The 113,462-nt window shown below is 72.1% G+C and carries 105 protein-coding genes and 1 pseudogene; 58 read left to right on the forward strand and 48 right to left on the reverse strand.

Annotated features, from left to right (window positions below; genetic code table 11):
* Window positions 1–130: pseudogene (locus tag HHX37_RS37320) on the forward strand (sugar phosphate isomerase/epimerase); the annotation flags it as partial.
* Window positions 131–214: 84 nt separating this feature from the next.
* Here HHX37_RS37320 and HHX37_RS38005 read toward each other — a convergent pair.
* The 4 genes from HHX37_RS38005 to HHX37_RS31130 all read right to left on the reverse strand — a co-directional run bounded on the left by HHX37_RS38005 (window position 215) and on the right by HHX37_RS31130 (window position 6,462).
* On the reverse strand, window positions 215–1,963 hold the full coding sequence (locus HHX37_RS38005; protein ID WP_182887722.1) for a serine/threonine-protein kinase: 1,749 nt from the start codon (window positions 1,961–1,963) through the stop codon (window positions 215–217).
* A gap of 42 nt (window positions 1,964–2,005) precedes the next feature.
* Window positions 2,006–3,475: a serine/threonine-protein kinase gene (locus HHX37_RS31120; protein ID WP_182887723.1), complete on the reverse strand. Its 1,470-nt coding sequence runs from the start codon at window positions 3,473–3,475 to the stop codon at window positions 2,006–2,008.
* A 99-nt stretch (window positions 3,476–3,574) separates the two neighbouring features.
* Window positions 3,575–5,227, reverse strand: coding sequence for a fumarate hydratase (locus tag HHX37_RS31125; protein ID WP_182887724.1), 1,653 nt, complete (start codon window positions 5,225–5,227; stop codon window positions 3,575–3,577).
* Window positions 5,228–5,505: 278 nt separating this feature from the next.
* Window positions 5,506–6,462 (reverse strand): DMT family transporter, encoded by a 957-nt coding sequence (locus HHX37_RS31130; RefSeq protein ID WP_310740615.1) that lies wholly within the window; start codon window positions 6,460–6,462, stop codon window positions 5,506–5,508.
* A gap of 67 nt (window positions 6,463–6,529) precedes the next feature.
* Here HHX37_RS31130 and HHX37_RS31135 point away from each other — a divergent pair, with 67 nt between their 5' ends.
* Window positions 6,530–7,936 carry a PLP-dependent aminotransferase family protein gene (locus HHX37_RS31135; RefSeq protein WP_182887725.1) on the forward strand — a complete coding sequence of 469 codons (1,407 nt, stop codon included), beginning with the start codon at window positions 6,530–6,532 and terminating at the stop codon, window positions 7,934–7,936.
* Here HHX37_RS31135 and HHX37_RS31140 read toward each other — a convergent pair.
* On the reverse strand, window positions 7,923–9,134 hold the full coding sequence (locus HHX37_RS31140; protein ID WP_182887726.1) for an MFS transporter: 1,212 nt from the start codon (window positions 9,132–9,134) through the stop codon (window positions 7,923–7,925). The genes HHX37_RS31135 and HHX37_RS31140 overlap by 14 nt on opposite strands.
* Window positions 9,135–9,323: 189 nt before the next feature.
* Between HHX37_RS31140 and HHX37_RS31145 the strand changes: the two genes are divergently transcribed.
* Window positions 9,324–9,986 (forward strand): DUF1707 SHOCT-like domain-containing protein, encoded by a 663-nt coding sequence (locus HHX37_RS31145; RefSeq protein ID WP_244302378.1) that lies wholly within the window; start codon window positions 9,324–9,326, stop codon window positions 9,984–9,986.
* A gap of 15 nt (window positions 9,987–10,001) precedes the next feature.
* On the opposite strand, the gene glpX is transcribed toward HHX37_RS31145, so the two are convergent.
* Window positions 10,002–11,030: a class II fructose-bisphosphatase gene (gene glpX, locus HHX37_RS31150; RefSeq protein ID WP_182883491.1), complete on the reverse strand. Its 1,029-nt coding sequence runs from the start codon at window positions 11,028–11,030 to the stop codon at window positions 10,002–10,004.
* A 170-nt stretch (window positions 11,031–11,200) separates the two neighbouring features.
* On the opposite strand from glpX, the gene HHX37_RS31155 reads away from it, so the two are divergent.
* A complete protein-coding gene (locus HHX37_RS31155; RefSeq protein ID WP_182887728.1) occupies window positions 11,201–11,818 on the forward strand; it encodes a TetR/AcrR family transcriptional regulator in 618 nt (205 codons plus the stop codon).
* Window positions 11,819–11,864: 46 nt separating this feature from the next.
* The gene (locus tag HHX37_RS31160) at window positions 11,865–12,407 is read left to right on the forward strand and encodes a DUF4245 domain-containing protein (protein ID WP_182875928.1); all 543 of its coding nucleotides are present in this window, start codon (window positions 11,865–11,867) and stop codon (window positions 12,405–12,407) included.
* 194 nt (window positions 12,408–12,601) lie between these two features.
* Here the strand turns inward: HHX37_RS31160 and HHX37_RS31165 are convergent, their stop codons facing one another.
* Window positions 12,602–12,883 carry an exodeoxyribonuclease VII small subunit gene (locus tag HHX37_RS31165; RefSeq protein WP_117408373.1) on the reverse strand — a complete coding sequence of 94 codons (282 nt, stop codon included), beginning with the start codon at window positions 12,881–12,883 and terminating at the stop codon, window positions 12,602–12,604.
* A gap of 136 nt (window positions 12,884–13,019) precedes the next feature.
* On the opposite strand from HHX37_RS31165, the gene asnB reads away from it, so the two are divergent.
* Window positions 13,020–14,861 carry an asparagine synthase (glutamine-hydrolyzing) gene (gene asnB / locus HHX37_RS31170; protein ID WP_182887729.1) on the forward strand — a complete coding sequence of 614 codons (1,842 nt, stop codon included), beginning with the start codon at window positions 13,020–13,022 and terminating at the stop codon, window positions 14,859–14,861.
* Between the two features lie 28 nt (window positions 14,862–14,889).
* Here asnB and xseA read toward each other — a convergent pair whose 3' ends face one another.
* Window positions 14,890–16,107: an exodeoxyribonuclease VII large subunit gene (xseA, locus tag HHX37_RS31175; protein WP_182875926.1), complete on the reverse strand. Its 1,218-nt coding sequence runs from the start codon at window positions 16,105–16,107 to the stop codon at window positions 14,890–14,892.
* 237 nt (window positions 16,108–16,344) lie between these two features.
* Window positions 16,345–17,748: a hypothetical protein gene (locus tag HHX37_RS31180; protein ID WP_182887730.1), complete on the reverse strand. Its 1,404-nt coding sequence runs from the start codon at window positions 17,746–17,748 to the stop codon at window positions 16,345–16,347.
* 130 nt (window positions 17,749–17,878) lie between these two features.
* Here HHX37_RS31180 and HHX37_RS31185 point away from each other — a divergent pair, with 130 nt between their 5' ends.
* On the forward strand, window positions 17,879–18,844 hold the full coding sequence (locus HHX37_RS31185; RefSeq protein WP_182875924.1) for a 4-hydroxy-3-methylbut-2-enyl diphosphate reductase: 966 nt from the start codon (window positions 17,879–17,881) through the stop codon (window positions 18,842–18,844).
* 47 nt (window positions 18,845–18,891) lie between these two features.
* Here the strand turns inward: HHX37_RS31185 and HHX37_RS31190 are convergent, their stop codons facing one another.
* Window positions 18,892–19,449 (reverse strand): DUF6542 domain-containing protein, encoded by a 558-nt coding sequence (locus HHX37_RS31190; protein ID WP_182887731.1) that lies wholly within the window; start codon window positions 19,447–19,449, stop codon window positions 18,892–18,894.
* Window positions 19,450–19,459: 10 nt separating this feature from the next.
* A complete protein-coding gene (locus HHX37_RS31195) occupies window positions 19,460–20,782 on the reverse strand; it encodes a DNA recombination protein RmuC (protein ID WP_220503313.1) in 1,323 nt (440 codons plus the stop codon).
* Window positions 20,783–20,870: 88 nt separating this feature from the next.
* Here HHX37_RS31195 and ychF point away from each other — a divergent pair, with 88 nt between their 5' ends.
* Both ychF and HHX37_RS31205 read left to right on the forward strand, forming a co-directional pair.
* Window positions 20,871–21,959 (forward strand): redox-regulated ATPase YchF, encoded by a 1,089-nt coding sequence (gene ychF / locus HHX37_RS31200; RefSeq protein WP_182883483.1) that lies wholly within the window; start codon window positions 20,871–20,873, stop codon window positions 21,957–21,959.
* 553 nt (window positions 21,960–22,512) lie between these two features.
* The gene (locus HHX37_RS31205; RefSeq protein WP_182887733.1) at window positions 22,513–22,920 is read left to right on the forward strand and encodes a VOC family protein; all 408 of its coding nucleotides are present in this window, start codon (window positions 22,513–22,515) and stop codon (window positions 22,918–22,920) included.
* A gap of 429 nt (window positions 22,921–23,349) precedes the next feature.
* On the opposite strand, the gene HHX37_RS31210 is transcribed toward HHX37_RS31205, so the two are convergent.
* Window positions 23,350–23,745, reverse strand: a complete 396-nt coding sequence (locus tag HHX37_RS31210; RefSeq protein ID WP_310740617.1) for a MerR family transcriptional regulator — start codon at window positions 23,743–23,745, stop codon at window positions 23,350–23,352.
* 55 nt (window positions 23,746–23,800) lie between these two features.
* Here HHX37_RS31210 and HHX37_RS31215 point away from each other — a divergent pair, with 55 nt between their 5' ends.
* From HHX37_RS31215 to HHX37_RS31270, 12 genes are all read left to right on the forward strand, one after another.
* Window positions 23,801–24,754: an oxidoreductase gene (locus tag HHX37_RS31215; RefSeq protein ID WP_182887735.1), complete on the forward strand. Its 954-nt coding sequence runs from the start codon at window positions 23,801–23,803 to the stop codon at window positions 24,752–24,754.
* 86 nt (window positions 24,755–24,840) lie between these two features.
* Window positions 24,841–25,584: a group II truncated hemoglobin gene (locus HHX37_RS31220; protein WP_182887802.1), complete on the forward strand. Its 744-nt coding sequence runs from the start codon at window positions 24,841–24,843 to the stop codon at window positions 25,582–25,584.
* A gap of 363 nt (window positions 25,585–25,947) precedes the next feature.
* Window positions 25,948–26,688: a hypothetical protein gene (locus tag HHX37_RS31225; RefSeq protein ID WP_182887736.1), complete on the forward strand. Its 741-nt coding sequence runs from the start codon at window positions 25,948–25,950 to the stop codon at window positions 26,686–26,688.
* A 372-nt stretch (window positions 26,689–27,060) separates the two neighbouring features.
* Entirely contained in the window at window positions 27,061–28,068 is a 1,008-nt protein-coding gene (locus HHX37_RS31230; RefSeq protein ID WP_182875918.1) for a conjugal transfer protein, read from the forward strand.
* A gap of 65 nt (window positions 28,069–28,133) precedes the next feature.
* On the forward strand, window positions 28,134–28,406 hold the full coding sequence (locus HHX37_RS31235) for a hypothetical protein (protein WP_396777362.1): 273 nt from the start codon (window positions 28,134–28,136) through the stop codon (window positions 28,404–28,406).
* A 22-nt stretch (window positions 28,407–28,428) separates the two neighbouring features.
* Window positions 28,429–31,419: a TcpE family conjugal transfer membrane protein gene (locus HHX37_RS31240; RefSeq protein WP_182887737.1), complete on the forward strand. Its 2,991-nt coding sequence runs from the start codon at window positions 28,429–28,431 to the stop codon at window positions 31,417–31,419.
* 85 nt (window positions 31,420–31,504) lie between these two features.
* Window positions 31,505–33,982 (forward strand): ATP-binding protein, encoded by a 2,478-nt coding sequence (locus tag HHX37_RS31245; RefSeq protein WP_117410229.1) that lies wholly within the window; start codon window positions 31,505–31,507, stop codon window positions 33,980–33,982.
* Window positions 33,979–36,474 carry a type IV secretion system protein gene (locus HHX37_RS31250; protein WP_259406894.1) on the forward strand — a complete coding sequence of 832 codons (2,496 nt, stop codon included), beginning with the start codon at window positions 33,979–33,981 and terminating at the stop codon, window positions 36,472–36,474. Before HHX37_RS31245 ends, HHX37_RS31250 begins: the two co-directional genes overlap by 4 nt.
* 19 nt (window positions 36,475–36,493) lie before the next feature.
* The gene (locus HHX37_RS31255; RefSeq protein WP_182887738.1) at window positions 36,494–37,144 is read left to right on the forward strand and encodes a hypothetical protein; all 651 of its coding nucleotides are present in this window, start codon (window positions 36,494–36,496) and stop codon (window positions 37,142–37,144) included.
* Window positions 37,141–38,295, forward strand: a complete 1,155-nt coding sequence (locus HHX37_RS31260; protein ID WP_244302375.1) for an NlpC/P60 family protein — start codon at window positions 37,141–37,143, stop codon at window positions 38,293–38,295. Before HHX37_RS31255 ends, HHX37_RS31260 begins: the two co-directional genes overlap by 4 nt.
* Complete coding sequence (locus HHX37_RS31265) at window positions 38,292–38,681, forward strand: (deoxy)nucleoside triphosphate pyrophosphohydrolase (RefSeq protein WP_111701324.1); 390 nt, start codon at window positions 38,292–38,294, stop codon at window positions 38,679–38,681. The genes HHX37_RS31260 and HHX37_RS31265 overlap by 4 nt, the downstream gene beginning before the upstream one ends.
* A gap of 92 nt (window positions 38,682–38,773) precedes the next feature.
* Window positions 38,774–39,745, forward strand: coding sequence for a hypothetical protein (locus HHX37_RS31270; RefSeq protein WP_182887739.1), 972 nt, complete (start codon window positions 38,774–38,776; stop codon window positions 39,743–39,745).
* 81 nt (window positions 39,746–39,826) lie between these two features.
* Here the strand turns inward: HHX37_RS31270 and HHX37_RS31275 are convergent, their stop codons facing one another.
* From HHX37_RS31275 to HHX37_RS31305, 7 genes are all read right to left on the reverse strand, one after another.
* Window positions 39,827–40,579 carry a succinate dehydrogenase/fumarate reductase iron-sulfur subunit gene (locus tag HHX37_RS31275; RefSeq protein ID WP_182875913.1) on the reverse strand — a complete coding sequence of 251 codons (753 nt, stop codon included), beginning with the start codon at window positions 40,577–40,579 and terminating at the stop codon, window positions 39,827–39,829.
* Window positions 40,579–42,492 (reverse strand): fumarate reductase/succinate dehydrogenase flavoprotein subunit, encoded by a 1,914-nt coding sequence (locus HHX37_RS31280; RefSeq protein ID WP_182887740.1) that lies wholly within the window; start codon window positions 42,490–42,492, stop codon window positions 40,579–40,581. The genes HHX37_RS31275 and HHX37_RS31280 overlap by 1 nt, the downstream gene beginning before the upstream one ends.
* 27 nt (window positions 42,493–42,519) lie before the next feature.
* Window positions 42,520–43,323 carry a hypothetical protein gene (locus HHX37_RS31285; RefSeq protein WP_182875912.1) on the reverse strand — a complete coding sequence of 268 codons (804 nt, stop codon included), beginning with the start codon at window positions 43,321–43,323 and terminating at the stop codon, window positions 42,520–42,522.
* Window positions 43,324–43,503: 180 nt separating this feature from the next.
* A complete protein-coding gene (locus HHX37_RS31290) occupies window positions 43,504–43,941 on the reverse strand; it encodes a response regulator (RefSeq protein WP_182883476.1) in 438 nt (145 codons plus the stop codon).
* Window positions 43,934–45,577, reverse strand: coding sequence for a sensor histidine kinase (locus tag HHX37_RS31295; protein ID WP_182887741.1), 1,644 nt, complete (start codon window positions 45,575–45,577; stop codon window positions 43,934–43,936). Before HHX37_RS31295 ends, HHX37_RS31290 begins: the two co-directional genes overlap by 8 nt.
* On the reverse strand, window positions 45,574–46,779 hold the full coding sequence (locus HHX37_RS31300; protein WP_182883474.1) for a PP2C family protein-serine/threonine phosphatase: 1,206 nt from the start codon (window positions 46,777–46,779) through the stop codon (window positions 45,574–45,576). The genes HHX37_RS31295 and HHX37_RS31300 overlap by 4 nt, the downstream gene beginning before the upstream one ends.
* Window positions 46,780–46,873: 94 nt before the next feature.
* Window positions 46,874–47,800, reverse strand: a complete 927-nt coding sequence (locus HHX37_RS31305; RefSeq protein ID WP_111701332.1) for a LysR family transcriptional regulator — start codon at window positions 47,798–47,800, stop codon at window positions 46,874–46,876.
* 187 nt (window positions 47,801–47,987) lie between these two features.
* Between HHX37_RS31305 and HHX37_RS31310 the strand changes: the two genes are divergently transcribed.
* The 4 genes from HHX37_RS31310 (at window position 47,988) to HHX37_RS31325 (ending at window position 52,140) form a co-directional block, all read left to right on the forward strand.
* The gene (locus HHX37_RS31310) at window positions 47,988–48,833 is read left to right on the forward strand and encodes a succinate dehydrogenase cytochrome b subunit (protein ID WP_310740619.1); all 846 of its coding nucleotides are present in this window, start codon (window positions 47,988–47,990) and stop codon (window positions 48,831–48,833) included.
* Between the two features lie 71 nt (window positions 48,834–48,904).
* Complete coding sequence (locus tag HHX37_RS31315) at window positions 48,905–50,848, forward strand: fumarate reductase/succinate dehydrogenase flavoprotein subunit (RefSeq protein ID WP_182887804.1); 1,944 nt, start codon at window positions 48,905–48,907, stop codon at window positions 50,846–50,848.
* Window positions 50,845–51,585 carry a succinate dehydrogenase/fumarate reductase iron-sulfur subunit gene (locus HHX37_RS31320; RefSeq protein ID WP_111701333.1) on the forward strand — a complete coding sequence of 247 codons (741 nt, stop codon included), beginning with the start codon at window positions 50,845–50,847 and terminating at the stop codon, window positions 51,583–51,585. The genes HHX37_RS31315 and HHX37_RS31320 overlap by 4 nt, the downstream gene beginning before the upstream one ends.
* Window positions 51,586–51,708: 123 nt before the next feature.
* On the forward strand, window positions 51,709–52,140 hold the full coding sequence (locus HHX37_RS31325; protein WP_182887742.1) for an STAS domain-containing protein: 432 nt from the start codon (window positions 51,709–51,711) through the stop codon (window positions 52,138–52,140).
* Between the two features lie 20 nt (window positions 52,141–52,160).
* On the opposite strand, the gene HHX37_RS31330 is transcribed toward HHX37_RS31325, so the two are convergent.
* Window positions 52,161–52,976 (reverse strand): sensor histidine kinase, encoded by an 816-nt coding sequence (locus HHX37_RS31330; protein ID WP_182887743.1) that lies wholly within the window; start codon window positions 52,974–52,976, stop codon window positions 52,161–52,163.
* 169 nt (window positions 52,977–53,145) lie between these two features.
* Here HHX37_RS31330 and HHX37_RS31335 point away from each other — a divergent pair, with 169 nt between their 5' ends.
* Both HHX37_RS31335 and HHX37_RS31340 read left to right on the forward strand, forming a co-directional pair.
* Window positions 53,146–54,078 carry a helix-turn-helix transcriptional regulator gene (locus tag HHX37_RS31335; RefSeq protein ID WP_182887744.1) on the forward strand — a complete coding sequence of 311 codons (933 nt, stop codon included), beginning with the start codon at window positions 53,146–53,148 and terminating at the stop codon, window positions 54,076–54,078.
* A 95-nt stretch (window positions 54,079–54,173) separates the two neighbouring features.
* Complete coding sequence (locus HHX37_RS31340) at window positions 54,174–54,521, forward strand: STAS domain-containing protein (protein WP_182887745.1); 348 nt, start codon at window positions 54,174–54,176, stop codon at window positions 54,519–54,521.
* Between the two features lie 27 nt (window positions 54,522–54,548).
* Here the strand turns inward: HHX37_RS31340 and HHX37_RS31345 are convergent, their stop codons facing one another.
* Together HHX37_RS31345 and HHX37_RS31350 are read right to left on the reverse strand one after the other, a co-directional pair.
* Window positions 54,549–55,127 (reverse strand): Clp protease N-terminal domain-containing protein, encoded by a 579-nt coding sequence (locus HHX37_RS31345; protein WP_182887746.1) that lies wholly within the window; start codon window positions 55,125–55,127, stop codon window positions 54,549–54,551.
* Complete coding sequence (locus HHX37_RS31350; protein ID WP_111701339.1) at window positions 55,128–55,361, reverse strand: RNA polymerase subunit sigma-70; 234 nt, start codon at window positions 55,359–55,361, stop codon at window positions 55,128–55,130.
* A gap of 100 nt (window positions 55,362–55,461) precedes the next feature.
* On the opposite strand from HHX37_RS31350, the gene HHX37_RS31355 reads away from it, so the two are divergent.
* Complete coding sequence (locus HHX37_RS31355) at window positions 55,462–57,156, forward strand: ABC transporter transmembrane domain-containing protein (protein WP_182887747.1); 1,695 nt, start codon at window positions 55,462–55,464, stop codon at window positions 57,154–57,156.
* Window positions 57,157–57,167: 11 nt separating this feature from the next.
* Window positions 57,168–58,916: an ABC transporter ATP-binding protein gene (locus HHX37_RS31360; protein ID WP_182883468.1), complete on the forward strand. Its 1,749-nt coding sequence runs from the start codon at window positions 57,168–57,170 to the stop codon at window positions 58,914–58,916.
* A 29-nt stretch (window positions 58,917–58,945) separates the two neighbouring features.
* Here HHX37_RS31360 and HHX37_RS31365 read toward each other — a convergent pair whose 3' ends face one another.
* The gene (locus tag HHX37_RS31365; RefSeq protein ID WP_182887748.1) at window positions 58,946–61,057 is read right to left on the reverse strand and encodes a DPP IV N-terminal domain-containing protein; all 2,112 of its coding nucleotides are present in this window, start codon (window positions 61,055–61,057) and stop codon (window positions 58,946–58,948) included.
* Window positions 61,058–61,099: 42 nt separating this feature from the next.
* Here HHX37_RS31365 and mshB point away from each other — a divergent pair, with 42 nt between their 5' ends.
* The 5 genes from mshB to rraA all read left to right on the forward strand — a co-directional run bounded on the left by mshB (window position 61,100) and on the right by rraA (window position 64,536).
* On the forward strand, window positions 61,100–62,005 hold the full coding sequence (gene mshB, locus HHX37_RS31370) for an N-acetyl-1-D-myo-inositol-2-amino-2-deoxy-alpha-D-glucopyranoside deacetylase (protein ID WP_182887749.1): 906 nt from the start codon (window positions 61,100–61,102) through the stop codon (window positions 62,003–62,005).
* Window positions 62,006–62,014: 9 nt separating this feature from the next.
* A complete protein-coding gene (locus HHX37_RS31375) occupies window positions 62,015–62,461 on the forward strand; it encodes a DUF6113 family protein (RefSeq protein ID WP_111701344.1) in 447 nt (148 codons plus the stop codon).
* A gap of 61 nt (window positions 62,462–62,522) precedes the next feature.
* Window positions 62,523–62,969 carry a hypothetical protein gene (locus HHX37_RS31380; RefSeq protein WP_182883465.1) on the forward strand — a complete coding sequence of 149 codons (447 nt, stop codon included), beginning with the start codon at window positions 62,523–62,525 and terminating at the stop codon, window positions 62,967–62,969.
* Window positions 62,970–63,020: 51 nt separating this feature from the next.
* Complete coding sequence (locus HHX37_RS31385; RefSeq protein WP_182887750.1) at window positions 63,021–64,028, forward strand: MBL fold metallo-hydrolase; 1,008 nt, start codon at window positions 63,021–63,023, stop codon at window positions 64,026–64,028.
* Between the two features lie 25 nt (window positions 64,029–64,053).
* On the forward strand, window positions 64,054–64,536 hold the full coding sequence (rraA, locus tag HHX37_RS31390; protein ID WP_182887751.1) for a ribonuclease E activity regulator RraA: 483 nt from the start codon (window positions 64,054–64,056) through the stop codon (window positions 64,534–64,536).
* Window positions 64,537–64,687: 151 nt separating this feature from the next.
* Here rraA and HHX37_RS31395 read toward each other — a convergent pair whose 3' ends face one another.
* The 9 genes from HHX37_RS31395 to HHX37_RS31435 form a co-directional block, all read right to left on the reverse strand.
* Entirely contained in the window at window positions 64,688–66,220 is a 1,533-nt protein-coding gene (locus HHX37_RS31395; RefSeq protein ID WP_182887752.1) for an HNH endonuclease signature motif containing protein, read from the reverse strand.
* A complete protein-coding gene (locus HHX37_RS31400) occupies window positions 66,217–66,444 on the reverse strand; it encodes a hypothetical protein (RefSeq protein WP_182887753.1) in 228 nt (75 codons plus the stop codon). Before HHX37_RS31400 ends, HHX37_RS31395 begins: the two co-directional genes overlap by 4 nt.
* A gap of 674 nt (window positions 66,445–67,118) precedes the next feature.
* The gene (locus tag HHX37_RS31405) at window positions 67,119–68,279 is read right to left on the reverse strand and encodes a cysteine--tRNA ligase (RefSeq protein ID WP_182887754.1); all 1,161 of its coding nucleotides are present in this window, start codon (window positions 68,277–68,279) and stop codon (window positions 67,119–67,121) included.
* A gap of 85 nt (window positions 68,280–68,364) precedes the next feature.
* Window positions 68,365–70,242, reverse strand: a complete 1,878-nt coding sequence (locus HHX37_RS31410) for a sigma factor-like helix-turn-helix DNA-binding protein (protein ID WP_182875895.1) — start codon at window positions 70,240–70,242, stop codon at window positions 68,365–68,367.
* Window positions 70,243–70,304: 62 nt separating this feature from the next.
* Window positions 70,305–72,389 carry a UvrD-helicase domain-containing protein gene (locus HHX37_RS31415; RefSeq protein WP_182883458.1) on the reverse strand — a complete coding sequence of 695 codons (2,085 nt, stop codon included), beginning with the start codon at window positions 72,387–72,389 and terminating at the stop codon, window positions 70,305–70,307.
* 4 nt (window positions 72,390–72,393) lie between these two features.
* Window positions 72,394–73,929: a hypothetical protein gene (locus HHX37_RS31420; protein WP_182887755.1), complete on the reverse strand. Its 1,536-nt coding sequence runs from the start codon at window positions 73,927–73,929 to the stop codon at window positions 72,394–72,396.
* An 83-nt stretch (window positions 73,930–74,012) separates the two neighbouring features.
* Window positions 74,013–74,789 (reverse strand): class I SAM-dependent methyltransferase, encoded by a 777-nt coding sequence (locus tag HHX37_RS31425; RefSeq protein WP_111701354.1) that lies wholly within the window; start codon window positions 74,787–74,789, stop codon window positions 74,013–74,015.
* A gap of 168 nt (window positions 74,790–74,957) precedes the next feature.
* Window positions 74,958–76,049, reverse strand: a complete 1,092-nt coding sequence (locus tag HHX37_RS31430) for an ABC transporter substrate-binding protein (RefSeq protein ID WP_310740620.1) — start codon at window positions 76,047–76,049, stop codon at window positions 74,958–74,960.
* A gap of 65 nt (window positions 76,050–76,114) precedes the next feature.
* Window positions 76,115–76,294, reverse strand: coding sequence for a hypothetical protein (locus HHX37_RS31435; RefSeq protein ID WP_310740621.1), 180 nt, complete (start codon window positions 76,292–76,294; stop codon window positions 76,115–76,117).
* Between the two features lie 148 nt (window positions 76,295–76,442).
* On the opposite strand from HHX37_RS31435, the gene fdxA reads away from it, so the two are divergent.
* From fdxA to HHX37_RS31470, 7 genes are all read left to right on the forward strand, one after another.
* Window positions 76,443–76,769: a ferredoxin gene (gene fdxA, locus HHX37_RS31440; RefSeq protein ID WP_111701357.1), complete on the forward strand. Its 327-nt coding sequence runs from the start codon at window positions 76,443–76,445 to the stop codon at window positions 76,767–76,769.
* 50 nt (window positions 76,770–76,819) lie between these two features.
* On the forward strand, window positions 76,820–77,899 hold the full coding sequence (gene dapC, locus HHX37_RS31445) for a succinyldiaminopimelate transaminase (RefSeq protein WP_111701358.1): 1,080 nt from the start codon (window positions 76,820–76,822) through the stop codon (window positions 77,897–77,899).
* A gap of 11 nt (window positions 77,900–77,910) precedes the next feature.
* Window positions 77,911–78,549 (forward strand): DUF4178 domain-containing protein, encoded by a 639-nt coding sequence (locus tag HHX37_RS31450; protein WP_182887756.1) that lies wholly within the window; start codon window positions 77,911–77,913, stop codon window positions 78,547–78,549.
* Between the two features lie 49 nt (window positions 78,550–78,598).
* Window positions 78,599–79,372 carry a hypothetical protein gene (locus tag HHX37_RS31455; RefSeq protein ID WP_111701360.1) on the forward strand — a complete coding sequence of 258 codons (774 nt, stop codon included), beginning with the start codon at window positions 78,599–78,601 and terminating at the stop codon, window positions 79,370–79,372.
* A gap of 11 nt (window positions 79,373–79,383) precedes the next feature.
* A complete protein-coding gene (dapE, locus tag HHX37_RS31460; RefSeq protein ID WP_182887757.1) occupies window positions 79,384–80,454 on the forward strand; it encodes a succinyl-diaminopimelate desuccinylase in 1,071 nt (356 codons plus the stop codon).
* Between the two features lie 166 nt (window positions 80,455–80,620).
* Window positions 80,621–81,367: a TIGR00730 family Rossman fold protein gene (locus tag HHX37_RS31465; protein ID WP_182887758.1), complete on the forward strand. Its 747-nt coding sequence runs from the start codon at window positions 80,621–80,623 to the stop codon at window positions 81,365–81,367.
* A 9-nt stretch (window positions 81,368–81,376) separates the two neighbouring features.
* The gene (locus HHX37_RS31470; RefSeq protein ID WP_182875887.1) at window positions 81,377–81,955 is read left to right on the forward strand and encodes a TIGR00730 family Rossman fold protein; all 579 of its coding nucleotides are present in this window, start codon (window positions 81,377–81,379) and stop codon (window positions 81,953–81,955) included.
* Window positions 81,956–81,977: 22 nt separating this feature from the next.
* Here HHX37_RS31470 and HHX37_RS31475 read toward each other — a convergent pair whose 3' ends face one another.
* Window positions 81,978–82,280, reverse strand: coding sequence for a hypothetical protein (locus HHX37_RS31475; protein WP_111701363.1), 303 nt, complete (start codon window positions 82,278–82,280; stop codon window positions 81,978–81,980).
* A gap of 44 nt (window positions 82,281–82,324) precedes the next feature.
* Here HHX37_RS31475 and HHX37_RS31480 point away from each other — a divergent pair, with 44 nt between their 5' ends.
* A complete protein-coding gene (locus tag HHX37_RS31480) occupies window positions 82,325–82,783 on the forward strand; it encodes a hypothetical protein (RefSeq protein ID WP_182887759.1) in 459 nt (152 codons plus the stop codon).
* 4 nt (window positions 82,784–82,787) lie between these two features.
* Window positions 82,788–83,384 carry a DNA-3-methyladenine glycosylase I gene (locus HHX37_RS31485; protein WP_396777314.1) on the forward strand — a complete coding sequence of 199 codons (597 nt, stop codon included), beginning with the start codon at window positions 82,788–82,790 and terminating at the stop codon, window positions 83,382–83,384.
* Between the two features lie 12 nt (window positions 83,385–83,396).
* On the opposite strand, the gene HHX37_RS31490 is transcribed toward HHX37_RS31485, so the two are convergent.
* Window positions 83,397–84,167, reverse strand: coding sequence for a PaaX family transcriptional regulator C-terminal domain-containing protein (locus tag HHX37_RS31490; RefSeq protein ID WP_182875884.1), 771 nt, complete (start codon window positions 84,165–84,167; stop codon window positions 83,397–83,399).
* A 181-nt stretch (window positions 84,168–84,348) separates the two neighbouring features.
* Between HHX37_RS31490 and HHX37_RS31495 the strand changes: the two genes are divergently transcribed.
* The gene (locus HHX37_RS31495; protein WP_076433904.1) at window positions 84,349–84,516 is read left to right on the forward strand and encodes a DUF3117 domain-containing protein; all 168 of its coding nucleotides are present in this window, start codon (window positions 84,349–84,351) and stop codon (window positions 84,514–84,516) included.
* Window positions 84,517–84,592: 76 nt separating this feature from the next.
* Window positions 84,593–86,029 carry a leucyl aminopeptidase gene (locus HHX37_RS31500; protein ID WP_310740622.1) on the forward strand — a complete coding sequence of 479 codons (1,437 nt, stop codon included), beginning with the start codon at window positions 84,593–84,595 and terminating at the stop codon, window positions 86,027–86,029.
* A 7-nt stretch (window positions 86,030–86,036) separates the two neighbouring features.
* Here HHX37_RS31500 and HHX37_RS31505 read toward each other — a convergent pair whose 3' ends face one another.
* Entirely contained in the window at window positions 86,037–86,666 is a 630-nt protein-coding gene (locus HHX37_RS31505) for an O-methyltransferase (protein WP_182875883.1), read from the reverse strand.
* A gap of 185 nt (window positions 86,667–86,851) precedes the next feature.
* On the opposite strand from HHX37_RS31505, the gene sigE reads away from it, so the two are divergent.
* The 4 genes from sigE (at window position 86,852) to HHX37_RS31525 (ending at window position 89,855) form a co-directional block, all read left to right on the forward strand.
* On the forward strand, window positions 86,852–87,460 hold the full coding sequence (gene sigE, locus HHX37_RS31510) for an RNA polymerase sigma factor SigE (protein WP_111701367.1): 609 nt from the start codon (window positions 86,852–86,854) through the stop codon (window positions 87,458–87,460).
* On the forward strand, window positions 87,457–88,011 hold the full coding sequence (locus HHX37_RS31515) for an anti-sigma factor family protein (protein WP_182875881.1): 555 nt from the start codon (window positions 87,457–87,459) through the stop codon (window positions 88,009–88,011). The genes sigE and HHX37_RS31515 overlap by 4 nt, the downstream gene beginning before the upstream one ends.
* 81 nt (window positions 88,012–88,092) lie before the next feature.
* On the forward strand, window positions 88,093–89,394 hold the full coding sequence (locus HHX37_RS31520) for a S1C family serine protease (protein WP_182875880.1): 1,302 nt from the start codon (window positions 88,093–88,095) through the stop codon (window positions 89,392–89,394).
* Between the two features lie 107 nt (window positions 89,395–89,501).
* Entirely contained in the window at window positions 89,502–89,855 is a 354-nt protein-coding gene (locus HHX37_RS31525; RefSeq protein ID WP_182875879.1) for a sec-independent translocase, read from the forward strand.
* A 5-nt stretch (window positions 89,856–89,860) separates the two neighbouring features.
* Here HHX37_RS31525 and HHX37_RS31530 read toward each other — a convergent pair whose 3' ends face one another.
* From HHX37_RS31530 to HHX37_RS31540, 3 genes are read right to left on the reverse strand one after another with little or no spacing between them, the layout of a single operon-like run.
* Window positions 89,861–91,000: an Mrp/NBP35 family ATP-binding protein gene (locus tag HHX37_RS31530; protein ID WP_182875878.1), complete on the reverse strand. Its 1,140-nt coding sequence runs from the start codon at window positions 90,998–91,000 to the stop codon at window positions 89,861–89,863.
* 17 nt (window positions 91,001–91,017) lie between these two features.
* Complete coding sequence (locus tag HHX37_RS31535; RefSeq protein WP_182875877.1) at window positions 91,018–91,512, reverse strand: DUF1003 domain-containing protein; 495 nt, start codon at window positions 91,510–91,512, stop codon at window positions 91,018–91,020.
* Window positions 91,509–92,714, reverse strand: a complete 1,206-nt coding sequence (locus HHX37_RS31540) for a magnesium transporter MgtE N-terminal domain-containing protein (protein WP_182875876.1) — start codon at window positions 92,712–92,714, stop codon at window positions 91,509–91,511. The genes HHX37_RS31535 and HHX37_RS31540 overlap by 4 nt, the downstream gene beginning before the upstream one ends.
* 85 nt (window positions 92,715–92,799) lie before the next feature.
* Between HHX37_RS31540 and HHX37_RS31545 the strand changes: the two genes are divergently transcribed.
* From HHX37_RS31545 to HHX37_RS31560, 4 genes are all read left to right on the forward strand, one after another.
* The gene (locus HHX37_RS31545; protein WP_182887760.1) at window positions 92,800–93,744 is read left to right on the forward strand and encodes an EamA family transporter; all 945 of its coding nucleotides are present in this window, start codon (window positions 92,800–92,802) and stop codon (window positions 93,742–93,744) included.
* 87 nt (window positions 93,745–93,831) lie between these two features.
* Window positions 93,832–94,770, forward strand: coding sequence for an HpcH/HpaI aldolase/citrate lyase family protein (locus tag HHX37_RS31550; protein WP_182875874.1), 939 nt, complete (start codon window positions 93,832–93,834; stop codon window positions 94,768–94,770).
* Between the two features lie 373 nt (window positions 94,771–95,143).
* A complete protein-coding gene (locus HHX37_RS31555; RefSeq protein ID WP_111701376.1) occupies window positions 95,144–96,001 on the forward strand; it encodes a CPBP family intramembrane glutamic endopeptidase in 858 nt (285 codons plus the stop codon).
* Between the two features lie 747 nt (window positions 96,002–96,748).
* Window positions 96,749–99,598: a hypothetical protein gene (locus HHX37_RS31560; protein WP_182887761.1), complete on the forward strand. Its 2,850-nt coding sequence runs from the start codon at window positions 96,749–96,751 to the stop codon at window positions 99,596–99,598.
* On the opposite strand, the gene HHX37_RS31565 is transcribed toward HHX37_RS31560, so the two are convergent.
* Window positions 99,585–100,022: an NUDIX hydrolase gene (locus HHX37_RS31565; RefSeq protein WP_182887762.1), complete on the reverse strand. Its 438-nt coding sequence runs from the start codon at window positions 100,020–100,022 to the stop codon at window positions 99,585–99,587. The two genes, HHX37_RS31560 and HHX37_RS31565, sit on opposite strands and share 14 nt — an antisense overlap.
* Window positions 100,023–100,094: 72 nt before the next feature.
* On the opposite strand from HHX37_RS31565, the gene HHX37_RS31570 reads away from it, so the two are divergent.
* From HHX37_RS31570 to HHX37_RS31580, 3 genes are read left to right on the forward strand one after another with little or no spacing between them, the layout of a single operon-like run.
* Complete coding sequence (locus tag HHX37_RS31570) at window positions 100,095–100,742, forward strand: DUF6758 family protein (protein ID WP_117409114.1); 648 nt, start codon at window positions 100,095–100,097, stop codon at window positions 100,740–100,742.
* A gap of 39 nt (window positions 100,743–100,781) precedes the next feature.
* Window positions 100,782–101,492: an MBL fold metallo-hydrolase gene (locus HHX37_RS31575; protein ID WP_117409113.1), complete on the forward strand. Its 711-nt coding sequence runs from the start codon at window positions 100,782–100,784 to the stop codon at window positions 101,490–101,492.
* A gap of 4 nt (window positions 101,493–101,496) precedes the next feature.
* A complete protein-coding gene (locus HHX37_RS31580; RefSeq protein ID WP_310738367.1) occupies window positions 101,497–102,474 on the forward strand; it encodes a PD-(D/E)XK nuclease family protein in 978 nt (325 codons plus the stop codon).
* Between the two features lie 13 nt (window positions 102,475–102,487).
* Here HHX37_RS31580 and HHX37_RS31585 read toward each other — a convergent pair whose 3' ends face one another.
* The 3 genes from HHX37_RS31585 to HHX37_RS31595 form a co-directional block, all read right to left on the reverse strand.
* Complete coding sequence (locus tag HHX37_RS31585; RefSeq protein WP_182875869.1) at window positions 102,488–103,405, reverse strand: oxygenase MpaB family protein; 918 nt, start codon at window positions 103,403–103,405, stop codon at window positions 102,488–102,490.
* A 10-nt stretch (window positions 103,406–103,415) separates the two neighbouring features.
* Window positions 103,416–104,294, reverse strand: a complete 879-nt coding sequence (locus HHX37_RS31590) for an alpha/beta fold hydrolase (protein WP_117409111.1) — start codon at window positions 104,292–104,294, stop codon at window positions 103,416–103,418.
* Window positions 104,295–104,640: 346 nt separating this feature from the next.
* Window positions 104,641–106,782 carry a DEAD/DEAH box helicase gene (locus HHX37_RS31595; protein ID WP_259406896.1) on the reverse strand — a complete coding sequence of 714 codons (2,142 nt, stop codon included), beginning with the start codon at window positions 106,780–106,782 and terminating at the stop codon, window positions 104,641–104,643.
* Between the two features lie 464 nt (window positions 106,783–107,246).
* On the opposite strand from HHX37_RS31595, the gene HHX37_RS31600 reads away from it, so the two are divergent.
* The gene (locus HHX37_RS31600) at window positions 107,247–107,906 is read left to right on the forward strand and encodes a ferritin-like fold-containing protein (RefSeq protein WP_182875867.1); all 660 of its coding nucleotides are present in this window, start codon (window positions 107,247–107,249) and stop codon (window positions 107,904–107,906) included.
* 401 nt (window positions 107,907–108,307) lie between these two features.
* On the opposite strand, the gene HHX37_RS31605 is transcribed toward HHX37_RS31600, so the two are convergent.
* The 4 genes from HHX37_RS31605 to ligD all read right to left on the reverse strand — a co-directional run bounded on the left by HHX37_RS31605 (window position 108,308) and on the right by ligD (window position 110,496).
* Window positions 108,308–108,538 carry a DUF3107 domain-containing protein gene (locus HHX37_RS31605; protein WP_182875866.1) on the reverse strand — a complete coding sequence of 77 codons (231 nt, stop codon included), beginning with the start codon at window positions 108,536–108,538 and terminating at the stop codon, window positions 108,308–108,310.
* A gap of 102 nt (window positions 108,539–108,640) precedes the next feature.
* On the reverse strand, window positions 108,641–109,261 hold the full coding sequence (locus HHX37_RS31610) for a TetR/AcrR family transcriptional regulator (RefSeq protein WP_117409108.1): 621 nt from the start codon (window positions 109,259–109,261) through the stop codon (window positions 108,641–108,643).
* Window positions 109,262–109,333: 72 nt separating this feature from the next.
* Window positions 109,334–109,534: a hypothetical protein gene (locus HHX37_RS31615; RefSeq protein WP_182883437.1), complete on the reverse strand. Its 201-nt coding sequence runs from the start codon at window positions 109,532–109,534 to the stop codon at window positions 109,334–109,336.
* A gap of 80 nt (window positions 109,535–109,614) precedes the next feature.
* A complete protein-coding gene (gene ligD / locus HHX37_RS31620; RefSeq protein ID WP_182887764.1) occupies window positions 109,615–110,496 on the reverse strand; it encodes a non-homologous end-joining DNA ligase in 882 nt (293 codons plus the stop codon).
* 236 nt (window positions 110,497–110,732) lie between these two features.
* On the opposite strand from ligD, the gene HHX37_RS31625 reads away from it, so the two are divergent.
* Complete coding sequence (locus HHX37_RS31625) at window positions 110,733–111,692, forward strand: Ku protein (protein ID WP_182887765.1); 960 nt, start codon at window positions 110,733–110,735, stop codon at window positions 111,690–111,692.
* Between the two features lie 113 nt (window positions 111,693–111,805).
* On the opposite strand, the gene HHX37_RS31630 is transcribed toward HHX37_RS31625, so the two are convergent.
* Window positions 111,806–112,114 carry a hypothetical protein gene (locus tag HHX37_RS31630; RefSeq protein WP_182875862.1) on the reverse strand — a complete coding sequence of 103 codons (309 nt, stop codon included), beginning with the start codon at window positions 112,112–112,114 and terminating at the stop codon, window positions 111,806–111,808.
* A gap of 550 nt (window positions 112,115–112,664) precedes the next feature.
* Window positions 112,665–113,213, reverse strand: coding sequence for a hypothetical protein (locus HHX37_RS31635; RefSeq protein WP_182887766.1), 549 nt, complete (start codon window positions 113,211–113,213; stop codon window positions 112,665–112,667).
* Window positions 113,214–113,462: the final 249 nt, after the last annotated feature.

A 113,462-nucleotide genomic window follows, 5' to 3' on the forward strand; every position in this document is an offset into this window, starting at 1 on the left:
CTCCATCGAGTGGGAGGACGCGGGCATGGACCGGCTGCACGGCGCACCCGAGTCCCTCGCCTACATCCGCGCACTCAACGCCATCACCCCACCCGACGCGGCCTTCGACGCCGCCTTCTCCTCCGAGTGACGTCTCACCCCCAGGCGGCGGCCGCGGTGTCCCCACCGCGGCCGCCGTCTTTTTTCACGAAGACGTCTTTTTCCCGGAGACGTCTCATTTCGCGATGAGCACGACCGCCAGCAGGATCAGCACCACGAGCCCGGCGAGCACGACTCCCATCGTCACCAGCACCCGCACCCGCGTACCGGCGTCCGGGCCGGAGGGGCCGCGCATCGCGAACAGGTCCGTGCCCAGGCTGCTCGACCCGGGTACGCCGTCCATCGGTGCGCCATGACCCCCGGCACCCTCCAGCGGCCCCCCGGGACTCCCGGGGCCGCCGGGAGGCGCCGAGGGATACGGGCCGAAAGGCGGGCCGGAGTGTTGTGGGCCGGACTGTTGTGGACCGGAGTGTGGACCGGGAGGCGCAGGAGGCTGCGTGGCGGGCAGGGGAAGGCCCCCCGCGCCGTGCTGCCCCGCGCCGTACCGCGCCGCGCCGCCCATGGCGGCGTTGCTCGCGGCGGCGTGATCGGGGGCAGAGGAGAAGGGCGGGGCCGCCGCCGGCCCCCAGCCCGGCGTCCCCGGCAGCCTGCCGGGAACGGTGGTGTCGTGCCTGCCCACGGGATCGGGACCGGGATCGGGTCGTGGCGGGGCAGGAGGGACCCTGGGCACGCCCGTCGGGCGGGGCACGACCATGGTGCGGTTCACGTCCTCCTCGTCGCCCAGCACGCCGCCCGGAGTCGCGCCGTGCGGAGCCATGCCGCCCGGAGCCATGCCGCCCGGAGTCGCGCTGTGCGGACCCGCGCCGTGCGGAGCCACGCCTCCGGGGGCCGCGGCTGACGGGACGGCTTCGGGAGAGCCGGCGGCGGGGGACGGCGCGATCATCTCGATCTCTTCGGGCCGGGCCTGCTGATCCGCCCTGCCGTTCGCCCCGCCGTCCGTCCTGTTGTCCGCGCTGTTGTCCGTGCTGCCGTCCGCTTGTACGTCCGCCGTCCCGGCCGGACGCGCGGGGGGAGCCGGAGCGGGCGCGGGTGAGGCGCCCGTCGGCGTGTCGGCGATCATCCGCAGCATCGCCGCCGCGCGTTCGGGCGTGAGGCGCGCCCTGTGGTCCTTCTCCAGCAGTCCCTCCAGCACCGGGCGCAGCGGCCCGGCCTGGGCGGGCGGGTCGGCGCTCTCGGTCATCAGCGCCGCGAGCGTCTCGCCCACCGTGGCGCGTTCGTACGCCGGTCGTCCCTCGACGGCGAAGTACAGCGTCGCGCCGAGCGACCACAGGTCCGACTCCGGGCCGGTGTGATCGCCCCGGGCCCGCTCCGGGGCGGTGTAACCCGGGGAGCCGATGACCATGCCCGTCTGTGTGAGGGCGGTGTCGCCCAGGGCCTTGGCGATGCCGAAGTCGGTCAGGACGACCCTGCCCGTCTCGGTCAGCAGGACGTTCGCCGGTTTGACGTCCCGGTGCAGGATGCGCTGCGCGTGCGCGGCGCGCAGCGCGCTCAGGAGGTCACAGCCGATCTCCGCCACCAGGCGTGGCGGCAGCGGCCCCTCCTCGTCGATCACCTGCTCCAGCGACCGGCCCTCGACCAGCTCCATGACGATCCACGGGATGCCGTCGGCGAGGATGACGTCGTGGATCGTGGCGACGGAGGGATGACTGACGCGGGCCGCCATACGGCCCTCACGCAGCATGCGTTCGCGCAGCTCCTGGCGTTGCCGGGGGCTGAGTGCCGGGTCCTGGCGGATCTCCTTTACCGCGATCTCCCGGTCCAGCGAACGGTCGTACGCTCGCCAGACTGTGCCCATGGTTCCCCGACCGATGCGGACGCGCAGCTCGTAGCGATCAGCGAGCATCCGCCCATGCTGTTCCGGCATGAGAAGAAAGATAGCGATTAAGCCTTGAAACGCGCTTTCCTGTTACTTGATAAAAATCCTCGGCCAGTACCGGCGCGGTAGCAGAATCTTGATCATCTTCGCCACGTGCCGCATCATGGGGATGCGTACGACCTGCTGGAAAGCGGGCTCCGGCGGCTTGCGGTGCAGCCCCTCGCTCGGCCGCCGCCGCTGGGACGGCACGGCGGCGACGTCGCCTCCCAGGTCGCGCGGATAGGCGAGGTGCCGCCCGGACTGCCCGTACAGGGTGTGCGGCCCACTGTGCCGGAACTGGCCGCTGTGCCCATAGGGCCCGCTGTGCCCATAGGGCCCGGTCTGTCCGTACGGCCCGGTCTGTCCGTAGGGATCGGTCTGCCCGTACTGGCCGCCGGACGGGAAGGACGGCCCGAGCGGCCCGCTCGGCCCGTACACCCCGTAGGAGCCGGACGGATCGTACGACCCGCCCGCCTGGTACGGCTGGCCGTACGGCCCCGACTGCCGGTGCGGCCCGGAGTCGCGGTCGCGCGGGGCCACCTTGGGGGCCGGTCGCGACTCGGCCCGGTGCTGGCCACGGTGCTGACCCCGGGGCGGGTTGCGGTGCGGCGGCTTGCGGCTGCTGGGGGGAGCGGGCGCGGTGGGCGGCGGTGAAGGACGTCCGCCGCGGAAGGGAGAGGCGAGCGGATCGTCGACCACGCCTCCGGCCGCGACCCTGGACAGGACGTGCGCCGCGCGCACGCCGTCGATCCTGGCCGCCGGGTCGATCTGCAGCAGTCCCCGCAGGACCGGGGCGAGCGGCCCCGCCTTCTCCATCGGGATGGGCGCCCCGCTGGTCAGCGCCGCGAGCGCCGCCGCCGCCGTACGGCGGCCGTGCAGGCCGCGCCCCTCGACGGCGGTGTAGAGGGTCGCGCCGAGCGACCACAGGTCGGCGGCCGGGCTCGCCCGGTCGCCGAGGACGCGTTCGGGGGAGATGTATCCGGCGGAGCCGAGCACGATCCCCGCCTGGGTGATGGAGGCGTCGCCCTCCAGGGCGGCCAGCCCGAAGTCGGTCAGCACCGCCCGGTCGTCGTCGGTGACCAGCACGTTGCTGGGCTTCACGTCGCGGTGCAGGATGCCCTTGGCGTGCACGGCCCGCAGGGCGCCGAGGACCTGCCGCCCGATGTCGGCGACCCGGCGCGGCGGCAGCGGGCCCTCCTGGCGGATGAGCTCCTCCAGCGACCGCGCCCGGAGCAGTTCCATCACGATCCACGGCCGGTCGTCCTCGGTGATGACGTCGAAGACCGTGATGACCGAGGGGTGGGCGACCATGGCGGTCGCCCGGCCCTCGCGTTCGGTGCGCGCGCACAGCTCCGCCCGCAGTTCCTCGTCGAGGACCAGCGGAAGCCGCACCTCCTTGACCGCCACCTCGCGGTCGAGCAGTTCGTCACGCGCCCGCCACACAGTGCCCATCCCGCCGCGCCCGACCGGCTCGATAAGCCGATAGCGCGCGGCTAGCAGGTATCCGGAGGGCGCACGCATGGGTGGCAGCTTACCGATTTGTGCCATGCGACCTGTAGAGACCATGCCGGGAAATTGTTGAGATCTTCTGTCAAAGATCCTGACAACGTCCCCGCAGAGTCAGCGGCGGCCGATGGTAAGGACGGGCCCGGTGGTGTCGGTGAAGAAGTCGTCGCCCTTGTCGTCGACGACGATGAAGGCGGGGAAGTCGACGACCTCGATCTTCCAGACCGCCTCCATCCCCAGCTCCGGATATTCCAGGACTTCGACCTTCTTGATGCAGTCCTGGGCCAGCCGGGCCGCCGGGCCGCCGATGGAGCCGAGGTAGAAACCGCCGTACTTCTGGCACGCCTCGGTGACCTGCTTCGACCGGTTGCCCTTGGCCAGCATCACCATCGAGCCGCCCGCCGCCTGGAAGCGCTCGACGTACGAGTCCATCCGGCCCGCCGTCGTGGGGCCGAAGGAGCCGGACGCGTAGCCCTCGGGCGTCTTGGCCGGGCCGGCGTAGTAGACGGCGTGGTCCTTCATGTACTGCGGCATGTCCTCGCCGGCGTCGAGCCGCTCGGCGATCTTCGCGTGCGCGATGTCGCGGGCGACCACGAGCGGCCCGGTGAGGGACAGCCGCGTCTTCACCGGATATCTGCTCAGTTCGGCGAGGATCTCCGGCATCGGGCGGTTCAGGTCGATGCTCACGACGTCGCCGCCGAGGTGCTCGTCGGTGGTGTCCGGGAGGAACCGGGCGGGGTCGGTCTCCAGCTGTTCGAGGAACACGCCCTCCGGCGTGATCTTCGCCAGTGCCTGCCGGTCCGCGCTGCAGCTCACCGCGATCGCGACCGGGCAGGACGCGCCGTGCCGGGGCAGCCGGATCACCCGCACGTCGTGGCAGAAGTACTTGCCGCCGAACTGCGCGCCGATGCCCAGCTTCTGGGTCAGCTCGAAGACCTTCTTCTCCATCTCCAGGTCGCGGAAGCCGTGGCCGCTCACCGAGCCCTCCGTGGGGATGGAGTCCAGATAGCGGGCCGAGGCGTACTTCGCCGTCTTCAGCGCGTACTCGGCGCTGGTGCCGCCCACGACGATCGCCAGATGGTACGGCGGGCAGGCGGCGGTGCCGAGCGAGCGGATCTTCTCCTCCAGGAAGGCGAGCATCCGCTTCTCGTTGAGCACCGCCTTCGTCTCCTGGTAGAGGAACGACTTGTTGGCCGAGCCGCCGCCCTTGGCCATGAACAGGAACTTGTACTCGTCCGGGTGGCCGTTCGGGTCCTCGGCGTAGAGCTCGATCTGCGCCGGCAGGTTGGAGCCGGTGTTCTTCTCGTCCCACATCGTCAGCGGGGCCATCTGCGAGTAACGCAGGTTGAGCCGGGTGTACGCGTCGTACACGCCGCGGCTGAGGTGCTCGGCGTCGCGGCCGTCGGTCAGCACGTGGCGGCCGCGCTTGCCCATGACGATCGCGGTGCCGGTGTCCTGGCACATCGGCAGCACGCCGCCGGCCGAGATGCTCGCGTTCTTCAGCAGGTCGAGGGCGACGAAGCGGTCGTTGCCGCTGGACTCCGGGTCGTCGACGATCTTGCGGAGCTGGGCCAGGTGGGACGCGCGCAGGTAGTGCGAGATGTCGTGGATCGCGGTCTCGGTGAGCAGCCGCAGGGCCTCCGGCTCGACCTCCAGGAACCTGCGCCCGGCCGCCTCGGTGACCCGCACCCCCTCGCGGGTGATCAGGCGGTACTCCGTCTCGTCGGGTCCCAGCGGGAGCAGGTCGGTGTAGTCGAACTCCGGCATCGTCCTCGGTCCTCGTGGTCTGCCTCGTCGGGCGCGCCCGCCGCGCGCGGGCCGTCCATGTCCCTGCACAGCGTACGGCGAATGAACAATGGTCATCATGCCCGGGGCATGAGTAGGTTTTGAATGAATTCAACCAGACGATATGCACATAAAGCGGGATAATTGAGACGGGACGAGAGGAGGGGCCATGAACGGCGAGGTCATCGTAATGATCATATTCGCGATCGGCATCCTCGTGGCCCTGGCGCTGTCGCTGCTCACGCTCGTGTTGCGGCAGGTCAAACAGGGCGAGATGACCTGGTTGCTTCCGTCCGGCGCGGCGCATGACCGTTCCCGCGACGGCTCGCGGGACGGTTCGCGGCCTCCGGCGCCGGGCGCCGGGGCCGGGGTGAACGGAGCCCGAGAGCGATCCCGCTGACCACGAGGGCCGTTCCGGCGAGGTCGGCCGGGGTGGGGACGGCGGTCCCGAGGAGGGCGGCCGTGGTGATCGCCCCGATGGGGACCATCCCGGCGAACAGCCCGGCCCGGCCGGGCCCCAGGCGGGGCAGCGAGCGGTACCACAGGAAGAACGCCACGCACGTGACGACGAGGGCGAGGTAGGCGAGGGCCGCCGCCTCGGCGGGGGTGGGTGTCCGCAGCACGTTCCGGCCGTCCAGGGCCAGCCCGGCGGCCAGCAGGAGCGGCACCGCGAGCAGGGCCGACCAGGCAGACAGCCGGACGGGCCCGATCAGCGGCAGCAGCGGCAGGGCCAGCAGCGAGAAGCACAGCTCGCAGGCGAGCGCCCCGAGTGACCACAGCAGGCCGGGCAGGTTCCCGCTGCCCGCGCCTGTCGCCACGGAGGCGCCGGCGACCACCACCAGACCCGCCGCGACCACGCGCGGCGACGGCCGCCCGCCGGTGGCCATCGGGCCCACGAGGGCCAGCGCCAGCGGCACGGTGCCGAGGACGATACCGGGCAGCGCGGGGCCGGACGCCCGGGCCGCCTCGACGACGCACACGTTGAACAGCACCAGCCCGGTCAGCGACAACGCGGCGAGCAGCCCCCACTGACGCGGCCGGAGCCGTACGGGTCCGAGGCCGCGTGCTCGGGCGGCGGCGAGCAGCACCATGGCGGCGAGGGCGTAGCGGATCGCCTGGCCGCCATAGATCGGATAGTCCTCGATCGCGCCGGAGACCGCGGCCAGCGTCCCCACGAGGAACATCGCCCCCGCGGCCCCAGTCGTGTAGGTGTTCACGTCTGCCGATCCTAGGAAGCAGTTGGTCTCCGCCACCGGTCCAATCGGACGGCGTTATGGTGGTCCAATGGGCGATCTTCACCTGGTGGTCGACCGGAGCGCGGGCGGGCTCGCCGCGCAGATCGCCCGTGAGGTGCGGGACGCGGTGCGTTCCGGGCGGCTCGGTTCGGGCGCCCGCCTGCCGGCCACCCGTGACCTCGCCCGCGACCTCGGCCTGTCGCGCGGCGTCGTCGTGGAGGCGTACGAGCAGCTCGTGGCCGAGGGGGTGCTCGAAAGCCGCACCGGCGCCGGGACCCGCGTCGCGGCGGGGGCCGGGCGGCACGCGGCCGAGGAGCCGGCCGGGCGGGAGGGGGAGGGCCGCCTCCACTACGGGCACCGGCCCACGTCGCCGGACCTCGGCGCCTTCCCCCGGCAGGCCTGGCTCGCGGCCGTCCGCCACGTCCTCGCCACGCTGCCGAACGACGCGCTCGACTACAGCGATCCCGGCGGCGTGCCCGCCCTGCGCCGCGAGCTCGCCGCGTACCTGGGCCGGGTGCGGGCGGCCGACGTGACGCCGGAGGACGTCGTGATCCTCACCGGGATGGCCCAGGGGCTCAGCCTCGTCCTGCACGCCCTGGCGCGCGAGCGGGGCCGCGGCGTCGTCCTGGCCGTCGAGGACCCGACGAGCGCGCGGCAGCTTCCGCTGCTCCGCCGGACCGGGGCGCGGCTCGTCCCGGTGCCCGTCGACGGGGAGGGGATCGTCGTCGAGGACCTCCCCGCCGGGGCCGACGCCGTGCTGGTGACCCCCGCGCACCAGTACCCCACCGGTGTCGTGCTGTCCCCGCGCCGCCGCGCCGCCCTGGCCGGCTGGGCCGCCCGCACCGGCGCCCTGGTGCTGGAGGACGACTACGACGCCGAGTTCCGCTTCGACCGCGATCCCGTCGGGTGCCTGCAGGGCCTCGCGCCCGGCCGGGTCGTGCTCGCGGGCAGCGTGAGCAAGGCCCTCGCGCCGGGGTTGCGGCTCGGCTGGATCGCCGCGCCGCCGGGCCTCGCCCGCGCCGTACGGCTCGCGCGTGAGGAGTTCGACCTCGGTTCCCCGGTCATCGAGCAGTACGCGCTCGCCCACCTGATCGCGAGCGGTGCGTACGACCGGCACCTGCGCCGGATGCGCCGGGAGTACCGGCGGCGCAGGGACGCGCTCGTCGGCGCGCTCGCCGAGCACCTGCCCCGGCTCGCCGTACGCGGCATCTCGGCCGGGCTGCACCTCTACGCGGTGCCGGACGGGGTGCCGGACGCGGTGCCGGACGCCGGGACAGACGCGTCCGCCCTGGCTGCGGCGGCCCGGGCGGCCGGCCTGTCGGCCGAGGTCGCGACCCCGGCCCTCGGGACCGCGGAAGGGCGGCCGGTGGGGCTCGTGATCGGGTTCGCCCGCCTGCCCGTCCACCGCGTCAGGGAGGCCGTACGCGCGATGGCCGAGGAGGTCAGGACGCGATAGGGGCGGTGGTGGCGGCGCTCCCGGCCGTACGCGGCTGGAAGCCCCGGGCGAGCAGGATGATCGCGGCGGCCAGCACGAGCGGCGCGGCGAAGGCGACCTGGTAGCCGGAGGCGTCGGCGATGCCGCCCACCAGGGCGGCGCCGACGATGAACCCCACGTAGTTGAACATGTTGACCCGGGCGATGGCCACGCCCGTGCCCGCCGGGTCGAGGCGGCCGGCCGCGCTGAACGACTGCGGGGCCACCACCGACAGGCCGATCCCGGTGAGGGCGAATCCCGCGATGGCCGCGGGCGCCGACGGAGCCGCCACGATCGCGACGAAGCCCAGCGTGGCCACTGCGCCGCCCGCGCGCACGATCGCCGCGGGGCCGAACCTGCGCACCGCGAGATCGCCTCCGACGCGGACGAGGAACGTCGTGAGCTGGTACGCCCCGAGAGCCAGCGGGATCACGGGCGTGGCGGCGTGCACGACCCTGTCCATGAAGACGGAGCCGAAGTTGGAGATCGACGAGTCGCCGACGTAGAGGAACGCCATCGCGAGGCAGAGAGGGATGATGGGACGCCACGCCACCCCCGCCTTGACCGTCGCCTGCCCCGGCGTCTCCGCCGGGGTTCCGGTCCGGTGTCGGTGCTCCTCACCCGGGAGATAGAGCCAGGTCGAGGCGACCAGCGCGACGGCGACGGCCGGGACGAGGGCGATCGTGAAGGTGGCGGGCAGCCCGAGGCCGATCCCGGCCGCCGCCGACGCCCACAACGCGCCGGCGACCGCCGCCGCGCTCCACAGCGCGTGGAAGCCCGTGAGCACGGCCCGGCCGTACTCCCGCTCGACCGCCACACCCTGCATGTTCATGCCCGCGTCCACCCCGCCGAGCCCCAGGCCGAACAGGACGTTCGCCACGACGAGCATGGGGACGTTCGGCGCGAGCCCGGCGAGCACCACGGCCGCGCAGGCGAGCGGCTGCGCCAGGCGCAGCACCAGGCGGCTGCCGTACCGGGAGGCGGCGGTGCCCGCGAGCACGCTCCCGGCGCCCGCGATCACCGGCACGACCAGGAGCAGGATGGACAGCTCGCCGTCGGTGAGACCGTGCTTGCGCTGCAGCGTGGCCACCTGGGTGAGCAGGGTGGCGAAGGTGAGGCCCTGGACGGCGAACACCGCGAAGGCGGCGAGCCGGGCCCGCCGGTCACGAGGCGTGGGCACTGTGTTCCCTGGCGTGCTGCGCACCGTGCTCCACGGACATCCCAGGCCTCCAGGAACATGAGGAGAGTTCAGGTTTTCGCCAGCGTAGGAGCAGCGCCGCGCCCGGTCAATGGTCCGGTCCACGGCGCGGCCGAGCCGCGTGGCCGCGGAGACTGTGAGGCGTGCCGCGGACCGCATACCCTCGAAGATGTGAGCAGCGAGTCCTCAGCCGCGAAGTGGATCTCCACCTTCCTCGCGTCGCGCGCTCCCGGCACCCCGGGCAGCCCCGCGACGCCCGATCCCGGGCTGATGCGCGCGTCGGACGCCGACCGGGAGCGGGTCGTCACGGTGCTGACGGACGCCGTCATCGACGGGCGCCTGACCCCGCTGGAGCACGAGGAACGGGTGGAGCGTGTCTGGGCCGCCCGCACCCTCGGCGAGCTGGCCGAGCTGACCGTCGACCTGCTGCCGCCGGAGAGCCAGCCGTTCCGCATGGACAACCGTCCCGTCACCGCCTTCTTCCGTACGGAGACGCGCGGCGGCCGGTGGGTGGTGCCCTCGCAGATCCCGGTGACGTCGCTGGGCGGCACCGTCTCGATGGACCTGTGCGAGGCGCTCCTCCAGTCGCGGCACGTGGTGGTCCAGCTCGCCGTCATGGCCGGCACGGTCACGCTGCTCGTCCCCGAGGGCGTGCGGATCGTGACCGCGCCCACCGCCCGCGTGCGTTCCTTCCGCAACGAGGTGCGGCTCCCGGCGGGCGCGACCGATCACGCCCCGGACGCGCCCGTGATCGAGCTGGCCGGGTTCGTCTTCGGCGGCAAGGTCGTCGCCCGTTCGCCGAAGCGCCCCCGCCGCCGCCTGTTCGGCCGGTGAGCCCCGCCGGGCCCGCTAGACGGCCGTGTCGAAGTTGATCGCGCTGTAGGCGCCGAGCTTCCAGAGCTGGTGCTCGCTCTCGATCTTGCGGATCGTCCCCGAGCGGCCCCGCATCACGAGGGAGTGCGTCACCGCCGCGCCGCCCTGGAACCGCACGCCGTGCATCAGCTCGCCGTCGGTGATGCCCGTGGCGGCGAAGAACACGTCGTCGGAGCGGACGAGGTCGTCGGTGGTGAGCACCTGGTCCGGGTCGAGCCCAGCGTCGAGAGCCCGGAGGCGCTCGACGTCGTCGCGCGGCCACAGCTTGCCCTGGATCACCCCGCCCATGCACTTGAGCGCGCATGCGGCGACGATGCCCTCCGGCGTGCCGCCGATGCCGAGCATGAGGTCGACGCCCGTGCCGGTGCGGGCGGCCATGATCGCGCCGGCCACGTCGCCGTCGGTGATGAAGCGGATCCGGGCCCCGGTCTCGCGGATCTCCTTGACGATGCGCTCGTGCCGGGGCCGGTCCAGGATCACCACGGTCACGTCGGACGGCTTGGCGCCCTTGGCCCGCGCCACGGCCCGGATGTTGTCGGCCACCGGAGCGTCGATGTTCACCTGCCCCGCCGCCTGCGGGCCGGTGACGAGCTTCTCCATGTAGAACACCGCGGAGGGGTCGTACATCGAGCCGCGCTCGCTCAACGCGATCACGGAGATCGCGTTGTTCATGCCGAGCGCGCACAGCCGGGTGCCGTCGATCGGGTCCACGGCCACGTCGCACTCGGGCCCGGTCCCGTCGCCGACCCGCTCGCCGTTGTACAGCATCGGGGCGTTGTCCTTCTCGCCCTCGCCGATCACCACGGAGCCCTTCATCGAGACCGTGTTGATCAGCTGGCGCATGGCGTTGACGGCGGCGCCGTCCGCGCCGTTCTTGTCCCCGCGCCCCACCCAGCGGGCCGCGGCCATCGCCGCCGCCTCCGTCACCCTGACCAGCTCAAGAGCCAGGTTGCGGTCGGGTGCGCGTTCTCCCGCAGCCAGTGCCGCCGGTACGTGATCAGCCATTGATCCCCTCACGTCGCAAGCTCCGCTATGGGCGATCGTAATGTGCGAAGGGGGCTTCTGTCCGATTGGTCTGAACCTGTCGGGCCAGGTCGGAGGCGTTCGCGGGCGCGTGTCACGGGATTCGCGGGCGCGCGCCACGGGAGAGGACGGGTCGGGGATATCGTCGCCGCATGAGCGGCGACATTGGGCAACCCCCCGTTCGGCCGGCCGAGCGGCCACTCGCGACGCGGACGTCGGACCGCGGGGCGGCCACGAGGGTCGCGCTCCTGGACGCCGCCAAGGAGACCTTCGTCACCAGCGGCTTCGCGGAGGCCGGCGTGACCGATGTCGTCGCCCGGGCCGGTGCCAGCGTCGGCAGCCTCTACCACCACTTCTCCGGCAAGGCCGACCTCTATCTCACGCTGTTCGAGGAGTTCCAGAAGCGCCAGGCCCAGCGCACCCGGCAGGCCGTGCAGGAGGCGAGGGCGGCGGGGGAGACCGGCCCGATGACCCAGTTCCTCGCCGCCGCCCGCGCGTACCTGGAGGGCTGCCTCGCCGAGCGCGACCTCGCCGCACTCTTCCTGCGGGGCGACGCGCCGCCCGGGTTCGAGGTCGTCATGCGGGAACGGCTCCGGCAGTGGGCCCGGCGCACCGCCGCCCTGTTCGAGCACGAGGACGCGCTGGTCCTGGTCGTCACCGGCGCCCTCGCGGCGGTCGTGCAGGAGGTGACGTTGTCCGACGATCCCGCGGAGGCCCGGAGGATGGCCGAGGACGCTCTTCGCATCATTGGCAATATCCGGCAACCCTGACCGCCGGTACGGCCGGCGGCCACCCCGGTGGCTAATCTGGCGTGACGTGGGACGATTCACCCAGGGCTTCTTCGGTTACGCGTTCGCGCTCCTCGTCTGCCTCGCCGGCGTCGGGTTGTTCCTGCTCGTCACGCCGCAGAGCCGCACCGAGCACATCCCGCGGGTGCAGTACGGCATCGACCAGGCCAACGCGGTCCGAGCGGCGCCGTACGAGGTCGTGGCGCCGAGGCAGGTCCCGGCGAACTGGGTGCCCAACAGCTCCCGGCTGACCCAGGACGGCGGCGTCGTGACGTGGCGGCTGGGATTCGCCACCGGTGAGCGGGAGCACGCCATGGTCGCCCAGAGCGACGAACGTCCGGTCGCGGGGTTCGTCAACCGCATGACCAACACCGACAAGCCCGGCGGGAGCCGCCAGATCGACGGTGTGACCTGGGAGGAGCGGGTGCGGCCGGACAAGAACCAGCGGTCGCTGGTCCGCGTTCTCCCCGATCACGCGGTGGTCGTCACGGGGACGGCCGGGTGGGAGGAACTGAGCGCCCTCGTCCGCACGCTCACCCCGCAGCCCTCGCCGACGCCCGCGTCCGGCTGACCGCGGACCTCGGCCGGAGGCGTCCCGGCCGGCGGCTCGCCGCCCTCTGGCACGCCCGGTGCCGCGACCGCTGACGCCGTCACCACGTCCGCCAGTCGGGACGGCCGCTGGTCACCGCCCCCGCCCGGCGTCAGATGACGCCGTCACCGCGTGCGTCAGTCGGGACGGCCGGTGGCCGCAGCCCCCGCCCGGTGTCAGAAGGGGGCGTCCTCCGGTCCGTTCGGCTGGGGCTCCTGCCGCTGGGCCATCGCGGCGGCCAGCTTGGCGCGCGCGCCCTGGAGCCACTCCTCGCAGACGGCGGCCAGCCTCTCGCCGCGCTCCCACAGCTCGATCGACTGCTCCAGCGTGAGCCCGCCGTTCTCCAGCCGCCGCACCACGTCGGTCAGCTGCTCGCGGGCCTGCTCGTACGACGGGGTCTGCCCGTCCTGCGCGGAAGCCGGTCCGTCCTGCGGGGGAGTCTGCCTGTCCTCGCTCACGCCCTCCACCTTAGAGGCCGGGACCGACACTTCGCGGCCTCATAGCGATGCCCGATTTGGGCATAAAAGTCCTGATTGGACCGTTGCTTAGGTGTACTAACCATCTGCGGGAGTGATGAACCGGGGGGTCATCTCCATGTGCGGAATCAGTGGCTGGGTGGACTACGGACGCGATCTCCGGGAGGAGCGGCAGACCGTCCAGGCGATGACGGACACGATGGCGTGCCGGGGGCCGGACGCCGAGGGGGCCTGGCTCGCCCCGCACGTCGCGTTCGGCCACCGGCGGCTCGCCATCATCGACATCGAGGGCGGCCGCCAGCCGATGACCGCCGAAGCCGGCGGCGAGGTACTGGCCGCCCTCACCTACAGCGGCGAGGTCTACAACTTCCGGGAGCTGCGCGACGAGCTCCTACGGCTCGGCCACACCTTCCGGACCAGGAGCGACACCGAGGTCGTCCTGCGGGCGTACCTCGAATGGGGCGACGACTTCGTCTCCCGGCTCAACGGCATGTACGCCTTCGCGATCTGGGACACCCGGCGCGAGGAACTGCTGCTCGTGCGCGACCGCATGGGCATCAAGCCGCTGTACTACTACCCGACGCCCGACGGGGTGCTGTTCGGCTCGGAGCCGAAGGCGATCCTGGCCAACCCGCTCGCCGAGCGGGTCGTCGACGCCGACGGACTGCGGGAGATCCTCGCCTTCGTGAAGACCCCGGAGAGCGCGGTCTTCCGCGGCATGCACGAGGTGCGGCCCGGCCAGGTGGTCAAGGTGCGCCGCGAGGGGCTGAGCAAGCGCCGTTACTGGGAGCTGGAGGCCCGCGAGCACACCGACGACCTGCCGACGACCATCCGGACCATCCGCGAACTGCTCGACGACATCGTCGCGCGGCAGCTCATCTCCGACGTGCCGCTGTGCACGCTGCTGTCCGGCGGCCTCGACTCCAGCGCGGTCACCGCCCTCGCGGCCCGCGCGCTGCGCGGCCGGGGCACGGTGCGGTCGTTCTCGGTCGACTTCAGCGGCTACACCGAGAACTTCCAGCCCGACGACATGCGCGACACCCCCGACACGCCGTACGTGCACGACGTGGTGCGGCACGTGGGCGCCGACCACACGGACATCGTGCTGGACTCGGCCGACCTCATGGACCCGGCCGTGCGCGCGGCCGTGCTGCGCGCGAGGGACGTCCCGCTCGGCATCGGCGACATGGACACCTCGCTCTATCTGCTCTTCAAGGCGATCAGGGAGCGCTCGACGGTCGCGCTGTCAGGGGAGTCCGCCGACGAGGTGTTCGGCGGATACCGGTGGTTCCACGACCCCGCGGCGGTCGGCGCGCACACCTTCCCGTGGCTCGCCACACAGAACCAGACCGGCCTGACCACCAGGGGCGAGTTCCTGAACGAGGAACTGCTGAGCAAGCTCGACGTCCCGGCCTACCGGGCCGACAGCTACCAGCGGGCGCTGGCCGAGGTGCCGCGGGTGCCGGGGGAGACCGGGCTGCAGAGGCGGATGCGGGAGATCAGCTACCTGCACCTGACCCGCTTCGTGCAGATCCTGCTGGACCGCAAGGACCGCATGAGCATGGCCGTGGGGCTGGAGGTCCGCGTGCCGTTCTGCGACCACCGCCTGGTCGAGTACGTCTTCAACGCCCCCTGGGCCATGAAGACCTTCGACGGCCACGAGAAGAGCCTGCTGCGCGCTGCGACGGCCGACGTGCTGCCCCGCTCGGTGGTCGAACGGCGCAAGGTGCCCTACCCCTCCACCCAGGACCCGGCGTACGAGCACGCGCTGCGCGCCGCCGTGGCCGACCTGCTGAGCGGAGAGCCGGCCATCGGCTGCCTGCTCGACACCGGCAAGGTGCGGAGCATCCTCGACCAGCCGGTGGGCGCCGTCAGCCTCCAGGGCTCCCGTACGGCCCTCGAAGGGCTGCTCCAGGTGAACGCCTGGCTCGACGCGTACGGCGTCCGGCTCGCCCTCTGACACCGGAAGGACGGTCAGGGGCGGGCCGTCAGGCGGGCGGGGCGTCGGGGTCGGCGGTCACCGTGACGCGGTCGTCGGAGAAGCGGACGGTGAGCTCGTCTCCCGGCTTGACGTCGGCCGCCAGGCGGACGACCTCACCCGACGGGCGCTGCGCGATGGCGTAGCCGCGTTCCAGGGTCGCGGCGGGGGAGAGCGTCACGAGCCGGGCCCTGAGGTGTTCGAGCGAGTCGGCCGAGCGGTCCAGGGACGCGGAAAGACACCGCCGGGACCGTTCGCGCAGCGCGTCGACCTGCTCGGCCCGCCGGTCGAGCTCCCGAACCGGATCGGCGAGCGACGGCCGCGAGCGTACGGACTCCAGCCACGACAGCTCCCGCTCGACCCAGCCGCGCAGCACCCGGCGGCCCCGGTCCCTCAGCTGGTGGACCAGGGTGAGCTGCTCGCCCACGTCGGGCACGACCTTCTTGGCCGCGTCCGTCGGGGTCGAGGCGCGCACGTCGGCCACGAGATCCAGCAACGGGCTGTCCTGCTCGTGGCCGATCGCGCTCACCACGGGCGTACGGCAGGCCGCCACGGCCCGCACCAGCGACTCGTCCGAGAAGGGCAGCAGGTCCTCCAGGGAGCCGCCGCCCCTGGCGATGACGATCACGTCGACCTCGGGGTCGGCGTCCAGCCTGCGCAGCGCCTCGGTCACCTCGCCCACCGCGTACGGCCCCTGCACGGCGACCTGCTCCACCCGGAACCGGACGGCGGGCCAGCGGCGGCGGGCGTTCTCCAGCACGTCACGCTCGGCGGCGGAGTCGCGCCCGCAGACGAGCCCGACCGTCCCCGGCAGGAACGGCAGCCGTCTCTTCCGGTCCACGTTGAACAGGCCCTCGCCCGCCAGCACCTGCCGCAGCCGTTCCAGCCGGGCCAGCAGCTCGCCGATCCCCACCGGGCGGATCTCCAGGGCGGTGAAGGCGAACGATCCTCTGTTGACCCAGAAGTCCGGCTTGACGTGCACCACCACACGTGCGCCGTCCACTGGGCGCGGCACGCTGGCCTCGTAGACGCCCCGGGCGCAGGTGACCCGCGCCGAGACGTTCGCCACCGGGTCGCGCAGGGTCAGGAAGACGGTGCCGCCACGTGCCGTCAGCTCGGTGATCTGCCCTTCGACCCAGACGGTGCCCAGCTTGCCGATCCACTGGGCGACCATCTGCAGCACCGACCTGATCGGCAGGGGCGCCTCCGGAGACGTCTTCGCGCTCAACCAGTCCTCCTCGCCCGGGCCCGGTGGCCATCGCCCACGGTCGTCGCTTACGGTCTTCGCCCACGGTCATCGCTCACCGTACGCTCGCCGTGCAGCACCTGCAGGCTAGCCGCAGCGCCCGACAATCCCGCGTCCCGACGATCCCGCGTCCCGGCGGCCCGGCCGGGGCCGGACCTCGCCGGTGCTCAGGACACGATCGGCACTCAGGCGCCGCCGGTGTTCCGGACGCGGCCGGTGTCAGGACTCGGACTGGAGCTTCGACAGCCGGTTCTGGAACATGCGGACCACCTCGGGACGGTTCGTGTGCGCCTTCTCGTAGTCGAGGAGCGCGTGCACCTGCTCGGCCGACTTGCCGCGCAGCCTCGACCGCAGCGACGCGATGGTGAGGTTGGCGTAACCCGGCATCGGCTCGGCCTGCTCACCCCCGCCCTCGCTCACGGCCTGCTCGCTCACGGCGGTCTCCGCGGCGGCGGGTTCGGTGCCGGTTTCGGCGGCGGCGGGCTGGGCGGCGGGCTGGGTGGCGGGCGTGGCCTCCGGGGTCGCGGCTGCCTCTTCGGTGGCGCTCTTCGGGGTCTTCGCGGCGGTCTTCCTGCGGGTTCTGGCGGGCTTGGGCGCGGCGGCCTCAGCCGTTTCTCCGCCCGGCGCCTCAGCCGTCGGAGTCTCCGCCGCGGCCTCGGTGGCGGGGCCCTCGGTGGCGGGGGTCTCGGTGGTGGCCGCCGCGGCGGGCTTGCGGCGGGTGCGTGGCTTCTTCGCAGGAGCCACCGGCGCGGCCTCGGCGGCGGCCACAGCAGCGGTGTCGGCTGCGGTGTCGGCGGTCGGCTGGGTGGCGGGCTCGGCCCCCGGGGTCGCGACTGCCTCTTCGGTGGCGCTCTGCGGGGTCTTCGTGGTGGTCTTCCTGCGGGTTCTGGCGGGCTTGGGCGCGGCGGCCTCGGCCGTCTCTCCGCCCGGCGCCTCCGCCGTCGCCGTCTCCGCGGCGGTCTCGGCGGCGGGAGCCTCGGTGCCGGTCTCGGCGGCGGCGGGCTTGCGGCGGGTGCGCGGCTTCTTCGCAGGAGCCACCGGTGCGGCCTCGGCAGCGGTGTCGGCAGCGGTGTCGGCGGTGGGCTGAGGGGCGGGCGCGGCCTCCGTGGCCTCCGCGGGCTGCGGAGCCTCCGTGGCCTCTGTGACCTGCGCGGTCTCGGTGGCGGTGGTCTCGGCGGCCGGGGTCTCCGGTGTCACGGCCTCGGGTGCCGTCTCGGGTGCCGTCTCGGGCTGGGGTGTGCCGAGGGACTCCTGGACCTTCGCCTCGGGGGCCGGCACCGCTTCCGTCTCGGCCGGAGCGGGCGCAGGAGCGGCAGTCGGAGTGGGAGTGGCAGCGGGAGCCGGGGCGCTCGCGGCCGTCTTCTCGCCGTCCCGCTCCGCCTTGCTCGGGCGGGGCGCGAAGATGACGGGCTCCCTGCGCGCGGCCGGTTCCGCCGAGGTCTCCTCGTCGCGGGTGGCGGTGTCCGGGGCCTCGGTCTTCTCGGAACGCTCCTCCTCGCCGACGACGAGGCGCACGATCCGCGACCTGACCTTGTCGCCGATGAGCAGCGCCTGACCGACGCCGTTCAGAGCGGTCTGGAGCATGAGGACGGGCAGATCCCGCAGCCGCTCCCGGCTCTCCATTGCGTCGCGTAGAGGTTTTGTTATAGCCCTAAGGAAGGACATTTCGGCTCCCGGGGAGATGTGTATAGATACACCCAGTCTCGCAAGACCAGGGTCAAGAGGCGGCTCGCGTTCCACATAGCATAGGAACATGGACGTACAGACCTCAGCGAACCGCCGTGTCCTGGTCGCCAAGCCCCGCGGCTACTGCGCGGGAGTCGACCGCGCGGTGCAGGCGGTGGAGCGGGCGCTGGAGCAGTACGGCGCGCCCGTCTACGTACGCAAGCAGATCGTGCACAACACCCACGTCGTGAAGACGCTGGAGGAGCGCGGCGCCGTCTTCGTGGAGGAGACCGAGGAGGTCCCCGAGGGCGCGATCGTCGTGTTCTCCGCCCACGGCGTCGCCCCCGCCGTCCACGAGGAGGCCGCCGGCCGTCGGCTGAAGACCATCGACGCCACGTGCCCGCTGGTCACGAAGGTGCACAACGAGGCCAAGAGGTTCGCGGCCAAGGACTACGACATCCTGCTCATCGGGCACGAGGGGCACGAGGAGGTCGAGGGCACCGCCGGTGAGGCCCCCGAGCACATCCAGCTCGTCGACGGCCTCGACGGCGTCGGCGAGGTGTCCGTCCGTGACCCGGAGAGGGTGGTCTGGCTCTCCCAGACGACCCTGTCGGTGGACGAGACCACCGAGACCGTCGCCCGGCTGCGTACGCGTTTCCCGAACCTCATCGACCCGCCGAGCGACGACATCTGCTACGCCACCTCCAACCGCCAGACGGCCGTGAAGCAGATCGCCGCGGAGTCCGACCTGGTCATCGTCGTCGGCTCGGCCAACTCGTCCAACTCCAAGCGGCTGGTCGAGGTCGCCAAGGACTACGGCGCCGCCGCCTCCTACCTCGTCGACGACGCCTCCTTCGTACGGGAGGAGTGGCTGGAGGGCGTCCGCACGGTCGGACTCACCAGCGGCGCGTCGGTGCCGGAGGAGCTGGTGCAGGGCGTGCTCGCCAAGCTCGCCGGCCTCGGCTTCGCCGACGTCGAGGAGGTCGAGTCGGTGCAGGAGAGCATGCGTTTCGCCCTGCCCCACGAACTGCGCCGCGACCTGCGCGCCGGGTAGACGCGCCTGCCTGAGGTCCCACACGGACGACCGGCCGTGCGAACGGCCTACTCGTCGGCCGCCTTGCCGTACACGCGGGGTTCGAAGTAGCCCTCTGGCTCGGGGTCGAAGGCCTGGCCGCGGCCCCTGCGGGCGCGGCCGGGCGTGGCGGCGCGGGCCGCGCCGGCCTTCGCGCCGCCGAGCCCCGCGCCGCCGACCTTCACGCCGGCGGGTTCGGGCACGGCGCCCGTACGCAGTTCCCTGAGGTTGGCGGGCAGGCCGCGCACCCAGGCGACGCCCAGCGCCAGCGCCGAGCCGGCGAACAGCCACGGGGCGGCCGACGACAGCGTGGTGAACATGCCGAGCCCGAACGTCGGGAGCATCGAACCGGACCCGAGCGACCGCAGCAGCTCCACCAGCAGGGCCGCGAGGAAGAAGACCAGCGGGGGCGTCACCACCAGCGGCAGCAGGTCGCGGGGCCGCACGAGCAGGACGGCCGCGAGGCAGCCGGCCACGAACGCGGGCCCGGGCAGCTTCGGCAGGAGACCCACCACGGTGATCACGAAGAGCATGACGATCGCCCCCCGAGCGGTCAGCCGCAGCCCGGCTCGACCGGTGCCTGTCATCGGGCCCCCCTCACGACAAGTCTCGCGCCAATTTACCGTTCTGACGATGCGGGGGAGGGGAGCTTACCCGCTCTTCACCTTCGAGTTCGGGGATGGCGACCGGCCGGGGAACCTCCTCCACCGCCGCCGGGGCGTCGAGCGAGTAGTCCACGAGACCGAGGTCGTTCATCCTCCGCGCGCTGACCAGGACGCGGCTCTCCAGGCTGCCGACCGTCTGGTTGTACGCGGTGACCGCCCGGGTGAGCGCCCTGCCCAGGGAGTCCACGTGCCGCCCGAGGCCGCCGAGCCGGTCGTACAGCTCCTTGCCCAGGTCGAACACCGCCTTGGCGTTCTCGTTGACCGCCGCCTGCTGCCAGGCGTACTGCGCGGTGCGCAGCATCGTCACGAGCGTCGTCGGGGTGGCGATGTGCACGCGCCGCCGCATCGCGTACTCCAGTAACGCGGGATCGCGCTCCAGCGCCGGCGCGAGGAACGCCTCGCCGGGGATGAACAGGACCACGAACTCGGGCGAGGGGCTGAAGGCCTGCCAGTACGACTTGGCCGCCAACCGGTCCACGTGCTCGCGCAGGTGCCGCGCGTGCGCGTCGAGCCGGGTCGAGGCGAAGGAGGGATCGGCGGTCTCGGCCGCCTCCAGGTAGGCCGCGAGTGACACCTTCGCGTCCACGACGACGTTCTTGCCGCCGCTGAGCCGTACGACCATGTCGGGACGGACCAGCCCGTCACGGGTGACGGCGCTCACCTGCTCGTCGAAGTCGCAGAACCGCGCCATCCCGGCGATCTCCGCCACGCGCCGGAGCTGCAGCTCTCCCCAGCGCCCCCGGGCCTCCGGCCGCTGGAGCGCCCGCACCAGCGCGTCCGTCTGAGCCTTCAGCCGTTCGGAGCTCTCCCGTACGAACTCCATCTGTTTGCTCAGCTCGGCCCGGGCGGCACGGGCGCCCGACTCGCTCTCCCTGAGCTGGCTCTCCACCTTGGCGAGCGTCTCCCGGAGCGGCGCGACGAGGTTCTCGACCGCCTGGCGGCGCTGGTCGAGGTCGCCGGCCGCCTCCGCTCTGGTCGTGTTGAGCCGGTTCTCGGCCAGTTCGAGGAAGCGCAGGTTGGCGACGTCGAGAGCGTGCGCGGAGATGGCCTGGAAGCGCTCGGTGAGCTGGTTCTCGACGTAGGCGACCTTGTCCTCCGCCGCCCGCGTCCTCGCCTCGGCCTCCGCCACCCTGGCGGCGGCCTCGGCCGTACGGCCCGCGGTTCGCATCCCGGCGAGCGCCAGACCGGTCACCAGGCCGACGGCGAGTCCCAGTACGAGAGCCACGACATCCACGGTCTGGATGATTTCAGGCATTGGCATGCCAAACGGGGAGGCGCGCCCAGGAGAGGGCCGGGGCCGCCGATGTCCGGCGCACCCGCCGAGGCCCCTAAACTCGTGGTACGTGAGCCTGAGCATCGGCATCGTCGGCCTGCCCAACGTCGGTAAGTCCACGCTTTTCAACGCGCTGACCAAGAGCGGGAACGCCCTGGCGGCCAACTACCCGTTCGCCACGATCGAGCCGAACGTGGGCATCGTGGGCGTCCCGGACGCGCGTCTGGAGACGCTGGGGGAGATCTACAACTCCGCCCGCATCCTGCCCGCCAAGGTGGAGTTCGTGGACATCGCGGGCCTGGTCAAGGGCGCGTCCGAGGGACAGGGCCGGGGCAACCAGTTCCTCGCCAACATCCGCGAGACCGACGCGATCTGCCAGGTGATCCGGGTCTTCTCCGACCCCGACGTGACCCACGTGGACGGCGAGGTGTCGCCGCAGCGCGACATCGAGACCATCAACACCGAGCTGATCCTCGCCGACCTGCAGACGATCGAGAAGGCGGTGCCCCGCCTGCAGAAGGAGGCGCGCACCAACAAGGACCGCAAGGTCCTGCTGGAGGCGGCCGAGGCCGCGGCGAAGCTCCTCGACACCGGCACGACCCTGTACGCCGGGGGCAAGGGCGCCGGTATCGACCTCGCCGACCTGCGTGAGCTGCACCTCCTCACGGCCAAGCCTTTCCTGTACGTCTTCAACCTCGACGCGGACGAGCTGACCGACGACGACCTGCGCGCCAAGCTCTCGGCGCTGGTGGCCCCGGCCGAGGCCGTGTTCCTCGACGCCAAGATCGAGTCGGAGCTGGTGGAGCTGCCCGACGACGAGGCGCTGGAGCTGCTGCAGTCCGTCGGCCAGGAGGAGTCGGGTCTCGCCCAGCTCGCCCGGGTCGGGTTCGAGACGCTGGGCCTGCAGACCTACCTGACGGCCGGGCCCAAGGAGGCGCGGGCCTGGACGATCCGCAAGGGCGCCACCGCACCCGAGGCCGCCGGGGTCATCCACACCGACTTCCAGCGCGGGTTCATCAAGGCCGAGGTCATCTCGTTCGCCGACCTGGTCGAGGCGGGCTCGATGACCGCGGCCAGGGCCGCGGGCAAGGCACGCATCGAGGGCAAGGACTACGTCATGCGCGACGGCGACGTCGTGGAGTTCCGCTTCAACGTCTGAATCAGCACTCGGACCGGCGGGTCTTGGGCTCACTCCTCACCTTGGACTGTGGAGCGAACTGCCACTCCACACGGACGGTCCGCGCCGCCAGGTCGACGTCTTGCACACGCAAGGCCAGCAGATCTCCGAGCCTCAAACCAAGGCGGCCCGAAGCCGGGCCGCACGCGCCGCCGTCACGGCAACGCCGCCGCCTCCCGCTGGCGCTCCCGGCGGCCGGTTAAAACCACGCCGGACGGCTGGCGCGGACGAGTCGAGGCGGGCCGCCGCGCGACAGTACAGGTCTGATCACGGGCGGAGGGCTGAGCTGGAACAGCCGCCAGTGCGGCGCGGGGTGGCGCCTCCGGTGGGGGGCGCTCCGGCTCCGGGATGGCATCCAACAACTTGCGGGTTGTGGGGTGGCTGGTGTGGGAGCCATCCCGCCCGCCATCGACCCCAGGCAAGCCCAGCAGACCGCCTCCTCCGCCGCAAGCCCGGCTGTGACCGCTGGCATCCCAGGACCGTGGAAGGTGCACAGGCAGTCCTGACCAGGGCCCGGCAACGCCAGGATGGGGGCATGACGCACTACAGCAGGCTCTACAAGGTCGTGATCGATGTGCCGGAGGGCGATCACGATAAGGAACTGACGTTCTGGCAGGAGGCGATCGGGCAGACACTGACCCCGCTCCAGCGCTACCCGGAATACCACGGCGCCTTCCTGCCCGGTGACGTCTTCGCCCTGCTCATTCAGCGAATCGGGACAGGCCCCGCGCGCGTCCATCTCGACATCCACACCGACGACCTGGAGGCGGAGACGGCGCGTCTGGAGGCCCTCGGCGCCCGACGCCTGCGGCTGGTGAACGACCATTGGTGCGTCATGGAGGACCCCGCCGGGCTGCCCTTCTGCATCATTCCCCAGCCCCCAGGCACCCTGAACGACGACAACGCCCAACGCTGGGACGACCCAGACGGTCGCGTCCAGTAGCACCCAGACGTCATCCACGGCGAAGGACGAGTCGTCGCGCACCGCACCCATGGGTGCGGGCGGGAGCGGTCAGAGGGCTTGATTTGGCCGCCGTCGAGGGTGAACCCGGCGCTGGTGGTATTGGCGGAGCGAGCAGAGGCGAGGAACAGCATCAGGTCGGCGACACGCCCGCCGGCGCCTGCGCAACCCGCCGGAGGACCCGCAGGTATGCACCCGGATGTCTCAGCTCACCGGCCTGCATCCGGCGGATCGCTTGCTCCCTGCCACTGGGGCACGTACGGGGCATAAGACACCATGAAACGTCGGCAACGAATGACTGTCGACGCGAGGCCAGAAGGCCGCCCGACCAGCGCAACGAGCTCGACCGCCCAGGTCGGCGGAGTACCGGCCAGAGTTCCGCTTCAACGTCTGAGCCGGCTTCGGCTGCTGTTACCAGGGCTCTCCGATGCCGTCGGCGGCGAGGTGCCGTTCGTACGCGGCCACTTTGCCGTCGACGAGGTCGAGACAGTCCTGCAGCTGCGCGATCCGCTCGGCGACGTGGCGGCGGTGTTCGCGCAGCACCTCGAGTCGTTCCGCTTCGTTGCCGGTGCCCTCGCGCACGAGCCGGGCCAGCCGGCCGATCACCGCCAGCGGCATGCCCGAGGCGCGGAACTTCACGCAGTTGCCCAGCCACTCGACATCCCAGGCGCGGTAGACCCGCCGGCCGGCCTCGTCGCGCAGCACCTCGCCCGCGAGCAGCCCTTCACGCTCGTACAGCCGCAGCGTGTGCACGCTCAGGCCGGTGCGCCTGGCCACCTCGCCGATATGAAGGACCTCAGCCGTCACGCGGTGATCGTAACCGGTTGACCTAGACCTCGGTCTAACACCTAGCGTCCGCGTCATGACCAGCGACACGACAGCTGACACAGGGCGGGATCCCGGGCGGGACACGGGACGGGGCGCCTTCGGCGCCGCCAGTACGGCGGGCGAGGTTCTCGCCGGGATCGACCTGACCGGCAGGACCGCGGTCGTCACCGGCGGGTACTCCGGCGTGGGTCTCGCGGCCACCCGCGCGCTCGCCGGGGCCGGGGCGCGCGTCGTCGTCCCGGCCCGCCGGCCCGAGACGGCGCGGCAGGCACTGGCGGGCGTCGAGAGGGCCGAGGTCGAGCGGCTCGACCTCGCCGACCTGGATTCCGTACGGGCGTTCGCCGAACGGTTCCTGCGCCGGAGGGCCACCCTCGACATCCTGATCGCCGCCGCCGGGATCATGGCCTGCCCCGAGACCCGGGTGGGGCCCGGCTGGGAGGCGCAGTTCGCCGTCAACCACCTCGGCCACTACGCGCTGACGCACCTGGTGTGGCCCGCCCTCACGGCCGCCGGTGCGGCCCGGGTCGTCTCGGTCTCCTCCGGGTACGGCGCGGACTGGCGCATCCGGTGGGACGACCCGCAGTTCACCCGCGGCTACGACAAGTGGGCCGCCTACGCCCAGTCGAAGCTCGCGAACATCCTGTTCGCCCGTCACCTGGATCGGCTGGGCGGGCCGTACGGAGTCCACGCGTTCTCGGTCAACCCCGGCTGGATCCGCACTCCGCTCCAGCGGCACCTGACGGACGGCGAGATGGTCGCCGCCGGCTGGATCGACGCCGAGGGCAACGCGGCGCCCGGTCTGTTCAGGACGCCCGAGCAGGGTGCGGCGACACCGGTCTGGGCCGCCACGGCCCGCGAGCTCGACGGACACGGCGGTGCCTACTGCGCCGACTGCCGCGTCACCGGGGAAGGTCCGGCGGACGACGACGAGGCGGCCCGTCTCTGGGCGCTCTCGGCCGGCCTGACCGGCCTCGACCGCATCCGCTGAGCCCTTCGACCGCGGTTTGCATTGATCGTTTCCCTGGAGGCGGGTAGCTTGGCTCTGATTACATAATTACAAAGGGGTGGGTGTTGGTGATCGTCGAATACATCCGTTACCGGGTCGCCGACGGGGAGGAGTTCGAGGCCGCCTACCGGCGCGCCGTCGTGCCGCTCGGGCGGGCACCGCAGTGCCTCGACTACGAACTGTCCCGTTGCGTGGACGAGCCCGCGTGCTACATCCTGCGGATCATCTGGACCTCGGCCCGTGACCACCTCGAAGGCTTCCGCGGCAGTGAGTACTTCCGCGAGTTCTTCGCCGAGATCAAACCGTACGTGTCGGACATCGAGGAGATGCGGCACTACGAGAAGGTGATCGAGAAGACCGAGCCCACGCTGTTCGAGTGGGCCGGGGACGCGCAGGCGCTGGACCGGCTGACCGAGGCGTTCTACGGGCGGGTCAAGGACGACGACCTGGTCGGGCCGCTCTTCGCGCACATGGACGCCCGTCACCCCGCGTACGTGGCGATGTGGCTCGGCGAGGTCTTCGGCGGCCCGGCCCGCTACAGCGAGGAGCGCGGCGGCCACTCGCACATGGTCTCGCACCACCTCGGCAAGGGCATCACGGAGCAGCAGCGCCGCAGGTGGGTGAGTCTGCTCATGGACGCGGCCGACGAGGTCGGGCTGCCCGCGGATCCGGAGTTCAGGGCGGCGTTCGCGGGTTACGTCGAGTGGGGGACTCGCCTGGCCGTCCACTTCTCACAGCCGGGCGTCACACCGCCGGGCGAGGAGCCGGTGCCGCGCTGGGGCTGGGGCGTCATGCCGCCCTACCAGGCCTGAACCCCGGGCCGGGCGGGCCTGGCCATCCGTCTCCTCACCTCAGCGTCCCCTTCCGTACAAGGAGGTCCCAAGACGCGTGGCGGTAACATCCGCTGCGGTTCTCCCATCGGTCAGATCCTCCATGGCCTGCGGAAACGCTTGTATCAAGTGCTCTGGACGCCCTCGGGACGTTCCATTGAGCATCGAATTGAGGCCGTTGGGCGGCAACTCGTCAGGTGAATCCTCCCTTTCAGTAATCGATCCCATTTCGGGCGGTATGCCGGTTTGGTCCGGGAGAGGGAGGCGCCCGCGGCGCAATTCGGGAGTCAGGGAAAGCCCAGGTGGCTCGACCTGCGCGACCCGATACGGGCCCAAGGAGGGACCATGCATCGCAAGTCCGGACAGCTCGCTCTCTCGGCGATCATCGCCGCGACGTTCACGGCCGGAGGGGTCGCTCTGGCGAGCGGCGCGGCCTCCGCCGCCACGATCTCGCCGCAGGAAAGGGTGCCGGGTGGATCGGCGCGCTCGCTGGCCTACACCACCGTCCTGGAGCCCTCGCTGAGCACGGTCGCCGAGGTGCCGGCCATCTCCACGATCGCCGTGCCGGAACTGCCCGCCACCCTGGCGGCGATGCCGCAGGCGATCTCCACGTCGACCCTGCCGGCGGGCATTCCGATGTCCGAGATCCCGATGTCCGAGATTCCGATGGCCGCTCCGATCGTGGCCGCCCGGCCCTCAAGCCTCTCGATCACCGTACGCGAGCAGTTCCCGAGCTCGTCGTTCTCGCGCGAGTGGCGCGGCTCAAGCCTGAGCGGCCTGAGCAGCATGGGCGGCCTGAGCGGCACGATGGAGCAGGCGCGGGCCGACATCAACGCGGAGGCCGGCAGCGCCATGCAGCGCATCAGGGACGAGGCCGCCAGCGCCCAGAAGCGCATCGAGCAGCTGGCGAGCGACGCGATGGCGCAGCTGCCGAGCGAGTCGTCCTCGCTCCCGTCCTCGCCCGAGTCGTCACTGGAGTCGTCCCAGGAGTCGTCCGTCGAGTCGTCGGTGGAGTCGTCCACCTCCGGTGAGTCGAGCCTCGGGACGGAGAGCGAGGCGTCTTCCTCGTCCTCGTCCTGCCAGTGACGAGCGCGCACGACCGATCGGAGAGGGTCCCGCACGTGCCGCGTGCGGGACCCTCGCGTGCGGGGGCCGGCTCGGGGCGGTACGTCCGCATCGCCATCTCTCCAGGCTGTGAAGACACCAATAGGTGGCGGTTAGGTAATCGCCGACCCCGCTGGCCAGGCATAACGCGCTTTTCCGCAGAGTGGATAGACGTGGCGCCTCACAACGCGATGTAGACCTGGTTTGCTCGCTCGCGGCGATGCTTGCACCATGGGCGTGGCTTACCTGGAAGAATTGGCTAGACCGCTAGGGTGAATACTTCAATGCGGCTAACCGGAACGAGAGCAAGAGGAAACCGCGCCAGCCGGATGGATCGGCGCGAGCGGAGGCGTGATGGCTCGCAGGTCAGACGTCCAGCAGGATCCTCGGATCGCTGGCGACCCTGAGCCGTACCCTCCGGAGGGCCTCGACCGGTCGATCGCCGCTCACGGCACGGCCCCCCGGCGCAGAGGATGGAGCGGCGGTGGAGGCCGCTGGCTCGTCTGGGCCGGACGCGCGATCCTCTGGGCCCTGATCATCGTGATCGTGGTCAACGGGGTCCGGGCGCTGTTCGAGCGCTCCATGCAGGACACCGGCACCGGCACCACTCCGGCCGAAACGGTCACGTCCGCCTTCCCGACGACGCGGGCTGCGGCCTTCGCGGACCAGTTCGCGGCGGTCTACCTCAACTACGACGCGGCCAACCCGCAGCAGCGTGCGGAACGGCTGAAGGCGTTCCTGCCGGAGGGCGCCGACGCGCAGTTCGGCTGGAACGGCTACGGGCGCATGTCCGCCGGCGCCTTCCAGTACGCGGGGATCGACGTGATCGACGACCACAACGCCCGGGTGAGCGTGTCGTACCAGTCCGGGGACGCCCGTGGCCTGCTGTCCGTGCCGGTCTACTACGACGGCGGCAGGTTCGTGGTGTCGGCGCAACCCGCCCTGCTGCCCGACCCCGGCCCGGCCGGTCTGCCGCAGCTTGCCGAACCCGACAGCGACTCCGCCACCGAGGCCGAACTGCGTCCCCAGCTCGAAGGCTTCTTCAAGGCGTACGCCGCGGGCAACCAGGTGGATCTGCAGCGGTACGTCGCGAACGGCGTGACGATCGAGGGCTTCAACGGCAGGTTCGCCTTCGCCGAGCTGAAGAAGGTGTCCGTGCCACCGGGTGGCGCCGACAGCAGGAAGGTGACCGCGGTGGTGGTGTGGGCAGTGGCCTCCGGGGACGCGGCGGCGCCGAGTCCGTCCCAGGACCCGGCGGGCGAGCCGGGAGGCCTCGAACAGGCCTACGAGCTGACGATCGAGAAGCAGGGCGGCAAGTGGTTCGTCAAGGACATCCAGGGTGCGAACCGGTCCGTGGGGTAGCGCATGCCCGGCACAGACATCGCTGATCCATACCCCCGGGAGGGCGAGAGTTGATTGTGAAGACCATCGCGGATCATTTCCTTGATCTCGCCGCACCGTCGCCGGCGCCGGTGACGGGCATCAACACCGAAGGTCTCGCCGAATTCCTCAGGAAGTTCTTCGCCCCGCTGTTCCTCGCGGTCGTCTCCGTCGTGGCGATCTTCTTCCTCTTCACCCGTGAGATCACCAGGTTCGTGCAGTTCATCATCCTGGCGATCGCGATTGGTGTGATCTTCTACGTTCCCAACATCATCGAGGTGACAGCGAAGGCCATCGCGGGCGCGCTCGGGATCAAGTGATCGGGCGGAGAGGAGGTTCGGGGTGGATCTGCCCACATATACCAATATCTGGCGTATTGAGAAGCGGCTGTACAAGCTGTACGACCTACGGCTGCCGATGCCGCTTCCGGTCGTCTGGATCGGTGTGTTCGTGGGTGTCTCCGTACCCTGGTGGCTCTTCCTCCTTCTGGTGAGACTGCCGCTGGAGGCGCCGTGGCACGTCGTCTACCTGGTTCCTCCCGGCGTGCTCACCTGGCTGTCCACCCGTCCGGTCATCGAGAACAAGCGTCTCACCGAGCTTCTGCAGTCGCAGGTTCGCTACATGGCCGAGCCCAAGACCTGGTGCCGGATGGCTCCGTTCGACGAGCCGGACGAGATCGCCCTCACCGGTCGCGTCTGGCGGACCACTCCGCCGGTCGTCACCGGCAACGGCAGAGCCGCCCTCCGGGGGGCCGGCGCCAGGGCGCGCCGTCCGATCTCGGTCAAGGCCGCCGCCGCCCCGGAGACCGCGCACGCCTCAGGCGCCTCCGCACGGGCCGCCGCGGCGCACGCGGGCGGGCCGCCACTCGACCCGTCCCGCGTCGTGCGACCCGCGGTGGCCGCCGCTGCCGCCGCGGCCGTGCCGGTCACCACCGGCAGCCCCGCCCCGCTCCCCTGGAGCGGTGCCGTGGCCGCGGCCAAGGGCGACGTCACGGGTGAACGGGTCTTCTCCCTGCCGCAGCCGTCCGCGCCGCCGGCGGACCCCGCCCGTACGGCCGATCCCGAGCGGGACCGTCACCCGGACGGACCTCCCGCCGGACGGGAGGACAGCACCGCCCACGACCGCGCGATCCACGACACAGAGTCGCAGGGCCAGGGCCAGGGTCAGAGCGAGAGCCAGGGCTGGGGCTGGGATCGGCGGGCGCCCGGCGCGAGCCCCACCGCTTCGGAGTCCCACTCGGAATCTCACTCGGAGCCCCACACGGAGTCCCACTCGGGGACTCATCCGGTGCCGCCCCTCGGCACCGAGACGCTGCGCCGCCTGCGCAGGCTCGCCGCCTCGGCCGAACCCCGCTCTGTACGGCCCGCCGACCCGGCGTTCTTCACCCCGGACCGGCAGGACTCGGACCGGCACGACCCGGACCGGCAGGACCCGGACGGCGAGCGGGCCGGTGACCCGCCGGCCGCATCGGCCGTTCGAGAAATCGCCGCAGGAACCGCCGCAGAGACCACCACAGGATCGGCCGCAGATACCGCCCCGGAGGACGCTCCGAGGGCGGCTTCCGAGCGCGACGAGGCCACGCGGCAGCATGGGACAGCGCCGGGCGAGAGCGCGGAGGCCCGGCCCCCCGCCGCTCCCGTCGCTTCTGCCGCCTCCGATGCTCCCGCCGCTCCTGCCGCCTCCGAGTCAGCCGACGATGAGTCGGCGGACGCCGAACCCGCCGCCTCCGAACCCGCCGCCTCCGACTCGGGCACGGGGAGGAGTGAGGCGCCCGCGCGGCGGGAGGACGCCGACGTTCTCGCGCAGCACCGCAGGGGGCGGCCGCCTCGGCTGGTGCGACCCCGTGAGCAGAGCGGAGCGTCCGGAGAGGCGTTCCCCGCGGCGGCACAGGCCCAGACCCCGCCCGATCGGCCCGCGGACAACGCGGCGGACATCGCGGACGTCCCGGAGAGCGCCGAGTCGGCCGACGGGACGACCACCGGGCCGGTCCGGACGGGCGCGACGGCCGCTGCCGGGCCTGCGAACACCGACATCAACGCCAACACCAACACAAGCGCCGGCACCGACGCGGACCCGGCCGGTGAGGTATCCGCCCCGGTCGCGCAGCCGATCAGGATCCGGCCGCCCTACTCGCAGCCCCCCGCCGCGCACCGTTCCGAGCCGCAGCCGCCCGGCGGCCGGCCCGGTGATGCGCGGCCCGATGACGCCCAGCCTGGTGCCGGTCATCGGGAGGGGTCGTACGGCCTCGGTCCGGGACCGGTAGGACCGACGGGCAAGGGGAGTGTCACGCCTCCGGCGGGTCCGGCCGGGGTGCCGATCCGGACGGTCCCGGCCGGGCCCCGCCACGCGGCCCCGTCCGGTGCGCGGCCCGCGCTGCCCGCCGCCGGCTCTCCGAGCGGCCGTCCGGGGCACGAGGAGCCGCCGCGGCTGCGCCGGGTCGAGGCGGTGGTGGGCCGCGACCCGTCCGGCGGCTGGCGGCGCCTGGCGCAGGTGGTCGTGGGCGGCAGCCGTACGGACGGCATGGAGGTCGACGAGGCGCGCGCCCGCGTCCCGCTGACCACGAGCAGGCGGATCATGGTGCTCGGCTGCACGGGCGGCGCCGGGCAGACGACCACGGCCTTAATGCTGGGCCACACGCTGGCCCGATACCGAGACGACCGGGTGCTCGCGCTCGACGCGAACACCGGCGAGGGCACACTGACCACGAGGATCGCCGCCGAGTCGCCGGAGACGCTGAGCTCGCTGCTGGAGGGCTCCGAGGAGGTGACCGGCTACCTCGGCATGCGGTCCTACACGACGCGCTGCGAGTCGGGGCTGGAGGTCGTCGGAGCGGACACCGACGACCGGGTCACGCAGCGCCTGGCGGAACGCGCGTTCCTGGCCGACTGGCGCCGGACGCTCGCCGCGCTCGACCGGCACTACCGGCTGACCGTCATCGACCCCGCGGCCGCGCTGGCCGCCCGCCTCCTGCCGTACGCCGACCAGCTCGTGCTGGTCGCCCCCGCGAGCGAGGACGCCTCCGAGGCGGTCGCGATGACGTACGAGTGGCTCGACGGCCACGGCTGCTCCGACCTGCGGCGGCGGGCGGTCATGGTGATCAACGGAGTGAGCCGCCGCAGCCTCCCCGACGTGGAGCAGGCGGAGGCGGTCGCGAGCGGCAGGTGCCGCGCGATCGTCCGCATCCCCTGGGAGGACGAGCTGGCGCCCGGACGGCCGGGACCGGTCGACATCACCCATCTCCGGACAGGCGGCCGCAGGGCGTACGTCGCGCTCGCGGGAGTGATCGTGAACGGCCTGGCGGCTGCCCAGGCCAAGCAGGAGGTGGCGAGATGAACGCCGGACGCGGGCCGCGGCGAGGGCGGTCGCGCGGGTCCGACGGGTCCCGGGACGTGCGATCAGGAGAGCTGGTGAAAGGTCGATGAGCAGGGCGCGCAGTCGCCTGGCGGTGCGGTACTTCGATGATCGGGTTCTGCTCACCGACTCGGCGGCCTGGGCCTACTTCCGCCTGCCGACGGTGAGCTACGAGTTCCTCACCCCCGAGGAGCGCGAGGCGCTGGCCACGAACGTCACGATCGCGCTGGCCGCGATCAGGATGCCCGACGCCGAGGTGCACCTGCGGGTGGCGCACCGGGCGTACCCGGCGGCGGAGTGGGCGATGGCCCTCAACGCGACCTCCGACGAGGGCCCGGGCTGGCGGGAGTACCTGGAGGAGATGTACCGCCACGTCTGGGCCAAGGACTTCTGGAGCAAGGAGGTCTACCTCGGCGTCAGGCTCGGCCCGCGCGGCGCCCAGCTCGGCACCGGCGTGCTGGCCCAGCTGTTCGGCTTCTACCAGCGCAGCGAGAAGAAGCTGGGCATCGAGGACGACCACGTGCCGGACCGGGAGATCGCCCGGTGGACCGAGGCCGCCGAGCGGCTCGGCCGGGCGCTGGCCTCCAGCGCGCTCTACGCCCGCCACGCCACCTCGACCGAGATCGCCTGGTTGTTCCAGCACGCCGCGGCGGCCGGTCTCGGCGAGCCGTGGCCCTCGGCCTCCCCCCGCCGCAGGTGGGGCAAGGGCGAGATCGAGGCGCTGGTCGAGGGTCAGATCCACAACGGCAGGTCGCTGCTGCGCATCCAGCAGCCCGCCGGCGAGGCCTACGTCGCGCACCTGTCGTTCGCCCGGTTCCCCGATCTCATGCCGTTCCCCGACGGTGAGCCGTGGCTGCACTTCGCCGACCAGCTTCCCTTCCCCGTCGAGATCTCCAGCCGGATGCGGCTGATTCCCCCCGTACGGGCCAGCAAGGACGTGGCGCGCAAGCTCGCCCACGCCCGCGACATGGACATCCACATCCGCGAGGCGGGGGCCGAGGCCCCGCTCGCGCTGGCCGAGCAGATCGACGCCGCCCGCATGCTGGAGCACGGCATCACCAAAGAGCGGCTGCCCTTCGTGTACGGCTGGCACCGGCTGAGCGTCAGCGCGCCGACCGAGGAGATGTGCGTCCAGCGGGTCGAGGCCATCGTCGAGCACTTCCGCGACATCGGCATCGACGTCGTCAACTCCACCGGCGACCAGTTCTCGCTGTTCTGCGAGGCGTTGCCGGGGGAGCGGCTGCGGGTCAACGCGTACGCCCAGCGGCAGCCGCTGCGGACGATCGCGGGCGGCATGGCCACCGCGACCGTCGAGATCGGCGACCGGGTGGACGAGTCGAACGCCGGGTGGATCGGGCCCTACGTCGGGGAGACCCTGGGTCGGGCGCGCAGCATCGTCCACTTCGACCCGCTCGTCGCGGCGGCGCGCAACCGCCCGACGGCCATCGCGATCACGGGTGAGCCGGGCGGTGGGAAGACCACGCTGGCGCTGCTGCTGATCTACCAGATGGCGCTGCGCGGCGTCACGATCGCGGTGATCGACCCCAAGGGCGACGCCGAGTCGCTCGTACGGCTGCTGCGGGCGCGGGGCCGGAAGGCGAGGGTCATCCCGCTGGGGTCGGCCGCGCCGGGCCTGCTCGACCCGTTCGCGTTCGGCGACGACATCGCGGCGAAGAAGACGATGGCGAGCGAGACCCTGCGGCTGCTGCTGCCGAGGATGTCGGAGGAGCGCGAGTCCGCCATGATCCAGGCGGTCGCGGCCGTGTCGAACGAGCCCGACCCCTCGCTGGGGAAGGTGGTCGACCACCTGGAGCAGTCGTCCGACCCCGCGTCGAAGAACCTCGGGGCCGTGCTGCGCTCCATGTCGGAGATGCACCTGGCCCGGCTGTGCTTCGACGCCTACGGCGGCGAGCAGATCGACACCGAGGGCTGGACGACGGTGTTCACGCTCGGCGGTCTCACGCTGCCCGACGTGGCGACGGTCAGGGACGACTACTCCTACGAGCAGCGGCTGTCGGTGGCGCTGCTCTACCTGGTGTCGCAGTTCGCCCGCCGCCTGATGAACGGGCTCGACCGGCGCACGCCGAAGGCCATCTTCCTCGACGAGGCGTGGGCGATCACGTCCACCCCCGAGGGCGCCAAGCTCGTGCCCGAGGTCTCCAGGATGGGCCGTTCGCGCAACACGGCGCTCGTCCTGGTCTCGCAGAACGCCGGTGACCTTCTCAGCGAACAGGTCACGAACTGCCTGTCGTCGGTTTTCGCGTTCCGGTCCACCGAGCGGGTGGAGGTCGAGCACGTGATGGAGCTTCTCGGCGTGGATCCCTCGGAGGACCACAAGGGGGTGCTGCGCTCCCTGGGCAACGGGGAGTGCGTCTTCCGGGATCTGGACGGCCGGGCCGGCCGTATCGGGGTGGACCTTATCTCGGAGGAGCTGCTGCGCTGGCTTGACACCAATCCGACACACGACAAACCCGGCGAGAACATGCATGATCTCTTTGACGGGGGCTCCGGTCGGTCGGGGGTCGCGCAGGAGGTGCGATCGTGAGCGTGCGCAGGAACGGTCCCAGAGGTCGCACCGGGGAGGGCGGCAGACGCGGCAGGAGGCTCCGGCGGAGCCTCGCCCTGCTGTTCGTCGCCTTCGCGGCGTTCGTGACGCTGCCGCTGGTCTTCCCGTCCGGTACGGCGAGCGCCGACGGGATCTGCGAGCTGTCGCCCAAACTCGCCCCCGAGATCGTGGGCGGCGGCGTCGACGGCCTGGTGCAGCCCCCGGCGCCGGACGACGCGACGGCCGCCGGCACCGGTAAGCCGCCCGCCGGCTCCGCACAGGGCTCGGCGGACGGCTCGGCGCCGAAGGAGCCGCTCACCAACTACGAGCGGTACGGCATGGCCGGGCAGTTCTGGCACACCTACGACCTCGGGTGCTCCGACGTCACCGCGGTCCTCGGCAACGCGTGGGCCAACACCGTCTTCTCCTGGGCCAAGGCCGTCGACCGGCTGACGATCAGCACGTACCAGGCGGCGGCCACCGAGGGCCCGCTGCAGCCCATCAAGGAAGTCGCCGACGACATCGTCAAGAACCTCGCCGACGCGATGTACTGGCCGTACCTGCGGCCGGTCGTCATCCTCGGCGCGATCTGGCTGGCCTGGTACGGCCTCATCCGCAAACGCGCGACGACGACCACCGAGGGCGTCGTCTGGATGGTCCTCGCGGTCACGGTCGCGATCTGGTTCTTCAGCCGCCCGGGAGACTTCACGGGCCTCGGCAAGACGGTGACCGACAAGACCGGCGAGATCGTCAACTCGGCGTTCTCCGGCCTGCCGGGAGCGGGCGGCGCGTCCTGTCTGCCCATGAAGGCGACCGAGCCGGGCGAGGTGCCGAGCGAGCCCACGGCGGGCGGCTACGGCCGGCAGGGCACCCCCGGCGTGGCCCAGAACGCCGACGCGCTGTGGTCGATCCTCGTCTGCAAGCCGTGGCTGATGGGTGAGTTCGCCACGGCCGACCCCAACGCCGGTCTCGTGAAGGGCCTCGGCCAGAAGACCCTCGACCTCCAGGCGATCGACGCCCAGGAACTGGCCGCCAAGCAGACTCCGGCCTCCGACTCGCATCAGCAGCGGTTCGAGGAGGAGGTCGCCAAGCCGCTGCAGAGCACTCCGGTGTTCTTCCTCTTCCAGGGCAAGGACTGGACCAGCCGCCTCGGCATCGCCATCGGGGCGTTCATCGCGGCGATGGTCGCCGGTCTGCTCATCTTCCTCGTCGCGGTGTCGCTGCTCGTGCTGAAGGTCGGCTTCCTGCTGCTGCTGATGCTCGCGCCGGTCTTCCTGCTGATCGGCGTGCACCCCGGCTCGGGACGGATCATCGCGATGCGCTGGCTGGAGATGCTGGTCGGCACGCTGCTCCGCCAGGCCGTGCTCGCGCTGGTGCTGGGCATCCTCGTGTACGGCTACGCGTTGATCATCTCGACCAACCTGCCGTGGGGCATGCAGATCCTCTTCATGGCGCTGCTGACGATCGCGGTCTTCTTCTACCGGCGGCCGTTCCAGCATCTGTTCGCCTCGATGGACGGGCACACGCTGGCCACGCGGATGCTCGGCGAGGCCGCGACCGCGCCGACCCTTTCCCGGGCGGCCGCCGTGCTGCCGCCGGTCGCGGCGGCCCGGGCGGGCCGGTGGGGCCTGCGCAAGGCCGAGCCGATCATCGGCGCCGCCGCGATGGCGAGCGGTGCGGGCGCCGCCGCCGCTGCCGCCTCCTCCGTGGCCCAGGGCCGGGTGCGCGGCGAGGAGGGCGCGGGCAACGTTCCCGCCCAGGCCGGTGCGCGCGCGGGGGCGCAGCCCGCGCCGCTCGACGCCGACGGGCAGGCGGGCCGTCGCAAGGCCGGGGTCGCCGCCGCCCGTCCCGGCACCGCCCCGCCGCTGAACCTGTCCGGCGTACGGCCGGCCGGTGCGCGGGGCCCGGCGAACGGTCAGGCGAACGGCCAGGCGCCCGGACGGGCCCCGGGAGGCGGGGCAGCGCCGTCCGGGCCGTCGGCGCCGTCCGCTCCGTCCGTGCCCCGGCGGGTGACGGGAGCGGCGGTCACCGGTGTCTCCGCCGCCTCCGCCGCTCCTGCCGCTCCCGCGAGCGGATCCGGTGGGTCCGGTAGCGGGTCTGGCAGTGGGTCCGGTGGCGGCTGGTTCAGCGGCCGGTCCGGCGGCTGGGCCTCCCGGCCGTCGACCACGCGTGGCTCCGGCGGCGGGCCGGGCAGCCTGTTCGGCGGCGGCTCGGGTCGCTCGTCCCGGGGCTCCTCGGGTGGCTCAAGCGGCTCCGGCGGTTCGAGTGGCGGTTCCGGCGCCCTGTTCGGCGGTTCGTCCCGCCGGGGCGACGCGGGCCGCTCCCGTCCGGCGCCGCCGCCACCGCGTGACTCGGGGTCGTCCGCCGGGCGTTCGCGTCCGGCCGAGCCGCCCCCGCTCTGGCTGCCGAGCCGGGGGGAGAGCACGCGGCGCGAGGGCGACGCGCCGGCCCCGTTCTGGGCCAAGCCGGCCGACCGCGACTCCGGCGAGTGACGGGACCACCGACGAGGCCATGAGAAGCCGGAACAGCGACCGGGGCAAGGGGCTCGCCTTCGGGGCGGCCGTGGTGGTGCTCGCCGCCGTCGGCGTCTACCTCAGCATGAGCCCGCCCACGGACGGCGACGAGCAGGCGAGACAGCAGTCGGTGGGCCAGTCGGTGGCCGCCACCGGGCGGGCGACCAGCGGGGCGCGGGAGCCCGGCCCGGTCGCCACCACGCCCGGCGCCTTCGACGTGTACGCGTACCTGCCGCTGTCGAGGGAGGAGATCGGCGCGGCGGCCGACCTGGCCCGCCGCTTCGCCGAGGCGTACGGCACCTTCTCCCACGACGAGGAGCCGGCCTCCCGCGCCGAGCGGCTCACGGCGTTCGCGACCACCGAGTTCGCGGGCCAGCTCACCAGGACCGTCACCGATCCCGCCGTGGCGGACCAGAACGAGGCCGACCAGGTGATCTCGAAGGGGTCGGCGAAGGTGGCGTCGATCCGCGACATGACGGGCAGTCAGGTGGTGTTCGTCGTCGACTCCACCCGGCACGTGACGGACCGGAGCGGCCAGAAGGACGTGCCCGAGCGGTTCGCCGTGACCGTCGTCAAGTCGGGCACCGACTGGCGGGTGTACGACCTGCAACTGGCCGACTCCGGCCAGGACGGGGACACCTCGCCGTGACCGTCCCGCCGCGCGGCACCTCGGTACGCACCTCGGGGAGCGTCGTCCGCCGGCTCGCCTCGGGAGGGCGGTCCTGGCGGTTGATCGCCGTGGCCCTCGTCGTGATCGTGCCGGTCACGCTGTTCGCCTCGATCATCCTCATGACCCCCAGCCCGTCGATGCTGCTCGGCGGCGGCTCGTCCGGGAACTGCGCCGAGGCCGCCACGGGACCCGGTGCCGGGGCGGACCTGTCCGCGACGGCGCGAAGCGACATCCCCGAGGACTACCTGGAGCTCTACAAGAAGTTCGGCAAGCAGATCGGCGTGCAGTGGAACGTGCTCGCCGCCATCGGCAAGCGGGAGACGAACCACGGCCGGTCCTCGCTGCCGGGCGTGCGCAGCGGCACCAACTACGCGGGCGCGGCGGGGCCGATGCAGTTCCTCATCAGCACCTGGGGCGGCCAGGCCAAGATGAAGATCGAGCCGGGCATCAACGGCTACGCCTCCGACGGCGACGGGGACGGCTTCGGCGACGTCTACGACCCGGCGGACGCCATCCTCGGCGCGGCCAAGATGCTCAAGCGCAACGGCGCCCCCGACGACCTCAGAAGGGCGATCTTCGTCTACAACCGCGCCACCTGGTACGTCGACCAGGTCCTGGAGATCGCCAAGCGCTACGCCGCGACGGGGGACATCGGCCTGCCCGCCGAGGCCGACCCGGCCTGCGACTCCGGGTTCGTCGAGAACGCCCCCGACGACGTCGTCCGCCAGATCCTCGAATACGCTCTGGCGCAGCGGGGCAAGCCGTACCGGTGGGGCGGCACCGGCCCGGACGCCTTCGACTGCTCGGGGATCATCTACATGGCCTACCGGAACGCCGGTCTGAGCATCCCGCGGACGACCTTCGGCCAGTGGCCCTTCGGCGTACCGATCGAGCAGGGCGAGGAGCAGCCCGGCGACCTCGTCTTCTTCAACGCCGGCCCCGGCACGTCGAAGGACAACCCCGGGCACGTCGGGATGGTCGTCTCGCCCGGCACGATGATCGAGGCGAGGTGCACCCTCTGCGGGCCGATCAAGGTGACGACCTACCGCGACCGGCCGAACATCGTGGGCTTCACCCGGCCGCTCCGCAACGAGACCGTGCTGGCGCAGCTCAAGCGGGCCCAGACGTGACCGGCAGGCTGGTCGTGGGCGCCGCGATCGTGGAGGACGGCCGGCTCCTGGCCGCCCAGCGGTCCGCGCCGCCGGAACTGCGCGGCGGCTGGGAGTTCCCCGGCGGGAAGGTCGACCCGGGGGAGGACGAGCGCGCCGCGCTGGTGCGCGAGTGCGTCGAGGAACTCGGCGTCGACATCGTGGTGTCACACCGCGTCGGCGGGGACTGGCCGCTGCCGAACGGCGGCGTGATGCGCGTCTGGCTCGCCGGGCTCGCCGCGGGCGTCCCCCGGCCGATCGAGCACCTCGCGTTGCGCTGGCTGGAGCCGCACGAACTGTACGACGTCGCCTGGCTGCCCGCGGATCTGCCGGTGGTCGCCGAGATAGAGACGCTGTTGCCCGGATAGGACGCAGAATCGTGCCCTGAGACCGGCTTTGCCGCGCCGTGGACGGAACTACAATCGGTGTTGACCTCGCACGCGCTGACAGGAGGCGATCGGTGATCGGACGCGCATACATCAGGGCCGCGTCCTCGGCTGCCGCGTCGCTGGCACTCGCCACGCTGGCGGTCGTGGTCGTGAGTCCCATGCTCGGCGCGACCGCCGACCCGGTGAACCCGTGCGACACCACCCAGGGCGACAACTGCGACGTCGTCACGGTCACCGTCACGCAGACGCCGTCGCCCTCGCCCAGCCCGACCGCCGAGCCGGTGGTGACGAAGACCGTCACCGTCACGCCGACGCCCAAGCGCACCACCCGCAAGCCCACGGCGACCCACTCCACCACCCCGCCCGCGTCGACCAGCGGCCAGCAGGGGCAACAGGGCCAGCAGGGGCAGCAGCCTCCGGCGACCACCGAGCACTTCCCCTCGACGACCGAGGTGCCCGCCGGGGCGGGCGGCACGTCCCCCACCCCCACCCCGGAGAGCGAGGGACAGGTGAGCCTGCCGCCGGCCTCGACGCCGGATGTCGGCCAGACTCCCACCGCGGCCGCCTCGTTCGAGGAGCCCGCGCCCGACACCGTGCCGTACGAGATCCGCAACGCATCGCCCGAGTACGACAAGGCGTCGCTGGCCCACCGGCTCGCGATCCCCGCCGGTGTGCTCCTCGGCATCGCGCTGATCGCCTGGCTGATCTTCGAGGGCCGGCTCCGGCGGATGGCCCACGCCGCCGCCGTACGGCGGGGCGGCCCGGTCGCCGCCACGGCCGCCGCACCGGAGACCCCGGCCTATCCGGCGGGCGCCGGCTACGCCCCGATGATGGGCTTCGTGCCGGTCCAGCCGTACCCGCAGCAGCCGTACCCCCAGCAGTACGCCGTGCCCTACCCGCAGCAGCCCTACGGCTACCCCGTGCCGTACGGGTACGCCCAGCCGTACGGGTACCCGGCCGGGGACCCCGCACAGGCACAGGCACAGGCTCCGGCACAGGGGCAGGCGCCGGCGGCCGGAGAGCCCCAGCAGCGAGAGCAGTAGACCCGCAGTAGACACTCAGAGCAGCACACGAGAGGCGCCGCCCGGACGAGACCGGGCGGCGCCTCTCGTGTCACGCGCGGGTCAGCGCTGGCGCTTGAAGATCTTCGAGCCCAGCCAGACCAGCGGGTCGTACTTCCGGTCGACCACGCGCTCCTTCATCGGGATCAGCGCGTTGTCAGTGATCTTGATGTGCTCGGGGCAGACCTCGGTGCAGCACTTGGTGATGTTGCAGTAGGAGAGGCCGTGGTCCTCCTGCGCCGACTCCTTGCGGTCCAGCACGTCGTACGGATGCATGTCGAGTTCGGCGATCCGCATGAGGTAGCGCGGGCCGGAGAAGTTCGGCTTGTTCTCCTCGTGGTCCCGGATCACGTGACAGACGTTCTGGCACATGTAGCACTCGATGCACTTGCGGAACTCCTGCGACCGCTCGACGTCGACCTGCTGCATGCGGTACTCGCCCGGCTTCACGTCCGCCGGCGGCGTGAACGACGGGACCTCGCGGGCCTTCTGGTAGTTGAACGACACGTCTGTCACCAGGTCCTTGATGACCGGGAACGTCCGCAGCGGCGTGACCGTAATGGTCTCGTCCTCCTCGAAGGTGGACATCCGGGTCATGCAGCCCAGGCGCGGCTTGCCGTTGATCTCCATGGAGCACGAGCCGCACTTGCCGGCCTTGCAGTTCCAGCGGACCGCGAGGTCGGGCGTCTGGGTGGCCTGGAGCCGGTGGATGACGTCGAGGACGACCTCGCCCTCGTTCACCTCGACGGTGAAGTCCTCAAGCCTGCCCTCGCCGCCCTCACCGCGCCAGACGCGGAACTTCGCCTTGTATCCCATCACGACTCCTTGACGGCGGCGTCGTACTCCGCCAGCTCTTCTTCGGTGAGGTACTTCTCCAGCTCGCCACGCTCGAACAGGCTGATCAGGTCGGAGCGCATCGACGGCTGGACCCTCTCCTCGACGCTCACGCCGGACTCGTCCGGCGTCACCGCCACGCGCAGCAGCTTCCTGCGCCACTCCGGCGACATGCCGGGGTAGTCGTCCCGGGTGTGCCCGCCACGGCTCTCCTCACGAAGCAGCGCGGCCTTCGCCACGGCCTCGCTCACCAGCAGCATGTTGCGCAGGTCGATCGCGAGGTGCCAGCCGGGGTTGTAGATCCGGCTGCCCGAGGAGGCGGTGTGCCTGGCCCGCTCCTTGAGCTTCTCGACGACCTGGAGGGCCTCGCTGATCTCCTCCGCCTTGCGGATGATGCCGACCAGGTCGTTCATCGTGCGCTGGAGCTCGTGGTGGACCTCGTACGGGTTCTCCCCGCCGGTGCGCTCCAGCGGAGCCAGCGCCTCCGCCCTGGCCTCCTCGACCAGCCCGGCGGCCGCCGCCGGCCGCCTCGCCAGGCCGTCGACGTACGCCGCGGCGCCCGCACCGGCCCGGCGGCCGAACACCAGCAGGTCCGAGAGGGAGTTGCCGCCGAGACGGTTGGAGCCGTGCATGCCGCCGGAGACCTCACCGGCCGCGAACAGGCCGGGCACCGAGGCCGCGCCGGTGTCGGCGTCCACCTCCACGCCGCCCATGACGTAGTGGCAGGTCGGGCCGACCTGCATGGGCTCCTTGGTGATGTCGACGTCCGCCAGCTCCTTGAACTGGTGGTGCATCGACGGCAGCCGCCGGATGATCTCGGCGGCGGGCAGCCGGGTGGACACGTCCAGGAACACGCCGCCCTGCGGTGAGCCGCGCCCCGCCTTGACCTCCGAGTTGATCGCCCGGGCCACCTCGTCACGGGGCAGCAGCTCGGGCGGGCGGCGGTTGCCCGCCTGGTCGTCGTACCAGCGGTCCGCCTCCTCCTCGGTCGTGGCGTACTTGTCCTTGAACACGTCCGGGATGTAGTCGAACATGAACCGGCGGCCCTCGGAGTTGCGCAGGACGCCCCCGTCGCCGCGAACCGACTCCGTCACCAGGATGCCGCGCACCGACGGAGGCCAGACCATGCCCGTCGGATGGAACTGGATGAACTCCATGTTGATGAGGTTCGCGCCGGCGAGCATGGCCAGCGCGTGCCCGTCGCCCGTGTACTCCCAGGAGTTCGACGTGACGACGAACGACTTGCCGATGCCTCCGGTGGCCAGCACCACGGCGGGAGCGTCGAAGACGATGAAGTCGCCGGTCTCCCGCCAGTAGCCGAAGGCCCCCGCGATGGCACCGTTCTCGCCGTGCACGGAGCTGGCGTCCTTCAGCAGCCGGGTGATCGTGCACTCGGCGAAGACCTTGATGTACGCCTCGGGGTCGCCGTGCAGCTTCTCGTCCTCCTGCTGCAGGGCGACGACGCGCTGCTGCAGGGTGCGGATCATCTCCAGGCCCGTACGGTCGCCGACGTGGGCGAGGCGCGGGTACTCGTGACCGCCGAAGTTGCGCTGGCTGATCTTGCCGTCCTTGGTGCGGTCGAACAGCGCGCCCCAGGCCTCCAGTTCCCAGACCCGGTCCGGAGCCTCCTTGGCGTGCAGTTCGGCCATGCGCCAGTTGTTGAGGAACTTGCCTCCGCGCATGGTGTCGCGGAAGTGCACCATCCAGTTGTCGTTCGGGTTGACGTTGCCCATCGCGGCGGCGGCGCCGCCTTCGGCCATGACCGTGTGGGCCTTGCCGAAGAGCGACTTGCAGACGATGGCCGTCCGCTTGCCCTGCTGCCGCGCCTCGATCGCCGCGCGGAGTCCCGCTCCGCCGGCTCCGATGACGACGACGTCGTATTCGTGACGCTCCACCTTGAGATCCTTACAACGACGTGCTGCTTAAGCGAACGGGAAGTTGATGACGCCCTTGGCGACGAGGCGGACGTACAGGTCCGCGACCACGATCGAGACCATGGACGCCCAGGCGAACTGCTGGTGCCGCGCGTTGAGCTTCGAGACCAGCGTCCACGCCTTGTAGCGCAGCGGGTGCCTGGAGAAGTGGTTCAGGCGCCCGGCGGTGATGTGGCGGCAGGAGTGGCAGCCGAACGTGTAGCAGAGGACCAGGACCGCGTTCACCACGAGGATGACCGTGCCGAGACCGACGTGTCCCCAGTTGCCGTCCGCGTCGCGGAAGGACAGCACCGCGTCGTACGTCAGGATCAGACCGATGATCGCGGCGACGTAGAAGAAGTAGCGGTGGACGTTCTGCAGGATCAGCGGCAGGCGCGACTCGCCGGTGTACTTGCTGTGCGGCTCGGCCACCGAGCAGGCCGGCGGCGACATCCACCACGAGCGGTAGTACGACTTGCGGTAGTAGTAGCAGGTGAACCGGAACCCGCCCGGGAACGCGAGGATCAGCAGTCCCGGCGGCAGGGTGTACCAGTCGCCGAACGGGGCGAATCCGAACAGCCGGGCCCCTTCCGGGCAGGTCGCCGCGGCGAGGCAGGGCGACGAGAAGGGGGCGATGTACGACCCGGCGAGCATGCTCAAGTCGAACATCGCCCAGAAGCCGTAAATCAGGAACAAGAAGAGCCCGGCGAACGTGAGCACCGGAGCAAGCCACCATCGGTCGGTGCGCAGAGTGCGCACCCTGATCTGCGCGCGTTGTTTCCGTACCGCGCTCTCGGCCGTTGTCTGGGTCATCGGAGACCTTCCACCCTCACTGACTCCGCGCACGCCGGAGCGGTCGCGCGTGCTCAGGCCGTGCTGCTCGGGCCGTGCTGACCCTGCTGCTCAGGCCGTGCGCGTTATTGGTGGGGCACACATTACGACGAGCACATCACGAACTGTGAGGAGGGTCACTCCTACCCGCTGTGATCTCGGTCACTTCCCCGGGAGTTTGACCACGGTGACGAAGAATTCGTCGATCTGCCGCACCACTCGGGTGAACTGCTCGAAGTCGACGGGCTTCGTGATGTACGCGTTGGCGTGCAGGTTGTATCCCCGAAGGATATCCTGCTCAGCCTCCGAAGTGGTCAGGATCACCACCGGGATGCTCCGCAGCGAGGGGTCGGCCTTGACCTCCTGCAGCACCTCGAAGCCGTTCAACCGGGGAAGGTTCAGGTCGAGCAGCACGAGGTCGGGCCGCGGCGCCGCGCCGTGCGGACCCTCGCCGCGCAGGAAGGCCAGCGCCTGCTCCCCGTCCTGGACCACGTGGAGGTTGTTGCCGACCTTGTTGTGCGAGAACGCCTCCTGGCAGAGCAACACGTCGCCGGGGTCGTCCTCCACCAGGAGGACCTCGATCGGGCGGAACTCACTCATCGGGGTCTCCCAGGGCCGGCAGCGTCCAGCGGAACGTGGCCCCGGCATCCCCGCCGGTGTCGAGCCAGATCCGGCCGCCATGATATTCGACAATCTTGCGGCAGAGCGCCAGCCCGATTCCCGTACCGGGATAGACGTCCCTTGAATGCAGCCGCTGGAAGATCAGGAAGATCCGGTCGGCGTACTTCGGTTCGACGCCGATCCCGTTGTCCGCGCAGCTGAACTCCCACATGTCGCCGTCCCGCCGTACGCCGATGTGGACGCGGGGCGGCTCCTCGGAGCGGAACTTGAGCGCGTTGCCGACGAGGTTCTGGAAGAGCTGCGTGAGCAGGGTCCGGTTGCCGAGGACCCTCGGCAGGTCGTCGTGCGTGACCGTCGCCCCGGTGTCGGTGAGCCGGGCGTCGAGGTTGCGCAGCGCGGCGGCGAGCGCGTCGCCGCTGTCCATCTCCTCCCGCTCGCCGCCCACCCGGCCGACCCGGGAGAAGTCGAGCAGGTCGTTGATGAGCAGCTGCATGCGCCGGGCGCCGTCCACCGCGAAGCCGATGTACTGCCGGGCCCGGTCGTCGAGCCGGTCGGCGTAGCGCTGCTCCAGCATCTGGGTGAAGCTCGCCACCTTGCGCAGCGGCTCCTGCAGGTCGTGGCTCGCCACGTACGCGAACTGCTCCAGCTCCCGGTTGGAGCGCCGGAGCTCCTCGGCCTGGTCCGCGAGCTGCTGGCGCGCCTCGACGGACGACTGCCACTCGGCCATGATCCGGCGGCGCATGCCGTCGATGTGGCCGGACAGCTCCCACAGCTCGGCCGGCCGGGTGACGCCGAGCTCGTGGTCGAAGTCGCCCGCCGCGACCTCCCGGACCTGCCGGGTCAGCCGCGCGATCGGGCCGACGACGGCGCGGCGCACGATCAGCGCGCAGACGACGAGCGCCAGCACCATCGCGCCGCCCAGCGCCGCGATCGCCGCGTAGATGGTCGTCCAGGCGGAGTAGAGCCGGTCCCGCGCGACGTCGTGGAGCCGGCCCAGAGCCGACTGCTGCCGGTCGAGCGCGGCCTTGACGGCAGCGAAGCGCTGGAGGTTACTCCTGGCCAGGTCGGTGAGGGGGCCGGGACCCCGGTCGAGCGTCCTGGTGACGACCGGCTCGGCGTAGTCGCGCCGCCAGGCGTCCGTGGCCTCGGTGAGGGCGGTGATCTGGCCGCGGACGCCGTAGCCGTGGGGCAGCCGGGGGACGAGCCTCGCGATCTCGTCCTTCGCCGCCCGCTCGTCGGAGACGCCCTTGCGGTAGGCGTCGAGGTACTGCTGTTCCCCGGTGAGCCCGAACCCGCGGATCGCCCCCTCCTGCGCCTGTACGGCGGTGGCGACCCGCAGCGTGTGGAGGGCGGCCGGGTCGACCGCGTCGACGAGGGTCTGCCGGGCGTCCTGCGCCTGCACGAGCGCGAGCAGGGTCGCGCCGAGGGCGATCAGGAAGACGGCCAGCACGCCCGCGCCCGTGAGCAGGAACCAGCGGCTGACCGTCAGGCGGGAGTCCAGCGCGGGCGGGCTGAGCGGCGGAGGAGCGAGCGGGGGCGGGCCGGCGAGGGCCGGCGGCGCGCCCGTCTCAGGCGCGGTGGTCTCAGGGGTGGTCGTCTCAGGCATGGTCGTCATGCCCTGCCCTCCCCGGCGCCCGTGATGCCGGTGACCCCGGTGATGCCGGTCAAGGCCGTTCTGCCGCGGGAGACGAGGACGGCCGCGACGTCGTCGTGCATGGCGCCGTCGAGGCTGGCGATGATGCGGTCGAGGTCGATCCCCTCCTGGGCGCGGATCAGGTTCGCCAGCCCTTCGGTGCCGAGCAGGTCCCGGTTCTCGCCGACCGTGGCCTCGATCAGCCCGTCGGTGTAGAGCAGCAGCGACCACCGCTCGCCCAGCGTGACGTCGATGGGCGTCCACTCGATGTCCGGGAAGATCCCGAGCGGCGGGCCGGACGGCGTCTCGGTGACCACCCCGAGCACGCCGTCACGCAGCAGCAGTGGCGGCGGATGGCCGATGACGTGCAAACGGGCGGTGGTCAGGTCCGGGCTGATGGCCGCGCTGCACATCGTGGTGAAGATCTCCGGAGACTTCCGCTCGTGCCGCAGCAGCGTGTCCAGCGTCCGCAGCACGTCGTTGCCGGTCTGCCCGGCGAGGACCAGCGTGCGCCAGGCGATGCGCAGCGCCGTGCCGAGCGCGGCCTCGTCGGGCCCGTGCCCGCACACGTCGCCGATCAGCACGTGCACCGCGCCGTCGGGCGTCTGCACCGTGTCCCAGAAGTCGCCCGCCAGCAGCCCGCCCGTACGGCCCGGAAGGTAGCGGGCCTGGTGCTGCAGCAGCGTGGGGTCGAGCAGCGGGACGGGCAGCAGGCCGCGTTCGAGCCGGGAGTTCTCCTTGCTGACGATGCGTTCCTGGAGCAGTTCGCGCATGGCGAGATCGGCGCGCTTGCGCTCGATCGCGTACTGGATCGCGCGGATCAGCAGGCGGGCGTCGACGTCCTGCTTGACCAGGAAGTCCTGGGCTCCGGCGGCGACCGCCTCGATGCCGGCGTGCGTGTCGCCGAGGCCGGTGAGCACCAGCACGGCCGTGTCGGGGGCCATGGCGATGACCTGCTCCAGCGCCTCCAGCCCGGTGGCGTCCGGCAGGGACAGGTCGACGACCACGCACTGCACGTCGTCGGTCAGCCGCTCGCGCCCCTCGGACAGCGTCCGCGCCCAGGTGATCTTCGGTGGCCTGTCGGCGTCCGCCAGCAGCTCCTCGACGAGGAACGCGTCGCCGGCGTCGTCCTCGATCAGCAGGAGCGTCAGCGGATCGGGCAGGTCAGGTGGGACGGGGGTCACGAACGCCTCTCGGTCAGCGTCGGCAGCATCGTGGGGACAAACTTAGCGTCAGGGGAGGGCGGGGTGCGGCTCCCCTGGCTACTCACATGGCTACTCACATCGCGACGAGTGCCTCGATTCCGGGGGCGAGGGTCCCGGCGTGCGCGGCCTCGCTCAGGAACGACAGCAGCGTCGAGCGGAAGGCCTGCGCCGCCCGCGTCGGCTCCACGTCCTTGCGGTGGGCGAGAGCGACCGTACGGCGGAGCCCCGGCACCAGTGGTGTGCCGACCAGCCCCGGCCGGTTCTCCAGCACCATCGAGGGCACCACGGCGATGCCGAGCCCCGCCTCGACGAAGCGCAGCACCGCGTCCATCTCCCCGCCCTCCACCGCGAAGCGGGGTTCGAAACCCGCCTGACGGCAGGCGGCGAGCGTCGCCTCCCGCACGTCGTAGCCCCGGCGGAACATCACCAGGGGCCGCCCGCGCAGGTCCTCGATCCGCATGAACGGCTTGCGCCCCCGGTCGCCCCCGGAGACCACGACGAGGTTCTCGCTCAGGATCTCCTGGGTGACCAGGGCCGGATCGCTGCTCTGCAGCGGCAGGATGATCAGCGCCAGGTCGAGCTGACCGCGGGCGAGGTCCCGCACCAGGTCGCGCGACCCGCCCTCCTCGACCCGCAACTCCACACCAGGGTAGTCGCGGTGGAAGCGGGCCAGCGCGTCGGCCAGCAACCCGGCGCACAGGGACGGGGTCGCCCCGAGGCGGACCCGCCCCCGCCGCAGCCCCGCGAGCTCGGCGACCTCCCGCCGGGCCGTGTCGGCGTCGGCCAGGATGCGGCGGGCGAGCGGCAGCAGCGCCTCACCCGCCGGAGTGAGCGTGACGTTCCCCCGCGCCCGGCTGAACAGCGGGGCTCCCAGCTCCGTCTCAAGGCTCTTGATCTGCTTGCTCAGCGACGGCTGGGCGACCCGCATCCGCTCGGCGGCCTGGGTGAAGTGCCGCGTCTCTGCCACGGCCGTGAAGTAGGCCAGTTGCTGGAGCTGCACAGCTCGATAGCCTACGGCTATGGTCGCCGGCGGCCCGATGCGGCCCCCGGACTGTGAGTTTGGTCGCACCCGCCCGGCGCGTCCCGGCCCCGCATGCGTACGGCGCAGAGGGCATAGCCCCCGGCTATCGAAACCAGAACCGCGATGACTTGGACGCCTGGAAAGACCGAACCTAGCGTTTCCATACGTGACTGCCACCATTGACCACTCTGTCGACCATGTTCCGGGGCACGGCCCTGCTGATCACGGCTCCGTTGATCACGGCTCGGTGGGGCGTGGCTCGGCGACCGCGCCGGTTCCCCGGCGGGACGTGTCCCGCGCGCCGGCCCGTCCCGGCCCGCGTACGCCCGCCCGGCGCGGCCTGTTCGGCACCTCCGCCGGCAGGAAGGCCGTCATGGCCGTCACGGGTGCCGTGCTCGTGCTCTTCCTGCTCGGCCACATGCTCGGCAACCTCAAGATCTTCCTGGGCGCCGGCTCCTTCAACCACTACGCCGACTGGCTGCGTACCGTGGGCTCGCCCGCGCTGCCCGACCGGACCCTGCTGACGATCACCGAGATCGTGCTCGTGCTCGCCGTCGCGCTGCACATGTGGGCGGCCGTGTCGCTCGCCCGCCGCGCGGCCAAGGCGCGGCCCGTCAAGTACGCGGCCAAGCGCAGGTCGCAGGCCGGCGGGTACGCCACGCGCACCATGCGGTACGGCGGCGTGATCATCGTGCTGTTCGTGATCTGGCACCTGCTCGACATGACCTTCGGCACGGTGAACCCCGGGGGCGGCGACGCCACGCCGTACGACCGGATGATCGCCGGCTTCCAGCCCGGCCGCTGGTGGGTGGGGCTGTTCTACCTGGTCGCCATGGTCATGATCGGCCTTCACCTGCGGCACGGCCTGTGGAGCGCGTTCCAGTCGCTCGGCCTCACCCGCCGCCCCCGCGTCCGGAACGCGCTCAGGGCGGGCGCCGCCGTGGTCTCCGCGGTGCTCGTGGTCGGATTCGTCGCGGCGCCCGTCTGCATCATGATCGGAGTGGTCAAGTGAAGTTCCGCCGCCGCCAGCAGCAGGAGCCGGTGGTCCCGTCGCCGTCCCCGTCTCCGTCCGTGTCCCTGCCCGTGTCCCCGCCCCGGCCCGGCACATACCGGACCGGGGAGCCCATCCGGGACACCAAGGCGCCGTCGGGTCCCGTCGAGGACCGCTGGGACACCCGGCGCTTCCAGGCCAAGCTGGTCAACCCGGCCAACAAGCGCAAGCTGACCGTCATCGTGGTCGGCACCGGCCTGGCCGGCGGCTCGGCCGCCGCGACGCTCGGCGAGCTGGGCTACAAGGTCAAGTCGTTCTGCTACCAGGACTCGCCCCGGCGGGCCCACTCGATCGCCGCGCAGGGCGGCATCAACGCCGCCAAGAACTACCGCGGCGACGGCGATAGCGTCTACCGGCTCTTCTACGACACCGTCAAGGGCGGCGACTTCCGCGCCCGCGAGTCGAACGTCTACCGCCTCGCCCAGGTCAGCGTGAACATCATCGACCAGGCCGTGGCGCAGGGCGTGCCCTTCGCCCGCGAGTACGGCGGCCTGCTCGACACCCGCTCCTTCGGCGGCGCCCAGGTGTCGCGCACCTTCTACGCCCGCGGCCAGACGGGCCAGCAGCTGCTGCTCGGCGCGTACCAGGCGCTGGAGCGTCAGATCGCGGCCGGCACGGTCGAGATGCACACCCGCCACGAGATGCTGGAGGTCGTCGTCAGCGGCGGGCGGGCCAGGGGCGTCGTGGTCCGCGACATGGTCACCGGCGAGATCGAGACCCACCTCGCCGACGCGGTCGTGCTGGCCACCGGCGGCTACGGCAACGTGTTCTTCCTGTCCACCAACGCCAAGGGCTGCAACACCACGGCGATCTGGCGGGCGCACAAGAAGGGCGCCTACTTCGGCAACCCCTGCTTCACCCAGATCCACCCGACCTGCATCCCCGTCAGCGGCGACTACCAGTCGAAGCTGACCCTGATGTCGGAGTCGCTGCGCAACGACGGCCGCGTCTGGGTGCCGCTGCGCAAGGGCGACGGCCGGGCCCCCGCCGACATCCCCGAGGACGAGCGCGACTACTACCTGGAGCGCATCTACCCGGCGTTCGGCAACCTGGTGCCGCGTGACATCGCCAGCCGGGCCGCCAAGAACGTCTGCGACGAGGGACGCGGCGTCGGCCCGGGCGGGCTCGGCGTCTACCTCGACTTCGCCGACGCCATCGCCCGGCTCGGCCGCGACGCCGTCGAGAAGAAGTACGGCAACCTCTTCGAGATGTACGAGCGCATCACCGGCGAGAACCCGTACGAGGTCCCGATGCGCATCTACCCGGCCGTCCACTACACGATGGGCGGGCTGTGGGTGGACTACGACCTCCAGTCGACCATCCCCGGCCTGTTCGTGATCGGCGAGGCCAACTTCTCCGACCACGGCGCGAACCGCCTGGGCGCCTCGGCCCTCATGCAGGGTCTGGCGGACGGCTACTTCGTGCTGCCGACGACGATCGGCGACTACCTCGCCGGGGCCGGCGCGTTCGGGCCGGTCGAGGAGGACGACGTCGACGAGGCCAGGAAGGCCGTCCAGGACAGAATCGACAGGCTCCTCTCCGTCAACGGCACCCGTACGGCCGACTCCTACCACCGCGAGCTCGGCCGGATCATGTGGGACTACTGCGGCATGGAGCGCACCGAGGAGTCGCTGCGCAAGGCGCTGGAGCGCATTCCCGAGCTGCGCGAGGAGTTCTGGAACAACGTCAAGGTGCCGGGCGACGCCGAGGGGCTCAACCAGGCGCTGGAGCGGGCCGGCCGGGTGGCCGACTTCTTCGAGCTGGCCGAGCTGATGTGCGTGGACGCCCTGCACCGCACCGAGTCGTGTGGCGGACACTTCCGGGCCGAGTCGCAGGACGCCGACGGCGAGGCGCTGCGCGACGACGAGAACTTCGCGTACGTCGCCGCGTGGGAGTGGACCCCCGACGGCCCGGTCCTGCACAAGGAAGAGCTGGACTACGAGTACGTGAAGATGACCCAGCGGAGCTACAAGTGAACCTGACCCTGAAGATCTGGCGCCAGTCCGGCTCCTCCGACAAGGGGCGGATGGTGACCTACCGGGTCGAGGACGTCTCCCCGGACATGTCGTTCCTGGAGATGCTCGACGTGCTGAACGAGCGGCTGATCCTGGAAGGCGACGACCCGGTCGCCTTCGACCACGACTGCCGCGAGGGCATCTGCGGCATGTGCGGCATGGTCATCAACGGGGTGGCGCACGGCGAGCAGCGCGCCACCACCACCTGCCAGCTGCACATGCGGCACTTCGAGGACGGCGCGGTCATCACCATCGAGCCGTGGCGGGCCGCGCCCTTCCCGGTGATCAAGGACCTGGTGGTGGACCGGTCGTCGTTCGACCGGATCATCCAGGCGGGCGGGTTCGTCTCCGTCCCCGCCGGGTCGGCGCCCGACGCCCACGCCGTCCCGGTGCCCAAGGAGGACGCGGACGCCGCCTTCGACGCCGCGACCTGCATCGGCTGCGGCGCCTGCGTCGCGGCCTGCCCCAACGGCTCGGCCTCGCTGTTCACCGCCGCGAAGATCACCCACCTCGGCCTGCTGCCGCAGGGCCAGCCGGAGCGCGACTCCCGGGCCAGGGCGATGGTCGAGCAGATGGACGCGGAGGGCTTCGGCGGCTGCACCAACACCGGCGAGTGCACGGCCGTGTGCCCCAAGGGCATCCCGTTCGACACGATCGCCCGGATGAACGCCGACTACCTCAGGTCGGCTTCCAAGTAGCGCGACATCGCTCTGGGGCCCCGAGTTCCGGTGTCCGGGCACATAACCTCCCCTGCTCCCGGGTAACGTGTGATTTGTGTTGGCGTAACACGTCTGCCGTGAACCCGCAGGCGAGGAGTGTGCATGTTCGTGTCCGGTCCCCGTTCGACCTTGAAGGTCGCGTCCGTCGCGCGAGGCGACGCTCTCGTCGTGTACGCGGAGGGCGACCTGGACGCGACCACCGCCCACCTGCTGCGCGAGGAGCTGCGGCAGGTCTGGGAGTCGTCCAGGATCTCTGTCGTCGTCATCGACGTCGCCGAGATCATGTTCTGCGACTCCCGGGGGCTGAGCGAGCTCATCTCCGCACTTCAGCGGGGTCAGGCCGCGAACGTCAGGCTGATCCTGAGCGGCGTGCAGGGCGTGCTGCGCCGGGTGCTGACGATCACGGGTCTGCGCAACGTCTTCGAGCAGCACCCGACGGTCGAGGAGGCGCTCGGCAGCGCGTCCGACGCGGGCCCGCGGCACCCCCCAGGCCCGGAGATGGGCGGACTGTTCGAGATCGCGGGCGACCGCTGACGGCTCTCGGGCCGGCGTGATCAGGCATCCCTCGCGAGCGGGAGCCACAGCAGGAAGAACGCCCCGGGGGCGGACGAATCCCTGACCTGCAGGCCGCCGCCGTGTGCTTCTGCGATCTCCCTGGCGATGGTCAGGCCGAGGCCCGGGCCGCCCTGCGCGCGGCTGCGGGCGGCGTCCAGCCGGTAGAACGGATCGAAGACCCGCTCCCACTGGCCATGGGGGATCCCCTCCCCGTCGTCGGTGACCAGCAGCTCACCGGTGTCCTTCCCATGCCGGACCTCCACCCGGACACGGGTCCTGGCGTGCCGCACCGCGTTGTCGAGCAGGTTGGCCAGGGCGCGCCGGACGAGGTCCTCCGCCACCTCGACCACGACCCCCGGCCGGATACTCAGGTGGACGCTCCCCCAGGACTGGAGGGAGGTCTCGTCCTGTACGAGGCGGCCCAGATCCAGCCGCATCGTCGACCCGGGTTCGGCGGCGCGCAGCCTGGTGAGCAGCAGCAGGTCGGTGACGATCGACTCCAGCCGGTCGACGTCGCCGAGCGTCTGCTCCAGCAGGGCCGGCAGGCCGGCCTCATCGGGATGCGACCGCGCGTCCTCCAAGCGCGTCCGCAGCGCGGTGAGCGGGGTACGCAGCTCATGTGAGAGGTCGCGGGCGCACCGACGCTGCCGGTCGCGCAGCTCCCTGAGGCGCCGGTTCGTATCGTCGAGGCGGGCGAGGGTGCCGTTGACGCTGCGGCCGAGCCGGGAGACCGGCCCGTACCCGTACGGCTCGGGGACTCGGCCCACGGTTTCGCCACGGTTGACGGCGTCCAGCCTCCTGGCGATCTCGTTCACCCGTCGCAGCGTGCGGTGTGGTCGTTCCGGAGACATGGTCGGTCACTCCTCGAAGGCCAGGTGGCGCCACGTCTCCAGAATCCGCGTTCCACCGCTCACCTGCCAGGACGCACCCAACCTTGGTGTGGAACTCCCCCTCAGACGGGAAAACGCCGCCTACTGTGGAGGTATGGAACGGAACCGGTTCCTCGGAGAGTTCCTGCGGGCACGCCGGGAGGCCACGCCGGTCGAGCAGGCCGGCCTGGCGAGGGTCGGTCACCGCCGTACCCCGGGGCTCCGCCGGGAGGAGGTGGCCGTCCTGGCGGGCATCAGCACCGATTACTACTCGCGGTTGGAACAGGGGCGCGAACGCAATCCCTCCGACCAGGTCCTCGGCGCCCTCGCCAGGGTCATGTGCCTCGACGCCGAGGCCGTCGAGTATCTGCACGCACTCGCCCACCCGTTGCCGAAGGGGTGCCGGGTCGTCGAACACCGCGAGCAGGCCGCGCCCACCCTCCTCCGGGTGCTGCGCGGATGGACGCGGACACCCGGGTTCATCATCGACCGCTGGATGAACATGCTCGCGACCAACCGTCTCGCCGATGCGCTCTACGCGGGGCTGGAGTGCAACGACAACCTCATCCGGCTGGTCTTCCTCAACCCCGAAGCCGTCCATTTCTACGCGGACTGGGAGAAGACCGCCTATCTCAAGGCGGCGCACATACGGACCGTCGCGGCGATGGGTCCGCAGGATCCACTCCTGTCCCAGCTCGTCGAGGAGCTCGCGGAGCACAGCGAGGAGTTCCGCCGCCTGCAGACTCAGCGCGACCTGCGCCCGAGGACGACCGACACCAAACGGTTCCGTCATCGGCTGGCCGGCGAGCTGGCGTTCGAGTACGACTTCTACACGGCCAGGAGCGCCCCCGGCCAGCAACTCGTCCTCATGCAGGTCGAGCCGGGCAGCACGTCGGAGCTCGGACTGGCGACACTGTGGGCTCTCGCCGATCCCGACGCCAACGTCATCCGGCTCGCCCAGACGCCCGAGCCGGTGCCGCCCGCGGAGGCGGAAGCGGTGACGGCGGCGGTGACGGCGGCGGTGTCCGGGTTGAGCGATCGAGGGTGAGGCGTGGTCGCCGTCAACGCCTTGCCTGTCCCTGTCGCCGTGGGATGCTCAGAGGTGTAGCTTCTCTGTAGATCTTTCCGGGCTGAGGACAGGCGATGACGAGACTTGCCGTCACGGTGAGCCATGAGGCGACGCACACTCTCGTCACCCTGACCGGTGAGCTCGACGTGATCTCGGGCGAGCGGCTCCGCCCCGCGCTGGACAAGCTGCTCGACGAGGGCTACACCCGGCTCGTCCTGGACACCGCCCGGCTCGGATTCTGCGACTCCATGGGGCTGCGGCTGCTGCTGGAGACGCACGACCGCGCCGTCGCGGCGGGTGGCTTCATGAGGCTCGCCGGTGTCGAGGGCGTCTTCCGGAGGATCCTCACGGTCACCGGGCTGTACGCCGCGTTCCCCATCTACGGAAGCGTCACGGACGCGGCCGCGGCCGCGACCGACTGACCGGCCGGTCGGCCCCGGTAACCACTGTCACCGCTGCCGCCCCGCGCCGGCCAGGTGACTCTTGACGTCCTCCCGGAGGGCGACCAGGTTCACCCCCGCGTCGGCGAGGACCCGTACGCCCAGGCCCTCGCCCTCCCGGATGATGCCGAGGAGGATGTGCCCGTCGCGGATCTCCTTGCTCTTGAGCGCGACGGCCTCGCGCAACGCGAGTTCGAGCACCTTCTTGCTCCGCGGGGTGACGGTCGCCCAGCGGCCGCCGCCGGGGACCCCCCGGCGGCCCCGGGGCGCCTCGTGGTCGAGCGCGCCGGGGCCGAAGGCCTCCTCGACCTTCCGCCGCACGGCCGACAGGTCGATGCCGATCGTCTCCAGGGCCTCGGCGTCGATCTCCCCGCCGGCCGTGTTGCCGCGGATGCGCAGGATCTCCGTGCGCACCCGCTCGCGGTCGACCCCACGGGCCGCGAGGAGCCGGGCGGAGGCCGAGTCCGTGACGCTCAGCAGGCCGAGCAGGAGGTGCTCGGTGCCCGCCTGCCCGTGCCGCAGTCGCCTGGCCTCCTCGACGGCCTGCCGCACGGCCTGCCGGGCGTCTTCGGTGAACCGTTCGAACATCTACTTCTCCCGTCTCAGCAGTCCTCGGCCGCCCGCGTACTTCTTGTGCACCGCCTGCCGGGACACCCCGAGCAGGAGCGCGATGTCCTGCCAGGACCATCCCGCCGCGCGCGCGTTCTCCACCTGTAGCGCCTCGAGCCGTTCCACCAGCAGCCGCAGGGCCCGTACGGCCCGCAGGCCGATGGCCGGATCGCGGCTGCCGGCGTCGCTCGCCAGCTGTGCCGTGTCGCTCATGTCGTCAACATAGGTTGACGGCGCGATCATGTCAACCCTGGTTGACGGCAAAGAAAACGATTTGCCCTCCGACCTGCGATCTTGCGAGGCTGGAACAACCATGCGCTCTCTTCCTGTGACCGATCCCGGCACTCCAGACGCCCGCGGGCCCCTCCGGTACCTGTGGTGGGTGGCGCGCGCCCAGAGCGCCCCGCTGCTGGCCGGAGTGGGCCTCTCGGTGCTGTGGTGGCTGGGCCAGGCGCTGGTGCCGTCCGCGGTCGGCCGGGCCGTCGACGCCGTCACCGCGGCGGACTCGAAAACGCTCCTCACCTGGTCGGCGGTGCTGCTCGGGCTCGGCGTGGTCCAGGCGGTCACCGGGGTCATGCGCCACCGCTTCGCCGTCTTCACCTGGCTGTCGGCGGCGTACCGCACCGTGCAGGTCACCGTGCGGCAGGCGGCCAGGCTCGGGGCGACGCTGCCCAAGCGGCTGTCGACCGGCGAGGTCGTCAGCGTGGGCAACTCGGACATCGCGCAGATCGGCAACGCGATGGACATCCTGCTGCGCGGCGCCGGGGCGGTCGTCGCGATCGTCGCGGTGACGGTGATCCTCATCGCCACGTCGGTCCCGCTCGGCCTGGTCGTGCTGATCGGCGTGCCGCTGATGGCGGCCGCCGTGGGTCCCCTGCTGAAGCCGCTGCACCGGCGTCAGCACGAGCAGCGCGACCTGCAGGGCGACCTCGCCACCCGCGCCGCCGACATCGTGGCGGGCCTGCGGGTGCTGCGGGGAGTCGGCGGCGAGCAGGTCTTCGCCGCGCGCTACCGCGAGGAGTCGCAGCGCGTACGGCACGCCGGCGTCCGGGTGGCCTCCGTGGAGTCCCTGCTCGAAGGCGCCCAGATCCTGCTGCCCGGCGTGCTGATCGCGTGCGTGACCTGGCTCGGCGCGCACTTCGCGCTCGACGGCCGCATCACCCCCGGCCAGCTCGTGGCGTTCTACGGCTACGCGGTCTTCCTGATCGCGCCGCTGCGCACGCTGACCGAGGCCGCCGACAAGCTCACCAAGGGGCACGTGGCGGCCCGCCGCGTCTGCCGCATCCTGTCGCTGGAGCCCGAGATCACGGGTGGCGACGCCCGCTTCACCGCCGGCGAGGGCACGCTCCGCGACGGCGAGTCGGGCGTCGAGGTCCGGCCCGGCCGGCTGACCGCGCTCGCCGCCGCCGCGCCCGAGGACGCGATCGCCGTCGCCGACCGCCTGGGCGCCTTCGCCCCCGGCGACGTCACGCTCGGCGGCGCGCCGCTGACGGACCTGCCGCTCGCCGAGGTCAGGGAGCACATCGTGGTCGCCGACAACGGCGCGCGGCTGTTCTCCGGACGGCTGCGCGACGAGCTGGACGTGCGTGGCACGGCCGGCGACGAGGAGATCGGCCAGGCGCTGTACGCGGCCTGCGCCGAGGACATCGTGGCGGCCCTGCCCGACGGGCTCGACGCGTACGTGGCCGAGTCGGGCCGGGAGTTCTCCGGCGGCCAGCAGCAGCGGCTGCGGCTCGCCCGGGCGCTGCTCGCCGACCCCGAGATCCTGATCCTGGTCGAGCCCACCAGCGCGGTCGACGCCCACACCGAGGCCCGCGTCGCCGAGCGGCTGGGCAAGGCGCGGGCCGGCCGGACGACCCTCGTCTGCACGACCAGCCCGCTCGTGCTGGACCGGGCCGACCACGTGCTGTACGTCGAGGGCGGCGTGGTGCGGGCCGAGGGCGGCCACCGCACGCTGCTCGGCACGTCGCCCGGTTACCGCTCGGCCGTCACCCGCGGAGAGGACTGAGAGGTTCAGGAATGGCCCGCGAGATCCTGCCGGTCGCCGACCGGGCGCAGGTGCGCGCCTACGCGCGCCGGCTGACGCTGAAGTATCCGCGTGAGCTGGGCCTGGCGCTGGCCCTGCACGCCCTCGCGGCCGTCGCGGGCCTGGTCGCCCCCCGGATGCTCGGTGGCCTGGTGGAGGGCCTCGCCGAGGGCAGGGCCGGTCTGCGCGTGGACGCGGTCGCCCTGGCCATCGCCGCCTTCGTGGCCGCGCAGGCGGTGCTGATCAGGTTCGCGGTGTACGCCTCCTCCCGGCTGGGCGAGAAGGTCCTGGCCGAACTGCGGGAGGACTTCGTCGGCCAGGTGCTCGCACTGCCGCTGTCGACGGTCGAGCGGGCCGGCGCCGGTGACCTGCTCACCCGCACCTCCCGGGACGTGGACGCGCTGTCGCGCACCGTGCGGCACGCCGTGCCGGAGACGCTGATCGCCGTTGTGACCGGCGCCTTCGTCGTCGGCGCCGTGATCCTCGTCGGGCCGCTCATGGCCGTGCCGTCGCTGATCGCCGTACCGCTGCTGTGGATCTCCACCAGGTGGTACCTCACCCGCGCCAGGGACGGCTACCTGCGCGAGAACGCGGCGTACGCCGACATGACCGAGGGCCTGGCCGAGACGGTCGAGGGCGCGCGCACCATCGAGGCGCTGGGCCTGCGGGACCGCCGCCACGAGCGGACCGACCGGGACATCGCCCGGTCGTTCGCGGCCGAGCGCTACACCCTCGGCCTGCGCATGGTGTGGTTCCCGGCCGTCGAGTTCAGCTATGTCGTCCCGGTCGTGGCGACCCTGCTCGTCGGCGGGCTGTTCCACATCGAGGGCTGGGTGTCGGTGGCCCAGGTGACCACCGCCACGCTGTACGTCCAGCAGCTCATCGACCCGCTCGACCGGCTGCTGTCGTGGACGGACGAGCTGCAGGTCGGCGCGGCCTCGATGGCCCGGCTCCTGGGCGTCGGCGGCGTCCCCGACGACCGCGCGGCCGGAACCGCCCGGCCGGTGGGGGAGGAACTGAAGGCCGGCGGCGTGCGGTACGCCTACCGCCCCGGCCACGACGTGCTGCACGGCGTCGACCTCGACGTACGCCAGGGGGAGCGGCTGGCCATGGTCGGGCCGTCCGGGGCGGGCAAGTCCACGCTCGGCCGGCTGCTGGCCGGGGTGCACGGGCCGCGGACCGGGTCGGTCACGGTCGGCGGGGTCCCGCTGGTCGAGCTGCCGCTCGACGAGCTGCGCGGGCACGTCGCGCTGGTCACCCAGGAGCACCACGTGTTCCGGGGCACGCTGCGCGACAACCTGCTGATCGCCCGCCCGGACGCCGCCGACCCGGACGTACGCCGCGCCCTCGAGGCCGTGGACGCCTGGGAGTGGGTGGCCGCGTTGCCGCGGAGCCTGGACACGACCGTGGGCTCGGGCGGCGCGGCGATCTCGCCCGCCCAGGCGCAGCAGCTCGCGCTCGCGCGGCTGGTCCTGGCCGACCCGCACACGCTCGTGCTGGACGAGGCCACCTCGCTGATCGACCCGCGCGCCGCCCGCCACCTGGAGCGCTCGCTCGCGGCCGTGCTGGAGGGCCGTACGGTGATCGCCATCGCGCACCGGCTGTACACGGCGCACGACGCCGACCGGGTGGCCGTCGTGGAGGACGGCCGGATCAGCGAGCTGGGCTCCCACGACGAACTGGTGGCGGCGGGCGGCGCCTACGCCGCGCTGTGGGACAGCTGGCACGGCACCGCCCGGTGACTCAGCCGGTCATGTTCAGCCGATCATGTTCAGCCGGTCATGTTCAGGGACTTCTTGAGGAAGTCGAGCTGCAGGAGCAGCAGGTTCTCGGCGACGACCTCCTGCGGGGTCATGTGCGTGACGCCCGACAGCGGGAGTACGGTGTGCGGGCGCCCCGCCGCGAGCAGGGCCGACGACAGCCGCAGCGTGTGCGCGGCGACCACGTTGTCGTCGGCCAGGCCGTGGATCAGCAGCAGCGGGCGCTCCTGCTTCCCGGTCTCACTCCCGGCGCCCTTCTCGGCGTCGCCCAGGAGGGACGACCTCTCGTAGTGGCCCTCGTCCGGGTGGCCGAGGTAGCGCTCGGTGTAGCAGGTGTCGTACAGCCGCCAGTCGGTGACCGGCGCCCCCGCGACGGCGGCGTGGAACACGTCCGGGCGGCGCAGCACCGCGAGCGCGGCGAGGTAGCCGCCGAACGACCAGCCCCGGATCGCCACCCGCGACAGGTCGAGATCGCCCGGGTGCAGGGCCGCCACGCCCTGGAGGGCGTCCACCTGGTCCTGCAGGGAGATCGTGAAGTCGTGCAGCATCTCCCGCTCGAAGGCCGGGCCGCGCCCCGGCGTGCCCCGCCCGTCGGCCACGATCACCGCGAAGCCCTGCTCGGCCCACCACTGGGACTCCAGGAACATCCGCCGGGCGGACAGCACCCGCTGCGCGTGCGGCCCGCCGTACGGGTCCATCAGGACGGGCAGCGGGCCCGAGCCGGGCACGTGCCAGGACGGCAGCAGGACCGCCGCGGCCAGTTCGCGCTCGCCCGCGCGGACCAGCGAGACACGCGGCTCCAGGCCGGGCCGCTCCGCCACCGACCTGATCGAGGATCCCCCTGCAGACGCTGGTCTGACCGACACCGTCACGCCCTCGGTGTCGAGGCTCTGCCGGATGACGAGCGTCGTCCCGCCCGCACGGCGGCCGGAGTGGACGCCCGGCTCGGTGGTCACCGGGCTGAGGGTGCCGTCGTGGTACGTCCACAGGTGGATCTCGGTGGAGTCGCCGCTCGCCTGGAAGAGCACCGTGTCACCGTCCACGTCGAGCACCGCGCGGACCTGCAGCGACGGCGGCGTGACCGGCTCGGAGCCGACCACGAGGCGGCGCCCGCCCTCGGCGTCGGCCACCCAGACGAGCGTCCCGCCGGACAGACGCGCCGGCACGCCGGGGACGATCTCCACCCAGGCCGGATCGGTGTCCTCACGCAGGATCGTCGTCTCGCCCGTGTCCGGGTCCGCCGACAGCAGGCGCATGCTCCTCTGGTCCCGCGAGAGCGTCACGAGCGCGAGGCCGTGGGCGTCCCACACGGCCGTCGCCAGGTACTCCTGCTCGAACGGCACCTCCGTACGCGTGCCGTCCAGGCCGATGACCCACAGCGTGACCTCGGCGTTGGCCGTGCCGGCGGCGGGGTAGCGCTGGGGGACGGGCTCGCGGGAGGGGTTGGCCGGGTCGGCGATGTGCCAGAGCGCGACCGGCGCCTCGTCCACCCGGGCCACGAGCAGGCGGTCCCCCGAGGGCGACCACCAGTAGCCGCGCATCCGGTCCATCTCCTCGGCCGCGATGAACTCCGCGAGGCCGTAGGTGACCGTGTCGCTCTCCGGCTCGGCGAGCGTGGTGTCGGCGCCTGTGCCGGCCCCGCTGCCGATCTCCAGCACGTGCAGGGCGCCGCCCGTCACGTACGCCACCCGCGTGCCGGTGGGGTCGAGGCGGGGGTCGATGACCGGCCCCGCCGCCGGGAGCCGCCGCACCTCGCCCGTGGCGAGTTCGGCGAGGTACAGCTCGCCGGACAGCGCGAAGACGGCGAGCCGCGTCTCCCGGTCGGTGGCGTACGCCACCACGCCGCCGGCCGACTCCCGCGACCGCTCACGGCGGGCGCGCTCCTCCGGCGGCAGGTCCTCGTCGGCCGCGCCGAGCGCGAGCGGGTCGACGACCAGCCGCTCGGCGCCGGTCGCGCCGTCGGACTGCACGTCCAGCTCCCACAGGCACGTCACCGGATCGGTGCCCGACCTCGTCCTGAGGAAGACCACACGACCCCCGTCGGGGGAGATCGTGAAGCCGCGCGGCACCCCGAGGGTGAACCGCCGGGTCCTGGCATGCAACCGTGGGAAGCTCTCCGTCATAGCTCCTCATACTGCCAGCAGGAGGGCACTACCCTCGGAGGCATGACTGACCGCCGTCTGCTGCTCGTGCACGCCCACCCCGACGACGAGACCATCGGCACCGGCGCGACCATGGCCAAGTACGCCGCCGAGGGCGCCCATGTGACGCTCGTGACCTGCACCCTCGGCGAGGAGGGCGAGGTCATTCCCCCGGAGCTCGCCCACCACGCGGCCGACCGGGACGACACCCTCGGCACGTACCGCATCGGCGAGCTCACCGCGGCGTGCAAGGCGCTCGGCGTCACCGATCACCGGTTCCTCGGCGGCGCCGGCCGCTGGCGCGACTCGGGGATGATGGGCGGGGCGGCCAACGACCGCCCCGGCTGCTTCTGGCGGGCCGGCCTCGACGAGGCCGCGGGCGAGCTGGTCAAGGTGATCCGGGAGGTCAGGCCGCAGGTGCTCGTCACCTACGACGAGAACGGCTTCTACGGCCACCCCGACCACATCCAGGCGTACCGCGTCTCCTGGCGGGCCTTCGAGCTGGCCGCCGACCCGGAGCACCCCGGCGGGGAGCCGTGGCGCGTCGCCAAGTTCTACTGCACCGCGATGCCCAGGTCCGTGCTGCGGCGTACGACGGAGACGATGCGCGAGACCCGCGTCGGCTTCTGGGTGCCCGACTCGGTCGAGGACCTGCCGTCGTGCCCCGACGAGGACGTGACGACCGAGATCGACGCCCGGCCGTACGTCGAGGCCAAGGTCGACGCGATGCGGGCGCACGCGACCCAGATCGCGGTCGACGCGCCCTGGTTCGCGTTGTCGAACAACGTCGGCCAGCAGATCCTCGGGGTCGAGCACTACATCCTGCGCGCGGGGGTGCCCGGGCCGCCCGGCATCGGCGTGCCCCCGGAGGCGGGAGGCATCGGCGAGCCGTACGACCGCGAGAGCGACCTGTTCTCCGGCATCGGCTAGGTTGGCGCTATGACCCCGGAGACCGAGGAGACGCAGGTCGGGGCCGAGGACGGTCCCGGCCCTGACGCCGGTCCTGTGGCCGGGGCCGTGGCAGGCGCGGCCTACGGCATGCTCTTCCTGCTGGGGCTCGTGCTGGGGGTCGTCGGCGGCTTCCAGCACGCGTGGTACCTGGGCGGGCTGCCGATCGCCGCGATCGCGTGGCTGGTCGTGCTGTTCGCCCTGCCGTACGCGATGGGCAGGATGATGGGCGGCAAGCTGGGGGCCCTCGTCCCGGCCGCCGGCTGGCTCCTCGTGTCGTTCGTGCTGTCCACGCCGCAGCGGGCCGGCGACCTCGCGATCGCCGGGAACCCCGCCGGCTACTGGTACCTCTACGGCGGCGTCCTCGCCGTCGCGGCCGCCGTGGCCGTGACCCGCTCCACCGGCTCCTGGCTGCTGCGGTCGTACGGCCGGGCGTGAGCTTGTCATGTAGCCTGCCCGGCAGCTTGCCCGGCTCCGGAGAGTCGCCGATCCTGGGGACATGCGGCGGTCGCACCGGGTCCGGCAGGTCATCAACTACGCCAATCTCTCCACGCCCCTCGGCCTGCTGATCGCGAGGCTCGGCCGGGCACGCACGTGCAGGGGGGAGCGAGGGCTCGTCTACGCGCACGGCTACCGGATCCCGTTCCCGGTCGCCGGGGCCTTCACGGTCGGCAACGTGATCCTCACCAAGTACGGCGAGGGCTATCTCACCGGCCGGCTGCTCGACCACGAGGCGCGCCACGCCACGCAGTACGCCTTCTGCGTCGGCCTGCCGATGGTCGTGCTGTACCTCGTCGCCTCGGCGGTCTCGTTCGCCCTCTGCGGCCATCCGGGTTCGTGGAACCTCTTCGAACGGATGGCCGGCCTCGACGACGGCGGCTATCCCCGGCTGCGTCCCCTGTGGGCGAGGGCGCGATGGAGGGGGAATCGAATCCGCCGGTCGTAGGAGGAATATTTCCGGTCTCGTGGGGATCATGAGAGCGGAAGGGAGTTCCCCATGTCGCAGACGATCCAGCCGGAGAGCCCTGAGGCCCCAGAAATACGCGTTTCTTCCGATGTCGTCGTACGGCCCGCCACCACTCCCCGCCGGTGGCCGTCGAGCTTCGCCGACCGGCTGACCGCTCCCCTCCCGGACTTCCGAGAGGTGACGAGCGTCATGTGGCACGGGCAGCTCAGGCCCGACATCGGCGACGGCGACCAGATTCCTGTCCAACGTGTGGGCCTGCCCCGCGCCGCCGCGACCGAGACCATGGTGACCTGGGTCGGCCACGCGACGTTCGTGCTGCAGATCGGCGGGCTGACCGTCCTGACCGACCCGGTGTGGTCCCGGAAGATCCCCGGAGTGCGCCAGCGGCTGACCCCTCCCGGCGTCGCCTGGTCGGACCTGCCCAAGGTCGACGCGGTCGTGATCAGTCACAACCACTACGACCACCTCGACGCGCCGACCATCCGCCGCCTGCCGCGAGACACGGCCGTCTTCGTGCCCGCCAGGCTCGCGGCCTGGTTCCGGCGCCGGGGCTTCCACAACGTGACCGAACTGGACTGGTGGGAGTCGGCCCGCCTCGGCGAGGTGTCGTTCGACTTCGTCCCGGCCCACCACTGGAGCCGCCGTACGTTGTGGGACACCTGCCGGACACTGTGGGGCGGCTGGGTGCTCAGCTCCTCCGAGCACCGGGTCTACTTCGCGGGCGACACGGCCTACGGGGAACGGTTCGCCCAGATCGGTGAGCGTTATCCGGGCATCGACCTCGCCCTCATGCCCGTCGGGGCCTACGATCCCCGCTGGTTCATGAAGGTCTCCCACGTCGATCCCGGGCAGGCCGTACAGGGATGCATCGACGTGGGCGCCCGGCGGATGGCGACGATGCACTGGGGCACCTTCGTGCTGTCCGGCGAGCCGCTCCTGGAACCGGTGCGCGAGGCCCGCGCCGCCTGGGAGTCGCGCGGCCTCGACCCCGGCGACCTGTGGGACCTGGCGGTCGGCGAGAGCCGTAGGCTGCCCTGACGAGGCGCTTTGGCACAATTTCCGCATGAGCTTCGCCACCGCTGATCTCTACGACGCCCACGGCGACGCGCTGCGCAGTTGCCTCACCCAGTTCCGTTCGTACGGCTCGCGTCCGCGGTTCTCCGGCCGGATCTCCACCATCCGTTGCCTGGAGGACAACGCGCTGGTCAGGCAGGCCATCGGATCGCCGGGCGAGGGCCGGGTGCTGGTGGTCGACGGCGGCGGGTCGTTGCGTACGGCGCTGCTCGGCGACGTGATCGCGACCGCCGCCCTGAAGCACGGCTGGGCGGGCGTGGTCGTCAACGGCGCCGTACGCGACACGGCGGCGCTCGCCGGCCTGGACTTCGGCATCAAGGCACTTGGTTCCAATCCCCGCAAGAGCGCCAAGACCGGCCTGGGGGAGGTCGACGTCCCGGTGACCTTCGGGGAGGTCACGTTCACCCCCGGCGAATGGCTCTACAGCGACGAGGACGGCATCCTCGTCGCCCCCGACCGCCTCGACCTCTGACCGGCCTCGGCTTCTTACCGATGCTGGCTTCTGGCCGATGTCGGTTTCTGACCGGCCTCGACCTTTGACCGGCCTCGACCTCTGACCGGCCTCGACCTCTGACCGGCCTCGACCTCTGACGGCCCGCCCGGCTCCCACGCGCCGCCCGCCCCTATACCCGCAGTCGTGTGGTGCGGGGGTTGCGGTAGGTGAAGGCCCAGCGGTCGGTTCCGATCTTGCGGCGGGTGTAGCGGGTGGGGTGGCGGTAGCGGTCGCGGTTGTGGAACTGGCACGCCGGTCCCAGCAGTTTGAGGTCGGTCAGTCCGCCGCTGCACCAGTCCTCGGCGTGGTCGATCTGGCACATCGTGGCGGGCAGCGGGCAGCCGTCCACCCAGCAGGTGGCATACCGCGCGAAGACCGCCCGCCGCTGAGCCGGGGTCGCGAGGCGAACCTTGCGGCCCATGTCCAGCACCTGCCCACCGGCGTCCATCACGATCCGCACCAACGTGCTGGTGCGAGCCAGCCGGTGCACGCTGGAGGCGGGCAGCAGATGCCCGGTCGCCAGGATCAGCCCCGGCAACCCCCGCAACCACACCCCCGGCGGCGGACTGTTCACCCCCACCCCCTCCCAGGCATCACCTTCCCGCCGGACGCTGCCTCCCAGCCACGCCCGGCCTCCCGGCCAGGTCTCGCGCCCCACCCGGGCGTCTCCTCCCAGCCAGGTGCCCATCGGGCCGGTGCCCGACAGGTCGGGATCAGGACCAGGGCCTGGGTAGGTGCCGGAGCGGTCGGGGCCAGGGCCGTCGCTCGGATCGGTGTCTGAGGGGCCGCTGGTGGCATGGTCCGCTGTGGGGTCGCCTGAGGGGTCGGCTGTGGGGTCGTCTGAAGGGCTGGCTGTGGGATCACCTGAGGGGTCGGTGCCTCCGGGCTCGCGTGAGGGTTCGTCGGCTGAGGGTTCGTCGGCTGGGGGGTCGTCGGGGAGGCTTTCGGCGTTGACCAGCACCAGGAGCTCGGTCGCGATCTTGTTCTCCAGGAACGCGATGACCGCATCGGCGTTCCGCACGCTCGGGGTGCGGTCGTCGCCCTCGGCCTTGGGCCTGGCGTAGACGTCCAGCAGGTGCTGCATCCGCGCGGCGGCTTCGACCGGGAGGTAGAACTCTCCCTCCAGCCCGCCGTTCCGGCGCCGCCGGACCCGGAAGAAGCGGCGGTCGAAGTCGGCCTGCTCATCGCTTTCGTGGCCGTCGGGGTCCAGCACCGCCCGCAGATACCGCCCCGCCTTGGCCACCTCCGCCGCACCCGCCGAACCCGCCAACTCCAGCAAAATCCCCTCAGCGGTGATCGCCTGCTCATCAGCCAACCCCGCCGTGGCCGTGCAGATCGCCTCCACGATCCCCTCGGCCAGGCTGCCCTCCGCGAACCGCTCACGCACCCGCGACAGACGACCCAACTCCATGCCCATCGTCACCAACCGACCGGCTCCGGGGATGGTCATCCCGCCGACCGAGCGCAGCCACAATTTGGTGGAGGCGTGCCCATGGTTCTTCGCCTCTCCGGACCGATGCACCCGGCCCACCCGAGCGGCCAACGCCGAAGTGATGCGATCGCGGGCCGCCAGCAGCTCCTCCGCCTCGGCCAGACACACCTCCGCCGACTCAGGCACCGGCACCAGCGCCACCGCCCGCGCCGCCTCACCAACCGCCGTCACCGCCACCCACGACGATGCACCGCCGCCACCAGCACCAGAAGCATCCTGATCACGGCCTGCATCGTTCCGGCCAGCGCCCGCGGCACCGTCCGACGCACCACCGGGAACAGCACCAGAAGCGCCACCAGGAAAACCGCCCGGATCGCCCGCCAAAGCGCAGTAGGGAACGCCAGCGGGATCGTCGCTCCAGGCTCCTCCTCCGACGCCGTCAGGAGAGACACCACTCGCGGTCTCATCACCGGTGAAATCAGTATCGGGCGCGTTGCCGCCACGAGTCTCGAATGCGCGGTGGAAGTTGGGCGTTTTCGCCGAATCGTCGAACCGGCTCGCGTGCTTGCGCACATCGGGATCGACGATCGGCACATATTCACGGGCAAGTGCGCCCTCGGACGACCAAAGGGGCGAGTTGGCGGTGAGCTGATCCCACCAGTCGCCATCACCATTATCGTTCGAACGACGGAGGTGCTCAGGATCAGTGTCGAACAGATCCATCACGTCTCCTCACCGCTCACTGATTCGAAAGCCTGTATGAATTCTTTCATACCAGTGCGCCGTGAACACCTCTGCATGGCGATTTGTTGGAGTCACAAATCGGCGGTCTATTAACGTGTTTCAGCCATTTGTCGGGCGATTTGTCGCCAGGGGATGCCGGATGATGCGGCAGCTCGCCGCCCGCAGTTCCGTCTCGCCCGCAGCGGACCGCAGCGGACCCGCGTTGGACTCGCGGAACAGGCCGCCGAGAGGCGCGCTCGCCGCCGCTTAGGCGTGCGGGTTGTTACCACCGAGACGGCTCCCGGAACTCAAGCCGGCGGTGCTCTCGAAACAGAGTCGGCAGGACGCTTGGAATCGAGCCGGCAGGCGCTCGGAACTCGGCCTGCCCGGAGCGCTGCCGTGGAGGTCAGATCCTGCCTATTTCGGCGGGCAGGTCGAGGGCGAGCACGTGGTCGAAGTGGAGGAAGGTCTCGAACTTGGCTCCCGGCGCGACCGACTCGTCGGTCTCCAGGTCGCCGAGCAGGCGCAGGGCCTCCGGGGTGTCGAGATCATTGTCCAGCGCACTCTGGACGCGTTCGGCGTGCGCGGCGTCGATCGGGCGGCTGGGCGACTCCGCCCACTCGGCCACGCTCCGCCGCAGGCGGCGCAGTTCCGCGTCGGCCGTCTTCAGGGTGTCCCAGGTGAGGTCCACCTGCTGCCGGTAAGGGTGCCGCAGCAGGGCCAGCCGTACGGCCAGGGGGTCGAGCCCCGCCGCGGCCACGCGGGACGGCGTCAGGGCGCCGCCAGAAGAACCGCCAGAAGAACCATCAGGAGAACCACCGGGAAAGTCACCTTCAGACTCACCAGACGAGCCGCCGTTGGAGCCCACCGGCCGGCCCTCGAACAGCAGGCGTCCGGCGTGCGCCCAGTGGGCGGCCGCCTCTTCGCCGGTGGCGGCGTTCGACTGGGCCCGCACCCTTTCGTGGTGCGGGGAGCGCAGGTCGTCGCCGCCGACGTAGAGGTCGAAGCGCGGCCCGAGGAACCGCAGCGGCGTCGCCGTGCACTCGATGTCGCGGCTCGGCAGCCCGCGTCCCCAGGGCGCGTCCCAGGCCGCGCCGACGCCGTCCTCGTCACCGGGCTCCCACAGCGTCCAGTCGCCGGAGGCCGCTTCACCGCGGATTTCCCCATGGGAGGGGAAGGACGCCGCGTCGAACAGCACCGCCCCCTCCGGGGTGGCGTACGCGTGGCCGCGCTCGATGAGCCGTCCGATGAGCTCGATGATCAGGCCCATGGTCTCGCTGGTGCGGGGGGAGTGCTCGGGCACGCGCAGGTTGAGCGCGAGGGACTCGGCTTCGAGCGAGGCTCCGTCGTCGCTCCCGTGCCCGAGGTCGTAGACGTTCCGGCAGGCGAGCACGCGCAACCCGGCCCGCTCGCTGAGGCGGCGGATCAGGTCGGCGAGCAGATGCGGGCGCGGGTCGCCGAGACCGGCGGGCCCGTGTGCGGCGCAGGTGTGCATCCGCAGGATCCGCGAACCCGCCGGTACGAGGGGCACGATCTGCCGGGTCAGGGTGTCGTGGAGCCGCAACATGCCTTGAGCCTACGTGCTGCGCCCGGCGTCCCCTTCACCCGAGCAAGGAACCTGAGTCAGGAAGCCCTCGGTCAGGAGAGGAAGGTCAGGACAGGAAGCGGAGGATCTCGCGGTCGCCGCGGTCGCGCAGGCGGTCGAGCACCTCTTCCCGGCCGGTTCCCTCGGCCAGGCCGATGCGCGCGCCGATGAGGCGCAGCCCCTCGGCCTCGGACGCCACCGGCGCGGTGTACCCGATCAGGTGCAGGGCCTGGTTGATCGCGGGCAGCCCGGCCGCGGCGGCGGGCAGGAACCGGGTCAGCAGCTCGCCGCCGTCGGAGACGGTGAGGAAGACGTGGTCGCCCTCGGAGGCGTTGTAGTCGGCCAGCACGTTCCTGATCGATCCGATGGTCGGCTGGTTGTGCCAGCTGATCACCACCTCGCCCGACGAGGTCGACACGGTGAGCTGGCCCCCGGGCGCCATGCCGAGATGGGCCGCGAAACCCGTCGGCAGCGGCGAGCCGGAGCCCCGGAGGTGTTCGGCGTTGACGTCGACCCGGTGCCACCACCGGCCGTCGCGGCTGCGGAAGCAGCGCCGGGTCATCGAGACGTCCCGGCGCGGCTGGTACGGCTCGCCCTGCGCCTGCCCCGCGACCCTGATGTAGCCGCGCTGGGTGCGTTCGAACCCGGGCCCTCCGGCGTACGCCCTGATCGAGCTCTCGCTCACGTCGTAGCGCGAGGTGAGGTTGTCCACGATCGTGCTCACGGACGCCTCGCCGCCCGCGCGCTCGATCTCCCGGGTGATCATCTCGCGGATGCCCAGGTACTCCTCGCCGCCCCAGCGGCGCAGGCCGTACTTGCTGCGGTCGAGCCGGATGAAGCGCTCGTCGGCGGCGAGCTGGTTGCGCAGCCCGACGAGGCTGTAGTCCTCGCCGATGCGGGCCTGGATCTCCTCCGGCGTCAACGGTCCGCCGGAGACCGCCAGCACGGCCTCGGCCTTGTCGCCCATGCTGCGCGGCCAGGGCACGACGTGCCCTTCGAGTACGCGCAGGTGCGGCACCGACGCCAGCCAGCGCTCGGCCACGTCCTCGCGTACGCCGAGCTGGGCCACCTGCGCGACCGCCTCGTCCATCGGGCGGGGGCCGTCGGCGAACAGCTGGCGCGTCTTCTCCCTGAGCTCGTCCGCGCCGCCCGCGACCAGCCAGCCGTCCACCTGGTCGTACCCCGTCAGCAGCGTGCGGACGAACCGCCACGCGGGGATCGCGAGGGTGATCAGCTCGGTGCGGTGCCACGGCACGGCCGCGGCGAGGTCGTCGGCGGGCACCGCGGAGCCGAGCCGGGTACGCAGCCAGGCCAGGTGGGCGTTGAGCGGCGCGGCGGCCGGGCTCTGCAGCCACTCCAGCACGTGGTCGCGCAGGTCGCGTTCGATCTGCCGGATCCGCTCGCGGGTGACGGAGAAGCGCTGGGCGAGCTCGTCGAGCGTGGCGCGCTGGGCCTGGCCGGGGTGCTGGCCGGACTGCTGGGAGGTGTCGTAGTAGAGCCGGTCCCTGGCGATGGCCCGCTGGCGGTCGTCCAGCCGGGCGAAGATCTCGTCGATGATCTCGGCCATCGGCCGTTCGGGGAGGGCCGGCGGGACCGGGACCCCGGCGGGCTCCCCGGCCGGCTCGGTGGCCAGCAGCCTGTCGATGACGTCGATGAACAGCTTGTGGACGACATCGCGGGGCCCGGGCGTCTGCAGGCTCTCCTCGGGGTGGGTGAACCTCAGCAGCGGCAGGATGTCGCCGAGGACCAGATGCGCCCAGCAGGCGCTGGTGAGGTCGGCGAGCCGGGAGGCGATCTGGACGGTCCCCACCGCCGCGCAGGCCCGGTCGAGGGGGAGTGCCTGCCACCACGCGTCGGGAAGACCGGGGTCGCTCGCGATCGGCTCTACCTGGCTGGGCGCGGTCCAGCGCAGCGGAGGCACGATGTCGCTAAGGCTCAGGTTCATGCAGGTCCAACCGGCGAGGGGAATATATCCGCAGTTCACACTAGGGGATCAGGCCAAGGTGGTCACACAGGCAGGAAGGGACTGGCGCGTCCCGAATAGGACACGTAGAGCAACTCTCCCGCTCGTGTGCACGCCACGTAGAGCAGCCCCCGTTCGCGTTGCAGATCGTGCGCCCGTGCCGTCGGATCCTCGGCGGCCGGGGTCAGCGCGTCGGGCGCCGGCACGATTCCGTCAGCCACGCCTATCACGGCGACCCGGCGGAATTCCAGCCCTTTCATCCCGTGAAGCAAGGCGACTTTGACCGTGATGCCCGCTTCGCGAAGTGCGGTACGGGCGGTGCGCACGAGGTCAGCGGTACGCGCGGCTACCGCGATCTCGGCCGTGGGCACGCCTTCCCGCAGCCATTCGGCCACCGTCGAGACGAGGCCGGCGATCTCCGCCGCCGGGGTCACGTACTCGCGCACCATCGGGCGCGGACCGTGGCCCAGCCCGCGGTAGCCGTACAGCCCGGCGTTGCCCGCCACCAGGCCGTCGGCGGGTCCGCCGCCGCGCAGCCGCACGCCCCACGAAAGGATCTCCGGGGGCAGCCGGTAGGAGAGCTTCAGATGGAACCGGCGGACGGGGATGCCGACGTCCGCGAGCGCGACCCGCGTGTCGAACATGCGCTGGTGCGGGTCGCCCAGGATGAACAGGTCGTTCGGCGCGGCGGGGACCGCGGCCCGCAGCAGCCGCCACTGTGCGGGGTGCAGGTCCTGCGCCTCGTCCACCACGATGTGCCGGTACGGCTCCCGCCCCGGCTCCCGGTCGCCCAGCAGGTCGCCCACGGCCCGCCCCAGCAGCCCCGCCGCCTCGGAGGCGAGCTGGAGAAGGGTCCGCCGACCCGTCTCGCGCAGCCGCCCGATGACGTGCTGGACGGCCTCCCACACCAGGGTCCTCGCCCCGGCGTCCAGCGGCACGCTGCGGCCCGGCCGGGCCGCAGCCTGGTACTCCTCCAGCGTCCGCAGGTCCTGCGCGAGGATCACCTGTTCCCACTCCCGCAGCAGGAACGCGCTGCCGAAGCGCCTGCCCGAGTGCTTCCCGAAGCGCCCGGCCGCCGCCTCCTGCCACAGCCCGGCCAGGTCGTCGGAGGAGACCAGAGCCGGGGCGCGGCCCTCCGCCTCGGCGACGATGCGGTGGGCGATCCGGTCCACGTTCCCCACCTCGACGCGCTTGCGCACCAGCTCGTCGCCGACCATCGTGTCGAGCCGCGCGGACAGCTCGGTCGCTAGGCCCTGCGAGAACGTGACCAGCAGGACAGGGCCGGTGGCCGCCCGAGCCAGCAGGGCCGCGCGGTGCAGCGCGATGACCGTCTTGCCGGTGCCGGCGCCCCCGGTGATCAGCACCGGCTCGTCGTACGCCGGCCAGTTGGCGTACGTGTGCTGCGGCGGGTAGAGGAACGTGCACCAGTGCGGCTGGGCGACGAGCCGCTCCAGCTCGGCGGCGTCGGCCGCGAACGCCGCCCGGTCGGGACTGCGCCGCAGCGCGGTGAGCAGGTCCTCGGGGTCGACCTCGTCGGCCGCCCGGCAACGGCAGGCGTCCAGCTCGCGCCAGGCCGCCGCGAGCGAGCCGCCCCGGGCCAGCGCCGACAGCGGCGCGAACTGGCTGCGCGGGAGCAGCGGCTCCACCGCGGCGAGGTGGGCCTCCGACGTCATCATCCGCAGCAGCGGCAGCAGGCGGGCGTCCACGCCGATGTTCAGCAGGTCGGTGTCGCAGAAGTCCTCGAACACCGGACGGCCGCCGCTCCGCGACGCCCGGCGCAGGGCCGGTTCGATCCGCTCCAGCGCCTCGGCGTCCCAGACCTCCACGATCCCGACGGCCGTGTTCACCCCGAACCGGTGCCGCTGGGCGTACGACCACGCCTCGGCGTCCGGCAGCACGGTCAGCAGCCAGTAGACGTCGTCCTGCCGTACGACCACTCCCCGGTGGCGGTCGGCGAGCCGCAGCGTGGCGACCCGGGGATCGCGGCAGTTGCGCACCCTCTCGGGGTGCGGCGCGGTGGAGGCGTTCAGCAGGAAGCGGCGCACGGCGAGGATCGCCTCCCGGCGGACGGGCCGGGGGAGCGCGTCGAGCCCGTGCAGGAACTCCGGGGAGAGCGCGAGCCGGGGCATCCCGCTATCCCAGCAGGGACAGCAGGTCGCGGTCCCCGCGTTCGCGCAGCCGCGCGAGGATCTCCGGCCGCCCGGCGGGCCCGGTGAGCCCGACCCGCGTCGCGATCACCCGCGCCGCCTGCTCGGGCGTGCCGCCGGGAGCGGTGTAACCGACGAGGCGCAGCGCCCGTCTCGTCTCGTCGCCTCCGGCCGCCGGCAGGTGCCGTACACGCAGCAGGCCCTCCTCGGACAGGGTCAGGAAGATGTGACTGCCCTCCTCGGCCGCGACCTCGGTGAGGATCCGCCGCAGCGAGCCCAGCGACGGCCGGGTGTGCCAGGAGAGGCCGATGTCCCCTGCGGCGCTCTGCACGGTCCGGGTGTCGCCTGGGGCGAGCCCGACGTAGGCCGCGAACCCGGTCGGCAGCATCACCTCGGCGCCGCCGAGATGTTCGCCGGAGACGTCGACCCGCAGCCACCACCTGCCGTCCGGCTGCCGGAAGCACCGCCGGGTCAGCGACACGTCCTTGAGCCCGCTCCCGCGGGGCACCCGCTGCGCGCGTAACTGGGGGACGCTGTCCAGCCACTCCCTGGCCGCGTCGGGACGGACGCCGAGTGAGCGGACCAGTTCGAGTGCCTGCGAGACGGTCGGCGGCCGCTCGGCGGCGGTGATCAGGCCGCGGGTCCGCTCCCGCAGGTCCTCGATGTCCCCGGCCACCAGCCAGTCGCCGGAGAGACGGTGGTCGGGCAGCGTGGCGAGCACGAACCGCCAGGCGGGCACCTCGAGCGAGCGCAGTTCGCGCCCGTGCCAGTCGGCCGCCGCGACCAGCCGCGCCTTCGGGACCGCGACCCCGAGCGCGGCGGTGAGCCGGGCCAGGTGCTCGTTGTACGGCGCCGCCTCCGGTGACGCGAGCCAGTGGGCGATCCGGCCGCGCAGGGCCGCCTCGGCGCCGGCGAGGACCTCGGGGGGTACGGCGAGCAGCTTGGCGAGCTGCTCGGGCGCCGACGGGTCGTCGGTGAAGACCCGGTTCTGCGCCACCATCCAGGTCTGGTCGTCGAGGTCGGCGAAGGCCGCGTCGATCAGCTCGGGCAGGCCGGCCGGTTCCGGCTCGGGCTCTGGTTCGGATTCGGGTTCCGGGGAAGGCTCCGAAGTCGTCCGCGAGGACTCCGCCAGCCGGGCGAAGACGGCGGAGAACAGGGCGGTGAGCACCGGCCGCGCCTTGACGAAGGGCTGGTCGGCCAGCTCCCGGCCGGACAGCGCGAGCAGGCCGTGCCATGATCCCGCCCGGTCGAGCGCGATCGCGACCTGGGGGTCGTCGGCCTCGTCGGGATCCAGCACGTGCAGCGCGGGCAGCACGTCGCCCACGGCGGCGGCGGGCCAGTGCTCCAGCGCGAGGACGGTGAGCAGCTCGGCGAGCGCCTCGGCGTCCGCGACGGCCAGCACCCGGTGCAGGGGGAGCGTGCGCCACCAGGCGTCGGGCAGGCCCGGCCGGTCGAGCGTCCCGATGCGGGCGGCATCACTCCAGCGCAGTGGTGGCACGAGGTCACTCAGGCAGAAGTTCATGCTGTCCCCATCGCTCACAAAGACCAGACCATAGTCTGGCAAATCGCCTCGCCGTGCTGGAGATTCCCGACTCAGTTGTCGGCTCAGTGGCGTTCGGCGGCGAAACGGAGGCGTACGTAGTCGGCCATCCAGCCCGACTCGCGCCGCAGCGCCGGGGCGGCCAGCTCGTTGACCCGCCGGAGCAGCGGTTCGACGGTCGCCGGAGGGACCCGGTCGAGCAGCGGGCCGGCGAACAGCCGCACCCAGTCGGCCGCGCCGTTGGGGCACTCGTCGAGAGGCGTGGGACGGTCGAAGTGTTCGAGCAGCCGCACCGTGAACCCGCCCTTCTCCAGTCGCAGGGCGTACTCGGCCGGGCCGGGGAAGTACCACGGCAGCTCGGGCTCGCGCAGGCCGTGCTCGCGCCAGGCGGTGAGCATGGCCGAGGTCAGGGCCGCGCAGTTGCCCGCGCCGCCCATCTCGGCGACGAACCGGCCGCCCGGCCGCAGCGCCTCGCGCACGCATTCGATCACGGCGTCCGGGTCGCGGCTCATCCAGTGCAGGGCGGCGTTCGAGAAGACCGCGTCGTACGACTGGGCCACGGTGAAGTCGTGGCCGTCGCCGACGGTGAAGTCGAGGCCGGGGTGATGGGCGATGGCCTGCTCGATCATCGCGTGGGAGCCGTCGATGCCCAGCACGTGGGCGCCGCGCGCCGCGATCTCGGCGGTCATCACCCCGGTGCCGCAGCCGAGGTCGAGCACCCGCTCACCGGGGCGGGGGTCGAGCAGGTCCACCAGCGGCGCGCCGACGGGCGAGACGTAGCCGAAGGAGCTGTCGTAGGCGCGAGCGTTCCATCGAGTGGGACTGGGAGTTTCGTACCTCAAGATCGGCTCGCATTCTTACTGGCCGGTGCCGGGATCACCACGCTTCGATCCGCGGCTTGGCCACCACGCCTTGATCACCACGGTCTCGTGCCGACTGAGACTCCTGGGATCTGGTGGGATTCCGGTGGGATGCGACACACTTTACGGCTTCCGCCGCCTCTGCGAGTGTCAGCCGACATCCTTCGCCCAGTGTGTGGCCAGGTACGCCTTGGCCTTGTCCTGCTCGGGGATGGTGAGGATCACCGGGTCGCCGGACGCCTCGGGCAGCCGGGCGGCGGCGTCCCCGTCGAGGGCCCCGCGCGTCTGCATCGCCTCCATCCGCGACGGCCGGGCGTAGGCCTTGAGGAAGAGGTTCTGTCCCTCGTCGGACAGCAGGAACTCCTCCCACAGCCGGGCGGCGGCCGGATGCGGCGCCGCGGCGTCGATCGCCTGCATGTAGTAGGAGGCGAGCACCGCGTTCTTCGGGATCGTGACCCGCCAGGCCGCCGCGCCGCGCCCGCCCGCGGCCCGCGCCGCGTTCATGAAGTCCCAGTCCACCACCGTCGTGGCCTGGTCGGGACGGCCGAGCATGCCGCCCTTGCGCAGCCGCGCGAACAGGTTCACCCCGCGCGCGGCGTCGGGCAGCCCCTGGCCGAGCGAGGCGGCCATGACGCCGCTGAACGCCGACGCCACCTGCCGGGGGTCGCCGGGCAGCGCGACCGTCGTCCCCGGCCGGGCCAGCGCGGCGTACGACGCCGGGGCGGGCACCTTCCTCGGGTCGTAGCCGATCGACATGTATCCGCCGTAGGCGGCGTACCAGCGGCCGTCCTGGTCCTTGGCCTCGTCGGGGATGTCCGCCCAGCCCGTCACCCGGTACGGCGCGAAGAGCCGGGAGTTGGCCACCGCGACCTCCAGCGTGACGTCGAAGACGTCCGGCGCCTGGGCCGTCCCGCGCAGGCGGGCCGCGGCGTCGATCTCCTGCCGGCTGCTCGCCTCCGGCATGACCGACGTCACCTTGATCCCGTACTTGTCGGAGAAGCGGGCGATGATCTCCTTGTAGCCGACCCAGCCGCCCGGCAGGCCCACGACGGTGAGCGCGCCCTCCTTGCGGGCGGCGTCGACGAGCCTGTCCATCGTGCCGAACCCGTCGGCCAGACTGGCCGCGCGGGGATTCAGCGGAGGCGGCGGCCTGTCCGGCGTCCGCTGCCGGGAGCACGCGGAGGCCGCGGCCAGGAGGACCGCCACCGAGGAGATCGTCACGACACAGGCGCGTAGGGTCACGTCGCGTATGCTCCGCCCCGCCGACGCGGCCGGTCGAGGCGGCGCGCTGCGGGATTGCCGCCTGATTACCTCGGCTGTCCGGGCGGCACGACCTTGGCGGCGGCGAGGGTCTCCTCGTCGATCTCGACGAGGCTTCCGTCCCGTTTCCGCACGGTGAGCACCCCGTCGCGCCAGGATTCCAACACGCCGACGGCGTCCCGGTACCCACCTGGCGCCCTGCGCCGGGTGGTCACGCGTTGGCCCACGTCGGCGGGCGTGATCGCGACAACGAGACGGGCTCCGGCCCGAGGGGCCACGACGATTGCCCCCCTCCTGTTCCGGCTGGTAAGCAGGCACCGCAATACTAGGGCTAGCAACCCGCGGTCGAGCCGTGCAACCCAGAAGGAGCCCGAGGTGACGTACGTCATCGCGCAGCCTTGCGTGGACGTCCTGGACAAGGCGTGCATCGAGGAGTGCCCCGTCGATTGCATCTACGAGGGCGAACGCATGCTCTACATCCACCCCGACGAGTGCGTGGACTGCGGGGCGTGTGAGCCGGTCTGCCCCGTGGAGGCGATCTTCTACGAAGACGACCTTCCCGAGCAGTGGAAGGACTTCTACAAGGCCAACGTCGACTTCTTCGAGGAGCTGGGCTCGCCCGGCGGCGCCTCGAAGGTCGGGAAGATCAACAAGGACCACCCGGTGGTCGCGGCGCTTCCGCCGCAGAGCGAGGAACACTAAAGAGTCACCGACCCTCGCGGGCCCGCTCCGTCACGACTGGGGGATTTCCTTTGATCGCGTTGCCCGACTTTCCATGGGACCGGCTGGTGCCGTACCAGGAGGTGGCGCGGGCGCATCCCGGCGGGATCGTCGACCTGTCGGTCGGCACGCCGGTCGATCCGGTTCCCCCCGTCGCCCGCCAGGCACTCTCCGCCGCCGCCGACAGCCCCGGTTATCCCCTGACGTACGGCACGCCGCGGTTGCGTGAGGCGGCCGCGGGCTGGCTACGGCGGCGGCACGGGGTCGTCGTCGACCCCGCGGACGTGCTGCCGACGATCGGCACGAAGGAACTGGTGGCCTGGCTGCCGACGCTGCTCGGCGTGCGGCCGGGGGAGCGGGTGGTCTTTCCCGCGCTCGCCTATCCCACCTACGACGTCGGGGCCAGGCTCGCCGGAGCCGAGCCCTACGCGACCGACGGGCTGCTCTCGCTGGGGCCCGAGCGGGTGCCGCTCGTCTGGGTGAACTCGCCGTCCAACCCCACGGGACGGGTCCTGCCCGCCGAGCACCTGCGCAAGGTGGTCGCGTGGGCGCGGGAGCACGGCGCGATCGTCGCCTCCGACGAGTGCTACATCGAGCTCGGCTGGGAGGACGAGCCGCTGTCGGTCCTCCATCCGGACGTGTGCGAGGGCTCGCACGAGGGGCTGCTCGCGGTTCACTCGCTGTCGAAGCGGTCGAATCTCGCCGGATACCGCGCGGGGTTCGTCGCCGGCGACCCCCGGCTCGTACGGCGGCTGCTGGAGGTGCGCAAGCACGCGGGCATGATCATGCCCGCTCCGGTGCAGGCCGCGATGGCGGCCGTGCTGGACGACGACGCGCACGCCGACGAGCAGCGGGAGCGGTACGCCCGCCGCAGGGCGGCGCTGCGCCCCGCGCTGGAACGGGCGGGCTGGCGGGTGGAGCACTCCGAGGCCGGGCTCTACCTCTGGGCCGCCAACGGCGAGGACTGCTGGGACCAGGTGCGCGCGCTGGCGGACCGGGGCATCCTCGTCGCGCCGGGCGAGTTCTACGGCGACGCCGGGCGTGGTCACGTCCGTGTCGCGATCACCGCCACCGACGAGCGCGTCGATGCGGCGGTGAGCCGCCTCCAGTAGGATCGCGCGCCATGACGACAACGATCGTGATCGTGCTGGGCCTCGCCACGGTCGTCGTCCTGCTGGGTGCCGTGATGGCGAGCCGGCGCAGCCGTACGCGTCAGCCGGTGCGCACCCCGCCCGCCGCCCCGGGAGAATCGGCGGCGCGGGACCTCGCGTCCGATCCCGACTACTTCGACCCCCGCACGATCAAGGTGGGGGACACGGTCTACGTGGAGGCCGCCCGCTACCGGGCCGTCGGCGCGGTGCACTGCGCGGTGCAGGGCGAGCAGTGGACCGACTACCTCCTCGACGAGGGCGCCCGCCGGTACGACAACTGGTTGTCGGTCGCGGAACGGCCGGGCCCGGGGGGCGAGCCGTCCCACCTGGAGGTCCTGCTGTGGACCGACGTGCCGACCCAGGGGATGGTGCCGGCCAAGCACATGCTGATCGTCGACGGCGTCGAGTTCTCCCCGATCGAGCGGGGCACGGCCGCCTTCCGGTCCGAGGGGAGGACGGGCCTGCCCGAGCGCGGGCTGCTCGACTTCGCCGACTACCGCGCGGGTGACGGCCGCCTGCTGTCGTTCCAGCGTGTTCAGGGCGGCCAGTGGGAGGCGGCGTACGCCCGTCCCCTCACTCCCGGATCCGTCCGCGCGGAACGACTGCCCTGATCACCGGGGTAGGTTCTGGATCGTGGAACGGCGCCTTACCAAACCTGTCGTGACCGTCGTGGTCATCGTCGTCCTGCTGGGCGGGGCGATCTTCTACGGCGCCTATCACCTGCTGAAGCGGACCGAGCCCTTCGCGCTCGGGGAACACTGCCTCGTCACGACCCCCGAGGGAACGCTCGACATCGACATCGAGCAGGCCCAGGTGGCGGCCACCGTCGCCGCCGTCGCGGCCCGGCGCAAACTGCCCGAGCGGGCCCTCCAGATCGCCTACGTCACCGCGATCCAGGAGTCCAAGCTGGCCAACCTCCCGTACGGCGACCGCGACTCGGTGGGGGTCTTCCAGCAGCGGCCCTCACAGGGCTGGGGGACGGTCGAGCAGTTGCAGGACCCGGTCTACGCGACCCGCAAGTTCTTCGCCGCCCTGGAGAAGGTGAAGCACTACCGGACCCTGCCGCTGCACGACGCCGCCCAGGCCGTGCAGCGCTCCGCCGACGGCTCGGCCTACGCCGAGCACGAGCAGTCCGCCCGGATCCTGTCCGCCGCGTTCACCGGGCGGGTCCCGCGGGCCGTCCACTGCTGGTACCCGCCGGCCGCCAAGCCGGTCAAGCCGCAGGCGGAGACGGCCCGCAAACAGCTCGTGCGGGCGCTCGGCACCGAGGCGGCCGGCAAGCGCGGCTGGCTGGTCGCCGCCTGGTACGTCGCCCACGCCAAGAAGTACGGCCTGCGCGAGGTGCGGTTCGAGGGGGTCGCCTGGACGGCGGCCGCCGGGCACGACGGCTGGCGCAAGGACGCCAAGCCCACCGACTCCGTCCAGGTGGCGTAAGGTCGGGAGGCATGCGACTTGACCTTGCCGAGGACGTCGGCGCGCTGACCGCGCGGCTGGTGGACATCGAGTCGGTGAGCGGCGCGGAGAAGGCGCTGGCCGATGCCGTCGAGGAGGCCCTCCGCGCCCTGCCCCACCTCACCGTGCTGCGGGACGGCGACGCGGTGGTGGCGCGGACCGATCTCGGCCGGGCCGAGCGCGTGGTGATCGCCGGGCACATCGACACGGTCCCGGTGGCCGGAAACCTGCCGAGCAGGACCGAGGACGGCGTGCTGTACGGCTGCGGCACCTCCGACATGAAGAGCGGGGTGGCGGTGCAGCTCAAGCTCTGCCTGCTGGCCGCGCCGAACCGTGACCTGACCTTCGTCTTCTACGACTGCGAGGAGATCGAGGCCGAGCGCAGCGGGCTGCTGCGGCTCACCCGCACCCACCCCGAGTGGCTCGCCGGCGACTTCGCGGTCGTGATGGAGCCGACCGACGGGCTCATCGAGGGCGGCTGCCAGGGCACGCTGCGCGCCGAGATCACGGTGAAGGGCGTCCGGGCGCACAGCGCCCGCTCCTGGGAGGGCGTCAACGCCGTCCACGGGATCGCGCCGGTGCTGGACCGGCTGGTCAGGTACGAGCCGCGCAGCCCGCTGGTGGACGGCCTCCGGTTCCGGGAGGGGCTCAACGCGGTCGGCGTACGCGGCGGGGTGGCCGGCAACGTCATCCCCGACGAGTGCGTGGTGACCGTCAACTACCGCTTCGCCCCCGACCGGACGATCGAGGAGGCGTTCGCGCACGTGTGCGAGGTGTTCGACGGCTTCGACGTACGGCTCACCGACGGCTCTCCCGGGGCGCGGCCGGGACTGAACGACCCGGTCGCCGCGGCGTTCGCCGCCGCGATCGGCGGCACGCCCCGGGCCAAGCTCGGCTGGACCGACGTCGCGCGTTTCTCCGCCCTGGGCATGCCCGCCGTCAACTGCGGTCCGGGCAACCCCGACGTCGCGCACACGGCGGGAGAGAGCGTGAGCCTGGCCAAGATCGTCGAGAGCGAGCGCCGCATGACGGAGTGGCTTACCGAGAAGGTCGGCGGTAGATAGAAGAAAGTGGCTCTCCTCGCCGGCCATTTGGCGGGGAGAGCCACTTTCGTCCCGAGCAGCACCCTCGTTTCTTAGACGGAGCCTCGGCGAGGAGCGGTTCCCTCCCGCCAAGATTTCATCCAAGATTTTTTCGCCGGTCCCGACGGCGGCCGTTAGCGTGACGGGCATGAACTACACCCGACCCGAACGCCGGCAGGGCCCATCGCTGGTTCGCGGCGGCCTCGTCCCCGAATCCACCCACGACCAGCGCCTGCTCGACCGCCGGGGCCCCACCGGCTGGCTGCACGAGGACCCCTGGCGGGTCCTGCGCATCCAGTCGGAGTTCGTGGAGGGCTTCGGCGCCCTCGCCGACCTTCCCCCGGCCGTGACGGTCTTCGGGTCGGCCCGCACCGGTCCCGACACCGCCGAGTACGAACTCGGGGTGAAGGTGGGCGCGGCGCTCGCCAAGGCGGGCTACGCGGTGATCACGGGTGGCGGCCCCGGGGTGATGGAGGCGGCCAACCGCGGCGCGCTGGAGGCGGGCGGCGTCTCGGTGGGCCTCGGCATCGAACTGCCGCACGAGCAGCGGCTCAACGACTATGTCGACCTCGGCATCGAGTTCCGGTACTTCTTCGTCCGCAAGACCATGTTCGTGAAGTACGCCAGCGGGTTCGTGGCCCTGCCCGGCGGGTTCGGCACGCTCGACGAGCTGTTCGAGGCGCTGACGCTGGTCCAGACGCGCAAGGTGACCTCGTTCCCCGTGATCATGATGGGCGTGGCCTTCTGGGCCCCGCTGATCGACTGGATCCGCGACACCCTGATGGCGTCCGGCAAGATCTCCCCGCAGGACGTCGAGCTGGTCACGGTCACCGACGACCCCGACGAGGCCGTACGGACCATCGTGGAGGCGGACCGCCGCGACCCCAACAAGTAGGGTGTCCGGGTGTTCGTGTGCGTCTACTGCTCGTCCAGCCAGCGGATCGACCGAAAGTACGCCGACCTCGCCCGGGAGGTGGGCACGGAGCTGGCCCGCCGGGGCCACGGGCTCGTCAGCGGCGGCGCGGTCGTCTCCTGCATGGGCGAGGTCGCGCGGGCCGTCCGCGCGGGCGGCGGCCGGACGGTCGGCGTGATCCCCCAGGTGCTCGTGGACATCGAGATCGCCGACACCGACTCCGACGAGCTGATCGTCACCGCGGACATGCGCGAGCGCAAGGGGGTCATGGACGCCAGGTCCGACGCCTTCCTCGTGCTCCCCGGCGGCATCGGCACGCTGGAGGAGCTGTTCGAGATCTGGACCTCCAGGGTCCTCGGCATGCACGAACGGCCGCTGGTCGTGCTCGACCCGTGGGGGCTCTACGGCCCCCTGCGCGTCCTGGTCGACGGCATGTACGAACACGGCTTCCTGCGGCCCGACGCCTTCGACGCGATCGCGTGGGCGACCACCGTGGACGAGGCCCTCGACCTGCTCGAACGGCCGGTCCCGCAGCTGCGCCCCACCGGAGAGGAGCTCGGCGAGAGCTGACCGCCCGGAGGACGGGCCCGGCTCAGGCCAGCCCGCGGCGGGTCAGGGCCGGGGGCCGGCGGCCAAGCAGGGCCTCGGTCATGTCGAGCGCCTGCCGCACGGAGTGGGAGGTCGCGGGGTGGGAGGTCGCGGGGTGGGACGTCCGGAAGACGCCGGCGCCCGCCCAGGCGTACGCCGCGGCGGCGGCGATCGCCTCGGTCTCGTCCTCCGGCAGCGTCACCAGGACGGTGCGCCCCGCCCGGACCAGGGCGGACACCTCCGGCAGCGAGGCGGCCTCGGCCCACTCCGGGTCGGCCGGGTCGTCCGGCCCGATCACCAGCGTCATGCCTTCCATGCTCGCACGCACACGAGTTGTGGCACGATTCGTATGTGCTGGTCGTACTCGTCATCGCCGGGCTCGCCGTGATCGCGTGTGTGGTGATGGTCTCGCTGGGCCATGGGGGTGAGATGGCGGAGTTCTCCTCCGACGCTCCGCCGCTCGGCCTGCCCGCCGCCGGACAGTTAACCCCCACCGACCTGATGACGCTCAGGCTTCCGATCGGTCTCGTGGGCTACAGCACCCATGCCGTGGACGAGACCCTGAACCGGGTGTCGATCGCGCTCGCGGAGCGGGACACCCGCATCGCCGTGCTGGAGCAGCGGGTGGCCGAACTGGCCCACGGACGGCCGGGGGCGCGCGACGCGACCGAAGACAAGACTGAGAACAAGACCGAAGAACTCCCCGGCGACAGGGCCGACGACAGGGCCGGCGACCAGCCCGAGGTGCCCGTGCCGGCGGCCAGGGAGGACAGGGACGGCGACCGTTCCGACGCCGAAGAGACATGGTGACCGAGTGACCACGGAGCTGACCACGGAGGTGACCACGGTCATCCGGTGCGGGTGGGCGGGGTCCACGCCGGACTACGTCGCCTACCACGACGAGGAGTGGGGCCGGCCGGTCCGCGGCGACGACCTCGTCTTCGAGCGGATCACCCTGGAGGCGTTCCAGTCCGGCCTGTCGTGGCTGACGATCCTGCGTAAGCGGGAGAACTTCCGCAAGGCGTTCGCCGGGTTCTCGATCCCCGCGGTGGCGGCCTTCGACGAGGCGGACGTGGAGCGCCTGCTCGCCGACGCGGGCATCGTGCGCAACCGCGCCAAGATCGAGGCCGCCGTCGCCAACGCCCGCGCCGCCGCGGAGTTGCCGGGCGGGCTGTCGGCGCTCGTGTGGCGGTACGCCGAGGAGCCGGGACGGACACCCCCGGCCACCCTCGCCGACGTTCCCGCCCGCACCCCCGGCTCCACCGCCCTGGCCAAGGAGCTGAAGAAGAGCGGCTTCCGCTTCGTCGGGCCCACCACGGCGTACGCCCTGATGCAGGCCATCGGCCTGGTCAACGACCACGTCGCCGACTGCCACGTCCGCGAGGCCGTCACCGCTCTCCGCGGCGCCTGACCGCGGCGGGTCTCAGCTCGCGGCCAGGTTGCGGTCCACGAACGCGGCGGCGGCCGGCAGCAGCCGGGCGGCCTCCTGGTCGAAGAAGGCGCGGGCCTTCTCACCCGGCCAGCCCGGCGGCAGCAGGTCGGCGGGCAGGCCGGGGTCGCGGAACAGGAAGTTGCGCCAGCCGTGCACCAGCTCGCTGCGGACCGCGAAGACCCGGTCGTCCGGGGCCCCCTCCGGCAGCGAGCCGATCAGGCCGGCCGCGCTGGTAAGCCAGTCCTCGTACGCCCTGCCGACGGCGTCCAGGTCCCAGGCGCGGGCGAGCAGGTTCCGCGCGTCGCCCTCGTAGGCCGCGTCGAACCGGTGGCCGGGGATTCGCAGCGCGTCGAGCTCCGGCGACGGCCGCGGCCCGATCCAGGTGGTTTCGGACAGCGGCGCGTACCCGAGGAAGGCGAGGTCGGAGCGGAGACGCTCGCGCCGCGCCCGGTCCCTGACCGGTTCGAGCACCAGGACGTGCCACCGCCCGTCCCAGGGGGTGTCGCCCCCGCGGTACACCCGGGCCGCGGCGTCGTCGAGCCTGCGCTCGCACTTCGGCGTGACGGCGTACCCCGGTCCCTGCGGGAGCCGTACGGGATCGAGCCAACCCTGCCGGACCATGCGGGAGATCGCGGTCCGCACGGCCGGCGCCGCGATGCCGAGCGGCGCGAGCAGCCGTACGAGCGCGGCCACGGAGGCGCGGCCGCCACGGGTGCGGAGGTGGTCCCCATAGAGATCGAAAAGCGCGGCTCGGGCGTTCACGCCACCCAGTGTGGGGTCACGTCCCGCCCTCCGACAACGCGCGCGGTGCGTGCATTGATCCACCTACCGGGGCCGGGCCGTTACCTTTTTGAGCTCCGAGGCGGGATAATAGAACATCACAGAAACGTGAATACGCCGGTTACCCCCTGGGGCGGCCGACAAGGCGGGAAGGGATACACGCATGGCGGCGATGAAGCCGCGGACCGGTGACGGTCCGCTGGAGGTCACCAAGGAAGGGCGGGGCATCGTCATGCGGGTCCCTCTGGAGGGTGGCGGCCGACTCGTCGTGGAGCTCTCGGCGGACGAGGCCAGCGCCCTCGGCGACGCGCTGAAGAAGGTCGTCGGCTGATCATCCGGCCGGCTTGTTGATCCACGGCCCTGGCGGCGGGTCCCTCCGCGCCGGGGCCGCCCTGTTGGAGGTGGACGTGCCCATCGAGACCACGCCGGTCCTCTCCGGCCCCCGCACCGCCGGGCCCGCGCCGGAGGCGGACCTCGTGGCCGTGCCCTTCGGCCCCGGCCCGACCCTGCCCGCCACGCCCTGGGCGGAGCTGCCGGTGCCGGCGGACGCGCTGCTCGCGCAGTACGAGGCCAAGGGCGAGCCCGGCGAGGTCGTCGAGGCGACCGCCCCGCGGGAGGGCGGGCTGCGGCGCGTCCTGTTGTACGGCGTCGGCGACGGTTCGCCCGGCGCGCTGCGCAGGGCCGGGGCGGCCGTCGCGAGACGGGCCAGGCGCAAGGCGTCGCTGTCGGTCGTGGTCCCCGCCTCCGAGGGAGCCACGGCGCCCCTGGTGGAGGGGGCGCTGCTGGCGTCGTACTCGTTCACCATCGGCGACGGCCGCGCGGGGAAGCCGGTGCGGGAGATCGTCTTCGTCGGCGGCGACGAGCGGGAGCTGCGGCGGGGCGAGGCGCTCGCGCGGGCCACCGCGCTCGCCCGCGACCTCGTCAACACCCCCGCCAGCGTGAAGACCCCCGCCTGGCTCGCGGACCGGGCGGCGGAGGTGGCGGCCGGCGCCGGCCTGGACGTGCGCGTCTGGGCGGGGCCCGAGCTCGACGAGTTCGGCGGCATCCGGGCCGTCGGCCAGGGGTCGGTGAACCCGCCGCGCCTCGTCCGGCTCTCCTACACGCCGGAGAACCCGCGCGCCCACGTGGTGCTCGCCGGGAAGGGCATCACGTTCGACTCCGGCGGTCTGTCCCTGAAGCCCACCGAGGGCATGAAGACGATGAAGACCGACATGGCCGGCGGCGCCGCCGTCATCGCCGCGATGAGCGCGCTGGCGGACTTCGAGGTGCCGGTGCGGGTGACCGGGCTCGTGGCCTGCGCCGAGAACTCCATCTCCGGCTCCGCGCAGCGCCCCGGCGACGTCATCAGGCAGTACGGCGGGCGGACGGTCGAGGTGCTGAACACCGACGCGGAGGGCCGCCTGGTGCTGGCCGACGCGCTGGCGTACGCGGACGCTGAGCTCGACCCCGACGTCGTCATCGACGTCGCCACCCTGACCGGCGCGGCCAAGATCGCCCTCGGCCCGGCGATCGCGGCCCTCTACTCGACCGACGAGGAGCTGGCCGCGGGCCTGACCGGCGCGGGGGAGGCCACCGGGGAGCGCCTCTGGCGGATGCCGCTGATCGACGACTACCGCGCGATGCTCGACTCCGACGTGGCCGACCTGGCGAACGTCGACCGGGCGATGTCGGGGTCGGCGGGGTCGATCCTCGCGGCGCTGTTCCTGCGCGAGTTCGCCGGCGGGCGGCCCTGGGCGCACCTGGACATCGCGGGTCCCGCCCGGGCGGGCTCCGACGAGGGGGAGATCACCAAGGGCGGCACCGGCTTCGGCGTCCGCCTGCTCCTGCGCTACCTGACCGCCTGACGCCGGTTCAGGCGAGCCTGACGGCGGCCAGCAGGCCGGAGCCGAGCGGCAGCATCAGCGGGCGCAGCCGCTCGTCGTTGCGGACGAGCTTGCCCAGCTCGCGGATCGCGACCGTGTCGGGGTCCCGCTGGGTGGGGTCGGCCACCTGGTCGCCGCCGAAGGCGTCGCCGAACACCACGACGCCGCCCTGGCGCAGCAGCCGTACCGACTCGGTGAGGTAGTCGATGTACTCCTGCTTGGCCGCGTCGCAGAAGACCATGTCGTAGCCGCCGTCGGCGAGGCGGGGGAGCACGTCGAGCGCGCGGCCGCCGATCAGCCGGATCCGGCTGCCGGAGAAGCCCGCCTCGGCGAACGTCTGGCGGGCCATGCGCTGGTGCTCCGGCTCCACGTCGACGCTCGTGAGCGTGCCGTCCGGGCGCATCCCGCGCAGCAGCCACAGGCCGGAGACCCCGCAGCCGGTGCCGACCTCCACCACCGAGCGGGCGTTCACCACCGTGGCGAGGAAGCAGAGCGCCGCTCCGCACCCGGGCAGGATCGGGCGCGCTCCGACCTCGATGCCACGCCGGCGCGCGGTCCGCAGGATGTCGTCCTCCGGGACGAACTCCTCCGCGTACTCCAGGCTGGCCGGTGTCGCCATCGGCCTCTCCCTCCCCTGCTTCATCTTGCACGCAGCCTAGGGGAGTCGGCCCGGAACGGGAACTCACGCCACAACGGGGACGTTGCACGCTTTGAACGGTCTTTGTTCAAGGCCGCTCGGCCCACGGTACGCAGGAAGGGGCGAAACCAGGCACTATGGCTGTAGCGACGATCCTGCAGAGAGGAATGCCGGTGGACGAGCACGACCACCAGGCGGAGACTTCGGTGTCCGACTGGACGCCTCCCACATGGGAGGAGGTCGTCAGAACGCATTCCGCACGCGTCTACCGGCTGGCCTATCGGCTGACGGGCAACGTCCACGACGCCGAGGACCTCACGCAGGAGGTCTTCGTCCGGGTGTTCCGATCCCTGTCGAGCTACACCCCCGGCACGTTCGAGGGGTGGCTGCACCGGATCACCACGAACCTCTTCCTCGACATGGCGCGGCGCAGGCAGCGCATCCGTTTCGAGGGACTGGCGGACGACGCCGCCGAGCGGCTGCACGGCCGCGAGCCGTCCCCGGCGCAGGCGTACGACGACGCGCACATGGAGCCCGACATCCAGGCCGCGCTCGACGCCCTGGCGCCGGAGTTCCGGGCGGCCGTGGTGCTGTGCGACATCGAGGGCCTGTCCTACGAGGAGATCGCGAGGACTCTCGACGTGAAACTCGGCACGGTGCGCAGCCGCATCCACCGCGGCCGCGCGCAACTGCGGGAGGCACTCGACCACCGGGCGCCCTCGGCGAACCGGAACGGCGACCAAACCCCCCCTTCATTCAGCAGGGAGGGACTGTGAGTCATCTTGGCGAGCGCGTCTCCGCGCTCATCGACGGCGAACTCAGTCACAACGAGCGGGAACGCGCGCTGGCGCACCTCACCTTCTGCGCGGACTGCCGCGCGGAGGTCGACGCGCTGCGGGCGCTGAAGACCCGCCTGCGGTCCATGGATCCGCCCGCCATGCCGGCGGACCTCACGATGTCGCTCCTGCGCATGGCGGAGCCGGGAGGGCCGTTGCCGCCGCGGATGCGGCCCTTTCCCGACCATCCGGCCTTCGGCCGGCTTCCCGGCATGCACGCCGCGGGGCCGATGGACAACCGGCCCCGGCGCCGGGACGACGGACGATCGGGGCCCGGGCGGCCCGGCAGGGCCAGACGCGCGGGATACGTGGCCGTGGGAATGGCCTCCGCGGCCGTCGCCCTCGGCACCATGCTCATGGCCGGCGGATCGAGCGCCACTCCCAGCCAGACCCCCGGGCAGATGTTCGTTCATCCCGCCCCGAACAAGGCGCCGGTGGTGAGCGTGTCGCCCAGTCCGTCGCAGAGCGTGACCAGGGGTCTTTCGCGCTGACCGGGGGAGACGGCATACGATCGGACACCGCAGCCGTTTGGGTGCGGGAAGTGCGCTCGTGTGCGAGGAGTCACTGTCGCGATGACCGACAACACGCGTTCCCACGGCGCGTCGGACCGGCCCGAGTTCCTGCCCGCCGGACATGAGGCGCCCCAGGAGCCGTCCCACGACTCCTGGGGCGCCCGGTGGGCGCCCCCGCCGGGGGTCCCCCGGCAGCCGTACTTCACGGAGACGGCCTTCACGGAGGCGGCGCCGGAGCCCCGCGGGCCCAACCTCGCGCTGTTCACGGCGCTGGCCGTGGTGATCGCGCTCGTGGCGGGCGGGGTGGCGAGCTGGGGGACGTTCCTGCTGACCCGCCCCACCTCCGGGATCGACCCCGGCTACACGCTGAGCGGGCCGTCGTCCCTCCCCACGGCACGGCCGCCCGGGTCGGTCGCGGGGGTGGCCGCCAAGGTCCTGCCCAGCGTGGTCTCGCTGGAGGTGAAGGGCAACAGCGAGGCCGGCACCGGGTCGGGCTTCGTCATCAAGGGCGGTTACGTCGTCACCAACAACCACGTCGTGGCCGTCTCGGGCCAGGTGGGCAACATCCGCGTGCGCTACAACGACGGCACCTCCGCCGCGGCGCGGGTCGTGGGCCGCGACCCGAACTCCGACATCGCGGTGGTCAAGCCCGACGGGACCGTCAGGGCGCCGGAGCTCGCCCTCGGGAACTCCGACGGGGCGGTCGTCGGCGACCCGGTCATCGCCGTCGGCTCGCCCCTCGGCCTGACCGGCACCGTCACCACCGGGATCATCAGCTCGCTCAACCGTCCCGTCGAAGCCGGCGGCAGCACCGGGTCCGACTACGCGCTGATCAACGCGATCCAGACCGACGCCGCGATCAACCCGGGCAACTCCGGCGGCCCGCTGGTGAACACGGCGGGGGAGGTGATCGGCGTGAACTCGGCGATCGCCACGGTCGGCGGCGGCTCGCTGCTCGGCCAGCAGTCCGGCAGCATCGGCCTCGGCTTCGCGATCCCGGTCAACCAGGTGCGCCGGATCGCCCAGGAGCTGATCACCACCGGGGCCGCCCGCACCTCCCGGATCGGCATCACCATCGACCAGAACTATCAGGGCGAGGGGGTGCGGATCGCCACGGAGACCGAGGGCGGCGCCGTGCCGGTCACTCCCGGCGGGCCCGCGGCGAAGGCGGGCCTGCGGGCCGGCGACGTCATCCTGGAGGTCGACGGCCGGCCGGTGAGCGACAGCCGCGAACTGGTCGTCACCATCCGCAGCAAGGCACCCGGCGACCAGGTCCGCCTGCGGTTCCGGCACGACGGCGAGGTGCGGACCGCCACCGTCACGGTCGGCGCGGCACCCGTCCCCAGCGCCGCCCCGTCCTGACCGCCCCGTCCTGATCCTGCGGCTGGTCCTGCCGGGACGCCCCCGTCCCCAGCGCGGGGGCGTGGGCATTAGTCTGAAACCAGTCGTACTTGCTGGAGGAGATCGCCATGTTCGGACTCGGCTGGGCGGAGGCCCTGGCGCTCGTGGTGATCGCCTTGCTCGTCTTCGGCCCGGACAAGCTGCCCCAGGCCGCCCAGCAGGCGGGCCGCACGCTGCGGCAGCTCCGTCAGATGGCCAACAACGCCAAGTCGGACCTGCAGGCCAACATGGGTCCCGAGTTCGCCAACTTCGACCCGGCCGACCTCAACCCCAAGAACTTCGTGCGCAAGCACCTGCTCGACGACCTCGAGAAGGACTGGAACGACTCCGGGCACACGGACCACGGGCCGGACTCCCCGACGCCCGAGCTGCCCGAGCTGGGCGTCGGGGAGATCCCGCCTTACGACAACGAGGCGACCTGACCGCTCTAGTGCTTGACCGGTGAGATGTCGAGCTTCAGGCCCTTGAGGCCGGTCGGCTTGCGGCCGAGCCCGGCCGCGATCCGGCGCAGCTCGGCGGCCGCCGGGGCGTCGGGGTCGGTCAGCACGAGCGGCTTGCCCTCGTCGCCGCCCTCCCGCAGCCGCATGTCGATCGGCACCTGACCGAGCAGCGGCACCCGCGAGCCCAGCGTGCGGGTCAGCGCGTCGGCCACGGACTGGCCGCCGCCCTCGCCGAACACGGAGATGCGCTCGTCGCAGTGGGGGCAGGGCAGCCACGCCATGTTCTCGATGACGCCGGCGATCTGCTGGTGGGTCTGGGCGGCGATCGACCCGGCGCGCTCGGCCACCTCGGCGGCGGCCTGCTGCGGGGTCGTCACGACCAGGATCTCCGCCGTGGGCAGGCGCTGGGCGACCGAGATCGCGATGTCGCCGGTGCCCGGCGGCAGGTCCATCAGCAGGACGTCGAGGTCGCCCCAGAAGACGTCGGTCAGGAACTGGTACAGCGCGCGGTCGAGCATCGGGCCGCGCCAGACCACCGGGGTGTTGCCCTCGGGCTTGAACATGCCGACCGAGATGACCTTGATGTCATGCGCCACCGGCGGCATGATCATGTCCTCGACCTTGGTGGGCTTCTCGCTCACACCGAGCATGCGCGGCACCGAGTGGCCGTAGATGTCGGCGTCGACGACGCCGACCTTCAGGCCCTGGGAGGCCATCGCGGCGGCGAGGTTCACCGTGACCGACGACTTGCCGACGCCGCCCTTGCCGCTGGCGACGGCGAAGACGCGGGTCAGCGAACCGGGCTTGGAGAAGGGGATCTCCTTCTCCGGCCCGCGGTCGCCGCGCAGCTTCGTCTGCAGCTCCTTGCGCTGCTCGGCGCTCATCACGTCCATGTCGACGTGGACGCGCGACACGCCATCGAGCCGGGAGACGGCGCCGGTGATGTCGCGGGTGATGGTGTCCTTCAGCGGACAGCCGGCGACGGTCAGGTACACGCCGACGCGCACCACCCCGTCGGGAGAGATGTCGACGCTCTTGACCATGCCGAGCTCGGTGATCGGCCGGCGGATCTCCGGGTCGTTCACCGTGGCGAGCGCGGCCGTGACCTGTTCAGGGGATGGTGCCATGAATCCATGCTATGGACTCAGCGGGGATCCTCCGAACCCGCCCCGCACGATCTCGCCGGTTCGCCGCCCAGCTCCTCCTGGAGGCGCTGGAGCTCCGACCGGATGTAGTCGCGCGTGGCCACCTCGCCGATCGCCATGCGCAGGGCGGCGATCTCCCGGGTGAGGTACTCGATCTCGGCCTGGTTCCGCTCGGCCGACGTCTTGTCCTGCTCGTACTGGACGCGGTCGCGGTCGGCCTGCCGGTTCTGGGCCAGCAGGATCAGCGGCGCGGCGTACGACGCCTGGAGGGAGAGCATGAGCGTGAGGAAGATGAACGGGTACGGGTCGAACGTGACCGGCGCGAACAGGTTCCACAGCAGCCACACCGCGACGAACACGGTCATGTAGACGATGAAGCGGGCGGTGCCGAGGAACCGCGCGAACCGTTCGGAGAACCTGCCGAACGCCTCGGGGTCGTAGTAGAGCCGCACGCGGTAGCCGATCTCGCGCGGCTGGTCGAGGCGTTCTGTCATGGTCGTTCCCGCCAGTCGTCCGGCAGCATGTGGTCCAGCACGTCGTCGACGGTCACGGCGCCGAGCAGGCGCCCCAGCTCGTCCACGACGGGGACCGCGACCAGGTTGTACGTCGCGAGGTACGCCGCCACCTCGGACACCGTGAACTCCGGCCTGATCGGGTCCACGGTGATGTCTATCACGCTGCCGAGCAGCGTCGACGGCGGCTCCCGCAGCAGGCGCTGGAAGTGCGCCACGCCCAGGAAGCGCCCGGTGGGCGTCTCGCTCGGCGGCCGGGCGACGTACACCTGGGCGGCGATGGCCGGCGTCTGCTCCTGCTGCCGGATGTGCGCGAGGGCCTCGGCCACCGTCGCGGTCGGGGGCAGGACGACCGGCTCGGTCGTCATCATGCCTCCGGCCGTGTCCTCGCGGTAGCTCAGCAGCCGCCGCACCGGGGCGGCCTCCTCGGGCATCATGAGGCGCAGCAGGCCCTCGGCCTGCTCGGCGGGCAGTTCCTGGAGCAGGTCGGCCGCGTCGTCCGGGCCCATCTCCTCCAGCACGTCGGCGGCCCGGTCCCGGTGCAGCCGGCTCAGCACGAGCACCTGGTCGCGCTCGGGCAGCTCCTCCAGGACGTCGGCGAGGCGGTCGTCGTCCAGCGCGGCGGCCACCTCGGCCATCCGCTCGCCGGGCAGCTCGTGCAGCATGTTCGCCAGGTCGGCCGGGCGCAGCGCCTCGAAGGCGGCGAGCAGGTTGGCCGCGCCCTGGTCCTTCTGGACCCCGGCGAAGCCGGAGACGTCTCCCCAGTCGACGATCAGCGTCTCGCCCCTGCGGCGCGACCCCCGCCGTACGGCGACCTTCGCGATCAGCCAGTCGGAGGGGCGGGTCCGCTCCATCGCGAGGTCCTGCACGGTGACCCGCTCGCCGCGGTACTCGACGCTGCGGTCGAGCATCTCGCCGATGGCCAGCGTCTCGGTGTCCCGGCACTCGAACCTGCGCATGTTGAGCTTGCCGGTGAAGATGACGGCGCGGGCCTCGATGGAGGTGATCCTGGTGACCGGCAGGAAGACCCGGCGGCGCGGCTGCACCTCGACGACGAAGCCGTGGACCCGGGGGAGCAGCGGCCCCCGCAGCGAGACGACGACGTCCCGGATCCGGCCGATCTGGTCGCCGGCCGGGTCGAAGACCGCCACCCCCGCCAGGCGGGCCACGAAGATCCGATCCACCCTGCCAGGTTACGCAAGGATGCGGGCCGGTCCGTGTTGTGACAGGATCAAAGCCTTTTATTGGTGATTACATGGGCAGGTGGCGATGAGGGCGGTCAGCCTGGCGATCGCGGGCGTATCGGCCTTCTGTTTCGGGTTCTCCGGCCCGATGGCGAAGATCCTCGGTATGGCGGGGCTCACGCCGCTGGAGGCCGTGTGGGTCCGCATGGCGGGGGCGGGGGTGCTCCTGCTGCTGGTGCTGGCCGTCTTCAGGCCGCGGGCGCTGCGCATCCCCCGCGACCGCCTGCCGTTCTTCGCGGCGTACTCGGTGATCGCGGTCGCTGCCGTGCAGGGCCTGTTCTTCGTCGCCATCACGCGCCTGCCGGTCGGCGTCGCGCTGCTGCTGGAGTACACCTCTCCGGTGCTGGTGGTCCTGTGGGTGAGGTTCGTACGGAGGGTCCGGCTGCCGCGCTCGGCCTACCTGGGAGCCCTGGTCGCGGTCGCCGGCCTGGCGATCGTCGTCCAGGTCTGGGAGGGTCTGCGCCTGGACGCGCTCGGGCTGCTGCTGGGCCTGCTGGCCGCGGCCTGCTGCGCCGGATATTTCCTGATGAGCGATTCGTTCGGCGACGACGTGGACACGCTGGGCCTGATCGGCTGGGGCATGCTCGGCTCGGCGGTGGTGCTGCTGCCCGTCTCGCGGCCGTGGCAGATCGACTGGGCGGCGTTCACCCGCACGGCCGAGGTCTCCGGGCACACCGTGCCGGTCGCCGCGGCCGGCTTCTGGATGATCGTGGTGGCCACCGTGGTGGCGTACACGACGGGGGTCACCGCCGTACGGCGCCTGTCGGCGGCGGTCGGGGCGACGGTCGCGTCGGTGGAGGTCCTCGCCGGCGCGCTGATCGCCTGGGTGCTGCTCGGCGAGCACCTCGGCGCGGCCCAGATCACCGGGGGCGCGATCGTGCTCGCCGGCGCGTTGTTCGCCCAGTCGGCGACCACGCGGATCGGCGCCGCGCACCACGCCCCCGAGGCGCCGCAGGCCGTACGCGTGTAAGGGGGGCGGGTAAGGGGGTGCGGGTTCAGGGGGCGCGGGCCGTGCCGCGGCGGCCTTCCGCCCACCGGATCTCGCTACGGTAGGGCCATGCGCGCGCGACGTTCCTGCCTGGCGGTGCCCGGCAGCAACCCTCGATTCCTGGAGAAGGCCCAGGGCCTGGGCGCCGACGAGGTCTTCCTCGATCTGGAGGACTCCGTCGCCCCCGGCGCGAAGGAGGAGGCGCGCCGCAACGTGGTCGCCGCCCTGCGGCAGGGCGACTGGACGGGCAAGACGGTCGTCGTCCGGGTCAACGACCTCACCACCCAGTGGACCTACCGGGACGTCGTCGAGGTGGTCGAGGGCGCCGGTGACAGGCTCGACTGCCTGATGCTGCCGAAGGTCCGGGACGCCTCGCACGTGGCCTGGCTCGACACCCTGCTCGGCCAGATCGAGCGGGCCGTCGGGCTGCCCGAGGGCCGCATCGGCGTCGAGGCCCAGATCGAGGACGCCCGGGGGCTCGTCGAGATCGACGACATCGCCCGGTCCTCGCCCCGGCTGGAGACCCTGGTCTTCGGCCCGGCCGACTTCATGGCCTCCATCGGCATGCGGACGCTGGTCGTCGGGGAGCAGCCCCCCGGATACGACGAGGGGGACGCCTACCACTACATCCTCATGCGCATCCTGATGGCCGCCCGCGCGTACGGCCTGCAGGCCGTGGACGGGCCGTACCTCCAGATCCGCGACCTGGACGGCTTCCGGCGGTCGGCGAGGCGGTCGGCGGCGCTGGGCTTCGACGGCAAGTGGGTGCTGCACCCCTCGCAGGTCGAGGCGGCCAACGAGGTCTTCTCCCCGTCCCAGGAGGACTACGACCACGCCGAACTGATCCTCGACGCGTACGAGTACTACACGACGGTCGAGAAGCGGGGCGCGGTGATGCTGGGCGACGAGATGATCGACGAGGCGTCGCGGAAGATGGCGCTGGTGGTCTCGGCCCGCGGCCGCGCCGCCGGGCTCGCCCGCACGAGCGCCTTCACCCCGCCCTCCTGAAGCCCTCCCGAAGCCCTCCCGAAGGCCCGCCTGAAGGCCCGCCTGAAGCGGGCGTACGAGGGCCGCGAAGAATGGACACATGAGCGAGACACAGCCGGATCCGCGCCGGCTTCCCGCGGTCTACCTGGCTCCCGGGCCCTACGCGGGCGGGACCGCGTGGCCGGCCGGCCCGCCGCCGGGATGGCACCCCGGCCGGTACCCGCGCGGGCCCCAGTGGGGGGACGCCGCCTGGGGAAGCTCTCCCTGGGGAGGCCCTGCTGCATGGGGAGGCCCTGCCGCATGGGGAGGCCCTGTCTGGGGAGGCGCTGCATGGGGGCCGCCCGCGCGGACGCGCTGGGACGTCCCGCCGCCGCCCGGCACGCCGTACGACCAGATGGCGCGCACGGTCCTGAACCGCTGGTGGCGGCCCATCGTGGGCACCCTGGCGATCGTGGCGACCTTCGTGGTGATCTCCATCGGGGCGGGGCTGGTGGCCTACCTCGTCTCCCTGGTGACCCGGGTGCCGATGACGGGGTCGGGACCCCGGCTGTTCGCCGATCCCGTGCTCGACCTCGGGTTCCAGCTGGGCGTCATCGCGTTGCTGCTCCCCCTGGTGCTCGGCGCGGCGTGGGTGTTCCAGCGGAGGCCGCCCGGATCGCTCTCCTCGGTGGCCCTGCGCCTGCGGTGGAGGTGGCTGGCGGCCTGCCTGCTGGTCGCTGTGGTGTCGGTCGTGCTCGGGCAGGCCGCCGAGGCCGGGATGCTGCTGTCGGCCGGAGTGGGTCCGGGGTACGGCTGGGCGGGCTGGGGGGCGTTCCTCCCGGCCCTGATCGTCATCCTGCTGCTCGTGCCGTTCCAGGCGGCGGCCGAGGAGTACGCCTACCGGGGCTGGATCATCCAGGGGCTGGGGGCGTACTTCCGCAGTCCGTGGCCGGCGATTCTGCTGGGCGCGGTGGCCTTCGCCGCCTCGCACGGCTACACGGGCTGGGGGATCGTCTACGTCTTCGTGTTCGGCGTGCTCATGGGGTGGCTCGCGGTCCGCACCGGCGGGCTGGAGGCGCCGATCGCCCTGCACGCCTCGAACAACGTCGTGGCGTTCGGGCTCGTGGCCGCCTCCGGCGACATGAACGGCGCCCTGGAGCAGGGTGCGGTCCCGTGGCAGGCTCTGATCGGATCGGCCGTCCAGTTCGCGGTTTTCGGGTTTGGTGTCCTAATAATCGCCCGAAAGTGGGCAATTCAGACTCTCTCCCGATAAATCTCACTAGAGAGGTATGGTCCCCGGGGCTTTCCCGTGTTGCTCTGGATTCGTGATGGGGTATCACTGTGATCGCTTTGCCGTAATAGAGGTGGAACGGTCCGGATTGACCTCTCCGGGGAGGAGGTACTGAGCGTGGCCTCGGGCCCCGACGAACGTGACCGCCGGCGTACGCCCGGTGAGCAGGAGACGCCCGCGCCCCCTCCGGAGCTGCATCACCGGCCGCCGGGTCCCTCCCCGTGGGCACTGCCCCCCTTCGCCGCCCCCGTACCCGAGGACGCCTTACCCGAGGAGCCCTTGTCCGGGGACGTCCTGTCCGGGGACGACGAGGACACCCGGCCCTACCGCAAATTCGGCGACCCGCAGCCACGCCCCGAACCCCAGGCAGGGCCTCAAGCAGGGCCTCAAGCAGGGCCTCAAGCGGGGTCGCAGGCAGGGTCTCAGGGCGAGGCGCACGACTGGGCGCCGCGGCCGGAGGCGGAGGACCCGCCCCACTTATCCGGCGGCCATCCGCACCGGACCGGCCGCAGGCCCTACTCGGCCCCGTACGGCGCCGCCGCGGACACCGCAGCCACAGACACCGGAGCCACAGACACCGGAGCCACAGACACCGGAGCCACCGGCCCACCGGGCTCCCCTCAGGACTCCACCACCTGGCACGGCGAGGGTGCCAGGTCGACCGGACCGTCGGAGGCCGGACCGTCGGAGGCCGGACCGCTGGAGGAAGGGGGCCGGCGGCGGCGCGTCGTGGACCGGCCGGACAAGCTGGTCGCCTCGGGCCCGCCCCGGCAGCGCCGGGCGCAGATCCCGCGTGAGAACCCCGACGGCCCCGGGGCCCCCGAGATCGACACTCCTCCGTCCGGCCCGCTGCGTCCCCCGGCTGGACAGGAGACGGCGGGACAGGAGCACGTGTGGGCGCACACGCCCCCCGAGCCCGCCTCACGCCACGGCCACGGACACGGCGACGATCCGGACACAGACGACCGGGAGCCAGGTGAGCCGGAGACAGCCGAGCCGGGCATCCGGATGAGCCCGGAGATCCCCGTCGAGCCGGAGCCCGGGCCGGAGTTCGACCCTGAGTCCGGCCCTGAGTTCGGCCCTGAGTTCGGGCCGGAGCCCGGGTCACGGCCCGGACCCGAGGCCGGGCCGGTCGAGCGCATCGGCCGCCCGCCGGGCGGCCGCCCGGCCCGGCACGACGTGCTCGTGGCCGTCGGGCCGCCGAGACCGGGCGGAGGGCGCCACCACAGGCGGGTGCTGCCGGGCCGCGGCTCGCCGGTCCGGGGGCTGCCCCGGCTCGTCACGCCGCTGGTCGTCGCGGCGGTCCTCGTCGTGGCGGCGGTGCTGGGCGTGGCGGTGGTGAAGTGGTCCAGGGGCCCGGCCACGACCGGGCTGCGGCTCGCCGCGGGCGACGGCCAGTCGGGCGACACCGCCTTCGCCGCGCCGGGCCTGCCGGGCAACGGCTCCAGCCAGGTGCTCAACGCGTTCGCCTCGGCGGGCTCGACCGTCGTGGCGGCGGGCAGCGACATGACCGGGGCGTTCGCCCGGCCGCTGTTCCTCGTCTCCGCCGACGGCGGCGCGCACTGGCAGCTGGGCCGGGTCGCGGGAGCTCCGGGCTACGAGACCGCGGCGGCGGCCGTGGGCCGGGTCGCGGGCGGCGACGGCCGCTGGCTCGCGGTCGGCACCGACGCGCCGGGCCCCGCGGGCCCCGCCGCGCGCGGCATGTGGGTCTCCTCCGACGGCCGTTCCTGGACCGCGGTCGACCCGCTCCGGCTGACCGCCTTCTGGAGCCAGGACAGGATCACCGACGTGGCGCGGACCGCGACCGGCTTCCTGGCCGTGGGCGCGACGACCCTGCGCGACGGCACGGCGGGCCCGGTGGCCTGGGTGTCGGCCGACGGCACCGGCTGGACCCGGGTGGACACCGAACAGATCGGCACGCCCGACAAGGTCCGCGGCATGCGGGCGGTGGCGGCGCGCGGCGACCGGGTGGTGGCGCTCGCCGACCCCGGCTCCGGCGACACGGTCTCGGTCATCCTGCGATCCGACGACGGCGGCCGCACCTGGCTGCGTACGGCCGCGGCGATCTCCGACGTACGGCCCGAGCCGGGCGCGCTCGCCGCCGCGGAGAAGGGCTTCGTGCTCGTGCCCACCCGGCAGCGGGACGCCGGCGGCGAGGTGCGGGTGTACTGCTCGCCCGAGGGCGCCGCCTGGACGCAGTGCGGCGCCATCGGGCCGCTCGGCGCGCAGGGCACGGGCGTACGCGGCCTCGCCTCGTCGGCGGCGGGGATCGCGGCGGTCGCCGAGTCGGCCTGGGAGCGGTACGCCGTCTACACCAGCCGGGACGGGCGCGAGTGGACCAAGAGCGCCGACCTCGGCGAGATCCCCGGCACGGTGCGGGGGCTCGCCATCACCGACGGCGGCACGCTGGTCGCGGGCGGCGACAAGCGGGGCCCCGGCGACGTGGAGAACCTGCCGGTGCTGATCACGGCGGGGAAGGGCGAGGCGGCCCACCCCGTGCCGCTCAAGGAGATCGGCGGACTCAACCGGCTGGCCAGGGAGACGGCGGACCTCGCCGCGGCCGGCGGCACGTTCGTGGCGGTGGGCTCGGCCAACGGCGACGCCGCCATCTGGACGAGTGGCAACAACGGGGCGAACTGGAAGGACGCGGGCTTCCCCGACCTGCTCGGCGGCCCCGGGCGGCAGGCCCTCGGCGGCGTGGCGCACGGCCCGAAGGGGTGGCTCGCCGTGGGCGGCACGATGACCGACCCCGCCGTGACCCGGCCGCTGCTGGTCACCTCGGCGGACGGCAGGTCCTGGCGGCCTGGCCCGCCGATCGAGGTGCCCCCGGGCCACTTCCTGCTCGCGCCCCGCGTGGTCGCCGCGGGGGAGAAGGGCTACGTCCTCGCCGGTGAGGACCGGAGTGCGGCGGGGGTGGTCGCCGCCCTGTGGTTCAGCCCGGACCTCAGGCGGATCACCCGCTCGGCGGCCGGCAGCCTGCCCGCGGGCGGGGTCAACGTGCGCCTGTCCGGGGTCACGGCGACGCCCCACGGGTTCATGGCGGTCGGCGGTTCGGGCTCGGCCGACCGCGAGTCGGGGGTGGTCTGGGTCTCCTCCGACGGGCTCAACTGGACCGCGCGCGGCAGGGTCCTGCCGCCGGACGCCACCTCGGCCGGGCTGCGCCACGTGGTCGCGACGAAGGCCGGGGTCGTCGCGGTGGGCGTCGCCGTGACCGAGGACGGCCCCCGCCCGTTCTCCGCCGTGTCCACCGACGACGGCGAGCACTGGGAGTACGCCATGCTGCCCGCCGAGGCGGACGCCTCGGTCCTCGACCTGACCGCGACCGCGAAGGGCGTCGTGGCGGTGGGATCGCACCGCTCCGCCGAGGCGGACGGCGAGGGGGACAGCACCGCCTGGATCTCCGAGGACGGCCTGGACTGGTCGCGGCACACGCTCACCCAGGACGGCCTGGGCGGGCGGGGCGCCCAGTGGCTCGGCGCGGTGGCCGTCTCCGGCAGCCGGGTCGTGGCCGTCGGCAGGTCCACCGACTACGCCGACGACCACCTGACGATCTGGCGCAGCACGGTCACGGACCGGTGATCCTGGAGACGACCCCCCATTCGGCCAGGGCGCCGGCGAGGCCGTCGGTCAGCGGGAGGCCGGCCAGGTCGGCCGGCGCCCACCAGCGGGCGTCGGCGGCGTCGTCCCCGGCCACCGGCGTCCCCGAGGCCGTTCCCGAGGGTGTCGCCACGTAGTCGTGGATCTCGTACGTCACGCCGCCGGGGCCGGGCCGCAGCACGGTCCCGGCGAGCCGTACGACGGCGACGTCGAGGCCGGTCTCCTCGCGCAGTTCGCGGCGCACCGCCTGCTCGTCGGTCTCGCCGGGCTCGACCCTGCCGCCGGGCAGCGACCACAGCCCCTCGCCGGGCGGGCGGCCCCGGCGCACGAGCAGGAGCCGCCCGTCCGGATCGGTGACGATCGCCCCGACGCATCTGACGCGCTTTCCAAGACCAAGATGTCGCACAACACCAAGATTACGACTAGATAACGGACAGGCTCTTGACTGATGGACATCACCGAAGCACCGTGAATATTTGTGAGAACCGCGCCAACCTGCCCGCGGTGCTTCGGGCCGCTGCACGAACCGAACGTCTGGTCGAGCTCATGGCGATGCGCCGCCCACGGCGACGTCCTGCCGTTCCAGCCGCCCCACCGGCCCTCTCAGCCCGCGCTCGACGCTATGTGCGAGGCCGCCCGGGTTCCCGTGTGGCTTCCGTGGCCGCTCCCCACGGGGTGGCTGGTGACCGGCTTCGCCGAGGTGGGCGATGAACGGACCGGTGCGAGGGCGAGCGTCGTCGCGCTGACCGGCCCCTCGATCACCCACGGGCCCGCCGACATGCTGATCGTCGCCGAGGAGCCCGGGATCGGCCTCGGGGCCGCGTACGCAGGGCTGCCCGGGCCCGATCCCGGCTCCGGCTTCGACGCCGGCCCGCCGCACGCGAAGATCGACGTACGCGGCCACCCGACGGCGCTGTGGTGCGCGGGGCCGGGCGTGCCGGACGACCGTGCCGCCTATGTCGGGGAGGCCCTCGGCAACTGGCTGTGGACGGTCGCCTGGCCGGCCGAGGCCGGTTGTTTCATCGCGCTGGCCGATCTCTCGCTGCGTGACCTGCGCGACCAGGACCAGGCGGTGGCTCCGCCCTTCGGCGCCCTCTCGCCGAGACTGGACGGGGATGCGCGGTAAAGCCGGTCCGAAGCGCCGGGGATAGTAAGGTTCTGAGCCGTGACAGCGCGTATCGAACGAGTGGTGACCTCGGGCCTCGTGGACATCGAGGGCGACGAGCACAAGGTCGAGAACAACACCTGGATCCTGGGTGACGACGACGAGGTGATCGTCATCGACCCGGCACGGGACGCCGAGAAGATCCTGGAGAAGGTCGGCGACCGCGAGGTCCTCGCCGTCATCTGCACCCACGGGCTGCCCGACCACGTGGGCGCCGCGATCGAGGTGGCGGCCAGGGACGAGGCGGTGATCGCCGTCCACGCCAAGGACAGGCGCCTGTGGCGGCAGACCTGGGAGGAGACCTGGCCCGACATCGAGATGGAGGACGAGGGACTGTTCTCCGTGGCCGACGTCGAGCTTGAGGTGCTCGCCACCCCGGGCGTGACCGCGGGCGGCGTCTCGCTCTACTGCGAGGAGCTCGCGGCGGTCTTCACCGGGAAGACCCTGCTCATGGACGGGCCGGGCAAGCTCGGCGGGGAGTATCCCGCCCTGGCCGACCAGCTCACCTCCATCGGCGAGCGGCTGTTCACGCTGCCGCACGAGACGAGGGTGCTGCCCGCGCACGGCGAGGAGGGCAGGATCGGCGACCTGGAGCCCGAGTTCGACCGCTGGCTGTCGGGGTCGCTCACCGGCGCCGAGGAGGCCGAGCCGATCTCGCCGCTGGTGGACGGCACCGGCGCGTCCGGCATCACGCTGAACCGCGACGAGTAGTGCCGTGGAGCAGCTCGGCCTCGAGGGCATGCCGAGGCGGCTCTACACCTGCACTCCGTCACGCCTGAACACCTGGCTCGACTGCCGGCGCCGCTACCGCTTCGCCTACCTCGACCGGCCGGCCCCGCGCAAGGGGCCTCCATGGGCGCACAACAGCGTGGGGGCCTCGGTGCACAACGCGCTGGCCGCGTGGTGGCGGGAGCCGTACGAGCGGCGTACGCCGGTCGTGGCGGCCACCCTGCTGACCGGCGGCTGGATCCGCGAGGGGTTCAGGGACGAGGAGCAGTCGGCGGCCTGGCGGGACCGGGCCCGCGAGATGGTCTCCTCCTACGTCGCGACGCTCGACCCGGCCGACGAGCCGGTGGGCGTCGAGCGGACGGTCGCCACGCGCACGTCCGTGCTCGCCCTGTCCGGCCGGATCGACCGGCTGGACCGGCGTGGGGACGAACTGGTCGTCGTCGACTACAAGACCGGCCGACGCCCGCCGACGCCCGACGACGCCCGGTCCTCGCTCGCGCTCGCCGTCTACGCGATCGCCTCGTCCCGCATGATGCGCCGCCCCTGCCACCGGGTGGAGCTGCATCACCTGCCCACCGGTTCGGTCGCGGAGTGGGAGCACGGCGACGAGTCGCTGGCCCGCCACCTGCGCCGGGCCGAGGAGATCGGCCTGGAGGCGGCGGACGCCGACGACGCCTACCGGGAGTGGGCCGGGCCCTCCTCCCGCGAGAGCGGCCGTACGACGGGCCGCGGGCGGGGCCGTGCGACGGGCGCCGTGCCGGCCCCGAGGCGAGGGGAGGGCGGGTCCGCGGAGGACGGCGCCGCCGTCGCGGTGCCGCCGGAGATCGACGCGTTGTTCCCGCCCGAGCCGGGACCCATCTGCTCGTGGTGCGACTTCCGCGCGCACTGCCCGGAGGGACGGGCCGCCTCCTCCGAACGCCTGCCCTGGGACGGCCTCCCCACGGCCGAGGAGGTCCCCGGCTAGGCTGTGTCTCCGGTCAGCCTCCGGGCGGGGTCGCGGCGGGGTGGCGGCGTGGGTCGGCCAGCCCCCGCAGGCCCTGGCCGACGTCGTACCCGGCCGCGCCGAGGCGCTCCCGGGAGGCCCGCAGCATGGCCCTGGTGCCCTCGCCGAGCACGCGCTGGTGCATCGGGTCGGGAATGGTGTTCATGGTGAGCCGGAACGCCCTCAGCGCCGCCGTGACCGCGATCTCCGGCACCTCCGGCAGCACGCCGTACAGGCGGCGGGCCCAGCGGGGCAGCGTGTAGTAGCAGAGCGCGCCGAACGGGAAGTAGACCGGCCTGGCCGGGGACAGGAACCGCAGATTCTCCGGCAGACGCGGCCAGAGCAGGAACCGGACGGCGGCGGCCGACTCGGGGATGACCCGCAGGACGGGCCGCATCCGGGCGAAGTAGTCGTCCATCTCGCGCATCGTGCCCGGCACGTCCTCCGGGCGCAGCCCGACGTACGCCGCGCTGCGCCGCTGCTCGGTGAGGTAGCGGTCGGCCTGCCGGTCGGTGATCGGGACGCCGGCGCGGCGGACGACCTCCAGGTAGGACGTGACCTCCGCGCAGTGGACCCACAGCAGCAGTTCGGGGTCGTCCACCCGGTGGACCCGGCCCGTGTCGGGGTCGTGGACGCGCAGCGCCCGGTGGATCGCGCGGACCCGCCTGCCGATCCGCTCGGCCTCCTCCGGGCTGCCGTACGTCACGCGGCCCACGAAGTCGGCCGTACGGCGCAGCCGCCCGAAGGGGTCCTCCCGGAAGTCGGAGTTCTGCCACACGCCCCGCATCGCCACCGGATGCAGGGCCTGCAGCATCAGGCCGCGGACGCCGCCCACCCACATGGTCCGGTCGACGTGGACCAGCCACGTCACGGACTCGGGAGGCTGGACGGTCGGACCGCTGACCCCGGTCATGGCCGTCGCGTCAGCCGTGCTGGAGCAGCCGGCTCTCGGCCGCGTTCCAGAACCGGGTCAGGGCGGCGGCGGTGGTCTCGGGCGCCTCGACGGCGGGTGAGTGGAGTGCCCCGGGCACCACGACGCACTCCGCGTCGAGCCGGCGGGCCATCTCGGCCTGCAGCGGCGGCGGCCAGCCGTCGTCGTGCTCGCCGTACAGGACCAGGAGGTCGAGGTCGCACTGGGCGAGCTCGTCGCACCGGTCGGCGGCGCCGAGCACCTCGTGCGCCATGGTCATGAGCCCGGTGGGATGGTTGGCCAGCAGCCGCTTGCGCAGGAACGCCACGATGTCGTCCGGGACGCCCGCCTTCAGCGCCTCCGGCTCCATCCGGTTGGACCACATGTAGTCCAGGCCGTACTCGGGCAGTTCGGCGAGCATCACCCGGCCCATCTGCTCCCGGGGCCCGACGATGCCGGCGGGCCCGGAGCTCATGAGCGTGAGCGAGGCAATCTTGGCGGCGCCGTTCAGCGCGACCTCCCGGGCGACGAGGCCGCCGAAGGAGTGCCCCATGAGGTGCACCGGCTCGCCCTGCCCGACGACCGCGGCGATCGCGTCGACGTCCGCGCCGAGCGCCCCGCAGGTGTACGCCGCCGGGTCGTCGGGGCCGGGCGTCTCGTACTGCCCGCGCATGTCCACGGCGATCACCCGGCGGCCGGCCTGCGCGAGGGTCTGCAGCACGGCGATGAAGTCCTCCTTCGACCCGGTGAAGCCGGGGACGAGGAGGGCGGGCCAGCGCTCGGGGATCCCGCTCACGGGAAGCGCCTCCAGGGCCGCGAACGAGCCCAGCGGCGTCTCGATCTGCTCGCTGCTGACGCCCGGAGGGAGGGTCAGGAACCGTGGCGTGCTCACGAGACCTCCTCCATCTCACCCGGGTTCCCCGGCATGGACCGTCTGCTGAAGGCTCGCTCACTCACGTGGCATCACGATACCCAGCGGGGACTCCGGCGACACCGCCGAAAGATCCAAGCCGGTTGCGGACCGGCCGGGCAGAGAGAGTCCGGGTGTCATGACGCGTGCCTCCTGTCCAGGTCATACCCACTGCGAACGTGGCGGCCCGCCGGGGGGACCGTGCCCACGTGTGAAGGCGCCCACGCGTAAAGGCGCCCACGCGCGAAAGCAGGGAGGGCGCCGGGTGTCCGGCGCTCTCCCTGCCCTGGTGGTCGTGCTCATCGACGAGCGGGCCGCGGCCGGCCCCTCACCCCGTACGGCGCGGGCGAGGCCGGGCCGGGCGGCGCCGCTGCTGGGCCCGCTCGGTCGCGGCGGACGGAGCGGGATCGTCGTCGTCGGTCGCGAGGTCGGGAGACTTGAACACGACCATGAACGGGCTGGCCGGAATGATCCGTTCCGGCTCCTGCCGGACGACCGGCGGCCGGGCGGGCTCGTCCGCCACGCCGTTCACGGTCGCCTCGCCGGCCGCGCCGGCCGGCGCGGCCGGCACAGACGGCGTGGACGGCGCCTCGTCCGAGGCGCCCGCGTCCGTGCTCCGCGTACGGCGGCGCGTGGGCCGGTCCACGGAGACAGCCGGAGAGACGGCCGGAGAGGCCGCCGCGGCGTCCTCCGTGCCCGTGGTGGCCCCCGTGGTGGCCGCCGCGGCGGCGCGGGTTCCGCGCCGGCGGGCGGGCCGGTCCTCGACGGGCGCGGCGACCGCCTGGTCCCCGCTCCGCTGCTCGCCGGCAGGTGACTCGACGACCTGTGACTCGTCGATTCGGGGCTCGGCGACCGGGGTACCGGCCGTGTCGGCGGCGCGGGTCCTGCGGCGGGAGGCCCGGCGCGGGGCCGGCTCCGGCTCGGACACCGCACCGGCCGCCGGTCCGTCCGCCTGCTCCTCCTGCGGCCGTGCGGCCGGGACCTCGGCCAGCGCGCCGGTCAGGGCGTCCGTGTTGGCGCCCCCTCGCCGGGACCTGCGCCCCTGGGTCTGGGGCTGGGCCTGTGCGGCCTGGGCGGGCTGCTCAGGCGACTCGGAGCCGTCCCCCACCTGCGGGGTCAGGGCGTCGGCGTCGCCGGGGGAGGACGCTCCGGCCTCCTGGAGGCGTCCGCCACGGGTGCGCCGCCGCTCGCGGGTGCGGGCGGGGCGCTCCCGGCGCTCCTCGCTGTTGTCGTGGTCACGATCACGGTCGCGGTCACGGCCGTTGCCGCGCCCGCCCCGGTCGGACTTGCCGCGGGAACGGGTGCGCCCGGTCTCGCCGAGGTCCTCGATCTCCTCGGACTCCAGGCCCGCGCGCGAGCGCTGGGCGCGCGGCAGCACGCCCCTGGTGCCCTCGGGGATGTCGAGTTCGCCGTACAGGTGCGGCGAGCTCGAATAGGTCTCGACGGGATCGGCGAAGTCCAGCGAGAGGGCGTTGTTGATGACCTTCCAGCGGGTCAGCTCGGTCCACTCGACGAAGGTCACCGCGACGCCGGTGCGGCCCGCCCGGCCGGTGCGGCCGATCCGGTGGACGTAGGCCTTCTCGTCCTGCGGGCAGTCGTAGTTGACGACGTGGGTCACGTCGTCGATGTCGATGCCGCGCGCCGCGACGTCGGTCGCCACCAGCACGTTGATCTTGCCGTTGCGGAAGGCGCGCAGCGCCTGCTCGCGCTGGCCCTGACCGAGGTCGCCGTGGACGGCCGCCACCGCGAAACCCTTGTCCTTGAGCTGCTCGGCGACCATGTCGCAGGCCCGCTTGGTCTCGCAGAACACCATCGTGAGCCCGGCGCCCCTGCTCTGCAGCAGCCGCCCGAGAATCTCGATCTTGTCCATGCGGTGCGTGCGGTACACGTACTGCGTGGTGAGCGTGGTCGTCTCGGCCTCGGCCGTGCCGCTCTCCGCGCGCACGCGGGTGGGCCGGTCGAGGTAGCGGCGCGACAGGTTCACGATCTCGCCGGGCATCGTGGCCGAGAACAGCATGGTCTGGCGGTCGTCCGGCACGAGCTTGATGATCCGCTCGATGTCCGGGAGGAACCCGAGATCGAGCATGCGGTCGGCCTCGTCGAGGACGAGCATGGTGATCTGGCTCAGGTCGAGGTGCTTCTGCTTGACGAGGTCGAGCAGCCGCCCCGGGGTGCCGACGATCACGTCGACGCCGTTCTTGAGCGCCTCGATCTGGGGCTCGTACGCGCGCCCGCCGTAGACGGTGAGGATGCGCGACCCCAGCTTCCCGGCGGCGAGGACGAGGTCCTCGGTCACCTGAAGGGCCAGTTCGCGCGTGGGGACGAGGACGAGACCGCGGGGCTTCTTGCGGTTCTTCCTCGGCTTGCCGACCAGTTGGAGCATGGCGACGCCGAAGGCATAGGTCTTGCCGGTGCCCGTGCGCGCCTGCCCGATGACGTCCTGGCCGGCCAGCGCCAGCGGGAGCGCCATCTCCTGAATCGGGAACGGTGAAGTGATGCCCTCGGTCTCGAGGGCATCGGCGATCTCCGGGATGACTCCCAGGTCTCGGAACGTCGTTGTCAGCGTGGCCTGCCTCAATCTGTGAAGGCGGCCCTCCGGGACATCCGGCCGGCAGATCTTTCCCGGTCCGGGTCCTCGCGGACAGTCGCGCCCTCGTCGTGAACAGCGACCGCGGCATCCACTGGTTCCAGAGGTCCGGGGCAAACCCCGGATCGACTCGGTTGTAGGCCAGCGCTGGTTGTTGGCCAGTGCGGTCGCACTTCCACGAACCAGTCTACTCGATACCACAACACGGAACCGATTTCCGCGTCTTCTCGCTAAAAACTGTTGTCCTGTGGGCGGCCGTACGGGGTTCCACCGGGGGTCGCGCCGGGGTTCCGCCGGACCGGAGCGGCCGGCTCCGCGGGCGTCGCGCCGACCCTTACGCTGCATCCATGAGTGATTCGTCTCCCGGGATCGTCGACCTGCTGGGCGTCCTCGCGTACGCCGAGCTCACCGCCTTCCTCAGGCTGGCCGAGGACGCCGCGCTGTTCGCGCCGACGCTGAACGACAGGGCGGCGCTCGGGGACGTGGCCGCGGCCGAGTACGGGCACTTCCGGGTGCTGCGCGACCGGATCGCCTCGCTCGGGGCCGATCCGGAGGAGGCGATGGCCCCCTTCGTCGAGGCGATCGACGCCTGGCACGCCCAGACCAGGCCGAAGGACTGGTACGAGGCGCTGGTGAAGGCCTACGTGGGCGTGGGGATCGCGGGCGACTTCTACCGCGAGGCCGCCCGCCACGCCGACCCCTCGACCACCGCCCTGGTCGACGAGGTGCTGGCCGACGAGGGCCGTTCGGAGTTCGCGGTGGAGCGGATGCGCGCGGCGCTCGACGCCGATCCGCGTCTGTGCGGGCGGCTCGCGCTGTGGGCCCGCCGGATGGTCGGCGAGGCGCTGAGCCAGGGGCAGCGGCTGGCCGCCGCCCGTCCGCACCTCGCCGCGCTGCTCGTGGGCGAGCAGGGGGAGGATCTGGCGGAGATCGGGCGGATGTTCGCCCGGCTGACCGAGGAGCACGGCAGGCGCATGACGGCTCTCGGCCTCACCCCCAACGGGTGAAACCTCGCCGTTCCTGATTCGCGCACCCGGCAAACGGATGTACGGTGCGAGCATGAGGGCCTCGCGCCGCTACGGCAGTTCCTTGACAAGATGTGGGCCGAACAGCTGGACCCCCCGTGCGATTCTGCGGAGAGGAAGCGCGGGCTGTCCGACGATCGGCGGAAGACGGGACGATCCGCATCGGGCGGATCTCACCCGGCGTCCCCGCGGATGCGGTTACGGGCGGTCCTGACCCGGGCGGCCGGCTCCGGCCGCCGGCACGCCGCGCGTCCTGGGACACCCGCGCCGCCGGTCGGCTCCGGCCGCCGTCAGACTGTTTCCGCGTCAGAGCGTTCTGAGTCAGAGCGTTTGAAGTCAGGGCGTTCTGAGTCAGAGCGTCTCCGAGCCGGAGCGTCTCCGGGTCAGAGAGTTCCGCCGAAGCCGACGGGACGCGTCTCGTCCTCGCCGATCTCGACGAACCCGAGCGAGGTCACGGGTACGACCACCCGGCGTCCCGTCGTGTCGGTCAGGGAGAAGACGCCCTTGTCCGAGGCGAGCGCCTTGCGGAGCTCCTCTTCGATCTCCTCGGCCGACAGGTCGGTCTCCACGACGATCTCGCGGTGCACCGACTGCACGCCGATCTTTATTTCCATAAGGCTCCCCTTTCGCGAGGGCTGTTCTCTCCCCATCGTCGTCGCCCGGTAGCGCGGCGAGCCCTGTGATCGCGTCAAGCGAACAGGGAACCGGAGGCCCGGTCAGCCGGTGCGGGGGAAGCCGCTGATGCCGCGCCAGGCCAGGCGTGCCATCAGCTGCGTCGCCGCCTCCTTGGGGATCGAGCCGTGGCTGCTCAGCCAGTAGCGCGCGCTCACCTCGGCCATGCCGACCAGTCCGACGCCGAGCAGGTGCGCCTCGTCGCTGGAGCAGCCGGTGTCCTCCTGGATCACCCGGCTGATCGCCTCGGCGCTCTCGTACAGCGAGCGCTCCATGCGCTGCCGTACGGGCGCCACGTTGCGCAGGTCGGACTCGAAGACCAGCCGGAAGGCCTCTCCCTGGCTCGACACGAAGTCGAAGAAGGCGCCGATGGCCGCCTGCACCCGCTGCTTGTTGTCGGTGGTCGACTCGAGCGCCTGGCGGCACCGGTTCACCATGTCGTCCACGTGCAGGTCGAGCAGTGCGAGATACAGCTCAAGCTTGCCCGGGAAGTGCTGGTAGAGCACGGGCTTGCTGACCCCGGCCCGCTCGGCGATCTCATCCATCGCCGCGGCGTGGTAGCCGTTCTCCACGAACACTTCCTGCGCCGCGCTCAGCAACTGGCGGCGGCGGGCCATCCGGGGCAGCCGGGTGCCCCGGGGCTTGGCGTCCGGGGTAGCGGTCACGGCAGTCTCCTTGCAAGAAGCGCATCGGGGGCTCCCGCCCCGGGGCCTCATCCTACGTGTCGGTATCTGTGATCAGCGATAGTCGTCGTCGTCGAGGTCGACCGTGCGCTCCTGCTCGGTCACGTCGGCCGGGTCGGCGTCGAACGGGACGCGTTCGGGCCAGCGCCTGTCCTCGGCGACCTTGACGAGCTGGTGCTGCTCGACCGCGTCGGCCTCCGGCGCCTCGATCGAGATCTCCTCGGCGGTCTCGTCGAGGGGCTCCATCTCTGGCATGTGATCTTCCTTCCGTTCGACGGTCGGCTGCGACAGGTCTGACACCCAGGTCCAACACTACGGCCAGGGGTGCGGCCCGGCTAAGCGCCGAGGGCCACGAACAGGTCGCCGTGTTCCGCGACGCGCTTCAGCACGTCGGAGGAGGTGAAGACGAGCTGCTCCGGGTTCTCGCACGCCTCGACCTCTTCCCACCGCAGGGGCGTCGACACGGTCGGCAACGGGTTCGCGCGCAGCGAGTACGGCGCGACGGTGGTCTTGGCCGGATTGTTCTGGCTCCAGTCGATGAAGACCTTGCCCGGCCTTTCCTTCCTGGCCATCACACTGGTGACGAACGGGTGCTCCGCCTGCATCCGCCGGGCCAGCTCCTTGGCGTAGTCGGAGGTGCCGGGCCCGCGGTCCCACGGAACGTAGAGCTGCATGCCCTTGTTGCCGCTGGTCTTCGGATGGCTCTCCAGGCCGTCGTCGGCCAGTGCCCGCCGCAGCAGGACGGCGACCCGGCAGCAGTCGACGATCGTGGCCGGGGCCCCGGGGTCGAGGTCGAGGACGAGGGTGTCGGGCGGCTGCGGCTCGCCGTCCTTGGCCACCCGCCACATCGGCACGTGGATCTCCAGCGCGGCCAGGTTGGCGTAGTAGACGAGCGTCGGCAGGTCCTCCACGACCGCGAACTCGATCTCCTCGCGGTTCTTCGTGCTGCCCGGCGCCGGGAGGGTCACCGTACGGACCCAGTCGGGGGTGTGGTCGGGGGCGTTCTTCTCGAAGAAGAACGCGGCGTCCGCGCCGTTCGGGTAGCGCTTGACCGTGAGCGGGCGTCCCCGCAGATGAGGGAGCAGGGCCGGGGCGATCCGGGTGTAGTAGTCGATCACCTCGGCCTTGGTGAACCCGGTGCCGGGGTAGAGGATCTTGTCCAGGTTGGTCAGGACCAGCATCCGGTCCTCGACCTTCACCCGCACCTTCTCCGTCATCACCGCTCCTCCCGCCGGCCCTCGGCGGGCATTCCCGGAGATCGCCCTTGGCGGCCCGCCAGAGAAGGGGCTCTGCCCGATCTCGGGCGGCTCAATCAGGCACGCGGGAGAGCGCCGGAGGCCGCGAGCGCGGGTTCCACCGGGTACGGCTCCGCCATTAGTGGGTACCTGCCCATGAGGTAACTCCCTTGAATCCCACCATAGCGGTATTCGAACACAGAGACGAGAATGTAGCCATGCGGAGCATCTGGAAGGGCGCCATCTCGTTCGGTCTGGTCACCATTCCCATCAAGCTGTACTCCGCGACCGAACAGAAGGACGTCAGCTTCCACCAGGTGCACCGGGAGGACGGCGGGCGGATCAAGTACAAGAGGGTCTGCTCGGTCGACGGCGAGGAGGTGCAGTACTCCGACATCGCCAAGGGGTACGAGCTTCCGACCGGTGAGATGGTCGTGCTGACCGACGAGGACTTCGCCGACCTGCCGCTGACCACCTCGCGCCGGATCGACGTGCTGCAGTTCACCCCCGCCGCCCAGATCGACCCCATCTACTTCGCGAAGTCGTACTACCTGGAGCCCGACGGGCAGGGGACGAAGCCGTACGTGCTGCTGCGGGACGCCCTGGAGAGGTCGGGGCAGGTGGCGGTCGTGAAGATCGCCCTCCGCCAGCGGGAGTCGCTGGCCGCGCTGCGGGTCCGGGACGGCGTGTTCGTGCTGGAGACGATGCTCTGGCCGGACGAGATCCGCGAGGCCGAGTTCGGCTTCCTGGAGGAGGACGTCCAGGTGCGGCCCCAGGAACTGAAGATGGCCGAGTCGTTGATCGACACGATGGTGGCCGACTTCGATCCGGCGGAGTACACCGACGCCTACCGGGAGGCTCTGCAGGAGGTCATCGAGGCCAAGGTCGCGGGCAGGGAGATCGTCGCGCCCGAGGCGCCGGCCGAGCAGGGCCCGGCCGTCGACCTCATGGCCGCGCTGCGCGCCAGCGTCGAGGCCGCCAAGCGGGAACGCCAGGGCGCCGGGGCGGCCGAGAAGAGCGCGGCGAAGACTCCGGTGAAGGCCGCCGGGAAGAGCACTGCGAAGAGCGCCACGAAGAGCGCCGCGAAGAGCGCCGCGAAGAGTGACGGCAGGGCGGCCCCGGAAGGCGCGGAGGAGGAGAGCGCGCCCAGGAAGCGGAAGACCCGCCGCTCCGCCTGATCGTCCGCCTTCCTCGCCGCTCCACGGGAGCCCCGGCGGCTGTCCCGCCGGGGCTTGTTCACGGTACGGCTTGTTCACGGTACGGAAGCGGCGCAGGGTAGCGCCGTCCGGGATCAGTCGTCGTCGTCGCCGTCGATGTCGACGACGGCGTCGCCGGACGCGAAGGCGGTGTTGTCCCGGTGGACCTTCTTGATCCTGTAGTACTTGAAGCTGCGGAATTCGTTCCGGTTCACGAGCTTGTTCTTGTTCTTGTTGTAGTCGCGGCCACGTCCGTGGCCGTTCCAGCCGCAGCCCCCGTTGGCGCTGATGGTGGCGGTGGTCGGGGTGGAGGCGTGGGCGGTGACGGTGCTCAGAGCGAGCGCGCCGCCGGCCATCGCCGTGCTGACCGCCAGGCCGGTGATGACGTTCCGGAATTTGGGCATAGAGGCCCTCCTCGAAGGATGGATTGCCCGTACTTCTGACTTCTCCGGTGGGAACCGGAGATGTCCGGTTATGACCTATATGTCCGGTCATCGCCGTGGTGTCTTGATTGCCGAAGGGGCCCCCGGCCAAACTCGGCGGGGGAGAGTTTGACCTCTCGTCGCGACTCATGGCGCGGATTGGCCCGGCCGCTGACGCAGTCGGTGTCCGGCCCGCGATTCGCCGGCCGTTCCGGAGGGTACTCGCCCGGCCGTTCTCCCCGTCCCGGTCCCAGATCCTCGCGGCCGCGGACTCGCCCGCCCGTCCAGGGCGTGGAAAGGTCAGGGCTCCGGCGAGGATCTCGCCGGAGCCCTTGTCTCATGCCATCCGGTGGAAGGCGTCTCCAGACTTCCGGTCGCTCGGCGCGCGGATGCGCTGGAAACACCTGGCTGCACTCACCGGCGCCGTCGTCCCCGGCCGGTGGCGGAGAGGCACTCGTGGGTGGTCCCGCCCACCGGCTCCCGTCACCCGACCGGACGGCGCGGTGCCGCGCGAGGCGTCAGGCCTCGCGGATCAGACGTTGTTGCCGTTGTTGTTGTTGCCGTTGTTGGTGTGCTCGCGGTCGTTGCGGTTCCACCAGTCGTTGTTGTTGTGGTCCCACCAGTTCTGGTCGGCCCACCAGTTGTTGTTGAGCCAGTTGAACGCCTTGTCGTCCTTCTCCTGGAAGCCGAAGGCGACGTCCTTGGCGACGAGGCCGAAGGCGTCGTGCTGGGCCTTGTCGTCCTTGTAGAGGTTCTGGCCCCACCAGTTGTTGGTGTCCCAGAAGTTGTTCTGGTTGCGGTCGTTGATGTTGTGGTTGCGGTCGTTGCGCTCCCGGTTGTTGTTGTTGTTCGGGAAGAACGCGCGCGGGAAGTCCACCCCCTTCTTGTTGTCCTGGGCGATGCCGCCCGTGCTGTCGTCGACGCCGTTGGCCGCGCCGTCCTTGACGATGGGGCGGTCCTCGTTCTTCGTGTAGAAGGGGCTGTCGTCGGCGCTGGCGGCCGCGGCACCCATGGCGACGGCGCCGCCGACGACCGCGGTGCTGAGCGCGAGCCCTGCGAAGATCTTCTTGAGGTTGGGCATTATGGTTCCTCCCTGACAGGATTCGATTTCGAATTGCCCTGTGTCTGTCGGCGTTTCCTGGCCGCCTACTGCGGTCAGGATTTTTTCTTCATGGCCCTTATTGGGCCCTGCTCCCGACGCTAGGGTGATTTCCTGCCGGGTGGCCCGACAAACTGACGTCTGCTGCTTTTGATTAATGATTAGCTGCGTATAGGCTTGATTCGATGGATAATGCGCCTTATGTAGTGATAGGTACGATTTGCCCCCTGG

This window comes from Microbispora sp. H10885 (genome assembly GCF_014161415.1).
GTDB classification, from domain to species: Bacteria; Actinomycetota; Actinomycetes; order Streptosporangiales; family Streptosporangiaceae; genus Microbispora; species Microbispora triticiradicis.

Coding starts and splice junctions, on each gene's coding strand:
- HHX37_RS38005 (WP_182887722.1), bottom strand. CDS start 1,963: ATGCCGGAACAGCATGGGCGGATGCTCGCTGATCGCTACGAGCTGCGC.
- HHX37_RS31120 (WP_182887723.1), bottom strand. CDS start 3,475: ATGCGTGCGCCCTCCGGATACCTGCTAGCCGCGCGCTATCGGCTTATC.
- HHX37_RS31125 (WP_182887724.1), bottom strand. CDS start 5,227: ATGCCGGAGTTCGACTACACCGACCTGCTCCCGCTGGGACCCGACGAG.
- HHX37_RS31135 (WP_182887725.1), top strand. CDS start 6,530: ATGGGCGATCTTCACCTGGTGGTCGACCGGAGCGCGGGCGGGCTCGCC.
- glpX (WP_182883491.1), bottom strand. CDS start 11,030: ATGGCTGATCACGTACCGGCGGCACTGGCTGCGGGAGAACGCGCACCC.
- HHX37_RS31155 (WP_182887728.1), top strand. CDS start 11,201: ATGAGCGGCGACATTGGGCAACCCCCCGTTCGGCCGGCCGAGCGGCCA.
- asnB (WP_182887729.1), top strand. CDS start 13,020: ATGTGCGGAATCAGTGGCTGGGTGGACTACGGACGCGATCTCCGGGAG.
- HHX37_RS31180 (WP_182887730.1), bottom strand. CDS start 17,748: ATGGAGAGCCGGGAGCGGCTGCGGGATCTGCCCGTCCTCATGCTCCAG.
- HHX37_RS31185 (WP_182875924.1), top strand. CDS start 17,879: ATGGACGTACAGACCTCAGCGAACCGCCGTGTCCTGGTCGCCAAGCCC.
- HHX37_RS31190 (WP_182887731.1), bottom strand. CDS start 19,449: ATGACAGGCACCGGTCGAGCCGGGCTGCGGCTGACCGCTCGGGGGGCG.
- HHX37_RS31195 (WP_220503313.1), bottom strand. CDS start 20,782: ATGCCTGAAATCATCCAGACCGTGGATGTCGTGGCTCTCGTACTGGGA.
- HHX37_RS31205 (WP_182887733.1), top strand. CDS start 22,513: ATGACGCACTACAGCAGGCTCTACAAGGTCGTGATCGATGTGCCGGAG.
- HHX37_RS31215 (WP_182887735.1), top strand. CDS start 23,801: ATGACCAGCGACACGACAGCTGACACAGGGCGGGATCCCGGGCGGGAC.
- HHX37_RS31225 (WP_182887736.1), top strand. CDS start 25,948: ATGCATCGCAAGTCCGGACAGCTCGCTCTCTCGGCGATCATCGCCGCG.
- HHX37_RS31230 (WP_182875918.1), top strand. CDS start 27,061: ATGGCTCGCAGGTCAGACGTCCAGCAGGATCCTCGGATCGCTGGCGAC.
- HHX37_RS31245 (WP_117410229.1), top strand. CDS start 31,505: ATGAGCAGGGCGCGCAGTCGCCTGGCGGTGCGGTACTTCGATGATCGG.
- HHX37_RS31255 (WP_182887738.1), top strand. CDS start 36,494: ATGAGAAGCCGGAACAGCGACCGGGGCAAGGGGCTCGCCTTCGGGGCG.
- HHX37_RS31275 (WP_182875913.1), bottom strand. CDS start 40,579: ATGGGATACAAGGCGAAGTTCCGCGTCTGGCGCGGTGAGGGCGGCGAG.
- HHX37_RS31285 (WP_182875912.1), bottom strand. CDS start 43,323: ATGACCCAGACAACGGCCGAGAGCGCGGTACGGAAACAACGCGCGCAG.
- HHX37_RS31290 (WP_182883476.1), bottom strand. CDS start 43,941: ATGAGTGAGTTCCGCCCGATCGAGGTCCTCCTGGTGGAGGACGACCCC.
- HHX37_RS31295 (WP_182887741.1), bottom strand. CDS start 45,577: ATGACGACCATGCCTGAGACGACCACCCCTGAGACCACCGCGCCTGAG.
- HHX37_RS31325 (WP_182887742.1), top strand. CDS start 51,709: ATGTTCGTGTCCGGTCCCCGTTCGACCTTGAAGGTCGCGTCCGTCGCG.
- HHX37_RS31335 (WP_182887744.1), top strand. CDS start 53,146: ATGGAACGGAACCGGTTCCTCGGAGAGTTCCTGCGGGCACGCCGGGAG.
- HHX37_RS31340 (WP_182887745.1), top strand. CDS start 54,174: ATGACGAGACTTGCCGTCACGGTGAGCCATGAGGCGACGCACACTCTC.
- HHX37_RS31345 (WP_182887746.1), bottom strand. CDS start 55,127: ATGTTCGAACGGTTCACCGAAGACGCCCGGCAGGCCGTGCGGCAGGCC.
- HHX37_RS31350 (WP_111701339.1), bottom strand. CDS start 55,361: ATGAGCGACACGGCACAGCTGGCGAGCGACGCCGGCAGCCGCGATCCG.
- HHX37_RS31355 (WP_182887747.1), top strand. CDS start 55,462: ATGCGCTCTCTTCCTGTGACCGATCCCGGCACTCCAGACGCCCGCGGG.
- HHX37_RS31360 (WP_182883468.1), top strand. CDS start 57,168: ATGGCCCGCGAGATCCTGCCGGTCGCCGACCGGGCGCAGGTGCGCGCC.
- HHX37_RS31365 (WP_182887748.1), bottom strand. CDS start 61,057: ATGACGGAGAGCTTCCCACGGTTGCATGCCAGGACCCGGCGGTTCACC.
- mshB (WP_182887749.1), top strand. CDS start 61,100: ATGACTGACCGCCGTCTGCTGCTCGTGCACGCCCACCCCGACGACGAG.
- HHX37_RS31375 (WP_111701344.1), top strand. CDS start 62,015: ATGACCCCGGAGACCGAGGAGACGCAGGTCGGGGCCGAGGACGGTCCC.
- HHX37_RS31380 (WP_182883465.1), top strand. CDS start 62,523: ATGCGGCGGTCGCACCGGGTCCGGCAGGTCATCAACTACGCCAATCTC.
- HHX37_RS31385 (WP_182887750.1), top strand. CDS start 63,021: ATGTCGCAGACGATCCAGCCGGAGAGCCCTGAGGCCCCAGAAATACGC.
- rraA (WP_182887751.1), top strand. CDS start 64,054: ATGAGCTTCGCCACCGCTGATCTCTACGACGCCCACGGCGACGCGCTG.
- HHX37_RS31405 (WP_182887754.1), bottom strand. CDS start 68,279: ATGTTGCGGCTCCACGACACCCTGACCCGGCAGATCGTGCCCCTCGTA.
- HHX37_RS31410 (WP_182875895.1), bottom strand. CDS start 70,242: ATGAACCTGAGCCTTAGCGACATCGTGCCTCCGCTGCGCTGGACCGCG.
- HHX37_RS31415 (WP_182883458.1), bottom strand. CDS start 72,389: ATGCCCCGGCTCGCGCTCTCCCCGGAGTTCCTGCACGGGCTCGACGCG.
- HHX37_RS31420 (WP_182887755.1), bottom strand. CDS start 73,929: ATGAACTTCTGCCTGAGTGACCTCGTGCCACCACTGCGCTGGAGTGAT.
- HHX37_RS31450 (WP_182887756.1), top strand. CDS start 77,911: ATGACGACAACGATCGTGATCGTGCTGGGCCTCGCCACGGTCGTCGTC.
- dapE (WP_182887757.1), top strand. CDS start 79,384: ATGCGACTTGACCTTGCCGAGGACGTCGGCGCGCTGACCGCGCGGCTG.
- HHX37_RS31465 (WP_182887758.1), top strand. CDS start 80,621: ATGAACTACACCCGACCCGAACGCCGGCAGGGCCCATCGCTGGTTCGC.
- HHX37_RS31475 (WP_111701363.1), bottom strand. CDS start 82,280: ATGACGCTGGTGATCGGGCCGGACGACCCGGCCGACCCGGAGTGGGCC.
- HHX37_RS31495 (WP_076433904.1), top strand. CDS start 84,349: ATGGCGGCGATGAAGCCGCGGACCGGTGACGGTCCGCTGGAGGTCACC.
- HHX37_RS31505 (WP_182875883.1), bottom strand. CDS start 86,666: ATGGCGACACCGGCCAGCCTGGAGTACGCGGAGGAGTTCGTCCCGGAG.
- sigE (WP_111701367.1), top strand. CDS start 86,852: ATGCCGGTGGACGAGCACGACCACCAGGCGGAGACTTCGGTGTCCGAC.
- HHX37_RS31520 (WP_182875880.1), top strand. CDS start 88,093: ATGACCGACAACACGCGTTCCCACGGCGCGTCGGACCGGCCCGAGTTC.
- HHX37_RS31525 (WP_182875879.1), top strand. CDS start 89,502: ATGTTCGGACTCGGCTGGGCGGAGGCCCTGGCGCTCGTGGTGATCGCC.
- HHX37_RS31530 (WP_182875878.1), bottom strand. CDS start 91,000: ATGGCACCATCCCCTGAACAGGTCACGGCCGCGCTCGCCACGGTGAAC.
- HHX37_RS31535 (WP_182875877.1), bottom strand. CDS start 91,512: ATGACAGAACGCCTCGACCAGCCGCGCGAGATCGGCTACCGCGTGCGG.
- HHX37_RS31545 (WP_182887760.1), top strand. CDS start 92,800: ATGAGGGCGGTCAGCCTGGCGATCGCGGGCGTATCGGCCTTCTGTTTC.
- HHX37_RS31550 (WP_182875874.1), top strand. CDS start 93,832: ATGCGCGCGCGACGTTCCTGCCTGGCGGTGCCCGGCAGCAACCCTCGA.
- HHX37_RS31555 (WP_111701376.1), top strand. CDS start 95,144: ATGGCGCGCACGGTCCTGAACCGCTGGTGGCGGCCCATCGTGGGCACC.
- HHX37_RS31585 (WP_182875869.1), bottom strand. CDS start 103,405: ATGACCGGGGTCAGCGGTCCGACCGTCCAGCCTCCCGAGTCCGTGACG.
- HHX37_RS31595 (WP_259406896.1), bottom strand. CDS start 106,782: ATGGCGCTCCCGCTGGCGCTGGCCGGCCAGGACGTCATCGGGCAGGCG.
- HHX37_RS31600 (WP_182875867.1), top strand. CDS start 107,247: ATGAGTGATTCGTCTCCCGGGATCGTCGACCTGCTGGGCGTCCTCGCG.
- HHX37_RS31605 (WP_182875866.1), bottom strand. CDS start 108,538: ATGGAAATAAAGATCGGCGTGCAGTCGGTGCACCGCGAGATCGTCGTG.
- HHX37_RS31615 (WP_182883437.1), bottom strand. CDS start 109,534: ATGCCAGAGATGGAGCCCCTCGACGAGACCGCCGAGGAGATCTCGATC.
- ligD (WP_182887764.1), bottom strand. CDS start 110,496: ATGACGGAGAAGGTGCGGGTGAAGGTCGAGGACCGGATGCTGGTCCTG.
- HHX37_RS31625 (WP_182887765.1), top strand. CDS start 110,733: ATGCGGAGCATCTGGAAGGGCGCCATCTCGTTCGGTCTGGTCACCATT.
- HHX37_RS31630 (WP_182875862.1), bottom strand. CDS start 112,114: ATGCCCAAATTCCGGAACGTCATCACCGGCCTGGCGGTCAGCACGGCG.
- HHX37_RS31635 (WP_182887766.1), bottom strand. CDS start 113,213: ATGCCCAACCTCAAGAAGATCTTCGCAGGGCTCGCGCTCAGCACCGCG.